Below are 112674 nucleotides of genomic sequence, written 5' to 3' on the forward strand. Positions count from 1 at the left end.
ATAGACCGGCACCTCGGGCACGCGCACGCGATGCCGGTTGGTCGAAATCGTCGAATGCAGGTAGGTCAGCGTAGCGGCGTCATCGAGCCAGTGGCAGTCCGGCATGAAGCCGTCGAGCAGCGCCAGTACGCGATCAGTACGGTCGATGAAGCCGCGCACCTGTTCCCAGGGGTTCACACCCGAGGTTTCGTGGCCCTCATAGAGCCAGGATTCTGAACGTGCTGCATCCTCGGCGGGCGGGAGCCAGAGGAGGGTCAGGAAATAGCCGGATACGAAGTGGCTCCCCTCCTCTTCGAAATCGGCCTTGCGCTCGGCATCGACCAGCGCCGATGCCGCATCCGGGAAGATGCTTGCCGGATAGGTGGCAGCCTCAGAGCGCTGTGCTTCAACAAAAATCGCCCACCCGGAACCGAGCCGGCGGAAGGCGTTGTTCAGCCGTCCCGCCACCGCGACCAGTTCGGCCGCGACGGCGCTGTCGAGATCGGGACCCCGAAACTTCGCTGTCCTCTGAAACGAGCCGTCCTTGTTGAGGACCACGCCCTCCCCGACCAGCGCCACCCAGGGCAGGTAGTCGGCAAGACGCGACGCGGTGCGGCGGTATTCTGCGAGTTTCATCATGGGAGTTCACACCGAGAGATGACCGGGAATGCGCAAATGGCGGCGGGCGACCTCGACGAAGAGCGGATCGCGCCTGGCCGCCCAGACAGCAGCGATGTGGCCGACGGCCCAGATCAGGATCCCTACAAGCCAGAGCTGAAGCCCGAGGCCGACCGCACCGGCGAGCGTGCCATTCAGAATGGCAACCGAGCGCGGTGCGCCGCCGAGCAGGATCGGCTCGGTCAGCGCACGGTGAACCGGCACGCTGAACCCCGGCACCGCGTCGAGGGCCTCAAAACTCACCGCCATCAGATCAGCGCTCCGCCACCGAAGCTGAAGAAGCTCAGGAAGAAGGACGAGGCCGCAAAGGCGATGGAAATCCCGAATACGATCTGGATCAGCCGCCGGAAGCCACCGCCGGTATCGCCGAAGGCCAGCGTCAGACCGGTGACGATGATGATGATCACCGCCACGATCTTGGCCACCGGCCCCTCGACGGAGTCGAGGATGGATTGCAGAGGCGCTTCCCAGGGCATGGAAGAACCGGAGGCATGAGCGGCCGGGGCGATGAACAGGCTGACATAGGTGGCGGTGGCCGCAGTGGCGATGTGGCGCCGAATGCGCAGGGTGTGACGGATCATTCGAGGTCTCCTGGTTCGTGAGTAGTGGGTTCTGAAATGACAGGTGAAATCCGGTAGTCGCCGTCCGGCCCGAGGCCCTTGACGCGGGCGAGTTCAGCCAGACGCCGTGCGGACCCTCGACCGGCCAATACAGCGACGAAGTCGATGGTCTCCGCGATCATGGCGCGGGGCACGGTGACGACGGCTTCCTGGATGAGCTGTTCGAGACGACGCAGCGCGCCGATCCCGGTACCGGCATGGACGGTGCCAATGCCGCCGGGATGTCCCGTGCCCCAGGCCTTGAGAAGGTCCAGCGCCTCGGCGCCACGCACCTCACCGATCGGAATACGATCGGGGCGCAGACGCAGCGAGGAGCGCACCAGGTCGGACAGGCTGGCAACACCGTCCTTGGTACGCATCGCCACGAGGTTCGGCGCGGCGCATTGCAGTTCTCGGGTGTCCTCGATGATCACGACGCGATCAGAGGTCTTGGCCACCTCGGCGAGCAGCGCATTGGTCAGCGTGGTCTTGCCGGTCGAGGTCCCACCAGCCACCAGGATATTGGCACGGGTCGCAACTGCTTGGCGCAGCGCCTCGGCCTGCGTCGGGGTCATGATCCCAGCAGAGACATAGTCGTCGAGCGTGAACACAGCGACAGCGGGCTTGCGGATGGCGAAGGCCGGGGCTGCGACGACGGGTGGCAGGAGCCCCTCGAAACGCTCGCCTGTTTCCGGAAGCTCCGCAGAGACTCGCGGGGACTGGCTATGAACTTCGACGCCAACATGATGGGCGACCAGCCGAACGATGCGCTCGCCATCGGCTGCGCTGAGCGTCTTGCCGCTGTCTGCCAGCCCCTCGGAAAGTCGGTCGATCCAGAGCCGCCCATCGGGGTTGAGCATCACCTCGACGATCATGGGGTCGTCCAGAAACCCGGCGATCGCCGGCCCGAGCGCGGTGCGCAGCATCCGCGCGCCTCTCCGGATCACCTCTGGTCTCTGATCGTTCTTTGCCATGCCGGCCCCGTTCCCTTACGGGCGCCTCCAACAGGCGGCCCTGGATCGGGGTCGATTAAGAAAGTCGTAAATGCCTACGGCTCAACAGGTTTCCGCGGGGCGTAGTAGCGTGGCGTGCAAAGACAGGAAAACGGCGGAATGATCCTCAGATCCACTCTAGGAGGAAGGCGTCGCGGCCACCGTCATGAGAACATGGCGGTTTCGGGCGAAGACCGGCCGTTCTCCGCACCTGCGAACCGAGATGGACGTTTTGTTGATAGCGGCCATTCCACCGGACGATAAAACCGGGGCGTTGCCGCATCTCCGCATGACCGCTCGGAGCCCATTTCGACCGATGCTGCGATCGGCACGAATGTCAGCTCATTTTTTGCGACCACAAGCGGAGACCAAACAGGCTATGCTAGCTACAGCGAGATGCGTTCGTCTTCGTACAGTTGCCGCTATGTGAAATAGATATTGGAAATGCTTCGGATTCCTCTTAGATATCTCTCGATCCTCGTCAGCGTCGCCCTGCTGGTTATCGGTAACGGCCTTCAACAGACGCTGGTCGGTCTGCGCGCGGGCATCGAAGGATATGCCGAAGAAACGGTCGGCGTGATGATGTCGGCCTATTTCGTCGGGTTTGTATTCGCCTCGATTCAGGCGCCGCGGGTGATCCAGCGGGTCGGGCATATCCGCGCCTTCGCTGCTTTCGCTTCGGCCGCGTCTGCCTTTGCGCTTTGCTTTGCGATCTTCGTCTCGCCGCCGGTCTGGATCGCGCTCAGGGTTGCACAGGGTGCTTGTTGGGCCGGGCTGATCATCATCGTGGAAAGCTGGCTCAATGCCTCAGCGGAACGCAGTTGGCGCGGACGTGTGCTCGCGATCTATTCCATCGTGATGTACGCGGCCTGGGCGGCGAGCCAGCCGATGGTCGGACTGGCGCCGACATCGGGCTTCGTTCTTTTCGCCGTCGTGTCGATCTGCCTGTCACTGGCACTGGTCCCGATCACGCTCAGCCGCGCGGGCGGTCCGGGCGTCGTGCTTGCAACGCGCCTGGAACTGAAGCGCCTCTTCGCGATCTCGCCGACGGCCCTTGCTGGGGCCTTTGTATTGGGCGCAACGGTCGCGGCCTTTTTCGGGATGGCGCCGGTGGCGAGCCAGCAGGCCGGCTTCACAGATACTCAGACCGGCACAATCCTCTCGGCGGCCCTGATCGGGGCTCTGGTCTTGCAATGGCCTTTGGGCTGGCTGTCGGACAAGGCCGATCGCCGTCTCATCATCCTCTGCAGCAGCCTCGCCGGTCTTCTCGCCGCACTTCTGCTCGGCCTGCTCCTGTCGAGTGCTGCGCAGATAGTTGCGGTTGTATTGTCCTTCGTTCTAGGCGGCACGCTTCTGCCGCTTTATTCGGTCTGTCTGGCCGAGGTGAACGACCGGATCGACGAGGGCGAGCTGATTGCCGCGGCGAGCGGCTTTGTGTTGGTTTACGGGGTCGGCTCCGCCGCCGGACCGTTCGCGGCAAGCGTGACGATGGGATGGGTGGGACCGTCCGGCCTGTTCTACTTCATCGTTGCGATCCTGGGCCTGTTCGCAGCCTACGGCACCTTGCGTATCCGGCTTCGGGAAAAGACCGTCATCGCGGACAAGCAGCCCTACGTCGCCACGCCCAGCACCAGCCACGCGGCATTGCCATTGCATCCGGACGCGCAGGATCGGGCCACAGGAGAACCCGCGCCGCGGTGATCTGTTTCACGCTGCCTCGGCCGGCTGTTTGACGCCGTCGGCGATCCGCTTCAGATCCGCGTCTTCCAGCGTCTCGCGCTCCAGCAGTTCGGCCGAAGAGCTTTCCAGCAACGCGCGGTTCTCGTCCAGAAGCGCGAGTGTGCGCTCGAAAATGCTGTCGATCACGTCCTTTACCGCCTGATCCATGCGTTCGGCAGTGGCGTCGCTGTAGCGACGATTCAGCCACGAGCCCTGGTCGCCCTGACCCAGGAAATTGCCACGTTCGGTGTCGTAGGCCACGTGGCCCAGTTCGTCGTCCATGCCGTAGCGCGCCACCATCGACCGCGCGATGTCGGTGGCGCGGGCGAGATCGTCGGAGGCGCCGGTCGAAAGGTGGCCATAGATGATCTTTTCCGCCGCGCGGCCGCCCAGCAGGACGGCGATCTTGTTCTCCAGCTCCTCGCGGGTCATCAGGTAACGGTCCTCGGTCGGCCGCTGGATCGTGTAGCCGAGTGCGCCGATGCCGCGCGGGATGATGGAGACCTTGTGCACTTCGTCCACGCCCGGCAGGGCCATGCCGACGATGGCGTGCCCCATCTCGTGATGGGCGACGATCTCGCGCTCCTTCTCATTCAGCCGACGGTTCTTCTTTTCCAGCCCGGCGACGATGCGCTCTACCGCTTGCGTGAAATCCTGCATCTCGACGTGGGTAGCCCGGCGCCGTGTCGCCATCAGTGCGGCCTCGTTCACCAGGTTTGCTAGGTCCGCGCCGGAAAACCCCGTGGTCAGCGCCGCGATCTGGTCCGGGTCGACGCCATCGGCCACCTTGATCTTCTTCATGTGCACTTCGAGAATCTGCACCCGCCCGGCGCGGTCGGGGCGGTCCACCAGCACCTGCCGGTCGAAACGGCCCGCGCGCAGCAACGCCGGGTCGAGGATTTCGGGCCGGTTCGTTGCGGCCAGCAGAACGACGCCCTCGGTCGGATCGAAACCGTCGAGTTCGGTCAGAAGCTGGTTCAACGTCTGCTCGCGTTCGTCATGGCCCCCGCCGGGATGCTGGCCCGCGGCGCGGGACCGGCCAAGCGCGTCCAATTCGTCCACGAAAATGATGGCCGGCGCTGCCTTCCTCGCCTGCTCGAAGAGGTCGCGTACCCGCGCGGCGCCGACGCCCACGAACATCTCCACGAATTCCGAGCCGGATATCGAGTAGAAAGGCACGCCCGCCTCGCCGGCAACGGCCTTGGCCAGCAACGTCTTGCCGGTGCCGGGCGGGCCGACGAGAAGCACGCCCTTGGGCATCCGCGCGCCCAGGCCGCTGTAATGCTCGGGGTCCTTCAGGAACTCGACGATCTCTTCAAGTTCCTGCTTGGCCTCGTCCACGCCCGCCACATCGTCGAAACCGACCTTGGTGTCGCTCTCGACATAGATCTTGGCCTTGCTCTTGCCGATCGACATGAAGCCGCCCATCCCCTGCCGCTCGGCGAACTTGCGGATGAAGAAAATCCAGATGCCGACGAAGACAAGCGCCGGCAGCACCCAGGATAGCAGCGTTGTGAGCCAGGTGTTCTCGACCGCCCCGGTATAGGTGATATCGGCCTCTTCAAGACGCTCGATCATGTCGGCGGGCACGGTGGTGGCGACAAAACCGGTCTTGCCGTCCTGCGGCTCGCTGAACGTGCCGCGGATCGTATCGCTGCCGATCACGACTTCCTCGATGACACCCTCACCGAGATAATCCTCGAACTGGCTGTAGGGGATTGCGGCAATGGTCTGGGACTGCACCCAGAGATCGCGAAGCAGAACGACCCCGAAGATCGCGAGCAGGACATACCAGAAATTGATCTGTGTTTTCTTGTCCATTGGCGGCAATCCTCCTTTCTTGATGCTGCCAAACATAATTCCTGACACACCCTCTTGACAAGATTTTGCACCCTTCCCAAATGCTTGAGTGCGGGATGCCGCTGAATGGGTCCCGGAGATGTTGGTGAGATACGAGGCGTGTGCATGATGCAACGCTTCGGTCCCGTCATCGGCCGCGAGGTGCATCTGTTGGCCTTGCGTATCGAAACACGTGGTCGCCATGCGTCTTCGTGCAGGCTCGCAACCGGGCCCCTCCCTTCGCGACAGTCCCGCAACGTGAAACGCGGTCCGCCCGCTGCGGACCCCCGATGTTGTGACCAGGAAGAGGAGGATACGATGCTGAACTACGGACTGTCCCAGGCGCAATGGGATCCCTTCGCGGAACTGCGCCAGCTTCAATCGCAGATGAACCGCATGTTCGAAGGCGGCGGGCGTAGCCAGCGTGCAAGCGATGGCAACTGGCCCCCGGTCAACATGTGGCTGGGCGACGAAAGCGTGGTCGTCACCGCCGAGATGCCCGGTGTGGGCAAGGACGACATCGACCTGACGGTGCGCGAGAACACCCTGATCATTTCGGGCAAGCGCAATCCGTCCACCGATGACGAAGATGCCGCATGGCATCGTCGCGAGCGCCCGCATGGCGAGTTCTCACGTTCCGTCCGCCTGCCGCTGCGCGTTGATCCCGACAAGGTCGAGGCACGCGCGAAGAACGGCGTGCTGGAGATCGAGATGGGCCGCCCCGATGCGGAACGGCCGCGCAAGATCAAGGTCAAGGCAAGCTGACAGCTGAAACGAGAGGAGGAAAGAACCATGGCAAACGAAATGCAGAAAACCGGCGGCGATGTGGCCCGGTCCGAAGCGGAAGAAACCCGCGATACCGGCCCGACTTTCCGTCCCGCCACGGACATCTTCGAGAAGGACGATGTGGTGACGCTGACCATCGACATGCCGGGCGTTGTCCCGGACAGCGTCGATGTCTCGGTCGAGAACCGCTCGCTCACGGTGCGGGGCACGATCGAGGCGCCCGTGCCCGAAGGCTATCGGCGCATCTATGCAGAATACGCGCCCGGCACCTTCGAGCGGGCCTTCAGCCTGCCCGACACCATCGACGCCGATAAGATCGACGCCACCCATCGTGACGGCGTCCTCACGCTCACCCTGAAGAAGAGCGAGGCCGCCAAGCCGAAACAGATCAAGGTCAAGGCCGCCTGAGGCGACCCGGACCGAAACAGGAAAGGAGGAAATGACAATGGCATTCAGCGATCTCATTCCCTGGGGCCGCGACCGCAACCAGCCGTCCGGCCGACGCAATGAAGACGACAACCCCTTGATGTCGCTCCAGCGCGACCTCAACCGCGTGTTCGAGGATTTCTGGAGCCGGTTCGACAGCCCATTCGGCAGCATGGCCACCAATGGGCCGCGCACCGACATCTCGGAAACCGACGAGGCGATGCTGGTCTCGGTCGATCTGCCCGGCCTCGACGACAAGGATGTCGAGGTGAACGTCACCGACGACATGCTTACGATCCGCGGCGAGCGCGAGGAGAAGGCCGAGAAGGATGGCTTCACCTCGCAGTCCCGGCGCAGCTTCCACCGGATGATCCCGGTGCCGCCGGGCGTGGACGCCGAAAAGGCCGAGGCGGAGTTCAAGCGCGGCGTGCTGACCGTGACCCTGCCCAAGACCGAGGAGGCCAAGGCGCGCGTCAAGCGGATCGACGTCAAGTCCGGCTGACTTGGCTAGGGGCGCGGGGATTTGTCCGCGCCCTGACTCGCCCCATTTCACTGCTCGGCGTGTCGCTAACCGCCACATTTTGATGCCGGTCAAGGCAAGGCTCCACAACTTTGAATAAAATTGCGCCATAGCAAATAGTCAGGAGGAAGACAGGATGGCAAACGGAATCTGTGACATCTGCAAGCGCCGCCCGGCCTCGTTCCGGGCGCAGGTATCGGTCAATGGCGAACGCCAGGTAATGGAGCTTTGTGACGATGATTACCGCAAGCTCGCACGCCAGCAGCGGCGGTCGTCCTCGCCGCTGGAATCGCTCTTCGGCGGCGGATCGCTCTTCGACGAATTCTTCGGTGACAGCCCGCTTGGCGGGATGGACCGGCGTATCGGCGACGAAAGCGAAGGTCAGCGCATTCCCGTAAATCGTGGCAGTCGGCGCGGCCAGGGCGGGGCGAGCATCGCCGATCGTCTTAGCGAACAGGGCAACAAGCTCTTGCAGGAGGCCGCGCAGAAAGCAGGGGAACTCGGCCGCTCCGAGGTCGATACCGAACATCTGCTCTTCGCGCTGAGTCACAGCGATGTGGTCAGGACGCTGCTGGAGCAATTCAAGATCGACGTGGACGACCTGCGCCGCCAGATCGACAAAGAGGCCCCTCGCGGCGAAGACAAACAGGATGGCGAGATCGGCGTCAGCCCGCGTCTGAAGGATGCGCTGAACCGCGCCTTCGTCGCCTCGAACGAGCTGGGCCATTCCTATGTCGGCCCGGAACACCTGCTGATCGGACTCGCCGAAGAAGGCGATGGCCTGGCCGCCGACATCCTTCGCAAGCTCGGCCTGACGCCGCAGTCGCTGCGCCAGCAGGTCACGAAGGTTGTGGGCCAGGGGGCCGAGGAGGGTCGGGTCGAGACGCCCTCGAACACGCCCGACCTCGATGAATTTTCTCGCGACCTCACGAAACTGGCTCGCGACGGCAAGCTCGACCCCGTTATCGGCCGCGCCCGCGAGATCGAGACCACGATCGAGGTTCTGGCGCGGCGCAAGAAGAACAACCCCGTGCTGATCGGCGAGCCCGGCGTCGGCAAGACCGCGATCATCGAGGGCCTGGCACAACGGATCGTGGCTGGCGAGGTGCCCGAAGCTCTGCGCGACAAGCGGTTGGTCGAGCTGAACATCAACTCGATGGTCGCCGGATCGAAATATCGCGGCGAATTCGAGGAACGCATCCAGAAAGTGCTGAAGGAGATCGAGGCCAACAAGGACGATCTCGTGCTCTTTATCGACGAATTGCACACGATCATGGGCGCGGGCCAGGGCGGCGGCGAAGGCGGGCTCGATGTGGCCAATACCTTCAAGCCGGCGCTGGCACGGGGCGAGTTGAACCTGATTGGTGCCACCACACTCAATGAATACCAGAAGCACATCGAGAAGGACGCGGCACTGGAGCGGCGTTTCCAGCCGGTCTATGTCGATGAACCCACGGTGGCGCAGACCATCATGATCCTGCGCGGCCTGCGCGACACGCTGGAGTCTCACCACAAGGTGACGATCACCGACGAGGCCATCGTCGCCGCGGCCGAATTGTCCGATCGCTATGTCACCGGCCGCTTCATGCCCGACAAGGCCATCGACCTGATCGACCAGGCCGCTGCGCGCGTGAAAATCAGCGCCACCGCACGGCCGGTGGACGTGCAGGAGCTGGAAGCGGAGACGAAGCAAATCCAGCGCGAACAGGATTACGCCGCCGCCCGCAAGCAATTCGACCGTGCAGGCGAACTGAAGAAGGAACTGGAGGAAAAGCAGACCGAACTGGATGCCCTGCTGGAAACCTGGAAACGCGACCGTGCCTCGGCCAGCGCCGAGGTGCGCACCGACCACATCGCGCAGATCGTCTCCAAGCTGACCGGCATCCCCGTCACCGACCTGACGACCGAGGAGCGCGAGAAGCTGCTGAAGCTGGAGGACCAGTTGCACGAGCGCGTCATCGGCCAGGATCAGGCGATCGGTGCGGTGGCCGACGCGGTGCGGCTGGCGCGCGCGGGGTTGCGCGAAGGGTCCGCCCCCACGGCGACATTCATGTTCCTCGGGCCCACCGGCGTCGGCAAGACCGAACTCGCCAAGGCGCTGGCCGAGACCGTCTATGGCGACGAGGATGCGATGATCCGCATCGACATGTCGGAATACGGCGAGCGCCACGCCGTCGCGCGGCTGGTGGGCGCCCCGCCGGGTTACGTGGGCTATGACGAGGGCGGCCAGCTGACCGAGCGCGTGCGCCGCCGCCCCTATTCGGTGGTTCTGCTGGACGAGATCGAAAAGGCCCACGCGGATGTCTACAACATCCTGTTGCAGGTCTTCGACGACGGGCGGCTGACCGACGGCAAGGGCCGGGTGGTGGATTTCACCAACACCATCATCATCGCCACCTCGAACCTCGGCTCGGACATCATCCAGCGCAACCTCAAGAAGCGCGGCACGAAGGAGTTCGACGAGGGCAAGCAACGGGGTGAGTTGATGGAGGTGCTACGGCAGCATTTCCGCCCCGAGTTCATCAACCGGATCGACGAGATCATCGTCTTCCATTCGCTCAACCGCCCGGAAATCCGCCGGATCGTGGAGTTGCAGCTCGACCGCGTGGCGCGCACCGCGCTTGGTCAGGGCGTCGAGATGGCGTTCGATGAAAGCGTGACCGATCATTTCGCCGCCGTGGGCTTCCAGCCCGAATTCGGTGCCCGCGAATTGCGCCGCCTGATCCGGTCGGAACTGGAAACCGAACTGGCCCGCGCAATGCTCTCCGGCTCGGTCGAGGATGGCGACAAGGTCCGCGCCGCCTGGTCGGCGGAGGAGCAGAAGATCACCTTCGAGAAACAGGAGGTCGCGGAGGAGGACAGCGCCGAACCGGAAGACAAACCGGCTGACACGTCCGGCACCGCCGATGGCGATGAAGACAGTGAAGCCACGGACGCAAAAGGGGAGTCCGATGCGTCCGAGGAGGCTTCCGCGAAGTAACTGGAGGGTTTTGAAGATGACACATGAAACCAACCCGATCCCCGGCTTCTGTTCCCTGTCGAAGAACTGGTGGGCCTTCGTGCTGCGCGGTGTGCTGGCGCTTGTCATCTCCGTGCTGGCCTGGTTCATGCCGGCCGAGGCGGTGCTGACGCTCACGCTGGTCTTCGGTGCCTTCGCCTTTGCCGATGGCGTCTTCGGCCTGATCGCGGCCGTGCGCCAGATGCGCGAGGGCGAACGCTGGGGCTGGCTCGCCTTCAGCGGCATCCTCGGCATCCTGACCGGCATCGTCGTGATCGTCTCGCCCTTCGTGGCGACTCTGGTTCTGGCCGTATTCCTCTGGGCCAGCATCGCCTTCTGGTCGGTCTTTTCGGGTCTGCTCGAGATCGTCACTGCGATCCGTCTGCGCAAGGAGATCGAGGGCGAGGTCTGGCTCGGGCTGAGCGGCATCGTGTCGGTCCTGCTGGGCGTCCTGATCGTCTGGTTCCTGGCAACAAGCCCCGTTGAAACCCTGCTGGCCCTCGGCTGGCTGCTGGCGATCTATGCCGCGATCTTCGGCGTGACGATCATTCTGCTGGGCTTGAAGCTGCGAAAATCCGGCGGCGGGGCCGACCATACCGCATCGGCGGAAACGGCCTGAGACATCTGAAAGCAACCTGTTCTGAAAGGAGGTCACGATGTTCAGCATGAGAGGTCATAACCGGCCGATGTCCCGGCCGACGATCCCCGGAACCGACCTGTCGTCGCCGGACGTGCCCACGGCGATCATCTATCGCCCGTCGCGCAGCGCGACCCAGTCGGGGCCGCGCCCGCGGCACTGGATACTGGAGTTCGAGCCCGCCGCATCCCCGGAGATCGAGCCGCTGATGGGCTGGACCGCCACGCGCGATCCCTACCGGCCGATCCGGCTCAGCTTTCCGGATCGTGAAAGCGCCATCGACTACGCCGAACGGCAGAACTGGGATTACATTGTGCGGGACGAAAGCCAGCGCCGCCGCGGCCCCCGGCGGGAACCGATCTTCCGGCCCCTTGAAAGGTTGGACGGGCCGCAACCGCGCGTCCGGACCGAAGACCGCAAACCGCCCGCCGAGGACGAGACCGATCCAGTGACCCTGGCCGCGCTGGAATCCTTCCCGGCCTCCGACCCGCCGGCCTGGACGGGAACGACCCTGGGGGGCCGCTGACGTATTGGACGTGCGAAAACCGGCCCGCCGCATGTTCACATCACGATGAAGGACCGGACAACAGGAAACCGCAAAAAGGAGATGCCCATGTTCATTCGCAAGACACTCGCCTCGTCCGTCAGTGCCCTGGCGCTGACATCCATGCTGGCCCTTTCGCCAGCCTTTGCCCAGGAGACATCGCAGCCCCCGACCGCCCAGACCAATGAGGCGGTAAGCGAAGCGGTGCAGGATGAAGCGTCCGCACAGGTCGACGAGAAACGGAAGAAACTTCTCAATGACGCAACTAGGGCACTTGCGGAAACGGAGACCGCTCTCAAGGCTCTCGATGAAGGAGACAGCGAGGCTGCGCTCGAAGCGCTGGCAGTCGCAACCGGCAAGCTTCAAAGCGTCGTCGCCCGCGATCCCGACCTCGCTCTTGCGCCTGTCGATGTCCAGCTGCTCCAACGTGATTTGTTGGGTGACGTGGAAACGATCGACGCGGCCCGCGAGGCAATCGAAAATCTGGTGGACGAAGGCAACCTCCAGGAGGCCCGCCCCCTGATGCGCGATTTTGCCAGCGAAATCGTGGTGGAGACCACCAATCTGCCGCTTGCCACCTACCCCGACGCGCTTCTGCGCGCGACCTCCCAGATTGATGCAGGCGATGTGGAGACCGCGAAACAGACGCTTGCGACCGCGCTTGGAACCGTGGTCGTGACCGAGGAAGTGATCGCGCTTCCGGTTCTGAGGGCGCAACTCCTGATCGACGCTGCGGAAAATGCGCTTGGCGACGGTGAAAGCATGACTGCGGATACCGAAGCCGGGGAATCCGCGGCGGCCGAGACCGAGGATGCCGACGCCGCCGTCGATGCGGAACCGCTTTCGCCCGGCGAATATGTCGAGGCTGCGCGTAACCAACTCAGGATTGCCGAAGCGCTCGGCTACGGCAACGAGGACGATTTCGAGGAACTGCACGAAAACCTCGATGAACTCGACGAGAAGATCGACGCCGCGCACGATACCGGCGGCATCTTCGACAAGATCGGCGACAGCTTCATCCGTCTCAAGCAGAGGCTGTTCGGAACGGATTCGGAATGATGCGCTGCCCTTCCACAATCAACTGCCTTGCAACACCGGTGGCCGGATACCTCCGGCCACCTTTTCCACCGGCTTGAAGGAGATCGAAGATGCCCGCACTTGTTTCTCGTCTTGGCCACATTCTGGTGGCTCTTTGCATCGTTTCGCTGACATTCGCGGCGCCGGTCGCGTCGCAGACGGCCGACCGTCCGCTATTTCGAAGCGACAGCGGACTGCCCACTCTGGCACCCCTTCTGGCCGAGGTCACTCCGGCCGTGGTCAATATATCCGTCGAAAGCCGCCAGACAGCGGAGATGAACCCGCTCTTCAACGACCCGTTCTTCCGGCGGTTCTTCGATATGCCGCCCGTGCCGCAGCAGCCCACGCCGCGCCAGCAGATGAGCGCCGGGTCGGGTGTGATCATCGATTCCGAAGAAGGCTATGTCCTTACCAATCACCACGTGATCGAAAACGGCGACCGGATCGTGGTCACGCTCAAGGATAGACGACAGTTCGATGCTGAACTCATCGGCAGTGACCCCGGAACCGACATCGCATTATTGCAGATCGAAGCCGAGGATATCTCCGCGCTGGAGCTTGGGGACAGCGACAGCCTGCTTGTCGGGGACTATGTGCTCGCTATCGGAAACCCTTTCGGCCTCGGACAGACGGTGACTTCCGGTATCGTCAGTGCATTGGGGCGCAGCGGCCTCAATGTCGACGGCTACGAGGATTTCATCCAGACCGACGCGTCGATCAACCCCGGAAACTCGGGCGGCGCGCTGATCACCCTCGACGGGCGATTGGTCGGCATCAACACCGCGATCATCGCGCCGTCCGGCGGCAATGTCGGAATAGGATTCGCTGTGCCCGCCAACATGGCCAGCGCGGTCATGGATCAGCTGATCGAGTATGGCGAAGTGCGCAGAGGCCAGCTTGGTGTGATGATTCAGGATTTCACGCCCGATCTTGCCGACGCATTGGGCATCGAAGCGGGCGTCGGCGCAGTGGTCACACAGGTCGAGCCCGACAGCGCGGCCGAGGAAGCCGGCTTGCAACCCGGCGACCTGATCGTCGCCGTCGATGGCCGCCCCGTAGCGGGCTCCGCCGATCTTCGCAGTCAGATCGGGCTGAAACGGATCGACAGCGATGTCGAGTTGCAGGTCATTCGCGACGGCGAGGAACTGACTTTAAGTGCGACCCTGCGTGAAGGCGGGCTGGTCGCCGCCGCAACCGGCGAGCGCGCGTTCGACCGGCTTTCGGGAGCGGAGCTTCGCGACCTTCAACCGGGCGACCCGTTCTATGGCAACCTTTCCGGCGTCGTGGTTGCGCGGCTCGATCCGGGAAGCCGGGCGGCGCGTTCGGGATTGGAAGCGGGTGACATCATCCTCGCTGTCAACCGCGTGTCGGTCGCTTCGGTTGCGGATTTGCGCCAGCAACTGGCGCAGGTCGATGGGGCGCTCGCCCTCACCATTCAGCGAGGCGCGGCCCGCATCTTTCTGGTCATGCGCTGAACCTTGGTGGATATCGAAGAGGAGGGTTCCATGTCCGAGACTGAAAAGAAACCCGAAGCCGTAGCGATCACCGATGACATTGGCCAAGACGCTAAGGGCCTTGGAACGATGCCGAAGGCGGAGGACAAAAGCCCGGAGGTCGACATCGCGCGTCTGACCGACAAGTGGAAGCGCGCGCTCGCTGATGCCGAAAACACCCGCAAGAGGGCAGACGCGTCGTACGCGGAGGGGCGTGAACACGGTATCGCCTTGGCCGTCGAGGCTCTCGCGCCTGCCCTTGACGCCCTGGCGCTCGGGATCGAGGCCGCGCGAGCAAATCCGGATGCCGAAGATCCCAGGATCGTTTCGCATCTTGAGGGTCTGTGCAATGCCCGGACGGCCTTCGAGACCGGACTGAAAGCACTCGGCGTGAGAACCATCGCGCCCGAGAACGCGCCTTTCGACGCAGCCCTGCACGAAGCGATGCAGATGCAGGAAACAGACAAAGTCAAACCCGGACAGGTCATGGTCTTGCATCGCCCCGGCTATGCCATCGGCCAGCGCCTGATCCGGCCTGCCCGCGTCACTGTGAGCGCCGCACCAGCCAAAGCGGCGGAGGCATAAGTAATGCTGCGACTTGCGCTCTATCTCGGTGCGAACTTCGCGATCCTCGCGGTGCTGTCGGTGGCGTTCCGCCTGTTCGGCATCGACAGCCTGTTGCAGGCAAACGGCGTCGATCTGAACCTGACGGCGCTGCTGATCTTCGCCGGGGTGCTGGGCTTTGCCGGATCGCTGATCTCGCTCATTCTGTCCAAGAGCATGGCAAAGGCCGCGATGCGCGTGCAGGTCATCACCACTCCACGCAGTGCGGTCGAGCGCTGGCTGATCGAAACCGTCCACGCCCAGGCGGATCGCGCCGGGATCGGGCGGCCCGAAGTCGGCATCTTCGATCACCCCTCGCCCAACGCCTTTGCCACCGGCTGGAATAGCAATGACGCACTGATCGCCGTCAGCACCGGCCTGTTGCATCATATGGACCGGGGCGAGGTCGAGGCGGTGCTAGCCCATGAGGTCAGTCATGCCGCCAATGGCGACATGGTGACGCTCGCGCTGATCCAGGGCGTGGTGAACACCTTCGTCATCTTCCTGTCACGCATTGCCGGACTGCTGTTCGATCGGCTGATCCTGCGGATCGAGCGTGGCTATGGGCCGGGCTTCTGGATCGTGTCGCTGATCATGGAAATGGTCTTGGGCGTGCTGGCCATGGCCATCGTCATGTGGTTTTCGCGCTGGCGCGAGTACCGGGCCGATGCAGGCGGCGCGGCACTGGCAGGACGGCGCAACATGATCGCGGCGCTCGAACGGTTGCGGCAGGCGCAGAACGCACCGCCACTGCCCGAGGAAATGCGCGCCTTTGCCATCAGCGCTGGCCGCGTTCAGGCGCTCTTTGCCAGCCATCCCCCGCTGGAGAAACGCATCGCCGCGCTGAGGCAGGGTGTATGATCGCGATCTTCTCGCTCCTGCTTGTCATCGCCTTGTCACTGCTGATCGTTCGTATCGGCACCATCGCGTTGACGATGACCGGCCTGACCGAAGAGGTTGCGAAGTTTCAGGCGCTCTCTGCCTTTTCCGGCGCGGGCTTCACCACCGACGAGGCCGAACACGTGGTCTCCGGGCCGGCACGCCGCCGCATCATCGGCCTGTTGATCCGGGCCGGCTCGGTGGGGATCGTGACCGCGATCTCGACGCTGATGCTGTCGATGATCGGGGCGGAGCGGCAGGCGACCGCGGATCGGTTGATCATACTCTTGCTCGGTGTGGCCCTCATCTTCGCTCTCGCCCGCTCTGAGCGGCTCGAACGGTGGGCCACCCCGTTGATCCGCCACGCCCTTCAGAAATCGACGGACCTCGATCTGCGGGACTATGCCCATGTGCTTCACCTGCGGGAGAATTTCGCGGTCGGGCGCGTCGAGGGGGCAGAAGGATCGGACTGGTCCGGGAAAACACTGAAAAGCCTGAACCTGCCCTCGCTCGGGATCAATGTTTTGGGGATCGAGCGTATGGATGGAAGCTATGTCGGCGTGCCCGACGGGGAAACGGCACTCAAGGCTGGGGACCGGGTGGTGCTATTCGGAGATCGGGACGAAATGGATCGTCTGGGGTAAGAGCGGGTCGTTCATAGAGAGCCGTTGATCGAACCAGGCTAGAACGCCCCTCTGTAACTACTCGCTTCCGATAGCTGCCATTGGCGCAACGGTAGCGAAGTGCACTTTGTCTAAGGTTTGTGGCTGCTGGATGCTTGCCATCCAGCGGCGATAAATCTGACAAGGAGGAAAGCGCGGGCAGATTTCGGTGCTATGGGGATTGTGGCTCAGGTCCGGGCCGTGGATGCCCTGAACTGCGGCCCCATTGACGTTGAGGAGCGCGGGCCTGTCGATTTTCACGCTTCGAGGTCGGGGATTGATGTCTGGCTTTGCGGTCATCGGCCTGTCGTGATGCAGATTTTCGGCGATTGGGCATGCTGACGAGGCCGACGTCTCTGGATTGCAGGGCCGGTTGTGACGGTTGGATCATGCGGCATCCTCCCACGGCGGCGCGCGGGACTTCGGGGGCTGGCCGCGGGCGAAGGTTTCGACGATGCGCATCACGCCACCGCATCTGGGGCATGCCCGGCACAGGTCGTGCTCATCCGGGTCGGTACGGCCGTCCTCCCCGGTCGTCTGATCTGGCTCTCGACCCGTATCGATCAGACGCCTGATCTTCTCGATCCTGTCGCGGCGTATGCCGTTGGCGAGGAAGCCTGAGTGGCGGATACGGTGGAAGCCGGATGGCAGGACATGGATGAGGAACCGGCGAATGAACTCTGCCACGGGCAGGCGCATGAGCTTCATTCTGTCACCGCGCTTGATGCGGTAGTCTTTCCAGCGGAAGGCCACGGTGCCGGCGTCCGCGCTGACAAGGCGATGATTTGAGATCGCGACGCGGTGGGTGTATCGGCTCAGATAAGCCAGTACCGCCGCCGGGCCGCCGAAGGGGGCTTTGCGTAGACGACCCAGTTGGCCTTGCGCAGCGGCACGAGATGAGCCGCAAATGTGTCGGGGTCGGCCAGTTCCGACAGATTGCCAAAGAACGCCAGCTTGCCAGCTTGGTGCAGCATCAATAGCCCTTCGAGGAACAGGCGTCGGAACAGCCTCGACAGGACCTTCACCGGTAGGAAGAACCCGGGACGACAGGCGGCCCACCGGGTGCCGTCTGGCGACAGCCCGCCACCCGCAACGATGACGTGGACATGGGGATGATGGGTCATCGCCGAGCCCCATGTGTGCAGCACGCTGGTCATACCGATCCGCGCGCCCAGATGCTTGGGATCGGCGGCGATGGTTAGCAGGGTCTGAGCCGACGCCTTGAACAGAAGGCCATAGACCGCTGACTTGTTCTGATAGGCGATGTCCGCGATCGGAGTTGGCAGGGTGAAGACCACGTGGAAATACTCGACGGGCAGTAGGTCTTCCATCCGGGCGGCCATCCAATCCCGCGCCGCGACGCCCTGGCATTTCGGGCAATGCCGATTGCGGCACGAGTTGTACGCAACGTGCTCGTGGCCGCATTTGGTACACGCCGCGACATGCCCGCCAAGGGCGGCGGTCCGGCAGTTCTCGATCGCCGACATCACCTTCAACTGCGGCAGGTTCAGGTGGCCAGCATTGTCACGACGGTAAGCAGCACCATGAGCGCGGAAGATATCCGCCACCTCCAGTCTGGGGCGGGCCATCGGGGTCGGCGTTTATCCGGCTCCGGCCTCCCGTCGCACCAGCAGATCGAGCGGACTGGTCACATCCCGGATCGTCTTGGTCGCCACCTTGGTGTAGATCGTCGTGGTCTCCAGCTTGGCGTGGCCGAGCAGCACCTGGATCACCCGAATGTCGGTCCCACTCTCCAGCAGATGCGTCGCGAAGCTGTGCCGCAGGGTATGGGGCGAGACCTTCTTCTTGATCTCCGCGAAATCGCAGGCCACCCCGAACGCCCGATTGAACTGCCGTGTCGAGATCGGATCGATCCGATTGCGGCCGGGGAATAGCCAGCCTGCGGGCCGCGCTTCGCGGTAATAAGCGCGCAAGAGCGCAAGCAGGCTGGGCGAAAGCATCACATGGCGATCCTTGCGGCCTTTGCCCTGGTCGACACGGATCAGCATCCGGCCGCTATCGATATCGCCGACCTTCAGATGGGTGACTTCGTTCGCCCGCAGGCCACCACCATAGGCCACACTGAAGGCGGCTCGATACCTGAGCCCGGGCCCCGGGGCGGCTTCGAGAATGCGCGTAACCTCCCCGGCGCTGAGCACCACGGGGATCTTCTTCGCCGCCCGCTGATAGCGCATGTGCCTCTTCATCTCCGCACGCGGACAGGTCGTCGCGAAGAAGAAGCTCAGCACCGTCAGCCGGTTGTTGAAGGTCGGCGCACCGATGCCGCGCTCTTTCATGTCCAGTTGGAAAGCCCGTAGCTCCTCCGGCGTCGCCGTATCGGGCGAATGCCCCAGGAACCGGGTGAACTCGCGCATCGCCCGCAGGTACATCGTCTGCGTCTTGGGCATCAGCCCCTTGATCCGCATATCCTCAAGAAAGCGCCGCCGCAGGGCGGGAACATGCTGGTCCGTCATTGGAACCTCCTGTCATCAGATTGAGAAGGTCCCAATTGTCCGACAGGCGCAGCCATCCACCAAATCACGGCGCCCCAATCAGCTCGCTACACTCGCCGCAGGCGCCCCTACCGCGAGAGCGGTTTCGTCCTTGTCCGCATAGCGCACGTTAGCCTCATCGGGACCTTCGCAGCCGCCGCGAATGGCCGTTGTCGCGAACGCAGCAGCAATTCGAGGTGATCACGGAGGTCCGCTCAGGGGCGAGCAACCCGGACATGCTGATCACGGCTACAGTTCCCACGTCTGCGGCGGCGGCAGGTGACATCTTTTCAGCTACCTGCCCCGCCATCAACATCCTCGGACACCTCTTGCCGCAGCTTCGGCCCCTGGGCCAGGCGTCTACCGAGAGCCGAGATGAATGCCTCGTAACGCTCCCCTGCCTTGGCCCGAGCCGCCTTGGCTGCGGGTTCCGGCAGAGCCGGTGTTGTTGCCAGCCAGAAACGTATGAATACCGCCAGGCTTTCGATGGAGATCCCGACATCGCGTTCCAGCCGGGTGATCCGCCTGTCGATCTGATCCAGGCGTCGGGCCAGAACCGCCTCGCGGCGCTCTCCGTCATCCGGAGAGAGGAAGGATGCGATCGCGGCCTCGGCCACCATCGACTGGGATCGATCACGCCGGGCGGCGAAGTCTGCCAGCATCTGCATTACCTCGGGATCGAGGTAGACCGAGATCTTCGTCTTCTTGCGGCTGGTGGTCATGATCAAAGCTCCATGCCGTCGTCGGGATTGAGGGAGACCTGCCGCGCGACACCGCGCATCTGCTGCATGATGCGGCGATTGCGAATGGCACCGTCCTCCTCATCCTCGGGTGGGTCGAATTCAAACTCGTTCTCAATGGGGGACTGCCTGTCGACCGGCCGAGGCTGCGCCAGCTCCGGCTGAAGACGGCGCTCTGACGCAGTCGGGTCCTCATCCTCCGATCCCGTCTCGGATACTGGCTCCAACTCGTCGTTCTGCGTTGGGACTGCCAGACTGCTCCAGTCATCCTTCCCCGAAGCGCCCACATTCCCCAAATCGGGTGGCGGCAAGACCCGCTCGGTGAACCGCGCATCTTTGTAATACCGTGCTTTTGTCGCCCGGATCGGCGGTGTGCCGGCCACCATGACGATCTCATCGGACGGCGGCAGTTGCATGATTTCTCCGGGGGTGAGCAACGCCCGCGCGGTCTCCGATCGGGACACCATGAGATGGCTGAGCCAGGGGGCCAGACGGTGCCCGGCATAGTTCTTCATCGCCTTCATCTCGGTGGCGGTGCCGAGAGCGTCGGACACCCGCTTGGCCGTACGCTCATCATTGGTCGCGAAGCTCACCCGGACATGGCAGTTGTCGAGGATCGAGTTGTTTGGACCATAGGCCTTCTCGATCTGGTTCAGCGACTGGGCGATGAGGAAGCTCTTCAGGCCGTAGCCCGCCATGAAGGCCAGCGCGCTCTCGAAGAAATCCAACCGGCCAAGCGCCGGGAACTCATCGAGCATCAGAAGCAGCCGATGACGGTCATCCTTGCCCTGCAAATCCTCGGTCAGGCGTCGGCCGACCTGGTTGAGGATCAGACGGATGAGCGGCTTGGTGCGATTGATGTCAGAGGGCGGCACCACGAGGTAGAGCGTGACTGGTCGCGTGCCCCCGACAATATCGCCGATCCGCCAGTCGCAGCGGCGCGTGACCTGTGCGACCACGGGGTCTCGATAGAGGCCAAGGAAAGACATCGCCGTCGAAAGCACACCGGAGCGTTCATTCTCGGACTTATTGAGCAATTCACGGGCGGCACTGGCGACCACGGGATGCGGCCCCGCCTCCCCCAGGTGCGACGTACGCATCATCGCGCGTAGCGTCGACTCCACGGGACGCCGCGGGTCGGATAGGAAGTTGGCGACACCGGCCAGCGTCTTGTCCTTCTCGGCATAGAGGACGTGCAGGATCGCACCGACGAGCAAGCTGTGGCTGGTCTTCTCCCAGTGGTTCCGCCGCTCCAGACTTCCCTCGGGGTCAACGAGGATGTCGGCGATGTTCTGGACATCGCGAACTTCCCACTCCCCGCGGCGCACTTCGAGCAGGGGGTTGTAGGCCGAAGAGTTCGGATTGGTTGGATCGAAGAGGAGGACCCGACCGTGCCGGGCCCGGAACCCGGCGGTCAACTGCCAGTTCTCCCCCTTGATGTCATGAACGATGGCCGAGCCGGGCCAGGTGAGAAGAGAGGGAATGACGAGCCCGACCCCCTTGCCGGATCGCGTCGGCGCGAAGCAGAGTACATGCTCCGGCCCATCGTGGCGCAGGTATTCCCGCTCATAGCGGCCGAGGACCACTCCATCCGGGTCCAGCAATCCAGCCGCCTTCACCTCGCCCTTCTCGGCCCATCGGGCTGATCCATAGGTCGCAACGTTGCGGGCCTCGCGGGCACGCCAGACCGACATGGCGATGGCCACACCGATGGCGATGAAGCCCCCAGAGGCGGCGATGATCCCGCCTGTCGCGAAAATCGGCGGCGCGTAGGCCTCGTAGAAATACCACCACCAGAAGATGGCGGGAGGATAGTAGACGGGCGTCCCGAACAGCTCGAACCAGGGCGGTCCCAGCTGTGCCTGATAGCCGAGGCTCGCGGCCACGTATTGCGTCGCGCCCCAGGTGGTGGCCAGAATGATGAGGAAGACGATAGAGATTTGCCCCCAGAGGATCTTGGTCGCGGACATGACTGTCGCTCCTTTCCGGTGTGTTGATCAAAGGCCAAGACCGCGCTTGCGGCCAAAGTCCCAGTCCACTCCGCTGTCCCCGCGCGCGACGCCGGTGACATCCCGGCCGAGGTGCTTTTCGAGAGACGGAGACCAGGGCACCAACTGGAAGCCGAGCGCGCCGTCAGCTCCAAAGCCCTCGATCATGGCAAAACGGCCCGAAGCCAGCACGAGACGCTGGCGATAGATGCCGCTGACGTAGTCACCCGGATCAGCCTTGTTGAACGGCAAACCGGTTTGCCCCGAGAGCTGCGCGCCAACCGCCTGCAGCTCGCGGTCGCGCAAGGTTCCGAGCAGGCGCCGGGCAAAGACCACCCTGCCGTCCCGCCGCTCTCCTAGCCCTTCCGTGACCAGGTGCTCGGCCCGGGCTTCCAGGGCCTCCCGGACCTCGGCACCGAAGCCCTGGTCCGACAAGGCGAGCGGGGCGCGCGCGATTGCCTGCCGGTCGAGCCAGGTGGCCCCGGACGCGGTGACCTGAGTAGCAAGTTCCAGGTCGGACCGAGGTGCCAGTGCGACACGACGCTGGCCGCGCGCATCGTCATAGGTGCGGAGTTCCACGATAGAGCCGGGGGCGCTGTCGCCGGCGGCGTCGAGATGGGGCAGACGGATATGGTGGCTCCGGCCATCGACACCATCGACGACGGCATAGGCTGTCCCCTTCAGCTCGTCATTGAGGCCCCGCTGGACCAGACAACCGATGACAGGAACATCGAGGCTCTCTGCGGCAAGGACGAAACTCGAGGACCCGCGCTCGATCCCGCGTTCCGTCAGCGCCCGATGCATCCGCTTGATGATGTCGCCACGCTCCCCCATCTCCCGCAGGACTGCCTCTGCATCATCCCTGATGTGCCATTGCGACTGTCCGATCTGGTCGGCGACGCCGAGCACTTCCAGCCGGCGCAACCGCCCGACCTTCAGCGCGTGAAACGCATCCGGCTGCCGATCCGCATCCGGCGCCATGTCGAGGATGCGGGAACGCCCGGCATCCCGGAGCAACTGACGATCGAGCTGCGTCCAGCGCTCGGCCCCGATCTGACGTTCAAGCGTGCGGCGGATGTCGAGATCGCTGCGTGGGCCCAGTTCCCGGGTGATGAGATCCCGTGCCCTATCGCGCATCCCCTCCTTGATGTAGTCCCGCGAGATCACGAGATCCTGGCCGTCGTCGCGCATGCCGCGAACGATCAGATGGACATGCGGATGGGCGGTGTTCCAGTGATCGACGCCGACCCAGTCAAGAGATGTGCCGAAATCCTGCTCCATCCGCCCGACGAGATCGCGGGTGAAGGATTGCAGGTCGGACATGTCCGGCGCGTCGTCGGGCGAGACGATGAAGCGGAAATGATGACGGTCATCGCGACACCGCTCGGCGAAAACCCGGCCATCGGCATCCTCCGTTTCCGGACCGAAGAGCCTGGCCGTCTCCCCGTCCCGGCTCACGCCGTCGCGGCGCAGGTAATCGAGGTGAGATCCGAGAGGCGCGGATTTCCCGCTGTGCCGCACCACACGCGCCTTGACCACCGCGCCGCGCGTGCGGGCGGTGATGAGGCGGTTGGCCTGAATACTGGCACGCTGACCGCGCCCGAAGCGGGACCGATTGCCCGAGGTGACGCGCCCGGCCCGCGAGACGCCACCGCCGGCCTTTTTCGCGGCAGCCAGAGCTTGTGCGATGAAGGGCCGGGCCTGCTGCGCCCGGGTAGAGCGGATACGCCCCGGGCGGATGCGGAACTCGCGATCATCGGGCATATGAAATCCCCGCACAGTGCGAAACAACGCAAAAGATCAGAGTGTTAGGCACATCTCGCACGGTGCAGGCACGCGCCACACGGTGCGGAGCGCGGCAAAAACATGAACAAAAACAACCGCCCAACCGCCGCGCACCGTGCGCCCTTTTATCCTGCCATCCTTCGGTCGTGGTGCCCGCCACCACCGCCTGCCCCCTCAAAAGCACGCCAGAGTACGTCGGAATGCGAAGTGTGATCTCCCGGGTCATGGCCGGGCCTCAGCAGTCTCTCGCCGGACGAAGAGCCCCTCGGGCTGCGGGGTGAGGCCCGCCTGAGGTACCGCCGGGACGGGGGGAGAAGCGCCGCCGACGGTCCGGTGAGGCGACACAGGATCGGTCGCAGAGGTCCCGTCTTCGCGGCTGATGAAGATTGCCGCCTCACGCCAATCGAGCGGCTGGGCTGCAGCAACAGTGCCGTCCGATGGCTGCTCGCCTAGCAACACAGGCGCAAGCGCAGCGACATAGGCGCGCGTCTCGGCCGGCAACGGACGATCCGCTAGGCGGTATTCGTCGTAGCGGGCGGGACCGGCGTTATAGGCCGCCAGCATCGCCGCGACATTGCCATAGCGGTCCCACATCTCGCGCAGATAGGCCGTGCCCGCGAGGATGTTGTCACGCGGATCGAAGGGATCATGGCCGAGACCATGACGGATGCGCAGCCCGGCCCAGGTGTCGGGCATGACCTGCATCAGCCCCATCGCACCGGCCGACGACAGCGCGCGCACATCACCCGCGCTTTCCGCCCGCATCACGGCCATGATCCATGTCGTCGGAATGCCGAAGCGCTGCGATGCCTCGGTGACCTGGGCGGCGTAGGGATGCACGGCAATTGCGTGATCGGGCGCATCGGTTTGCGCCAGAAGCGGCTGGGTGGCGGTGACCGGAAGGAAGAGGCCGGAAAGAAGAAGGAGGAGCATGCGGCGGCGGGCGCCGCATCTCCCCGAAGCGGGACGGGTGCAGGACATTGTCATTTTCAGTCCTGCTCATCGCGCTTCTTCGGGCGGGTCCAGTGCAGCCCCCATGCCCTGCCCTCCTCATCCGACTGGAACAGGCGGGCGCGGATCGGATGCTGGAAAACCGGGTCATCAAGCAGGATCGAAACGAACGCTCCTGCGGTTTCGCCGGTGTGTTTCCAGCCCGCGCCAATCTCCGGACCATCCTCGTCACCGAGGTGGATGCGATAAGCGGGAGCTTTCTCGGAATCGACATTGTCGGTGGGAACAAAGGTCAGTTCCAGGTCGAGCGAGAGCGTGCGAAGCTGTCCGGAATAGCCGGATGGGGTGCGTGTGAATTGACCGATCTGTGGCATTGGAGGCTCCTTCCTCATGCGGTGAATGGGAGGCGGGTCGCTTGCGCGCCCGCGATGGACGCGCCGTCACCGATCCGGCGCCCGCCAGACGAGGCGGCCATCGCCACCCTCATCGGTGAACAGTGGACTGGCCCGGCCGATCACTGCCGAGGCGGGGAACGAGCCGAAGTAGCGGCCATCGAAGCTGTCAGAGACCGCCGGGTTCATCAGGAAGACCTCGCCCTCTACGATGGTGCGGCAGCCCTGCCAGACGGGAAGATCGCGGCCCTGGCTGTCGCGCTCTCGCGCCTCCCCCAGGTGTCTGCCATCGACGGTGATCGCGGCGCCGTCACGGCAGACCCGTTGTCCCGGCAGCCCGATGACGTGTTTCAGGATCGGCACATCGCGACCGACATAGCCGCGCGCGACCATGAAACCTGCAAAGGGTTCAGGCGGCATGACCACGACCAGATCTGGCACCGCGAGCCGGTCCACCGGCGCGATGGTGTAAAAACCGATCGGCACGCTGGCCGAGGCGTTCCAGACCAGCCGTGGCGCAGTCGGAATGCTGCCGGCGATGACGGCGGCGAGCGCCGCGACCGTCACCATGGTGTAGCGGGCACGGGTCATTTTCCGATCTCCCGACGCCGGAGCCATGCGGCATGGCGTTCCGCCGTATAGGGTCGCGGCGCTTCGCCCGCCTTCATCCAGTGCCCGACATGACGCCAGTGGTCGGGATCGACCTCGGCAGGGTCGATGCCAAGACCCTCGGTCGCATCGACATGACGCAGAACCTCTTCGACCTTGGGCCAACCTTCGATCTTCAATAAAATCTCGCCACCGGGGCGTACGAAGGGCAGCGTCTGGTAGGAGTTGCCAGCCGCGATCGCGCGAACAATGTCGATGCGCGAGACAACGGTGCCGTAGTCATTCGCCGCCCAACGGACGAAGCCAAACACGGCGCCGGGACGGAAGAAGACGATGCGGCGGCTGCGGTCGAGGATCTGTTCCCCGGCTGCCTGACCGAACCGGATCCAGAACTCGATCCGCTTCTCCACCCAGGTCAGTTCAACGCGCGTGAGCTCGCCGCGGGAATGGGCGTCTAAAGGTCCGTCTCCGGTCACGCCAAGGATCACAAAGCCGGTCATTGAGGTTCTCCTTCGGGTTCCGGATATTCGCGCCCGAGCAACTCGCGCAGCATGTCAGCGACAGTGACGCCGCGGCTGAAAGCTGCGACCTTGATGCGACCGCGCAGGTCCGGGGTGACGTCGATGGTGAGCCGGGCCGTGTAGGTCGCCGCCGCGCGACCGCGTGCGGATGGCGCCTCGCCAGCCTTGATCCAGGTCTCGGCATCGACTGGCTGCGCGGCGAAACCAGGCTTGTCATTGCGCCCGCTCATACCGCCACCTTCCCAAGACCGAGGCGCCCGATCTCAGACGTCAGCGCCGCGATCTCTCGGGCAGCATGCGATTGACGGTCGATGTCACTGGCGAGGCGACCGGTTTGCGCCGCATCTGCAAAGACGACGCGCTGACCAATCGTGCTGGCAAGCACAGGAGGATTGTGATCCGCCAGCGCCTCGGCGGTGTCCCGGGCGATGACGGTGCGCGCGCCGCAGCGGTTGAGCAGGAAGCGGGCGACAAGTTCCGGCCGATAAATGCGGGCCTCCCCAAGGAGGGACAGCATCTCGGCAGAGGCCCAGCCATCGAATGGCGAGGGCTGTACCGGGATCAGCACCAGATCGGCGGAGAGCAGCGCTGAGCGCATGAGCCCCGCAACACGCGGTGGGCCATCAATAACGACATGATCGACTGTGCGGGCAAGTTCGGGGACTTCGCGGTGCAGGGTGTCACGGGCCAGGCCGAGGGTGCCGAAGAGCCGCGGCAGACCTTCGCGGGCGCGTTGCTGCGACCAGTCCAGGGCGGAGCCTTGCGGGTCGGCATCGATCAGGGTGACACGCTTGCCCTGTATCGCCAATTCACCAGCAATATGGAGCGCCAGCGTCGTCTTGCCGACGCCACCCTTCTGATTGAGCAGAGCGATGATCATTCGCCACCTCCCGGAAATTCGAGAGGAAGGCGGGGCGTATCTGGATGATCGGAGGCTGCTGCGACGCCCTGATCGGAAGCCGTTCGCGGCACCGATGGGGCGACGGCTGCCTTCGTCTTGCCAGCCTGGCTCAGGCTTTTTGCGGTGGCACGGATGAGGTTTTCCACATCAGGCGCGCGCTCTTCAAAGTTAGACTCTTTGTTAGACTCTAAGTTAAGGGCGCGATTTTCGCTTTTGCCGCCGTGCGTTACCCCCTGTTTGGGTTCCTGATAGCACGAGCCTTCGGTTCCTGATGGCACGATAGTCCGGGTTCCCGATAGCACGAGCCCATTCACAGGTTTTCCACAGCCCGGAGTAGGCTCGAAAGCCAGCAGCTTGCGGCCACCAACCTCAGTCTCGAGAAAGAGCGTGTAGCCCGGCAGCGGCTGCCGCCGGATGATGTCGCGAAGCTCGAAGGCGAAACGCTTGAAGGGGGACAGCGCCCCGGACTTCTGGTGAAGATGATGGAAGTCGAAACGCCAACCGTCCCGTTGCCTGCCACCATGCTTGCGCACCAGGCGATAGAGCCAACGGTCGAGCCCGCCGGTCAGGTCGAAATACGCCCGATCAATGGTGAGGACGAGCGCATTGTCGAGCACGGCCTGGTAGAACCAGTCGGGCACGATCAGCTCGATGCCGTCCGGGCGCCCCTCCCTGTCGCTGCGCTCCTGCCATTCGTTGATCCAGGAAAAGCGATGGCGACGCCCTTCCGCCGGCTGCCGGATCGAGGTGGAGATCGTCGTCGACTGCAGACGATCCAGCGCCGCCTTCAGGCGCTGATAGTCCCGCGCACTGGTTCCGCGACCGACATAGGTGAGGATCTCGTAAGGGGTGGCGGCCATCAGCCGGGAGGTGCGCAGCCCCGCGTCACGCGCCTCGACGATCTGGCTCGCCGCCCAGATCAGGATGTCGGCATCCCAGATTGTGGCCATACCGTGATCGGGAACCGCCTCGACCCGGATGCTGACGCTACCAGCGGCAAAGTCGATCGGTGCGACCCGTTTGGATTTGGCGAGGGAGAAAAAGGGATAGGCCATGAGGTCTTGCGCATCTCTTGGGGCGAAATCCCCGGGCAGCGCGCGGAACAGATCGAGCTGTCCACGCTCGGAACGGGGTCTGCGTCCATCGGTCATGAAAGTGTCGCCCCAGGTCAGCGCACGAAGCGACCGGGCTGCGGGAGGTTCGGGAGCGTGTGGCGTTTCGCCGGCAGCACCTGCCCGCGCGGGTCGGAAGTCGAGGTGACAGCGCCGCGTCCGACCCAGGCCTGCAGGTCCTCGATCGCATAGACCACGCGTCCGCCCAGCTTGTGGTAGGCGGGACCGGTGCCATAGGTCCGGTGCTTCTCCAGCGTCCGAGCCGACAGGCTCAGGAACTGGGCGGCTTCCTTGGTGCGCAGATAGCGCGGGGGAAGTTCGGTTGAGATAGCGGACATCGGGCGTCTCCCTACTGTGTGTGACCAGTGCCGCGAAACAGCGGCTGATGACGGTCACGATGGCGAAGCGCGTCCGGTCAGATGCAGTGGGAAGGTAGCAGGGGTAAATCCGCACACCGCGACGCGGGATCGCCGACCTAGAGGCGGCGCTGATGGCGAAGGAGCTTGCGATAGCCACCGGCGATCAGGTCACGCCCCTCGCGAAGGAGGCTGGAGACGGCAAAGCGAGCTGAGGAGACCTGCCATTCATCGCGGTCCAGTTGACCGGTACGGAACAGGACCTCGGCGATCTGCTTCTGGGTCGCGCCGTCGAAGGCGGCGTCGGAGGCCTGGAGGACCCGCCGCAGGCGTGCTTTCTGCTGCGCGGTCAGACGGGTGTCGCGGGGGATTGATCGACGGCGGTGCTGGTCCGCGAGGAGCCGCTGGATCGCCTCGATGCGATCGAGACCCTCAGGGCCGAGAGGAACTGTGGCCACAAGCCGACCACGGTCTTTAAGGGGAGCGACGAGATGCAGGTATGTCCCGTCCGGCAGCCTGTGGCGCAGGTGCTTACCAATGGGGGATGCCCTGCCCTTCGGGGCGACTATCTCACCGCCGGGGGCGTCTGTCTCTTCAGAAAATACCTCAGGAGCGACCGCGAGGATCACAGCGCTGGTATCGATTTCGGGGCGCCAGAATATCTCTGCGACAGTCGCGCTCAGACCGGGCCGTATCGGGAAAGCACAGACCCCATCGACGGCCGACCTGATCCCTCAGGTCAGCCCTCTCAGGTGGTCCCCCTGCAAGTTCTGCATAGTCATCTTGATATTCGGGATTGCGGCGCAGGCATTCCCAGCCGAGTTCCGGCGCGGCCAGATCATCGAGATAGTCATAGGCCGCTTGGTCACGCCAATTCGAGCGGTCGGGTTGCATGGCATCGCCTCTCCCCTGGGTTGAAATCCCCCAAAAGGATTCCAACAGATCAATCACTTGGGAAGCCCGCCCCAAGGCATCAGGTGATGCGCGGGACGCATCACCTTCTCAGTTGTTTTGCCCCGCCGCCAATTGCCGATACCCCACCGAACTCAGCCAGCGCGCGCGTCCAAGATGGGCGTCGTGGACCAGGCGCGCCCGCTCCGGCTCTTTCTGCGTATCGAGCCCCAGGATGATCTGCGCGGCCTCCTGCCAGCTCGCGCCTTCGCCTGCAGCATCGAGCAAACGCATATACTGCTTCATGTGACGACGGTCATACTCCGTCACCACGTCCCCCTGCGGCGGCACATCCTGCAAGCTGCTGATCGTCACGCGCATCCCCACTGCGGCTTCTGTACAATCCTAGCACAGAAGGTTGACGTTTTCGTGAGCACGGCAATAGCGCAATTCCGTTCACCACAAAACCTGCCGGAATAGTCAGATCTTAGCGACGGCCTTCGCCTGCACATGCATCACTCCAATCCCCTGGTCGGAGTTCAGGAGCAGAATGCCATTCGCTTCAAAAGCCCGTCGAACCTGATCGCGCGTGGTCTCGTAGACCTCGAGCCCGCTTTCGGACTCAAGGCGCTTGAGCGCGGTCAAAGATACCCGGGCCTCATCCGCAAGCTGCTCCTGTGTCCAACCAAGAAGCGCCCGCGCGGCCCGTGATTGTCGGGCGGTGATCATGCAGATCACCTCCCATCCGGCTCGGCGCAAACGCCAGAACTACGACTATTATAGTCGCTCTCAGAAGAATCTCTACCGGAATTCTTCTGCGTTTCTATCGCGTTTTCGTCTTGGCACTGCCGAACGGGAAAACTGATTCGGTTGCCCGGCTTGGCGGGCAGGCCCCGGCCTGTCGGCCGGGGCCTCACGGCGCCGCTACTCGCTGCGGCGACCGTTGGGGCGGGACCAGATCAGCGCGTAGCTCTCGCCGTCCTCCTCATCGAAGAGATTGGCGTAGATCGGGGCGGTGAAACTCGGATCGTCGAGCTTGAGGCCCAGATAGTCGCGGCCCTCGCCCGAGCGCTTGGACCAGGCGGCGCCGATCTCGGCGCGGCCGACGAGGACCCGGTGGCTGGGGGCGTTCTCGCCGGTGGCGCGGGTGTCGGGGACGATGCGCACGCCCTTGGCCTGAACGCTGAGGGTGACGATTTCGCCGGTGAATTCGTTGCCGGTCTTTTTGAAGGTGCCGATGGTCGCCATTTTAAGTCTCCGTTTTCCGTTTCCGGGTCCGCACCATTGCGGCCCGATGGCGATCGACGGGCCGGAGACGACCGGCGGCGCACCCCCGGCGTGCCGGGGGCCGGACAGCACAGGTAGAACTTTCTTGTTTCGCGCGGAATGGGCGCAGCCCAGGGGAAGAAAGTTATGGCGGCGCTGTTGCGCCAAGCCGGTCGAGGCACATCCGGTCTTCGGCCAGATCAGGCCATTGAAAGGGCCGTATGGAGCGGACATGGACGGGTCAGAACGGAGACGCTGGCGATCGCGGATGCCCGTCAAGCTGACCGGCTTTTCACCGGCGGATTGGCTCACCCGCGACAGGCCATGCGCGCCACTCTCCATGCGCCTCGGCCGGCGTGTCCCGCCCGATCACAGGTGCGGTTTGCCGCTCGAACGGTCCGCCCCCTCCACCGCACGGCCACGGGCCGCGACGCGAGCCTCATGCCGATCCGCACACCGCTCCATACCGGCATCCTGACGATCGGGATGGCATTCCAGCGCTGATCCGGTCCCGCCTCATCGGATCGTTGGCAGTGTCAGGCGCCGGCGGCCGATCCGTCCGAAGAGTCGGCGGCCATGCCGGCAATGCGGAGAAAGGCGGAAACGCCAACGGCGCCAGCGCCGATGACGGCGAAGATCATCTGCCATGTCTCCGAGGGCATCATGGTCCTGGTGATCCCGAGGGTCGCGTAGAACCCAGCCAAGACTGCGGGTACGACGAAGATCAGCGCGATGACAAAGCGCGCCCAGAGCGGCCGGACGAGCATGATTAGCGCCTGGCCGATGGCCAGCGTCAGGCCGGCGGCGAAGCCACCGACGAGGATTGCACCGAGCCAGCCTGCGCCGGTTCCATAGGCCCAGATGCCGGTATGAAGTCCGACGAGGAACGGCAGGGCGAAGACGGCAAGGTTGAACAGCAACCAGCACATGGCCGCAATGGCGGCAAAAGATGCAAGGATTCCGAGAACGAACATGGTGGTGTCTCCCGTTTGACGTGGAACGGTCGCGCCTGCCACCACCACCATGGCGCAACCTGAAAGTTAGCAGAATTCTTATCTTTGGCGAGACACAAGGTGACCCGCCCCCCCCTGAGGGAACCAGCCGATCGTTGACCCGTGGTGCAGATTTTCCCACTGTGTCGTGATGATTTACGTCTTGGCATATCCACAGTTTGAACCGAGTGTCGTCGAACGCATTCATCGGTTTCGGACCGAGAACGAGCCGGCCAGAGCCGAGCTCGTCCCCCCCACACGTAACTCTCGTGTTCGGGCTGATGAACATTCTCCCTCATGAGTTCCAGGAACGCTGCGAGGCGGTGGCCAGCAGGTCATCGCAGTTTGAGGTGTCTTTCGTTTCTGAAGATATTACACACGATCCCTTTGAAAAGACACATAAACTGCTACTCGTCAGCTCGACCGGAAGTTCCCAGTTGGCGGCACTGCATGACCAGCTCTACGAAGGTGTTCAGAGGGCGGAGCGAAAGGACGATATTCCCTACCGTCCACACATGACGGTCGCGACGAACCCTGATCGAACGATTATCGAGCGTTTAGAGACGTCTTCCCTCGGAGGCTTCCCGCTTTTAGGAACCCTACGGGCCCTGGAGGTCGCTAAGCTTGAAAACGGGGGACTGCACCACCTCCGCACCATCCCATTCGGAAAGTCGGGCTAGGGTTCGAAGGCGGCCTGCGGAAGCGCGGCAGGTGGTCGTGCTTGATCCGCGCCGCGCCCCTTCACTTCCGGCCCAGACCTGCCGTTTAGTCCTTGGCCGATCGCCGCGGTGCAGCTTCACCAGACCGGCCATTCATCCATCGTGCAGCATTTTCGGAGGGTAAAGGTCAGCAGTGCGGACAAAGTGGCCGTTCGGTCAGTCGCCGGTCGGGCCGGAACGATTCGCCTTGGGTTGAGGGTCTCGTTGAACACGGTACGAGCCGACGCCGGAATGTAGGGATCGAACGATTGCCTGATGCAAGCCAAACGACGCGCCTCGGGTCGCCAGCGGAGATCGTTATCGTATAGTCTGCGAAGGACCGAACTGGGAGGTCCTCATGTCTGAGGTGGAAAGCCGGAAATCGCTTGTCGACGAACCCTCCGGGCAAAGCGGTGCGAGGCGCGGTTCGCAACAGAAGACACCTGATACGGCCACGACAGTGCTCGGTCTGCTCCCCGCGCCGGAACTTCCCGAAAAGGTAGCCGCGCACCTGGCTCAGATATTGCCCGGCCTGCTCCGCAGTGAAGTCGGTGAAAGTAGCGATTGGGATATAGAAGTCGTCTGCGATCCATTGACGGGAGGAATGGGCGATCCCGCTGAAATCCTCGAAGAAGCCGAAAAACGCAAGCACCAGCACGGCTGGGATTTCGTGATCAGCATCACCGATCTGCCGATCCTCCGTCAGGACCATGTCGTGGTCGCCGACGCCGTTCTGAACAAGGGCGTCGGCACTATTTCGTTGCCGGCCACTGGCGGAATACTCATGCACCGTCGGACCGAACGCGCCGCCGTCTACGTGCTCAAGGAGCTCGTGTCCGGGACCCCGAGGTCAGACAATCGAGCTGGTGGCGCTCCGAAGCGGAGCCAACCCCGCAAGCACGTGACGTGGCGCACCGGTCGATGGCCGTTGTTGCGATACTTGGCGCCCATACGCCGCATCGTACCGCATGATCCGCAGGTGGCCGTCGATGTCCGATTCGTTGCTGCGCCGAGGTTGCACGCTTGGCTGCGCCTGCTGGAGGGAATGGTGAGGGCGAACCAGCCCTGGACCATCTTTCCAGCCTTCAAGAGCGTGGTGGCCGTGGCTTTCGCCACCGGCGCATACGGGCTGATCTTCCCGACGCTCTGGCAACTGAGTGACACGTATGGACCGATCCGTTTGGTCGCTCTGATGGCGACCTCGATGGCGGCCATGGTGTTCTGGCTGATCATCGCACACGACCTGTGGGAGAAGCAGCGGGCGGGTGGCTCGCCCATGTTGATGAGGCTGTATAACGCGGCTACGGTGCTCACGCTTGGTGTCGCCGTTGTTTTCTATTATAACGTGCTTCTGGCGCTGTTCGTGATCGCGGTGGTCTTGTTCGTACCCCCTGATCTGCTCGAATCCCGATTGGGCCATCCCATAGCGATGCTCGACTACGTGAAGCTGGCTTGGCTTGCGACGTCCGTAGCAACGATCGCGGGCGCGCTTGGCTCGGGGTTGGAAAGTGACGAAACGGTCCGCAACGCAACCTATGGCTACCGTCAGCTTCAGCGTAGAAAAGCTGCGCGGGAAGAAACCGCGTAGTTCTCTGATGCCGTTGAACGCACCCCGACAAGTAACGCTCTCATCATACTCTCATTCCAGCGCTCAGCTTCAAAGTTCATGTTAACCTCGCGTGCCCTATGATGGTCGAGCAATGTCGCGAGAGGGCTCGAAGCAGACTTGCGGCGGCGTAGCAAGCCCCACGCCCTGGCGCGCCAGGTCTGTGAGCGGCTTCGTCCCTGGGCTCTAAGCCGTCCTGCATCGGCGCGGCGCGGGCAATCCCTTGGTCGCTCTTGGCGCGACGTTAATTTCGGCTTTGAGAGGTCCTCCGAACCATGGCTTCGTCCAGGAAAGTCTCGCCATGGCGAGACTTTTTGCGCATCCCGACGCGCCCACCGCTATATCCAAGTCATCGCCCATAAAGGAGAGACTTGCCCATGATGCCCCCGACCGCTGCCCTGGAGGCCCTCACCACTGCCCCGCTCATCCGCCTTGAAAACGTGCCGCGCAATGTCCCTGGCCTTTACCTGCTGCATGATCATGAGCAGGTCCCGCGCTACGTCGGCAAGACGATGAACCTGCGGCACCGGGTCTGGAGTAACCACTGTGCCGGGGATGAGAACAGCCACAAGTTCGTGGCGGCCTACAATGCCGGCCGTCTTTGGCACAGCAGGAAGAATGCCCTGAGCGACGCGGGGGACGGCATGGTCGCCAAGGAGTTGCGGAAACTCCTGGCGCGGGAATTTTGCCGCGCCCGCGTCCTGCCTCTGCCGGCGATCAGCGAATACGACCTTGGTGTCCTGGAGGACAGGGTTCGGGCCATTGCGCCCGAACCGATGAATGACTGGAACGATATCAAGCAGATCCCGACCATGGAGCCCGTGGAGCTGGTCGACAGGCTCCTGGATCAAATCGGCTGGACCGCGGATCAGCGCGCCAAACTCGATCGCCAGGCCGCCCGGTGGGCAACCTGGAAGACCGGGGAACGCGCAGCCGCATGAGGCAGCTCGGACTGGGCGTGCGCCGATCTGCCCCGGGCTTACCCGGGGCGGATGCCTGTCAGGTGAGGACCAGATCGACCGCGTTCTCGCGTCCGTCCCGGCCGAACTGCGGGCTCGAACCGGTCATGCAGCGCTGCGGCTGGGCGCACACAGATCCCCAAGGTGCGCTGTCAATCCCGGCCCAGACCTGCCGTTCAGTCCTTGGCCGATCGCCGCGGTGCAGCTTCACCAGACCGGCCATTCATCCCTCGTGCAGCATTTTCGGAGGGTAAAGTTCAGCAGTGCGGACAAGGACGAAACCGCTCTCGCGGTAGGGGCGCCTGCGGCGAGTGTAGCGAGCTGATTGGGGCGCCGTGATTTGGTGGATGGCTGCGCCTGTCGGACAATTGGGACCTTCTCAATCTGATGACAGGAGGTTCCAATGACGGACCAGCATGTTCCCGCCCTGCGGCGGCGCTTTCTTGAGGATATGCGGATCAAGGGGCTGATGCCCAAGACGCAGACGATGTACCTGCGGGCGATGCGCGAGTTCACCCGGTTCCTGGGGCATTCGCCCGATACGGCGACGCCGGAGGAGCTACGGGCTTTCCAACTGGACATGAAAGAGCGCGGCATCGGTGCGCCGACCTTCAACAACCGGCTGACGGTGCTGAGCTTCTTCTTCGCGACGACCTGTCCGCGTGCGGAGATGAAGAGGCACATGCGCTATCAGCGGGCGGCGAAGAAGATCCCCGTGGTGCTCAGCGCCGGGGAGGTTACGCGCATTCTCGAAGCCGCCCCGGGGCCCGGGCTCAGGTATCGAGCCGCCTTCAGTGTGGCCTATGGTGGTGGCCTGCGGGCGAACGAAGTCACCCATCTGAAGGTCGGCGATATCGATAGCGGCCGGATGCTGATCCGTGTCGACCAGGGCAAAGGCCGCAAGGATCGCCATGTGATGCTTTCGCCCAGCCTGCTTGCGCTCTTGCGCGCTTATTACCGCGAAGCGCGGCCCGCAGGCTGGCTATTCCCCGGCCGCAATCGGATCGATCCGATCTCGACACGGCAGTTCAATCGGGCGTTCGGGGTGGCCTGCGATTTCGCGGAGATCAAGAAGAAGGTCTCGCCCCATACCCTGCGGCACAGCTTCGCGACGCATCTGCTGGAGAGTGGGACCGACATTCGGGTGATCCAGGTGCTGCTCGGCCACGCCAAGCTGGAGACCACGACGATCTACACCAAGGTGGCGACCAAGACGATCCGGGATGTGACCAGTCCGCTCGATCTGCTGGTGCGACGGGAGGCCGGAGCCGGATAAACGCCGACCCCGATGGCCCGCCCCAGACTGGAGGTGGCGGATATCTTCCGCGCTCATGGTGCTGCTTACCGTCGTGACAATGCTGGCCACCTGAACCTGCCGCAGTTGAAGGTGATGTCGGCGATCGAGAACTGCCGGACCGCCGCCCTTGGCGGGCATGTCGCGGCGTGTACCAAATGCGGCCACGAGCACGTTGCGTACAACTCGTGCCGCAATCGGCATTGCCCGAAATGCCAGGGCGTCGCGGCGCGGGATTGGATGGCCGCCCGGATGGAAGACCTACTGCCCGTCGAGTATTTCCACGTGGTCTTCACCCTGCCAACTCCGATCGCGGACATCGCCTATCAGAACAAGTCAGCGGTCTATGGCCTTCTGTTCAAGGCGTCGGCTCAGACCCTGCTAACCATCGCCGCCGATCCCAAGCATCTGGGCGCGCGGATCGGTATGACCAGCGTGCTGCACACATGGGGCTCGGCGATGACCCATCATCCCCATGTCCACGTCATCGTTGCGGGTGGCGGGCTGTCGCCAGACGGCACCCGGTGGGCCGCCTGTCGTCCCGGGTTCTTCCTACCGGTGAAGGTCCTGTCGAGGCTGTTCCGACGCCTGTTCCTCGAAGGGCTATTGATGCTGCACCAAGCTGGCAAGCTGGCGTTCTTTGGCAATCTGTCGGAACTGGCCGACCCCGACACATTTGCGGCTCATCTCGTGCCGCTGCGCAAGGCCAACTGGGTCGTCTACGCAAAGCCCCCCTTCGGCGGCCCGGCGGCGGTACTGGCTTATCTGAGCCGATACACCCACCGCGTCGCGATCTCAAATCATCGCCTTGTCAGCGCGGACGCCGGCACCGTGGCCTTCCGCTGGAAAGACTACCGCATCAAGCGCGGTGACAGAATGAAGCTCATGCGCCTGCCCGTGGCAGAGTTCATTCGCCGGTTCCTCATCCATGTCCTGCCATCCGGCTTCCACCGTATCCGCCACTCAGGCTTCCTCGCCAACGGCATACGCCGCGACAGGATCGAGAAGATCAGGCGTCTGATCGATACGGGTCGAGAGCCAGATCAGACGACCGGGGAGGACGGCCGTACCGACCCGGATGAGCACGACCTGTGCCGGGCATGCCCCAGATGCGGTGGCGTGATGCGCATCGTCGAAACCTTCGCCCGCGGCCAGCCCCCGAAGTCCCGCGCGCCGCCGTGGGAGGATGCCGCATGATCCAACCGTCACAACCGGCCCTGCAATCCAGAGACGTCGGCCTCGTCAGCATGCCCAATCGCCGAAAATCTGCATCACGACAGGCCGATGACCGCAAAGCCAGACATCAATCCCCGACCTCGAAGCGTGAAAATCGACAGGCCCGCGCTCCTCAACGTCAATGGGGCCGCAGTTCAGGGCATCCACGGCCCGGACCTGAGCCACAATCCCCATAGCACCGAAATCTGCCCGCGCTTTCCTCCTTGTCAGATTTATCGCCGCTGGATGGCAAGCATCCAGCAGCCACAAACCTTAGACAAAGGGTGCATTCGCTGCGGATGCGCAGATGGCTGCTTCAGGTTTGGCGCACCGATAGGACATTGCAGCAGGTCGCGCCGGTTAGTCCGTATAGCTTTGGCAGGCATCAACTCCGTTGGCTGTCGAGGCAAGTAGCTGATCTGCATCACGGATGAGATCGGCGACCCGCCTGTCCGCCAGACGATACCGAACGAAGCGGCCTTTGCTGCGGCGACTGACCAGCCCGCATTCCAGCAGACAGCGCAGATGGTTCGAGACGTTGGGCTGACCCAAACCCGTATGCCCGACGATTTCCTGCACGTTGCGTTCGTCCGACACCAGCGCATCGAGGATCGTCAGACGGCTGGGATCGCTTAGGCCCCGGAAGAGCTTTGCCCGCAGTTCCAGTGTATCGGGTGCCGAAAGATCGTCTTGAATGTTTTGCGCTGTCATATCATTATCCACTGATACGTTAGCAGCGTACCTTTTCGCCCGCCACCACAAAAAGGATCGCACATGAGCCAGCCCGATAACAGCAAGTTGGCGACAGCCTCCTCCCCGATCCGAATGCGGGTGCAAGGCATGGACTGCGCGAAAGATGCCGCCGAGATCGAGCGCGCGGCCCGGTCTGCGGGCGTGGCCGAAGGCGACGTGAAAGTGTCCGCCGCCACCCACATCATGACATTGCGGATCGCGGACGGCGATCTGCCGAAAGTGCGGCCCGCGCTCGACGCGACCGGCTACGGTTTCGAGAAGATCGAGGACGGTGATACATCGTCCGATCCGGCCTACAAGGACCCGAGCTATCGCCGCGCGCTCTGGATCGTGGTCGCGCTCAATCTCGGATACGGCGTGGTCGAAATGTTCGGCGGGTTCTTGTCCGGTTCGCAGGCGCTGAAGGCAGACGCGCTCGATTTTCTGGGCGATGGTGCGATCACGTTTCTGGGCCTGCTCGCCATCGGCTGGAGCCTGACATGGCGGGCGCGGTCGGCGATGATCCAAGGCGTGTTTCTGGGCCTTCTGGGCCTTGGCGTTGTCGGCAGCACGCTCTGGCGTGTCCTCAACCAGACCACGCCAGAAGCCGGGTTGATGGGAGCCTTCGCGGTAGGTGCGCTGATCGTAAACATCCTCGCGGTGCTGCCGCTGCTAAAGCACCGCAAGGGTGATGCCAATATGCGAGCCGTCTGGCTGTTCTCTCGCAACGACGCCATCGGCAACCTCGCCGTGGTCATCGCCGCCGGGCTGGTCGCGTGGCTTGGCAGTGCATGGCCCGACCTGATCGTCGCGTTCGCGATCGCGGGGCTTTTCCTGCATTCGTCGTGGATGATCATCCGCGATGCCCGGAGTGACTTGGTGGAAGCTGACTAACTCCATCATGGTGCGACGCGCCGGACGAAAGCCGACATTCGCGCGCCCCGCAGCATCGGTGAGTCTGGGCTCGAAGCAGACTTGCGGCGGCGTAGCAAGCCCCACGCCCTGGCGCGCCAGGTCTGTGAGCGGCTTCGTCCCTGGGCTCTAAGCCGTCCTGCATCGGCGCGGCGCGGGCAATCCCTTGGTCGCTCTTGGCGCGACGTTAATTTCGGCTTTGAGAGGTCCTCCGAACCATGGCTTCGTCCAGGAAAGTCTCGCCATGGCGAGACTTTTTGCGCATCCCGACGCGCCCACCGCTATATCCAAGTCATCGCCCATAAAGGAGAGACTTGCCCATGATGCCCCCGACCGCTGCCCTGGAGGCCCTCACCACTGCCCCGCTCATCCGCCTTGAAAACGTGCCGCGCAATGTCCCTGGCCTTTACCTGCTGCATGATCATGAGCAGGTCCCGCGCTACGTCGGCAAGACGATGAACCTGCGGCACCGGGTCTGGAGTAACCACTGTGCCGGGGATGAGAACAGCCACAAGTTCGTGGCGGCCTACAATGCCGGCCGTCTTTGGCACAGCAGGAAGAATGCCCTGAGCGACGCGGGGGACGGCATGGTCGCCAAGGAGTTGCGGAAACTCCTGGCGCGGGAATTTTGCCGCGCCCGCGTCCTGCCTCTGCCGGCGATCAGCGAATACGACCTTGGTGTCCTGGAGGACAGGGTTCGGGCCATTGCGCCCGAACCGATGAATGACTGGAACGATATCAAGCAGATCCCGACCATGGAGCCCGTGGAGCTGGTCGACAGGCTCCTGGATCAAATCGGCTGGACCGCGGATCAGCGCGCCAAACTCGATCGCCAGGCCGCCCGGTGGGCAACCTGGAAGACCGGGGAACGCGCAGCCGCATGAGGCAGCTCGGACTGGGCGTGCGCCGATCTGCCCCGGGCTTACCCGGGGCGGATGCCTGTCAGGTGAGGACCAGATCGACCGCGTTCTCGCGTCCGTCCCGGCCGAACTGCGGGCTCGAACCGGTCATGCAGCGCTGCGGCTGGGCGCACACAGATCCCCAAGGTGCGCTGTCAATCCCGGCCCTTAACCGCCGTTCGACGGCGAACGCTGCCCTGGGCGCTTCCGTCCCAATTCAGCCATCCGCGTTTTCGGTTTGGCGCGCCCACGTTTGGCCTGTCCGCGGCTCAGCGCCCCGCGCGGCGGACAGTCAGATTGCCCATCTGATCACTTTCCACGAACAGCGCAGGAGGGCAGCTCCCCGATAGGCATCTGCCGGGATCGAAAACCCATCTCCGCGCCGCGCACCCATGCGCGGTCGTGCCGGCAATACTGCTGATCGTCCCATCTGAATTGCGGACAATGTCATGCAGATGATCGGGCGGCAGCGGGAGTGTCAGCGGAAAGTCACGGGCCCAGCTGCTCTCGACATCATCAAACGGAAAAACGCGCTGATGCGGAGGGATATCGGCCGGGTAGGTCACCGGGAAGACCGTGCGGCAGCTGTCGCCCTCCGGTACCTGCCTGATGCTGAAGACGATGGCCTCGTCACTGAGACCGGTGGTCTCATTGTCCGGAGCAGTGGTTTGTTGCGCTTTGCATGCGGCAAGAAGTGCCAGCGTGACCACGATCGCAGAGCCTGCAAGTCTCATTCGGAGTCCCTCTTCTTGCCCGCCCCGGCCGACCCGAAGGCCAATTGCGCCCAAGACAGCGATGCCAAGCCTTGCACACGGGCGACGCTGAATACCCGGACCCGTCCGGACAAGCCGTCAATTCGGACGACACGCATAGGGGCGTGTTCGGCGCAGTCACGGCCCGTCACCGGAACTCAGATCCATCCGCGCCGAATGGCACGAGCGACTGCCGCCGTACGGTTTGAAGTATCGAGCTTGATCTGGGCGCGGGTCAGGTATTCGCGGACACTGCGCTCCGAAAGGCGCAGTGTATCGGCAACGGCGCCGGTCTGCGCCCCTTCGGCGAAGAGGGCCAGGACCTGCCGCTCCCGCAGCGATAGCGCCGGACCCTCGCCCGGATCGGTCAGGAGCGCCATGAAGGCCTGCCCCGCCATTTGAAGAACGGACGCATGGGATCGCATGAAATGGCCGGTCTCCGCCCTGTCTTCGTCGCCCCAGGCCGACAGGATCGACACTTTACCCGATCGAGGAGAGACAAGCGGCAAGGCAAGCGCGTGATATTGCCCCTGGCTTTCGACCAGGTGCCTGCAGATCGGCGTGAAGGCGGATTCGGCCGACCCGTCGAGGACATCCCGGTGCGAGATCATTAGCGGAGAGGTGAACCGCGAGAGGAACATCAGCGTCGGCCTGAGATGCCACAAGTCGGGATCGCTGGCGGTGCGCAGATCGCCGCGATAGCCTCGGACCTTTGCATCGTATTCCTCGTCCCAGATATGCCCGAAACTGTGGCGCGGCTGGTGGAACGGGTTTCTTTCGCTCAGGTCCAGCCCGTCATGCAGGGCGGTGCGGGAGAGGCCGGCCTTTGCAAGCTGGCGGGAGAACGCAGCCCAGGCAGCATCCGCGTCATCAGCCCAGGTGACCGCATCGGCCAAGCCTATGATATCCAGACGATGCATCTCGCGGAATACGTTAGCCAGTCGAGAACGCGTCGTCAAAACTGCCGACTTGGCGGCCTGGGGGGACAAGGACAGTGGCGACTTTGGCGCCTATGTGCAGGCCCACGTCGATCTTCTGCAACTGGCGGGTTCCCATTTCCTCGGGATGCTGGATGTGAAATCTCCCGTCGGGTCGGATGGGGGGGCGCATCAAACGGCCTTTCCGAACGCGAACGACAGGTGCTCGCACTCTACGCCCGGGGCTTCAGGCCGGCCGGCGCCGACGATCGTCTGCGCATCTCGGAACGGTCGGCCAACGAAGACGTGGCGCCGGCGCGCCGGAAGTGGCGGGCGCGGACGCGGGCCTAAGCCGTCGCACGGGCGACGATCCTCGAGCTTCTGTGCCCGGTCACTCGGTGAGGTCGGCCTCGCCCTCGATCGACACCTGCATCGTCGCGGGCCCGGCCCCGCCGTCCGACACGGGCTCGCCCATGTAGTCGACCTGCGTCAGCGTGGCGGTGATCGAGAACGCCACGTGGTCGTCGTCGCGCTGCACCTCTGCGCTTTCGATCACGCGCGACGTGTCCCCTGTCCCGAACTCCCACAAAGTCTGGGGCGGGTCGTCCGGCAGGGTGACGCTCAGGCTGGTGATCGTGGACCGCGCCTGCGGGCCGGAGATCGACAGCGCGACACCGGGGTCTTCCCAGCTCTCACCCGGCTCGCCCGAGAATGCCTCGATCGAAACGGTCGACGTGGGGCCGACGACGATCTTCTTCGCGTAGCTTTCGTCGTTCTCGGCGTCATAGGGCACCCAGAGATCGAAACTCTCGCCGTCGATGACGGCCGTCGCGGTGCCGGCCACCTCGTAGTCGGCGGCCGCGAGGGGCGTCGCCGCGACCGTCACCAGGGCAAGGCCCCAGCATGCAGCCGGTCGAAAATCTGCGAGTCTGGTCATGGCGAAGCTCCTCTGTTCTCTCTGCGCCGCATCCCCGGCCGCCGCGAGAGCGTCACCGATGGCGGCCTGCAACGCTCTGATCGCCCGTTCGCCGGGAACGGCGCCGGGCACCGTCGCAAGTCGTATGACCGTCGCGCAAGTCGTCCGTTTTGACGACACGACAGAGGGTGCCCGATTTGCAAGGGATTAGATCAAGAACATAGCCTTTGCGCATCGGGATCGTTCACGGCGGCCCCGCACCGTGGCGCCAAAGAGCGAGGGTCCATGAATGTAATCGAAAAAACGCCCACGCGCCTGGTGATCCGTGGCTGGAAGACAGGCGCATTCTTCATGGCAGCGGTGCTGATCGGGTTTCCGATCGGAATGTACTTTCTCATGGTCCGGGACGAGCCGGCCACAATCTGGATAAACCTGTTTGCCGCTGCAATCTGCGTTGCGCTTCTCATCCGCATGGTTTTCCGCGAAAGGATCACGTTCGACGCCGTGAAAGGCGAGGTCGTCTTCGATCAACGCCTGCTGCTCCGCCGAAAACATCGGACCGCGGCCCTGACGCCCGTCAGCCGTGTCGAGATCGACAGCACCACCACATCCGACAACAGACCAAAGCGGCGCCTGGTTCTCGTGACCGGCCACGAGCGGACGCCCTTCACCGAGCTCTATTCCAGCGGGAAGTTCGACAAGGAACAGACGCTTCTGAACGACTGGCTGCAGGAGGTCTTCGCCGACACCTGGCGTCAGGACGCCGCGCGCCTGCGCGCCGCCCCGCGGGCCGAGGCGGACGAGGATGTGGCCGGGGGGATCAGGCGGGTCCGGCACTCCGGAACGGGCCTCACGATCCACGTGCCGCGGGACTGGAGCGCCGCGGTCAGCGAGGACAAGAGCGGGCCGCTGATCCTCTTCGGCGTCACGCTGCTGCAGCGCCTCGACCGGCCCGGCCCCAGGCGGGGCGTCGATGAGGGCGGGCAATGGAATACCCTGCTCGTGGGCGGCGCCGAGGATGCGGGGCTGAAGCTGACGGTGCATGACGGCCCACTGACGCAGACCCTGACCGAAAACCTCGAAGGCCCATGGTCGAAGCAATGGGGCGCCGAGGTTCTCCAGACCAAACCGGAGGTCGAGATCGGGTCCATGCGGGGGTTCTCGGTCGCGCGTCACATCCCCGCCGGCGCCACCGTGCCGACCTTCGGCAAGGTCTCGGAGCCCTGCGCGACGCGCCAGCTCTGGCTGGGCGCCGCCACCCTCCACGTCGAAGTCGTCGGGCTGGCCCGGGTGGACCATCCCGACATCCAGTATGCGATCGACGCGATGTTCGCCTCGATCCGCGCCCCCGGTTCGGCATGAGACAGGACATGGGACCGCGCGCCACCACAAATTCCGGAGCAACATGATGCACCCCCGACCCTCTCTGCCGACCCTCTCGATCCTGGCCGCCCTTCTCGCGCCGCCGGCTCTCGCCCAGCAGGAGCCCACCTCCGAATATCTCTGCGGCGAGGATCGCTTCATGGACCAGTCCATGCTGGAATCGCTTCTGACCGGTCGCTGGGAGGCGCATCTCGGAGCCGGCTACGCGATCGCCGGACCCACCGTCATCGCCCACCCCGCCGATCCGGACGCGCATTTCGGCACCCTCGACAAGCAGGAGGACGGTCTTGTCCTGATCCCCGAGGAGGGCGGCGTGGTGCTCGACCTCGATTGGGTCACGGACCAGACCTGGCGCTTCGACCGCGAGCCATCGCTGCCCGAAGGGGTGCAGGTGGCGAACGGCACCGACCTGCCGATCCTGCCCTTCAGCAGCGACGAAGTCGGCGACCTGGTTGGCTGCGACATCAACGAACTGCCCCGGCTGGTGGGGACCGGAGCGGCCGTCATCGACGGCGTGACGATGGAGTTCACCTATCGCCTCATGCTCGTCAGCTACAAGGAGTTCGCCGGCTTCCAGGAAGTTCGTGCGACAGCGCACGGCATCCCCGTCTTCGAGCGCCGGCCCGTCATGATGATCCTGCAATTCGAGTCCGATTGATACGCGTTCAAAGAAGGAGACTGCTCATGACCCTCCCGCCTCTCACCCGAACCGCGCCGGCGGCCGGGCTGGCCCTGGCAACCTGCCTCGCGCTCGCCGCCTGCGTTCCCGAAACCTCGTCCGAGAGCGCGCGCCCCGCCCCGCCGGAGGCCGCGCCGAACGCTGATGCGGTCGTTCTGAGCGCGCGGCAGGTCGCGGGATCCGCCAAAGGCGCCACCTCCGGATGCCGCGTGCGGTTTCCGATCACCTATCCCGCCGACGTGCCACCTCATGCGCGCCAGATCAGGGTCTTTCGGGTGGATGCTCCGACGGACCTCGACAACACGGTCTATGACGACGCCTGGCGCTTTCCGATCTCGCCCGACCGCCCCTACCTGACCTCGAACGCCGACGGCACGATCACCTGGCGCGGCTTCGGCAAGAGCTTCGCGCCCTGCCAGCATACCTCCTGGGTGGTCGAGATCGGGCAATGCGTCTCCGGCGACTGCCCGCCCGCGACCTTCTATCCGAGCCGGGACATGGGCGATATCTCGGTCGAGCTCCGGCGGCGCTGACCTTCGTCGGGATGACTGTCGCCGGCAGCACTGTCCCTGGACGAACCGACATCGGGGGAAGTCTTGAATGAAGGGTCTTTCTGGTCTCGCGTGCGCAGCTCTCGCGATCTGGCTGTCCGGGACGGTCTCCGCCATGGCGCAGGGGGACCTGCTGGGTCCTGACCCGCTCCCTCCCGACATCGCGGGATTGCCGGCGCCATCCGAATTGCGCCGCTTTCCTGAATGCTCCTGCCAGCAGGCGGACTTTCCGCCGTTGGGACGCTGGCGCATCGAAATGCAGAGCGGCACCTCCCAGGACCTGGCGGATTCGCTGATCGGCGCGAACGCTTTGACCCCGGCGGCGCTGGATTTCTACAGTCGGGATACGGGCCTCACGCGACCGCTCTGCGGTGAACGGATCGCCTTTCCCGGCGGGGTCCAGCTGCCCCTGACCGACGGGATGCAATTCGAGCGCAAGGGGAGCGGTGGCGGCTACGTCCTCGCCAAAGAGTCAGCCGGCCCGGCCCTCGACGGTGACCTGAGCTTTGCCCGCGGCGCTGACGGGGAGATGTCGCGCGGAAGCGGAGAGGTCACCGCCTTGGTGCCGGGCAATTTTGCATGGGAGGGCCGGTTCGACCTGGTCCTGCAGTCCCCCGAAGAGCCGGGGATGGTCCCCAGCGCACCGATGGCGAGGGCCGAGGGCCTGACCGGGCGCGGCCTCGAGACATGGTCGGATCTGCCATGCTGGTGCCGCGAAATCGAGTGGCGCTACGGCACAGCCTATGCCGCGGTCAGCGCCTACGGGAGTTCGGCGCTTCTGGCTGCGGCTCGGGCAGCCGGCGCAGCCGGCGTATCGCCGGGAGAGGCCAGGCTGGCCGGCCCGGACGCCCTGGCGGGCATCCGGGCCGGCCGCTTCAATCGCCGCACGATCCCCGCCGCGTTGCGCCCCACCCGACAGGTCACGAGCCATGAGGACGCGGTAAGGTGCGCCATCGGTCATCTGGTCTCGGGCGCACTCACGCCGGCGGACATCGCGTCCTGCGCGCTTCACGGCCCCACGCAGGACACTGGCACCGGTGACGATCCCCTGGGCGGCGGGACAAAAGTCGGGGCCACGACCGATGTTACCGATTGCAAGGTCTCGGTGCCGCGGATGGAGCCACCCCCGATAGAGGCCATGCTCCGAATCCACGAGGAAACGCATGCCGCCCAGTGCCGGGACCAGCATGCGCTCTATGCCCGGCGAAGCGATGTGTTGTCGGGGGTGTTTCGCGGACCGGGCCATTTCGCGGCCGCGGCACATAACGACCCCGGTATCAATGCGGCGGACGAGGTAGCGGCCTACGCTGCCGAAATGCGGTTCGCGCTCGATTTCTACGGCGCTCATTGCCGACCTATCCTCGATCACTTTTAGGGTGCATCGGATAGCTAATCCGACACCTATGCTCCGGGGATGGTATCCAATGCTCTGGGCAAGTGCGTCGGTGAGTTCGGACTTCGGTGGGGCTCGCTATCGGCGACATCCGCGTGACGTCTTGCGCGCACACCGAAGGACACATCATGCCTTTCGGCCCTGCCTGCGCAGTGCAGGCAAGGTGCGGGCCGCCCATGCCGGACATTGGTGCTTGGTGCAGCGAAGGTCCGCTCACCGCCCACCGTAACGGATGCAGGAAGCTGCGCGGTCATTTCGTGGAAGTGCAGCGCTCACGCGCTGCCCTCCGCGAGGCGGTAGACCGGGATGCCCATCTTGCGGGCCTTGTCGGCGAGGTTTTCCTGGATGCCCGTTCCGGGGAAGACGACGACCCCGATCGGCATCGCATCGAGGATCCGGTCGTTGCGCTTGAAGGGCGCAGCCTTGGAGTGTTTCGTCCAGTCCGGTTTGAAGGCGACCTCCGGCACCTTGCGATTGTTCGCCCAGGTGGCTGCGATGCGCTCGGCGCCTTTCGGGCTGCCCCCATGAAGGAGCACCATATCGGGGTGCTTGGCATGGACCTGATCGAGCCTGTCCCAGATCATGCGGTGATCGGCGGTGTCACCGCCCGAGAAGGCGATCTTCGTCCCGGCGGGTAGCAGTACCTCATTGTCGGCCCTGCGCTTTGCGGCGATGAAGTCACGGCTGTCGATCATGGCCGAGGTCATCTGGCGATGGTTGACCCGTGATCCGGAGCGCGGCGACCAGGGCGTGCCGGTGGTGCGCAGGTAAATGTCGGCAGCGGTGTCGCGGAAGGTCTCCATGCTGTCGCGGCGCTCGATCAGGTTTTGTCCGATGCCGATCAGGGTCTCCAACTGGACGGATTTCACCTCGCTTCCGTCCTGTTCGCGCTGAAGGCGCTTCTGCGCCTGCTCGTTGTCATCGAGTTTGCGTTCGATCCGTTCCACGGCGCGGTGGAAGGTGTTGACGGTGGACCACATGATCTCGTCGAGGTCGAAATCGAGGCTGGTGTCGGCCATGGTGGAAATCAGGGCATCGAAGATGTCGGCAACCGCGCCCTGGATGGCATTGTCCTCGGGCGTGATCCGGGGATCGGCCTCGCCCTCTGCTGGACGGTAGCCATAGAGTTCGAGCGCTTCGATGACATGGCCGGTGGGAGACGTGCTGTGATCGGGTTCGAATTCGTCATGGGCATACATGGGATGTGTCCTTCGGCTGGACCGCGACCGTCGCGGCCTTCATGGCGACGACAAGCCCACGGGCGCTCCGGTCTGGCAGCCCGAGCTCTTTGCGAGGGCCTTGATGGCAAAGCCCGGCTGATTTGTTTCGCGCTGTAAAGGCGGGCTTGCCCGCCGACGGAAATCAGTCGGGCGCCGCCATTGCCGGGCCGGAGCGTTTGTGGGCCGCTCGCTCTCTCAAGAAGGCCAAGGCGCGGTCCTCTTGCCGAGGTGCTACTATCCCTTGCCCATGGCGGGATCGTTTTTCCCAGATCACGGCCCTCTCTGGCTATGGCAACGGGACCATGAAGCGGCTGACGTCCTCGGGGGCGATCTGCACCCGGATCTGCGCCCGAAGCGCCTCCAGTCCGAAGCTGACGAGATCGTCGTTGAAATCTCCCAGCATGGGCGAAAGCGTGATCGCCTCGATCCCGGCTCCGATGGTCCTGTCCACCAGGCTGTCCCGTGCGGCGTCGCCTGCCGGATCGTTGTCGCGGACGATGTAGAGCCTGCGCAGATGCGGCGGGAACAGGATGGCGGAGAGATGCCCGGCCGAGAGTGCGGAGGCCATCGGCATCCTGGGCAATGCCTGCCGCAGCGAGAGGATGGTTTCGATCCCCTCGCCTGCCGCCATGACATCCTGCACCTCGCCAAACCGGACGGCGTTTCCGAGCAGGTCTCCCATCGCCTTTCTCGGCGGATAGACCGGCGCTTTCCCGGAACCGTCGCGGTGAAGCCAGGTGCGATGCGCGCCGGTGATCTTGCCATCGAGGCCGGTGACGGCGGCGATCATGGCGGGCCAGGTTTCGGTGGGACCATCACCCTCGGGGCGCCAATAGCAGTTTGGATGAAACCGCAGATTTGCGGTTCCGCGTAAATCCGCAATGCCGCGTATCCGTAAATACGCCTCTGCGAGACTGCCGGTGAGCGGTTGCGTCATGCGCCAGAGCCGGCGGGCCGCCTCGGTCGATCCGGATGGTGCTGGCGGTGTTCGGGATCGGCGGGAGTTTGGCACCGATTCAGGATGCGGTAGACTGAGGAAGCGGCGCGCTTCTTCGGCAATGTCGGCGAAGTCGATGAGGCCAAGACTTTCGCCGATCACGTCGAGCAGATCGCCATGCTCGCCGCTCTGGGCATCGGTCCATTTGCCAGCCGCACCCTTGCCGGTCTCTGGCCCGTTCAGACGGACGAACATCGAACGGCCGGGCGTGTTTCGCACATCCCCAACCTGCCAGTAATTGCCCTGCTTGCGCCCATTCGAGAGATAGTGGCGGCACACCGCCTCGGCCTGACGGGCGAGACGGTGTGCCAGTTCGGAAGCGTTGAGACGCGCCATTACGCGGCCTCCCGCTCACCGATGCGCTCCACCGGGAAGCGGTCAAGCAATTTACCGATGATCTCCGGTCCCGTTGCATCGACGGGCACGAAGAAGCGCAGTTTCCACGAGATGATCTCGCTGAAGAGGCCATAGGCCCGCAACCGGTCGCGCATCGCGTCAGTAAAGCCGGTCAGTTCGATCCGGTTGGCGCCCATGACCCGGACGCGGCGCAGTTGCAGCCCCTCGGTGAGATCAAGGATCGTTCGGCCTTCGATCAACGCGGCATAGGCGGCATCCGGCGTCAGGCTGCTGGTGACGCCGCTGGTCGAAGCATTGGCGGCCCATGCCGGCGAGACACGACGACCGATGATGCGTTCGCCCTCGTCAGTCTGGAGCCGATAGACGCGGGAGGAGTCTTGCGGCAAGCGTTTCCAGATCGGCAGAAGCAGCCCTGTCACCATATGCAGGATGCTGTCGGTGAACTCGGGAACCTCGGCCAGTTCCGCCTTCCAGGCCACGGTAAAAGCGGCACGGTCGGCCTCGATCCAGTGGGTTTCGCCCATCGCACGCACCGGAATGTTCATCGCCTCCATCGGTCGGATCAACCGCACGCGTCGTTCGATCTCGCCGTCGTCCAGCATCACGCTGGTGGTGGGGATCTGCACGGCGGCACGACCGGACCGCTCGTTCACAAGCAGCTTCGCCCGCGGAACATCCAGCTCCGCCAGCGCTGCATCGAGCGTGACCGGCTGATTGCGCTTGCGCTCGGTGAGCGTCAGGAGCCGGGTTTCTGCCCCTGTGCCCGGATGCGTGTGAATCACCTGCCGGTCTGTGACGATGAAGCTTTCGGCTTTCAGCGTTTCCAGCCCCATGTCATAGGTGCCGGATGCGATAGCCCCGTCGATCCGCGCCTGCAGAAGCTGTTCGAAGGCCGAGAACAGGATGCCCTGCAACTCAATGGTCAGCGCCAGCAGGCGGTTGAGGAAGGTGGTGATCGGCGGCAGTTCGTCCTTGATGCCGTTCGCATCCATCAGCTTCAGCCCGGTGGCGGACTCAAACCGTTCAAGCGAGCAGCCCTCGACCTTGCCGCGCACGATCAACAAGTAGAGCTGGCGCAGCGCATCGCGGGCATAGGCGGATTCCAGATTGTCCTCGGGCCGAAACAGGCCTTGACCACCGGTCTGGCGCTGCCCGCGGGTGATCGCGCCCAGCGTGTCGAGGCGACGGGCAATCGTGCTAAGGAAACGCTTCTCAGCCTTCACATCCGTGGCGATGGGTCGGAACAGCGGCGGCTGCGCCTGATTGGTGCGGTTGGTGCGCCCGAGCCCCTGAATGGCGGCATCCGCCTTCCAGCCCGGCTCCAGCAGGTAGTGCACCCGCAGCCGCTGGTTCCGCGCCGAGAGGTCCGCGTGATAGCTGCGCCCGGTGCCCCCGGCATCAGAAAAGACAAGAATGCGCTTCTGGTCATCCATGAAGGCCGAGGTCTCTGCCAGGTTTGCGGACGGTGCACGGTTCTCGACCGCCAGACGCGCCGATGCGCCATCGCCCTTGCGCACGATGCGCCGGGACCGCCCCGTAACCTCGGCCACCAGGTCGGTGCCGAAGCGCTGGACGATCTGATCGAGTGCTCCCGGCACGGGCGGAAGCGACCCGAGCTGCTCCAGCATCTCATCGCGCCGGACGACGGCTTCTCGGCTCTCGACCGGCTGACCATCCCGGAACACCGGCCGCGAGGAGAGATTGCCTTCGCTGTCGGTGAAGGGCTCGTAGAGCTGGACCGGGAAGGAATGCTGCAAATACGAGCCGACATATTCCCGCGGCGTGACATCGACGGAAATGTCATTCCATTCCTCGGTGGGGATTTCTGCCAGCCGCCGTTCCATCAGCGCCTCGCCGGTGGAGACGATCTGGATGACGGCGGCATGGCCCGCCTCCAGATCGGCCTCGATCGAGCGGATCAGCGTCGGCGTCTTCATCGAGGTCAGCAGATGGCCGAAGAAACGCTGCTTGGTGCTCTCGAAGGCCGACCGCGCGGCCGATTTGGCCTGCCGGTTCAGCGTGCCTTCACTGCCGGTGATGTTGGCCGCCTCCATCGCCGCGTCCAGGTTTCCATGGATCACGGCGAATGCGGCCGCGTAAGCATCGTAGATGCGGCGCTGCTCGTCGGTGAGCTTGTGCTCGACCAGTTCATATTCGACGCCGTCATAGGAGAGCGAGCGGGCGGTGTAGAGGCCGAGAGAACGCAAATCCCGGGCCAGCACCTCCATCGCCGCCACACCGCCAGCCTCGATCGCCTCGACGAACTCGGCGCGGGTCTGAAACGGGAAATCCTCGCCACCCCAGAGACCGAGACGCTGCGCATAGGCGAGGTTGTGAACGGTCGTGGCTCCTGTCGCCGAGACATAGACCACGCGCGCATCCGGCAGTGCATGCTGGAGCCGCAGGCCTGCGCGTCCCTGCTGCGAGGCGGCGATATCACCGCGGTCTCCCTTGCCGCCACCGGCATTCTGCATCGCATGGCTCTCGTCGAAGATGATGACCCCATCGAAATCCGAGCCCAACCATTCGACGATCTGCTTCACGCGCGAAACCTTCTCTCCGCGGTCATCGGAGCGTAGCGTGGCATAGGTGGTGAACAGGATGCCTTCCGACAGCGTGATCTTTGCGCCTTGAGGGAAGCGCGACAGAGGCGTGACCAGCAAGCGTTCCATGCCGAGCGCCGACCAGTCGCGCTGCGCGTCTTCGATCAGCTTGTCGGATTTGGAGATCCAGACCGCCTTGCGCCGACTGCGAAGCCAGTTGTCGAGAATGATGGCGGCCGACTGGCGGCCCTTGCCAGCGCCGGTTCCATCACCGAGCATGAAGCCCCGGCGGAAGCGGACAGCACCGGCGGCATCCTCGGCGGCGGCGCGCACGCTGTCGAAATGTTCGTCCACGGTCCATGCGCCGGCGAGGTGATCGGCATGGGCTTCCCCTGCATAGATCACCGTTTCCAACTGCGCGTCCGACAGACGCGCGCAGATGTCAGCGGGCAGCATGGGCCGGTAGGACGGTTTTGGCGGCGCGACCGAGGCCATGGCAGCGGATTGCACCAGCCTGGTCGGGTGCGGCTTGGCGCCGGGGATGCGCAGCGATTGCAGCGCATATTCCTCATAGATCGCGTCCGACAAGCGCGCGCCCTCGGGCGGCGCCCAGTCCACGGTCTCATACTCGAGCTCCACCCCCTCGGGATCGGACGCTGGTGCAGCGGCGGGTCGGGACGCTGTGGCGCGAGCAAGATATCCGCGCACGGTCTTCGGGGCAGCCGCCGGCACGGGAGAAGCGACTTTCGGCAGCGACACCGGCAAGCGTGGTGGAAGCTGGCTTTCGATCCAGCCGAGCAGCGTGACAACGTCGGGTGCGGTTCCTGCCGAGGCCGGGAAGACTGACGGATCGTCGGCGGGCAACTTGTCGATGACGGTCAGCCGCGTGTCGATGCGGGTGCCATGCCTGGAAAAGACCGCGCCATCGATGGCCGCGGTGAAGACCACGCGGCCACGGTCCTGCAAGCGCATGAAGGCATCGCGCCAGGCCTGTGCTTTCGGTCCGAAGTTCGCGCCGGTGATCGTCACCAGCCGGCCGCCCGGAGCAAGCCGGGCCAGCGCCGAGGCAATATGGCGAAGGGAAGCATCCGCCATCCGTCCCTCGACATTGGCCATGACCGAGAAAGGCGGGTTCATCAGCACCACGGACGGCACAGCCTTCGGGGTCAGATGATCGTCGATCTGGGCGGCGTCGAACCGGGTGACGGGAAAGGCCGGAAAGAGGGAAGAGAGAAGATCGGCGCGGGTCTCGGCGAGTTCGTTGAGGATCAGCGAACCGCCGAAGCTCTGAGCGAGGATCGCCATCAGGCCGGTGCCAGCCGAGGGCTCCAGTACCACATCGTCCGGCGTGATCGCGGCCGCCGCCAACGCGGCAAGGCCGAGTGGCAGAGGCGTGCTGAACTGCTGGAAGCTCTGACTTGCTTCGGAGCGGCGGGTCTGCGTCGGTAGTAACCCCGCGATCTTCGCCAGAGGACCGAGCCGGGACGCCGGAGAGGCGGCTTTGCGGAAAAGCGCCTTTCCGTATTTGCGCAGGAACAGAACCGTGGCGACCTCGCAGGCCTCATTGGCGAGCTTCCAGTCCCAGGCGCCGGTGGCGTCGGAGGCGCCGAAAGCGCTTTCCATCGCATCGCGCAGGATCGCGGCATCCACACGCTGGCCACGTTCGAGATGGGGAAGCAGGAGATTGGCGGCGGCCAGGATCGCGGGCGCGGCCGTTAGCGGCGCGATCGGATCGGTCACGGGAGACGAAATGTTCATGTCGGGAAACCTCGGAGAGCGGGAACGGGAGGACCCGGACGGCGCTCTCTCTCGACCACCCGGACTCAACCCGTCCCGGCACCTCTCTGACTCTGGAAACGACGACATTAACAAAGCGCCCCGACCGGATGGTGGGGGCGCTTGTCAGGATCAGGCGGCTGGCCTCGGTCACGATCATGCGTGCTTCGGCATCGGATGCGACCGGCTGTTGCCAAAGGATAATGCTGGCGCGGATTTCGCCGGCGAGGACCAGGCGCTGATCGCGGTCCTGAATGAGCATGATGCGCGGTTGGAAATACGGAAAACTGTCCGGCCCCGTGCAAATATCACCGCGCGACAGGCGCAAGGCCGCAGCCTGTATAGCCTGTTCCGGTGACGGGCATTCTCCAAGCGGGATCACGCGATCGAAACTGTTCGCCACGTCACTGGCGTCATAACTGGCCACGCCAAGGCACGAGATGAGCAGCGGCAGCTTTTGCGACCGATAAAGCGCGGGCAGAACATCGGCAGCCAGAATCTGGCCGATGGAACGGAAGGTTTCGGAACGGGCAAAGGTCATCGGGATCACTCCATGACGGGCGCTGGCGAGCCTCTCTCTCCAGCCCTCAACCCGTCACGGCCGAAAGGCCCGCACTCTTCCTCTCTGACCGGGATTGTTCCCGGTTCCGCTGCCGACGATGGGGGACCATCGTGAGGCACTGAAGGCCCGAAGCGCGGGTATCCGTGCTCGGGCCGTTTGGGATGAGGCGCTGTCGCGCCTCAGGCCCATGGATCCAGTTCCAGCTTCACCATGTCCTCATCGCCGTCGAACTCGTCGGCGGGCATGGCGCCGTGGGTTCCGTCCCCGGCCTGGAACACGACGATCACGACCATCAGAGTGGTGGCGAGGCTGGCGGCGAAAGCGGTGGCATCTGCATAGGACATCGGGATTGGCTCCTGTCACTGGAGGCGGGGGACCATCCCCCGCGCGACAGGCGCCCGACGTGTCTGACCGGATCTGCACTCACCCTCGGGCGTTCGGACTTTTTCCGAATCCCCGAGGGCGGCACGCGTGCGTAAGCCGACCCCTCCGGGGTTGAATGCCAAAGAAACGGATCAGACCGAGGTTAGCGAATGGAAGCGGGGGTGGTGTCTTGCATCCGACAGGCGCCGGAGACCCCCACTGCAGATGTTTCGCCGTGCCAGCCTCGCAGCCACGCCGGCATCAGAAGCGTGTTCCAGGCCGGGGGCGGAATCCGATGCCCAACATGATGAGCGGCAGCATGATGAAGCTGGAACTGGAGCCATGTAGGCCGATGACATGACGACGGTCGCTGATATCGTCGGACGTGGACGGGCCTTCAGTCCCAGAGCCCATCGGCGATCTCGCGGGCGATCATGGCGCGCGCGGTCATCATCACGTCGTCACCGCTGGTGTCGATATGACCGTAGAAGCGGGCATGACCGCCGTTCGCGGTCCAATCGGCGTAGCGGCAATATTCGCGGGCTTCGAGACGGAAGGCGCGCATGTCGTCCGCCCAATGCGGCTTCGGCTCCACCACCACAGTGATGCCATCGCGCGTCTCCTCCCAGGGCAGCGTGCGTTCGGATGGCGGACTGGCGCAATCCTCGCGGAATATCCGGTCGATATCGATCATTGCAGGCATCAGGGTTCTCCAAAGAAAAAGCCCGGTCACGAGGACCGGGCAAGTTGCGGAAACGGAAATCGGGATCAGTAGCCGAAGCGCCAGGACGGCCATGCCTGTCCGTCATTGGCGTCGGTGACGGCCTGGGCAAGCAGGTCGCCGTCACCTTCGATCAGCGTGGGATCGCGGATCGGGGTTTCGTCGATGACGACGACGTCGGCGACGATGCCGTCCTCGACCTCGACATGCACGGGGACGAGATAGGAAAAGACGATGCGCCGATTGGACGCGTCGCGTTTGAAAGTCATGGGGATCTCCCAAAACTGAGGAAAGCAATGCGGGGCGACCCTGGACGTCCCGCGTGAGGATCATTCCGCGGCGGCCATGCTCTGCGGGTCTTCGTCCCCGGGAGCTTCGTCCTCTTCGCCGTCTCCGGCGAGGAACTCGGGCAGATCGTCCGCGTCCGCGTCGATCCCGGCATCCGCATCGACCTCGGCATCGGGATCCACCAGGCGCAGCGGTTCAGGCAGCCAGCGGGTTTCGGCCAGCAGGCGCTCGGCCTCCGTAGCCATGTCACCCTTCTTCAGATGGTCGATGAGTTGGGCCGCGCGGTCTCCGGCGCCCTCGCGCACTGCCTCGATGATCCGCGGCTTGGTCACGCGGCCAAGATAGTTGCCGACGGTCGGCCGCCACCCCACGGCCACCATGTCTAGGCCCGTCGCCCGCGCCAGCCGGTCGGCCTGGGACAAGCGCACATCGAGCCCATGCTGGCTGACGCCCATACTGCCATAGGGGTTGGGCTTCTCGTGCAAGGCGTTAACGCCGAAGCTGACGCAATGGGCGAGCAACTCCATCCGGGTGTCGTCGTCCTGATCGGTCAGCCAGCCCCAGAGCGCCGCATCGTCGGCCGGGATATGATCGCCCCAGCGTTCATGCCGATCCTGGATGGACTTCGCCGAGACGCTTTCACCCAGATCCTCGGCCAGTGCAGGGAAGTGAACCTCCCGGACATGGGCTTCGAGGCACCCCCTGGTGGAGTGCGGCAGGAAGCAATCGGTGACCAGCCGGTGCAGCAATGCGGTCATCGCCACATGCGGGTTGGTGGCGACGGCATCGCGGAGCGCCAGCGTGCGGTGCGCGGTCAGCTCGCTGACGAGGCGATCGGGCAGAGGCCGGATGGTTTCGACCTCATCGTCCTCCTCGGGTTCGGTCGCCGTACCGCCCACCGTGATGACAGCGCGCTGCATACCACCGGCCTCGCCGCCCTCGGGAGAACACCCATCAGCACCCTGCCCTTCCTGACCTTCCATCGCCTCGTCGTCGGCACGGGCATAGCCGCGCTCGACGGCGAGCTGGCCGTCATGGCGGATGCTGACAAAGACTCCGGCACGGGCCATCTGATCCGCATCATAGCGCATCGGCCGGGCCTCGAAGGCCTCCAGTGCCCCCTCGATCTCGCCGAGGCGGGCATCAACCTCGTCGGGGAACTCGTCAGCCTCGGCATACTCCGCCTCCAGCGCGTCGAGCTCGTCCCGCAGCTTCTCACGCTCGGCACGCTCGTCGTCAGTCAGGTCGATGGTGGTGCCGGCCAGACGGCGCATGCCGCTGGTATGGCCATAGGGGAAGTCCACGGCGACCTCGATCCACTTCCAGCCCTCGGCGGCGATCATCTCCGCCTCAGCCTTCAGCTTCTCACCCACCAGCCGGTCGAGCAGCACCGGGTCCTGGAGCCAACCGCCATCGTCCTGCTGGAAGAGATCGCGCAGCACATAGCCGCCCGCCGCCTCGTAGGTCTCGATGCCGACGAAGAGCGCCCGTTTGTCGGAGGCCCGCACCGTGGTCTCGGTCAGCATGCGACGGATGGTATAGGGCTCCTTCTGCCAGCTATCCTTGATCGCCTCCCAGACCTGTTCCTGCCGGGCATGGTCGTCGGAGATTGTGAAGGCCATGAGCTGTTCCAGCGTCATGCCGTCCTCCGCATAGGTCTCGAGCAGCGCCGGCGAGACCGAAACCAGGCGCAGACGCTGCTTCACCACCTTGGCGTCGACGAAGAAGGCGGCGGCGATTTCCTCCTCGCTCATTCCCTTCTCGCGAAGGACCTGGAAAGCGCGGAACTGGTCGAGCGGATGCAGCGGCGCGCGCTCGATATTCTCGGCAAGCGAGACCTCGTCAATCAGGATATCGTCTCCGGCCTCCGAGACGATGCACGGCACCGGCGCGGTCTTGTTGAGGCGCTTCTGTTTGACCAAGAGTTCCAGCGCCCGGTAACGGCGGCCACCAGCCGGCACCTCGAAGAGGCCGGTCTCCTTGCCCTCCGCGTCGAGCTCGGGCCGGACATGCAGGGACTGGATCAACCCCCGGCGGGCGATGGACTCGACCAGTTCCTCGACTGAGATACCGGCTTTCACGCGCCGGACGTTGGACTGGCTGAGCACCAGCTTGTTGAAGGGGATGTCGCGCGAGGACGACAGGGTGATCTTCTGCGTGGCAGTGGCCATGTCAGGGTCTCCATGACGGACGCCGGGGAGCCTCTCTCTCCGGCAACCAGCCCGTCACGACCCCCCCACCCTCCTTTCTCTCTCATGGCCGAGCCGCGGATGAACGCGCAGACCCATCAGAGCTCGCCGCGGGCACGCAGACTGGTCTCCCGGCCAGCACCGGTGATGATGTGGTCGTGCAGCACTACCCCAAGGGACGCACAGGCGTTTCGGATTTCCGTGGTCATCGCGAGGTCGGCGGCCGAGGGCTCGGGATCTCCGGCCGGATGATTGTGGACGATGATCAGCGCCGAGGCATTGAGTGTCAGGCAGCGCCGCAGCACCTCCCGGGGATAGACCGGGACGTGATCGATGGTGCCGATGGCGAGGCACTCGTCTGAGATCAGCCGGTTCCTGCGGTCGAGATAGAGAACATGGAAGCGCTCCACATCGCCCCTGATGGTGAGGGCGCAATAGTCGAGCACCGCCTGCCAGGACGTCAGGACAGGGTTCTGATTGAGGTGGCGCAGCAGGATCTGCCGGGCCTCGTAGACCACGGCCTGTTCTTGGGCGGAGAATCGGAGTCTCTGCGCTTCGATGTCGGGTGTTCTCGTGTTTCGTGTCATGGTGCTGTTCTCCAACGGGCAGTCGGCCGGGCGCCGAACTTTCACCGCGTCACGAGGAGAAGCGCCGCCCTCTTCCTTCGAAGAGCGCGGCGCAGAAGCTGCAGAACCCCTCAGGAACGCGGAGGCTCCGTGTCGGGTCGTGTCCCACCTGACAGGCGGCCCGAGCGAAATAGAAGGCGCTCGGCATCGCGAATGCTGCCGGTTTCGCGGGCGGACTTGGCCCAGACCGAGATCGGGAAATCGCCCGTGAACAGAAGATCCCGCTCGATACCCATGCCGAAGGGCAGCCGAATAGAGCGCAGTTCGTTGAGGCTCCAGGAGCCAAGTTCCGGGTAGCCAATGTCGGCCAGGCCAAACATGATGTCGCCGTCCTCGTCGAGCTCAGTCGCGAGCCAGACACCGGCGCCAAAGGGATTGAAGAACTTCACGACCGGAATGTGATCCTGATCACGATTGTGGCCATTCGCCAGCAAACGGCCACGCTGTGTGTCGGTCAGGAGGATCATGCCGCGGCCCTCCCTTCCGTCGGGGCCTGCCGCTCAACATCGGTGCTGTCGTCGGGCAGATGGGCCAGCAGCCAGTCGGCCGCCTTGCTGGCCTGCGAGGCGGCGCGGACGATCGCGCGGGAATCCTCGCGCATCACCTCCAGCCAGGAGCCGATATAATCGGCGTGGCGCACGGTCGGGACGATCCCGAGCAAGGCGCAACAGAACGCGCTTGAAATCTCGGCGATCAGTTCCTCGAAGGCGTATTTCTTCGTGCCGAAACTCCCCGAGAAGTCCCGCCCCAACCGTGAGGCATGTCCTGTCGCGTGCCCCATCTCGTGCAGGGCGGTTCGGTGCCAGTTGATCGGCTCGAAATAGGCCTGCGGAGGTGGCACCTGCACGTAATCGAGCGCGGGAACATAGAAGGCGCGGTTTCCACCGATCCGGAAGTCGATGCCGGTCGCCGCGATCAATGCCTCGACCCGCGGCTCGATCAGCCCGAGCGGCGGTGGCGGTGCCTCGACGGCTATGTCGTCGGGCAGACCCTCGCATTGCGCCGCGTTGAACACGGTAAAGCGCTTCAGGAACGGGATGCTGCTTGCGTCTTCCCCTGTCTCCCGGGCGCGGCGCTTCTTGTCTTCAGGCGTGAAACGGTCGGCATAGACGACGGTTGTGCCCCGCTCACCCTTGCGGACATTGCCGCCGAGCGACAGCGCCTGGCGGAAGGTCAGCCAGTGCTGGGTTGGATAGCCCTGCTGGATCACGGCGCCCCAGAGGATCAGGACATTGATCCCGGAATACTGCCGACCCGTGCTGGCGTTGCGCGGCATGGCGAGCGGCGCTTGTGCCGCCGCAGTCCCCCAGGGCTGGACCCAGGGCAACCGGCCTTCCTCCAGCTCGGCGATGATCTTGTCGGTGATGTCGTCATAAAGGTTTGTGCGCGGACCGCTTTTGCGGGCTGCGCGATGCTCTCTGGCCATTGGAATGATCTCCGCGACAGGCGCCGGAGGCCTTTCCTCCAGCCCTCAACCCGTCACGGAAAACCCGCCCGCACTCTCACTCTCAGGGGGCGTTGCGGGGTCTCCCCGCTGATGGGGGTGCGTCGGCAACGCCAGTGCCGACCAGGGGGAAGCCGTTCCCTCAGACAATCCTCGCATTCAGCCGAGCCAAGCGCAAAAAGGCAAAAGCCAACACTCGCGAGCCCCAATCCCCGACGTGTTGTAATCCCCAGGATATCTGCGCTTATCTGACACGCAATCGCGGTGCCTGCTTTCCAGCGCCAGACGCCTTTCTTCCCCAAGGCTCGGGCTCAAACCCACCGGGCAACAAATGAGGACCAAATGACGGATATCGATCTTAACGCCTTGTCGCTTCCCGAGCTGAAGCAGTTGCAAAAGAATGTTGCGAAGGCCATCGCCAGTTTCGAGGCCCGTCGCAAGGCCGAGGCCCGCGCCAAGGTTGACGACTTGGCCCGCGAACTCGGTTTCAGTTTCGACGAGCTTGCGGAAGCGGCTCCCACCCGGAAACGCGCGGCGTCCGCGCCCAAGTACCGCCATCCGGAGAACGCCGAAATCACCTGGTCCGGCCGTGGGCGCAAACCGGCATGGATCGCCGAGGCGCTGGCTTCGGGAAAATCGCTAGACGATTTTGCGATCTGACCGGGGGACCTGTCTTGTACCAGCCCGCGAATGCCGTCCGCCTGCATGTCTTTCTCGCGGAGATTGACCCGCCGATCTGGCGGCGACTTGTCGTGCCGTCGGGCTGGACGCTCGACAGGCTGCATCTGGTGCTGCAGGCCGCGTTCAGCTGGACCGACAGCCATCTGCATGAGTTCCGGATCGGCGGGCTGCGCTATGGCGACCCCGATCAGCTTGAGGATGGCTTCGGCGGGCCGCAGACCTTCGACTACACCGGGGTCAGGCTGGGGGATTTCACCGGCCAGGATCTGACCTTCACTTACCTTTACGACTTTGGCGATGACTGGACCCATGTGATCCGGATCGAGGAGTGGCTATCCCTCGATCCCCTGCCCCGCCACGCAGAATGCACCGAAGGGGCCCGAGCCCGGCCGCCCGAGGACGTCGGCGGCCCCTGGTCCTATGCCGATTTCCTCAAGACCATTCGCGACCCGAACCATGAGGACCACAGCTCCAACCTTCGCTGGGCCGGCGGACATTTCGATCCGGACTGGTTCGACATCGAGCTGATCAACAAGGATCTGCGCAACACCTTCCGCAAGAACACCAGCCGACGCCTGCATCAGCCCAAGCCAAAGCCTTCTGGTCGGTGAGCGCAGAGGGCTCGGCCCTCAAGGCGATGCCGCGGGCCGGGATGCGCCTCTTCCTGCCGGCAGCACCAATGTGGCAGCGCCCCAGCGTGATCCCGGGATGTCTGCACCGCAAAAGGTGCACTGGTCTTGCGGCCTCTCCAGAAGCGTTGCTTGGCGTCGAGGCTCCCGCCCGACTTACCCAAGCACGGGCCCTCTACCCCCTTTCACACGCTTCGGAGCGTCTCTCCGACCCAACGTACCCGTCCGATTTGCGCTCCATGCTATCCGCTTCCCCGCCAACCCGCTGCGCGCCCTTCTCCCAACTATGCCATCGTGCTTCACTCCGGGATCATGAACACGGCGTTTCTCTTGATAGCAATGTATTCCGGGCGACCGATCATTCCCGCTGAGGATGTCGCCAAGGATTTTTTCGGTCTGAGTACCGACAAGTTCATCCGCAAAGTCTCGGCCGGTTCCATCGCCCTCCCCCTCGTCCGCATGGAAGCGTCGCAGAAATGCGCCAAAGGCGTCCATATCGACGATCTGGCCGAGTACCTGGACAAGAGGCGGGCTGCAGCCGTCAAGGAATGCCTGCAACTGCAGGGTCTTCGGTAAGCGTGTTCCCCTCTGAAAATCGCCGAAGGCCAGGCTGCTACCCATGGCACCAAGCGACCACCCTCCTCGCCTCGCCCGACAGCACGGATTGAATTCTGTCAGAAAACTGCGTATATTTCTGACAGGAGAACGATCATGCAGCGCCTTGCCGAACAGATATTGACCCATGCAGAGGGACTTCCGGAAGGAGCGCCACTTGCCGCAAAGGGCCTGCTGCACCTCGGCAGCCGTGCCGGTGTGGATCAGGCTTTGTCGCGCCTTGCCGAGCGCGGCCAGTTGATCCGTGCCGGGCGCGGCGTTTACCTGCGACCGATCAAAAGCCGGTTTGGAACGCGCGCTCCGTCCGTGGAACAGGCCGTCGAGGCCCTCGCGGCGCAACGTGGCGAAGTCATCGTTCCAACCGGCGCCGCCGAAGCGAATGCACTCGGCCTGACCACGCAAGTGCCTGTTCGCTCCGTGTACCTGACCTCGGGTCGCAGCCGCACGCTCTCATTGGGCAAACAACTCGTCGAACTGCGCCACGCCCCCCGATGGCAACTCGCCCTGGGGAAGAGGCCGGCTGGCAGTGCTGTTCGCGCCCTGGCCTGGCTTGGGCCGGAACAGGCAGAGACAGCTCTTAGATCGCTGAAGCAGAGACTGCCCGCAGCGGCGTTTGACGAATTGGTAACCGCAGCACCGCAGTTCCCGACCTGGCTTGCACGCAGTGTCGGAAAGGCGGCGCATGTCTGAACCCTTCCTGTCTTTGCCGCCTGCAGACCGCAAGGAAGCCCTGGCCGTCGCTGCAGATCGCTCCGGGCGGCCCGCGCACTTGCTCGAAAAGGACGTCTGGCTTGTCTGGGCCCTTCAAACCCTCTTCGGTTCCGAGCTTGGTGAGCTTCACAAAACACATGGAAACATTCTATGATCTTCTCGATGAACGATCCGAAACAGGAGATTGGTTCGGAGGATAGTGTATGGGAAACGATCATGGCTGCCGCACTTGCCGACCCCCACCGCATAACCTGTCGCCTCAGAATTTTAGCAGCAAAGTCGTTGACGCACCCCAGTCACTTCATGAAGCCATAGGCCACTGTCGCATAATTTCGATGGAGGATGGCCCGGTGGCCCGCAGGAAGAAGCATGTCGCATAAACATCACTATCGAGCAACCTCTCGCGCCCGGAGCCAATGAAATTTCCCTTCCTTTTCAATACGCAAGCGCTAGACTCCAGACTTATTAATTCTTAAAGCCAGAAGATGACAGTTGCGGCGAGATACACGGCGGACAGAAAGACCTTCCAGCATCTGTCGTAGCGGGTCGCAACGCGGCGCCAATCCTTGAGCTTGCCGAACATGATCTCGATAAGGTTGCGCCGCTTGTAGCGGCGCTTGTCGTATTTGGCGGGCTTGTCTCGGGACTTCCGGCCCGGGATGCAGGGCTTGTTGCCCTTGTGTACTGGCGTGAACGTATCTTGCGGAGACACAAGTTTATGACTGCGCCCGTATGCACCACGCAAAATATCTTTATATATAATGCCGAAACGGCAACGGCTTCGAACTGACTTCCGGAATCGCCGTCAGTATCTCACCCACATCGTCCGCGAAGCGAAGCGTCACGGGATACCCATCCCCATAAATGCAGGTGTTAAAATTGAGCTTTGTCAGAGAAAGAATATCCTCAAGCACCTGCTCGATCAGCGTTTCGCCGAATACGATCTTCACCTTGAGCGGCGTCGGTATCTCGCGCCCCGGATAGGTCTTGAGCTTCGGAACATAACCGGAGCTCCATAGGAACGCGTTGCGGTGATCGACCTTGAGGGAAAGTCCGCGCATGACGCCCCGCTTACCCTCCTCCCGGAACAGTTTCAGGTCGTTGGGCCGCTTGATCTGGATACCGCTGACTTTCGTGCCTTCGGGCGCCCCGTCGCGGAAGCCCTCGATTTCCTCGCGGTTGAAGTTCGTCCGCCCGTGGATGAACAGCTCTTTGGGCGCTTCACCGTGCCAGTTCCGGTAGCTATCGACACAACGCCTGACGATCTCGGCGGCCTGGTCTTTCGGGAGGTGGAATTCGCCTGGCCTGTCCGAGGCCCATGAACCCACCGATCCTTTAAAGACGATGCCCTCCCCCGTATGGAGGAACATCTGCGCGCCGCAGCAGGCCTCGTACTCGTCCCGGGGGCTGTTCGTGCGCTTGAAGACGAGGCCTATATAGCAGACCGCTTCGCGGATATCGGCGAGGGTCCAGGGCTTCGCGCCAGCCTTGTAATAGATGGCCGTCGAGAGATTCCAGGCGATCGTCGCCTCGTCCTGCACGTTGCGGATCGGCTTGCCGATGCTGTTGAGGTGTTTCTCGGGCGCAATGGTTGTCTGGCGAACGATTTGCGTTACCGCTTCACAACCGAGAAGCCGTGCCTTGAGCTGGTTGTGGAAGTGGTTCTCGAAGCGGTGCTTTTCGGCGGCCTCGTTGATGTCATCGAAGAGGTCGGGATTTTCCCAGAGCCTCATCGCCTTACGGTGCGAGAGCGCGGTGTCGCCGGTCACCCCCGCCGCCTTGGAAATCGTCTGGTTCGGCCGACACAGCTTCCAGAGCTCTTCCGGAACCACCACGAACCAGAGCGCGACCTTGGCGTCCTCCTCCTCGACCCACCGCCGGATGCGGCCCGCGAATAGATCGACCGTGTCATAGACGCGCTGATGCGCATCCGTATTGCGGATCGTGTGGTCGAGCTCGGCGGCATCGAGCGGCAGCGCGACACGGGGCTCGGTCTTCCATTCGGTCCGAAAGACGGACTCGAACCCCGGAAACATCACCGAGCTCCCGACTTTCGGGTCGGCGTCGATCGCACCCGCGATTGTTCCGGCCCAGCTTTTGAACTGCTCGATGCCTTCAGGCGTGCCGATCACCCCGTATTCGATGGCGGGATGGTCTTTCGGCGGGCCGAACAGCAGCAGCCCATCCTTGGGATCGTCGAGCTTCTGGTCATGGGCAAAGAGCAGCCGCGGCTCACTGATCGGCAGCAGCTTGCGGTTCGTGTTGACCTTGCGTTTACGCCGCGCTGCCATCACCACCCTCCCCGTCTTCACCGGCATCATCCTCGACGAGTTCGATCTCGCCGGTCTCGTCAAGACCCGCCTGCCCGTCCTCGAAGTAGGTCACCGGACTGATGAAGCGCTCGGGCTTCATCGACACGACGAGCGGATCACCCCCTGTCCCGATCGTGAGCTTGTTCTCCTCGCCCCCGAGCTGCGCACAGAAAGCGAGTAGCCGGTCGCGCCAGGCGGCATTCCACCACTGCTTGCACACGCCGCGCCGGGCCTTGTGCATACGCTCGGCCTTATCCCAGGGCGTGCGCCCGTCATCACTGAAGATCACATGATACCGGAGCACGATCCGCGGAAACGGCGCCAGCTGCGGCGACGCCGACAGAGCAAAATGCCAGTACCCGTCAGGGACTTTCTCGCCGCCGGCAATCTTGCGCGTCTTGTTTCCGACGAGTTGCCTATAGGTCCGCCGCCCGCGATCCGGCGTAAAATGCGCCTTGTTCTTCTCGAGATGCCCGTTCGCAAAGAACCGGGCCACAAGCCCGCTCGCCAGCGGAAACGCACAGAGCTCGCGCCGCGTCATCTCCGCTTCCCAGGCCTGCCGAACCAGATCGCTGACCATGTTCGACGCATCGAAAGACGCGATATCGAGCGCCCGCGCCCCATCCGAGACAAAGGAGCGCGTATCGAGCACGGCGAGTTCGTCGCTCGCCCAGCCGTCACCGAGCGCCATCACCACTTCATGCGCGGGCGCGAAGGTCAGAAGCCGCTGGCCGACAACGCGGTATGGATGCGGGAACGAAGCAGCCACCTTGACCAACGTGTCCGCCGGCCCGCGATAGCGATGCGCATAGAGCCGCTTCGGCAGACGCAGCCTGAACCAGTTCGAGAGATAGCTGTCATTTGCGCGCACGGGTTTCCGGTCGCACTCGATCGAGCGCGTATACCAGTCCATGACGGTATTGGCGTTCGTGACGGGAGATTTCGGGGCCGCTTCGCGCTCGAGCAGCGCAAGCAGCCGCCGCAGCCCTTCGGCCCACCCGTAATCGAACCGCATCACATTCAGATCGCGCACGCTCTCATGCATGCTTCCGAACGGGAACGCATCGATCTTGAGCGGCACGATAAAATCGCCGAGCCTGTGCTTCACCCGGGCCTCTTCGGCCAGCTTGAGCTCCCGGAGCGTCCCGGGCTTCCGGTTCGCCTCCAGAGTCGACACGAACAGAAACCGGAACGTCGCCTGATCGATCGCTTCCTCGATATCGTCCCAGAACCGCTCTCCGCCGAGCAGCGCCGTAACATCACACCAGACCTCGTAGCCCGCGATAGCGAGCTGACTCGCGAGCCATTTCGCGAAGGTGCTGTCTTCGGGCGTTGCGTGACTGAGGAACAGAACGCGCCGCGTCACAGCGCGGGCGGACTCATCAGGGGCAGCGGTCGATCGGACGGCCGTATCGGAAGAGAGAATCTCGGTCATGTCGGGATTATAGAACAATCCGGCAACATTTTGTATAGGGCGATACTCACGGCGCAGATTCTTGTGCATGTGCACCGTATCTCGCTGCCCGCACCATACGAGGGCATGTCCGTGCGAGGGATCGAAGCCGGAGGGCCGAGACCCGCCGTCGCCAAAGGCTATGGCGCGGCTCGGGTCACGAGAGCCCGGCCCGCCACGTCGTAGCCGCGCCGAAGGCGGACGGACGCACCCACCCCCTCAAGGAATCTACGCTTGACCTACAATAGCACTACTTGCTATTTACTACCCATAAGGCAAAAGGAGATAGATCATGAACCGCACGATACCCGTTTCGACAGATGTGTTCGCCGCCATCTGGAGCCACCGCCAGGAGGGCGAAGAGACCGAAGATGCCATTCTGCGCCGCATCTTGGAGTGCCAACCCGCCCCCGACACCGCCACACAAGCGAACCCCCAAACCACCGACATCAGCGAGGGCTTTATCGACCGGCGCAACAACGTCACCTTCCCGCCCGGCTTCACGATCTTCCGGACCTACAAGCGCAAGCAGTTCAGCGCTGTGGCCGAGAACGGCCTGTGGCGCCGCACCGATACAGGCCAGACCTATGACACGCTGAACCAGCTCAACGCGTCCATCGCTGCAGGCAACGAGAATGTGTGGAACGGAAACTGGAAGTTCCAGGACAGCGACGGCACGAACAAATCCATCGCCGCCCTGCGCGCCTAGGCAAGAGTAACCATGCCCGAGAGTAGTAATCCTAAACAAAAGCCAACCGCGACCGATCCGATGGACCGATATGTCCTATGCAACTGCGGCAAGCCTGAATGCTGGACGAACGACCTTCGTCCTCTACGGCACCATATGAAGGCGCTTATGCAGGCGATATCGAGTTGCGGCCATGAAAACCTCATCGACGGAGGCCATGAAGCTTGGCCCGGTGCCCTGTACGCACTCCACATGGCCGTCAGCATAGAGGACGTTTTCGTTGACCCGTCATATGTCGATGAGAGCAAGTCAGGGCTTTACTGCGATATCGCCTGGGACTTCGATGAGGTGCAGCGAGAAGAAGCCTCCAAATACGTAGCAGCACTAACAATTTTCAACTTTACATGGACAGCTTATGAAGCCGCGATTGAACACGCTTTGGGCCCTGACTTCTCCAAGGATAAGCTGCCCGTGCAGGCACGCAAGTTCTTTGCCACTTCGGATAAGAAATTCGATGATGACCTCATTACCTTCGAAAGATCATACCGCGGCGCGAGACAAATTTGCAGACGGATACACGATATCCGCGAACCAATAGATATGATAGAGAAAAAGTATAACCTCAAAGGCGCGGCGGCCGCCGCAGAGCTCGCTAGAATTTTTCGAAACCACATATTTCACGGCAAAGATAGCACACCACTTTCCGGTGAGAGGGCGATGGTTTCGCACTTCTATGCAATGACGCGGCTACTTCTGATGTTGGTTCAACTTCTTCTTCTGCATCATGTAAGAAACGCTCAATTGAACATCCCCCTATCTTTTATATTCGAACACAAGGGCGAGCTGCCGGCACGACACGTCCTTCTCAACCTACACAGGCCTGAACCCAGGTGGGCTGCATAGCTAACAGACCGATTGGCAAAAAAAGCGCTCGCGCCGCGCTGAGAAGCCAGGAACAAGAGGATTTACCGGAGGCGCCGAGACGCCGCACTGCGCCTGAGATATTAATATTTTGCACTATACTTCATGCACTTAACCGGACTCTCAAAGGTTGCATTTTTTTCGGGTCTCTGTAATTGTACCATCTGGAAGTGGCAGGAAGGCAGACTGCATGACAAGTGAAGATGTAGGACAAGACGATAAGAATAACCCAATAATTCGGGAAATCATCGAGCTAGAAAGAAGTTATTTCTTCGAGAGGCGCAATGTGAAGACAGAGCGCCAGCGCAAGCTCCGCGGTCTTATCGAACGGCACACGAAGCCCGGGAGCAGCGAAGATGATTCTTGAGGAGATCAGGCTTACCGATTTTCGCTGCTTTTACGGCGAGACATTTATCCGGTTTTCGGAAGAGGTCGACCGCAACGTCACGATCATCTACGCGGAGAACGGCGTCGGCAAAACGACGCTGCTTAACGCCCTCCTTTGGTGCTTCTACGGAGAAACCACCTCCCGCTTTGAAAAACGCCAGGACATTCTCAACTACGATGCCAAGAAAGCGGGTCGCACCGTTGCATCCGTGGAGGTTTTGTTCGAGCACAATGACAAGCGCTATATTGCAAAGCGCTTTGTTAATATCAACGGCTCCTCCGGCCGGGACTTCTTGGTCGCGCGCATCGATGATGGAAGCCAAATCACACTAGATTCCCCCGACACCTTTATCAACACGGTCATACCCCGTGATATGGCTTCGCACTTTCTCTTCGATGGCGAGCATGCGGAAGTATTTCTTGGCGAAGACAATAAAGGCTCGATCAAGAGTGCGGTAAGGGACATTCTGGGCTGTTCGCTAATCGAAACGGCGATCGATGACCTCAAGGCTGTCTCCAATCAGTTCCGGAAGCAGATTCCGACCACCGCGGCGACGAAGCGGATAGAGGAGCTCAACGACAAGCTTGATGCACTTACGAGCCAGGTAGAGACGGCGAAGACGAGCATCAGCGAGCTTGAACGCAAGCGCGAGCAGACCGATCAGCAGATCAAGGATATCGACGCTAAGCTTCGGAACACGGCGGCAGCCAAGGAGCTTCAGGCGAGCCGTGATCGCTTGGATAAGCAGCTGGAGCGGGCCCGCAAACGCCAGAAGGAATACTCCGACGAAGTCTATAAGTGGCTCGGCGAGAATGGCCGCTTCATCGTCTCGAAGCGTATCACAGAAGAAACCTTCTCGTTCCTTGAGGAAAAGGAGCATCGCGGGCGTATTCCCTCGCCGTACAACGAGGAGTTTGTGAAGGACGTTCTCGAAGCCGAGGAATGTATCTGCGGCGCCAAGCTGGAGCCGGGAAGCCCCGAGAGCAAGAAGGTTGCGAGCCTTCTGGACAAGGCCGCTAACCAGGTCATGCGCGACCGCGTCTCCAAGGTACGGGCACGTCTTACCAGCCTAAAAGCTGAGCGCGCAAAGTCACCTGGAAGGCTAACGAACGCCAAACGGCGGCTCTCAGAGGCCAATGACGAGTTTGCGACGGCTGAAGCGCAGCTTGCCGAAATCAGTGACAAGCTCAAGGGCATCAATTTCGACGACATCGCCGAGCGCGAGCGGCGAAGGGGCGAACTGCGGGACGAGTTACGTGAGATAGACCGCAAGATCGGCTCGCTCGGCACAAATATTAGTGGAGCTGAGCGGGAGAGGACGCGGATCGACCACGAGATCACTGACCTCGCAAAGCAAGACAAGCAGACTGCCATCTACGGACGTAGACGCAACCTCTGCGAGTCGATCAAAGGCAAGCTTGAGGTCCAACTTGTCAGCGAGGAAGAACAGGCACGGAAGGTCCTCCGCTCAGGCATCCGGCGCATCCTTGAAGCTACGGCGCGCAAGGTACTGAACCTTCGCATGACTGACGACTACGTTATCAGCTTGGTCAATGCGGACGGGACAGCTCTTCCGAAATCGAGCGGAGAGAACCAGTTGCTTGGCCTTGCGTTCACAGCCGCCCTCGTGGAGTTCGCAAAGGTGCGCCAGAACGCGCAGGACTATCGTCTCCTGCCGGGAACCGTCGCCCCGCTCGTGCTCGACTCTCCTTTTGGTCAGCTCGATGAAGCATACCGGGCGACCACCGCCGAGTTCATTCCGAAGATGGCGCGCCAAGTCGTGCTCCTTGTGTCGAAGTCGCAAGGTTCGGAGGATGTCCTGAACGCGGTCAAGGACCATCTAGGCGCCGAGTATTTGCTTGTCCGGCACAACACCGAGCCACAAGGCGAGCGCAAACCCGAAAGCCGATATTTCAAAGGTGAGGAGTTCAGAACCGCTGTATTCGACGCCGAGTACGACGGAACCGAGATTGTGGAGATTACAGGCCCATGAGCAGTCGCGCCCCGAATATCAACAGAAGCAAGGTCCATGAAGACATGGTCCAGCGGCTCGCCATGCAGAAGCTTCCCGGTACAGACCGGACGCTCTTTCCGACGATCCGGGAACTCCTCTGTTTTGCTGCCCTGCTCGGCTACTCTGAAGGGCGACGCCTACCACTCGACAAAGACGAGGGCGTGGAGGATGTCTCTTACCAACAGTTCGAACGTGGCGATGCTGAAGACCTGATTTACTTGATCGCCCTTGCGGAGACGAAGGACCCGGAAGTGCTCAAAGACGGCGAAGAGAGCCGGTGCGCCGAAATCTTCGAGGAATATGCCAATGGTGGTCTGCAGATTTTACATGAAGCAATGCTGAGAGGCGGAGGCGAATATCCAGACCGGGATATCCTGGAGCTGCTTAAGGAGCGCGGCTTCCTAAACATTGAAGATGAAGAACCTGATGTCTCTGGGATCACCTTCTAAATGTTGAAGGAGATAACGTATAAAGGTGTCTACAAGTCCGATCAGGATCACATTCTGGAAGATTTTTACTTCCCTACCCTCTCGGTCGCCACAAGGTATGACCGGGCCGTCGGCTTCTTCTCGGCATCTACGATCAGCTACGCCGCTCAGGCGCTTTCCGTTTTCGTCAAGCGCGGCGGGCAGATCAGACTCATTCTCGGCGCATTCTCGGAGCAAGGCGACCTAGAAGCCGTAAAGCAGGGTTACCGGGAGAAAGAAATTTCCGACAAGATCGGCGGCGAGCTACTGTCGATGATTTCCAATGTCAGCGACGAGCTTTTCCAGAATCGCTTTGAGACCTTGTCGTGGCTCGTTGCCCATGGCCGGCTCGATGTGAAGATCGCGCTTCGTGAACGCGGCATGTATCACGACAAGGTCGGCATCATCACCGATGATGCTGGCGATCAGGTTGTGTTTGCAGGGTCGGCTAACGAGAGTACGCATGCCCTACTCCCGACGCATAACTACGAGTCCATCAACGTGTTCCGGACTTGGCTACCGGAACATGCCGAGTTCTACGAACCACATATCGATAGCTTTGAGCGGCTCTGGAGAGATGAAAGCCAGGGCACGGCCGTAATCGATATCCCCACAGCAGTTCGTGACAAGCTGATATCTGTTGCCCGCTCCCTTGACTACACGCCCGACCCCGAGATCGAGGCCGCTATAGCGGCGCGGGTTCTGTCGCGCACCGGAAACGCAGTCAGCACCACATCCGGCAAGCCTCGTGAACCCGCGACGATCAACGGTCAGCCGTTCAAGATGCGCGATCATCAGATCGACGCCTTGGATGCCTGGAAGGCCAAGGGCGACTTTCAAGGAACTTTCGACCTTGCGACCGGTGCCGGCAAGACCATCACAGCCATCCATGCGATCGTCAAACTCTCGGAGGCAATCGACGGGCTTGCTTGCGTTATTGCGGCACCCTACCAGAACCTCGCGGATCAATGGGTCGATATCCTCTCGACGTTCAACATCTACCCTGTGAAATGCTACAACACGCGTACGCAGTGGGAGGACAAGCTGCGGAACATGGTCCACGAGCTCACGATGGGTAGCCGCAGCTTCGGCGCCATCGTCGTGGTCAATCGCACGCTGAAGAGCCCCGAGTTTCAGGAATGCCTCTCGAAGATCAAGGGCGGCCGACTGCTCTGGATCGGTGACGAATGCCATCACCATACCTCAAAGGCGTATGAGGGCTTCCTTCCCGAACACGCAAAGTTCCGGATCGGACTGTCCGCAACACCGGAGCACTATCTGGATGAGGAACGGAACGAACGCCTGAACGAATTCTACGGCGACATCGTTTCCCGCTACACCCTCAAGCAGGCGATCAAGGACAAAGTTCTGACGCCATACGTCTACTATCCGCATCTTGTCGAGTTCACAGAGGAAGAAGCAGACGAGTTCGTCGGGCTTTCGGGGCAAATCGGACGTATTATGGCCCGACAGCAGGGCAAAGCCAGCGAGATGTCTCCACAGCTGACAGGCCTTTTGATGCGACGCGCCCGCTTGGTGGGCTCGGCAGCCAACAAGCTCCCGACTCTTCAGGCCGTGCTGACGGGTGAACGGCCGACACAGCACACCCTATTCTACTGCGGCGACGGCACGGTCGAGACCGACGAAGGCGAAGACGCCTCGGAGGAGAATATTGCGCAAAGCAAACGTCAGGTAGAAGCCGTCAGCGCCATGCTGCACGGCATGTCCTGGGACGTGTCGCGCTTCACGTCACGGGAATCCCGTAAGGATCGTGATAACATCCTTGAGAACTTCCGGCTTGGCTTCATCGACGCCATGGTGGCTATCCGGTGCCTCGACGAAGGCATCGATGTGCCGGCATGTAGCACGGCCTATATCCTCGCCAGCTCACGCGACCCGCGCCAGTTTGTTCAGCGCCGCGGCCGCATCCTACGCCGCTCCCCAGGAAAAGAGCGTGCCTTGATCCACGATTTTATCGTTGTTCTGCCGCAGGACTACGACACCGACTCCGAATATGCCAAACGGCTTATTAGGTCCGAGCTGGGACGTGTCACCGAGTTCTCATCGCTCTCGGACAACCGCTCCGAAGCATACGAAACATTGGCACCGGTGCTACGACAGTACGATCTAGAACACATGATCTAAATGTGCAAAAAGTTCATATACAAATCAAGGCTTCACTGCTGCTTGGGGTCTTCTTCCTGCAGAAAGCGTAGAAACCGATTGATATCCTCGTAATTGTCCTCCGAAGATATCGGTATAATTCTCATGTTATAGTCCTTTTTCCATCGACCACGCTCCGTATTGCCAATCTCATCAGTTGTCATCAGGGCATAGTGAGGTATTCCGCCTTCAGGGAAAGCTGCATTAATGTAATTTAAGAGAAGTTGAAGGTCAGGGTCCTTCAACGAAGAACCTAGGAAGATCACTGAATACATAGTAAAAATCGACTGAAGCGCACTCTGGTAACCCGGCTCTTTGTAAAGAATACGCCGATAATCTTTATCCGTTAAAATAATATGCTCAGGTGCGGTCTTGGCATCGCCATGCGCCTTCAGTATGAAGAATGCTCTTTTGTACAAATCGCGTTGGAGCGCATGGGCTTCGTAATACTTGTACCCTTGCCTATACTGCTCATTCTTCGCAAACGCTTGCTCAATCAGCATGTCGTAGTTCGTAGTAATTATGAAGCGGTTACCTTTCAGAGAGACCAGTAGCTCATGAGCCTGTGTCGGCTGAAGGTCTGCTCTTCCAAATACGTCTTCGATGACGCTCTTAAATTCGACTCCGAGAACCTCCTTCATCTCTTGTGCAAGCATCAGGAATTTGGCCGGATCTTCGGCTAACTTCCGACAATCGTCTGCCTTTTCCTTCGGAATAGAGTAATCGCTCTCGGCTTTGTCGATGAGGCTCACCAGCAAGCCGGCCCAATCGGGAAGACCCGCTCCTTGGGAAAGGCCCGCACCGACGAAAACACCGCACTTACCCTCCCTGTAAGCGTCGAATAACTCTGTCGGAATCTGATTTTTCTCTAGCGCCATTACTTTATCCCCAGAACAGGCTTAAAACGCCGCTCGATGACTTCGGCCCGCTGTCTAATGTTTGACCGCTCGCCTCCACCAATCTTAAACGCAATAATATAGTCATACATATCCTTTTCAGCCTTGGAGGGCTCGCCAGCAAGCAACTGTTCCGGCTCTGCATTAAATTCTCTTCGTTCGGCCTCAAACTCCAAATATGCCTTGGATAGCTTTGATGCCTTGATTTTCTTTATCTTATCGATGTTACTATAAATAAAATAGAATAGGTCAACAAATATCCATTTCTGAGTAACTTTTCGAGATGACAACTCGTTCACCTCCCCAATTAAATCCAAGATACTGTTAGCATCCGCGATAAGCGGGGCATATACAGAGCTCTCGGTGATGTTTGTGTAATCATCATGTAACTGGGGAGCCTTTGCGTCGCGCTTTCCGTTATGATGACAAACAGACAGCGCGTGCGCCAAGTAGTCTTGATGCTTGAAACGCGACGCCGGTATTTTCGATTCCGCAAAAAATGAGTGTGTCCTCGCTACTGTATCAACGGCTTGGCGATACCCGCTCTGAATTGCATTGCGTATTTCTGCTGGGTTGAGGCGAACACCCATCTGCATGCGAGAAAATACGATCGATATCTCGGGCTGCTGCGCATTCTCTATATACGCGATCACGGTTTCAAAGTTCTTTAACTTGTCTTTGAAATTCTTAGGTAGGTCCTCATAAGCCTTGCTAGCGATCGGACGGGAACCCACATTTGGCGCATCTTTGCTTAATGGAAAGTCGCCATCAAGAAAGTCCCAAATAGCTCTTAATCTCTGTTGACCATCCACGACTTCATACCGATATGGCTGTGAGCCAGCCCCGCGGTCCCAAAGATAGATCATTGGAATATCATAACCGCGAAGAATCGAGTCTATGAGAAGTGCTTTTTTTGGTTCAGACCAAACAGGGCCACGTTGCCAGGAAGGATCGAGCTGTACCTTGTCACGCATGGCGACAAGCTCCTCGAGCTTCCTGGTTTTATGCTTAATATCCATCTACCGTACCGATCCCTATTCGACGGTCACTTGTGACATGCAAGGCAGCCTTTGGCTTGCCCGTAAAGCTCGTCGATATCTAATTCATCCCCCTCGTCGCGTAAGGGGTTTTGTTGTCGCTTGGCTTTAGCTCTCGCTAGCCGCTTCTCGTAGTCTTCTTTGATCTGCTTGACCCGTTCAGGCTGCGTTAGTTCGTCGAGAGACTCCCCTTGTGACCAGGTGAACGGCGATCCATTTGCTACTGCATCCTTCTCGTAGGACTTTGCCTCTTCGAACGCTTCGGGATGCTCCTCCTTAAGGCGCACCCACTCAATCTTCTGCTGATAGAAGCAGAACGTACAGCCACTCCGGGAACGCCAGTCGTAGTAGCGGGGCAACCCCAGACCGGACGCCTCGAGGATGTCCAGTACACCAGGTTTATCGATGCCATCCTCTTTGAACGGAAGAACGATCTTTAAGCGGTCATGCTTCGAGCTATAGCCCTCACGGTACTCCTCATCTGACCGTATAGCGACGTAGCTGTAGATCGTATTCCCCTCTTCCAAAAGCGGACGAAGCCACTGTTCGAATGGGCGCAATTTAAGCTGTCGCGTGCACCACCTCGTCTGTGGAGAAGGAAGAAAATTGTTATATTGCTTTAACCAGAAATCGAAGTCCCGGTCAGGGTTGAGACGCAGGATCGACTTGCCGAGAAACCCTTCGAGCCTACCAAGGAATTCATAGACTTCGGGGAGCTCCTTCCCGGTATCCGTAAAGAAGTAGTCGATGTCGAGATCGGGGTGGTGCTGCCGCATGTAGACAGCCAAAGCGGCGCTATCGCGCCCTCCAGATAATCCGAGTACGTGCTTCACTTGATCTTTGCTCACGATACAGCCCTCTCAGTCTTGGGCTCTGTGCTTTCATCGGCTGATGTCATGTATCGACTGCTGAGCTCCGCAAGCGCGGCGAGCACAAGCCTGCGTTTATGCTCGTCACCTGCGTCTATAACGCCTTCGACACTAGCGATAATTTCCTCAATACCGGCTCGCTCAGCGTCCGTTACCTCGAATTCAGCATGGACAGGAGCCGGGCGACCGTTCACACCGACGACAACGGCCATGGCATGCCGCTTGTCGACACGTCCCTTCACACGGGCAAAGTTTTCGGCGCGGATGAACTTTTGTGCGAAGTCCGTCAACTCAACTGCAGCTTTGTCCAGGTCCGGATCGGTCCAATTCCGAGGCGGCTTACTCGTGGCAAGACTAGCGATGCTCTCGACATCTTCGGCGCCACCCTCGAACGTAGACAGACGGTTGATAAACGCGTCTAGGTGGAAGTCCCCGCCGAGCTTCCTGATGTTTTCAGCCCGAGACCGCAACTCAGCCAGGGCCTGCGGAGAGGTGTTCGGAACCTGAAGTTCGGCCAGCATTAGGTCGTTCAAGCGGCGGAGCATTGAAGGATAAGACTGGACGAGCTCTTCGAGCCCGTCACGAACGTCGTCAACAATGCTCTTCGATCCGGCTTCGCTGTCTAGGGCGCGCTCACCACCAAAAGCGGCCGGAATATCGTCAAAGAGGAACTTATTCGGATCATTCGCGTGCTTGAAGAGATCGCGCACCCTTATGGCATTGGAAGAAAGCTGCATCGTCCGCTTGGTCCACGGGTGAAGCCGGTCAAAGATCGCAATGAGTCCCCGCGCAACATCAATTGGCGCGAGATGGGTGAGCGTGTTGTCCGCATCTAGTTCCCGGACGACCTCGGCCATGCTCGAAAGAAGACGGCGGGACAAAGCGGAGAGGTTCATCCACCTGAGTTGAATATCGCCAGCGTCCCGAGCCAAAACCTCAACATCGAGGTCTTTGAACTTTGCCTGGAACACGCCTTCCCTATACAGTGCGACTTTCTCGCGCCGAGAAAGGATGAAAGCCACGGCGAGCACCGGCATTAACCCCTCTTTCAGCCCGAAAGGCGGTTCGGACCAAAGGCGATAAATCTCGGATACGCTTACCGTTCGCTCTTCGGCTTGCTTAAGAAGCTCCGCAGTTGCTTCCCAAAGCTCGTAAAGGCCGAACTCATCCTTCTCTTTTTGAGGCGCACAGAATTTGTACTCTTTTCCGCTCTTAGCGTAGAGGCCAGTTGCTTCAAGTATGGATGCAAAGAGCCCTCCTTCGGCCGGGAAACCATCAATACCGAGCCGGGGCTTGCCTTCATGCGTCACCATCGCGCGCAACAGAGCATTCTGACCAGCGATCGCATTGCTAGAAGGCTTAATGCGGTTGAGCAGTTCATTGTTTATACGCGGTGCCCGCGGATAGCGCTTCTCGGCAAGATCAGATGCGACATTGTTGAGTTCTGCATGATACCACTGCCTAGGCTTATGGTTCTTCAGGTACCAAGTTGCATTATCGAAGGCACGGCGGATTTCTTCCTCAAGATGGCCTTGAAGGACCGTATACCGGGCTTGAACTTCGCGCTGAGCTACGGGATCGCCAGCAAGGTCGGGATGCTCTTCCTGCACTTCACTGAGCGCTAGAAGTTCACGAGCCAGATCAGTGATTGCCCAGGCACGCTTCGATAGCCCGGCGACAACATCCCAGTCCTTCGATTCCCGTGCAGCTTCGCGACAAATCTTCTCCGCCTGCTCAGTTGTTTCTCCTTCTGTCGGCACTGCTAGCAAGAACTCTCCAATGGTACCCGCATGAGGCTCGTAAGCACGTGCCCGCTGAATGAGCCCGCTCAACGGCGCAACCTCCACATCAAACCACCGAAGCGCACCCGTTTCGTGGTAGTGGCGTTTCGCTAGGATTGGCTGAAGGCCGGCGAGTCTCTGCAGGGCGGCAAAGTCGACTTCACGAACATGCTGCATCGCGTCCTGTACAGCGCGTTCGACATCAAAGTCACTTCCTGCAAAGATCGCGAATGACTCTGCGAATTTCCTGAACACAACTAACGACCAGCCTTTGAGCTGCTCGAGCGCCTTCTTTGTAGCGCGGCTGGAAGCGCCGCCAGCGCATGCCTCCAGAAGTTCATAAGTCGGAAGGAGACCGGACCGCTCCTTAAATAGGTCAATAAGGGCAATCGATTTAAGAAGACGTAGATGGAGTGTATCGCCGCCGAGAGCCTCGCACCGTTCGATTGCTTCGGCCGCTAGCGCCCAACGGTGACCATCGGGCGATGCCAGAATGGAAGGCTCCAGATTGACACGAAGGTAGTCCCATAGCCTCTCTGGCTCAAAGAGAGATTCTTCAGTGTGATGCCGAATGAAGTCCTGGAAGCCATATGGCTCGGCCGAATTGAGAAAACCGAATATACTTCGCTGGTTCTGGCCAAAACGCCTGCGCGATATCGGGCCTAGAAGACAGGCAACGACCGGGTGAAGCGGCCAACATCCTTCGAGGGTCTCGGGTAGATAACTCGAAGCGGCGGGCCGCTGCCGCTTGACTTCTGAAGCAACGATTGAGGGAAGCTTGCCAGGTTTGGCGGGCACCCTTCCGCTCTCGATAGCGCGAGAAATTAGCTCGATCTGCTCTTCGCCGGCGGCATTCACCGCGAGGTCGATATAGCGCCCCTGAATCTTTGACCACTCGTCGCGCATTTCGCGCGATAGGCGGTTGGCGTACTCTTCAAACGCCTGATGTAGTATCCCGACAACAATCAGTCGCCCCTTGCTGCGCGACGCGGCTTCAGCGAGAAGCTGGAAAAGATAGACATCCGCGCCCTCTTGGGCAGCGGCCTCGAGAAATTTCCCCATCTCATCAATGAACAGGACGACGCCACCTTCGCTTTGCGGATTGCGCTCAGCAACCTCCAGAAGCGCGGAGACAACATCATCATCTGACCAGCTTTTACGGCGCTCATTTTGGAGAAGACCTCCCTCCTCGATCGCCTCTCCGATCACTTGCGCCGCTTCCGCTCTACGGCCGACTACGGGGACAGCGATCCACCCCTGTTCCTTTGGAGGCAGAGCATCAAGTACCGTCTTAGCTGCACCTTTGCCGATAGCAGCCTTGGCCTTGGCAGCAAGCTTCTTGTCGCCGCTCAGCAGAGCGCTCAGCGCGACAACCAGGCTCGATTTACCGCTCCCGTAAGGGCCGGTCCAAGTGAAAGCGCCATGACCAGTCTCAGACACATGCTGCCCGATGGTGGCCAACACATCCGCAGAGGACTTCGGGCAGACAAAGCCCTCGAGAGCCTGCAAGTCGTCGTGGTCGGCATCAATACGGATCGACCTTTGAAATCGCCTTGCAATATTCACGGTATCAGAAAGCACCATTAGGCCGCCTCACTATTCTGCAGGGGAAGATAATCGCGAGAGGCGTATTCGACAGCCGCACCGACATCTAGTGGTGCATTACGGACAACCTGCTTCAGCCCCGCCGTTTCCGACCAACGGAATCCACCACCTGAAAAATCTTCGATACCGCTAAGTCTATCGGCGACATCATTTTCATCGAGCAGGAAAACCCTTCCCGGCGACCCCGGCTCGTGCGCAATAGCCTCGAATGAAAGCGTCTGCGCGCTCGTATATCCACGCCAGAAGTCCATCAGCGCGTAAAGAAAGACGCCGTCCTTCAATGTGGATTTCGGCCCTCTTGCAAACCGAAATCCGTCTCGCTTACCTGTGGCTTTAATGAGCCCAAGCTCTGCGAGCGGTGACTCCATAGTATCTTCCGGCGAAGCTTTAGCCGATGGGCGCCGCGCGACGTAAGTACGCAGAAAGCACTCAACGTCGCGCCGGATTGTGGTAGCTGAAACGCGCGGCCACGCGCGATCTTTCGCCACCTTTTCAATTGCCTTGACTAGCCGGTCCCGCTCGAAAGTTGCGCCTGGAAAATTATTGAAGCTCCAATAGTATGTCGTTTTGTCCGGCCGACCCGCAAGATTCCAATGAATAAGCCATAGGCTCGATGGGTGCTCCATATAAGGATCATGGCCGTTCGCGCTGAAGAGCTGATCGCCAAGCTGCGTTGCCGTCAATGTCCCCGGCGATTCACCATCTTCGATGATGCCGGATGCCGCCGCCCAATGACGCATCGAGGCGACCATATTCTTACCGACGCCGAAATGAGCTATCGCCTCGTCACGGGTAAACACAGCTTTGCTGTCCGGTTGACCGGCGCGAGCCTCGACCGCGTCGTATGCCTTCTTCAACCATCCGTAGCGCAGCGGGAACGTTTCGTGACCCGAGAACTGCGGCTTGTAATTGTCTTGGTAGATAGGTCCCCGTGGCATTTCTTCCCGTCCTGGATGATTGATCCAGCTCGACTTTAACCCACAAAATATGGTAGGGTCAAACTCATTCCTGGAGATATCCTCCAGAACCTCAGCAGAGCAGGCTGACAGCGGGCTTCAGGGCATCGAGAACGGTAAGCGATTGGTAAATATATGAAATTAGGCGATACGATCTATCTGGACCATCAAGCCACAACGCCGCTCGATTCGCGGATTTTGGAAGCTATGAGTCCATATATGGCAGGGTGCTTCGGGAACCCACACGCCTCGGAACACATCATCGGCTGGCGCGCGATGCAGGTTGTCGAAGAAGCAGCCACGGCAGTTGGTGACCTTATCGGTGCCGACCCTGACGAGATTATCTTCACGTCGGGCGCGACAGAAGCAAACAACCTCGCTCTTCTTGGCGTAGCAAGGCGTGCAGCCGCGGGCAAGAGGAAGCGCATCCTGCTCGGCGCCACCGAACACAAATGTGTCCTGGAGATCGGACGAGTGCTCCGCGACGAGATAGGGTTCGCCGTCTCGCACATACCGGTGGACTCGGCGGGTCGCCTAGACATGGACGCGCTGGAGGCTGAGCTCGACGAAGAGGTTCTTCTCGTCTCGGTGATGCCGGTGAATAACGAAATCGGAACTATTCAAGATGTTGCCGCGATCTCGCGCATTGTCTCAGGCTACGGCAGCCTCCTCCACTGCGACGCAGCACAAGCTCCTTGTGCATTAGACCTTTCATCTTTGACACAACATGCGGACTTGATCAGCCTATCCGGGCACAAAATGTATGGACCGATGGGTGTTGGTGCGCTTTTTGCGCGACGTGAGCTGCACGATCAGATGGCCCCCATCATCCATGGCGGCGGTCAGCAACGGGGGCTACGATCCGGCACGCTGCCGATGCCTCTTTGCATTGGCCTAGGCGCAGCAGCGAAGCTAATGACGGGCCACGAAGCAACAAATGAACGCAAAGCAATAGCTGCCCGCAGCGACCTGTTTAAGGAACTTTTGGAAGGCTTACCCTGCAGGGTGTGGGTCAACGGCCCAACTAACGCGGCGGAACGGCATCCGGGCAACATTAATTTAGGATTTGAAGGCGTCCAGGCCGCTGACCTGCTGAGCCGTTTGCAGCCGAGGCTGGCAGCGTCCACCGGCTCCGCCTGCACAAGCGGCATTCCCGAACCCTCACACGTTCTTCGGGCCATTGGCCTTAGTGAAGATGAAGCCGCCTGCTCGATCAGGTTTAGCCTCGGCCGGCACACAACTGATGATGCCGTGAAAGAGGCGGCTCGCATTATTCAAGATGCACTTAGGGTCTGGACCCATTAATCGGCTTGCGACCACCTTCTCGGCGTGTTTCACGCTCCCGAACTGATGGGGGCATGATGGCTTTGTTGCGCAAAGGCGGATGTAGGATTCATCTGGTGAATCCAGCGTGGTAGCTGCCCTGCATGAGCAGACCTCTCCCCCCGAGCTACAAGACCAAGAACTGGCCGGCCTACAACGAAGCGCTGAAGCAGCGTGGCTCCCTGACGATCTGGTTCGACCCGGACATGGTCTGGGTGCCGCCCGCCACGGGCAAGCAAGGGCGTCAGCCGCAGTATGGCGACGCCGCGATTCAGACCTGCCTGACGATGAAGGTTCTGTTTGGCATGGCGCTCAGGCAGACGACTGGCTTCGTCGAGAGCCCCTTGCGTCTGGTCGGTCTCGACTGGAGCGCGCCGGATTTCAGCACGCTCAGCAGGCGCCAGAAGAACATGGCGGTGAACATTCCCTACCGTGGCTCGAAGGGGCCACTGAACCTGCTCATCGACAGCACCGGCATAAAGGCGGAGGGCGAAGGCGAGTGGCACGCCCGAAAGCATGGCGCGCGAAACGCCGCCTGTGGCGCAAGATCCATAACGGTGTCGATGAGCAGACGCTGGAAATTCGGGCCATCGAGGTCACCGGTAGCAATGTCGGCGATGCGCCAATGCTTCCCGAGCTGCTGGATCAGATCCCGGCGGACGTCGAGATCTGATCGGTCACCGCGGACGGCGCATACGATACCCGCAAGTGCCACAACGCGGTCGCAGATCGAGGCGCCCACGCCGTCATCCCGCCCCGCAAAAATGCCAAGCCGTGATGCGCGTTGCACTGATGAACCGCTTCTCGGCCCTCGGCACCGCCGGGATCGCCTGACAAAGACCGGTAAAGGGGCCGTCACTCCTCAAGCCATCGTTCCGCGACAACGCCGCGGTGGCCTTGAAGGTGCAGCAGGCCAAACTTGGACTAGCCCTAACATGTCGTCGCCGCGATCTTCACAAAAGGCATCCGCGAAAAATTTGGTACTTGGTACACAAGATAACCGCTTAGTGTATTGATTATATAAAAATATTCTGGATCAAACCGTCCAATCCATCATGGGTGCCACGGCAAGCCGTGACGCGTATTTTGCATTTACTTTCATACACTTACTCTCCGCATACGCAGACAGCCACCTAACGGGATTTCTCGTGATTCCCGGGGGTTTTCCCCGGTTTCCGGGGGTTTTTCAAGACAGCTTGCTACTGAGTAGCAACATCCATCCCGCCAATCATGTCCGAGCCAGAGCTCCGCCAGGGTCAGGCGAAGCACCTGATTCTGGCTGCGCCTCGACTTACCCCATTCGGACGGTTTCCGGCCAGATCGAAGTGACACCACGTTCTCAACGATCAACAAGAAAGGGACGGTCATGTCTCACACGACCCAAGTTAGCTCCAAGAATCTACTCCAGCAAATCTCGCGTGACCGCGCAGCGGGTTCTCCATTTGCCTTCCGCGCAGAACTGCCCGCCCAGCCGCGACCTGCCGAAAGTTCCGGGACCAGCAAGAAAGTCTCTTCGCGAAAGCCGAAACAGACCAAGCGGGCGCAGGTTTCGACCAAAGCGGACAACTCTCCCACAGTAGAAGACTGTTCGGACGAACCCTTCATTTCGGCACGCGCTCCGAAAGACGGCCTTCCGAGATACTGCGCGCAAATCCGTCGCAGGACCGACGGTGGCCCAATCGCTATAAGCAAGACGTTCTCAAGCCTCCATGAAAATCATCCTTTCCATGCCCAGGACGTCGGAGTTCATTTTCCCATACAACCCGCGTTCAGTGGGCACCGCTTTTCGACGCCACCGGGAGCGCGTCAAGATTGACGATCTGCGTTTTCACGATCTTCGGCACGAAGGTATCAGCCGTCTGTTCGAGAAGGGAAAGCGTGACCATTTCGTGATGAAGACCTCAGGGCATCAGTCTCGAAGCTGCTTGGATCGGTATGTGAATGTCGAAAAGAAGGGCGATAAATTCAAGAATTGGCACTGGCTGGACTGGGTTCTGGAATACTGGGCCAGCATCTGATCACCTGCCGACTCCGTGACTTCGGCGCGTTTTCTGGCGACAGGGCCACACCTGAGTCGTGACTCAGGTCTGTTGGGAAATTCCTTGGCGGCTTGCTCTGAGCAGCTGGAGGTTCGGCGCCTATAAGGCAAGGAGGAAAAGTGTAGTTGGCTAAGGCAGGGCTTTCCGATCGTCAACCTTCCCCGATTGGAACTGGCACGACGCGAACAGCCCAGGGCAGCGTCGGCACGGTCCTGGCAATCTCCGTCATGGCGTGATCTGCCTGGTGCTCGCCGTCTCCAGTTGGGTGGGGTGTTGCATCACCCCGAAATGACGCCACTCGCGATCCCCGACCACCGTCGCGACACGACCACGCTCGTCATGCCCAGCAGACTTCCGCAAAGGAACTTTTCCGCGTCCTGCAGTTCGATCTCAATTCCTACGCAGCAACCATGCGGAGGTAATGATGACAACACTTGATATGCTCCTGGCCCACTTCGGCGGCACACCCGTAATTCCTCTTGAGGTGGCGGCTCAATACTGGGGCTATGAGGCAGACACATTGGCCAGGAAAGCCGACAGTGGGGAGGTTCGAGTACCCTACTTTCGGCTCGACGAACGTCAGAAGGCAGCTCGTCTCATGATGCTTACAGACATTGCCACTATCATCGAGGAGCGCCATCGTGCAGCGCGCGCCAACTTTGAGAAGAAATGGCAAGACGATGGTGAAGAAGACGGCTGACATGCTATGCGAATAGAGGAAGCTGAAGGGAACAAATGACAGGTCGCAAGCTCTCAACTCGATCCTCAACCGAGAGGTTCACACCCAAGGGGCCTTCGAGTGTCAATTCCGGCGCGGTAGCAGGGCAGATCGTCTATCTCTCCCAAGCCGAGGAAGATGACGCCGACTGCGCGGTGATCGACACGCCCCCTCATGCCGGCGACATGATCGACGCGGCGCCCCCTGCGGCGGATCTGGTGGTCATTCCCATTCGGCCGGGTCTTTTTGACATCAACGCGGCCGCGGGCACGGTAGAGATCATGAAGCAGACCGGCCGGCCAGCGATCTTCGTTTTGAGCCAGGTGGCGGCGGTCGGGCCCGAGGGCGACGACACCGCGGCGGTGCTGCAGGAACTTTACCCGGACGTGCCAGTGGCCAAGGCCCGACTCGGCCAGCGCAAGGCGTTCACGCAGGCGCTGATCTCCGGACAAGCGATCACCGAGTTCGACCGACCGAGCTCGAAAGCGGTTGGCGAGATCAAGCCGCTGTTTCGGGAGGTGCGGAGCAAGCTGTGACACGGCCATGCACCCTCTGACAGGCAGAACCTGAAATTACCTGAGACTGTGCGAGCGACCAATATTCCTTGTAAAAAAGGGCTTAGCGCGTAGGAGATATCTTTGCCGGACAAAACAAGCATGATTGGCCGAGGCTCCGAATGGCATCGCTGGGACCCGCACATCCATGTTCCAGGGACAGTGCTGAATGATCAATTCGGCGATGACGAAGAGGCCTGGGATAGATACCTCACGGGGCTGGAGACCTCGTCCCCCAAGATAGAAGTGATCGGCGCCACCGACTACTACCTCACGGGCACCTACGAGGAACTCAGACGCTATCATGACGCGGGCCGCCTGCCTGATGTGCGGATGATCTTTCCGAACGTGGAGGTCCGCCTCGAGGCTGCAGCAAAGAGAGGTTTTATCAACCTCCACCTCCTCGTCAGTCCCGACGATCCAGACCATCTCGATCAGCTTCACCGCATTCTCCAGCGCCTCCAGTTTCAGGCCTATGAAGACACCTTCAACTGCCCCCGACCGGATCTCATCGCGCTCGGGAAAGCAGCCGACCCAACGATCAAGGATGACAAGGCAGCGCTTAAATATGGCGCAACGCAGTTCAAGGTGAACTTCCCGCAACTCAGGGAGGTCCTGGGTCGGAGTAGTTGGGCCAAGGAGAACATTCTTGTTGCCGTCGCCGCCGGGACCAACGACGGCACTTCTGGTCTTCAGGATGCTGCGGATACAACTACCCGCAAGGAAATCGAGAGATTCGCCAACATCATCTTCTCGAGCGCTCCCAGTCAAAGGGAGTTTTGGATAGGCCAGAAGGGCCTCTCCAAGGACGATCTTCTACAAGCATACGGAGGCTGCAAGCCCTGCCTTCACGGCAGTGATGCCCACGAACAGAAGAAAGTCGGGCAACCAGATCAGGATCGCTTTTCCTGGATCAAGGGAGGCCTGGTATTCGACGCGCTTCGGCAAGCATGCATCGACCCCGAAGGCCGAGCCTATGTCGGGACTGAACCACCGCAAACGCCGACGCCATCGCAGGTGATTTCTCACGTCTCTATCGAGAATGCGCCATGGGCCCGAACTCCAGAAATCCCTCTAAACCCGGGCCTTGTTGCGATCATCGGAGCACGGGGATCCGGAAAAACTGCGCTCGCGGATATCATCGCTTCTGGATGTGACTCGATTGATGAGGCGGCCTGGAAGGCCGAAGAGAACAACAGCCCGTCCTTCCTGACGCGTGCACGAGACCTTCTCGATGACGGGACCACGACGCTCACATGGGGAGGGGGTGCGACGGCAACTCGCCGCCTGGACGGCAGCGATGCCAACGGCCCGGCCGCGTATCATCGAGCAAGATACCTGTCCCAACAATTCGTCGAGGATCTGTGTTCTGCGGCAGGGGCGTCCGACGGACTAATCGCAGAGATCGAGCGCGTGATCTTCGATGCTCACCAAGATGACGATCGAGAGGGAGCCATCGATTTCGCCGAACTTCGCGGATTCAGGACCGACCGATTTCGTCAAGCAAGGAAACGTGAGGCAGAAGCGATCTCCGACATTTCGGATCGCGTTGCCGCCGAAATCGAGAAGAAGGAATCCCTTCCCTCCCTGAGAAGACAGATCGGGGAGAAAGAGGCCCTCATCAAGGGATACAATTCCGACCTCGCGAAGCATGTCGTGAAGGGAAGCGAGCAGCAGGCCGAAAGGCATGCCGAGATCGGGCGAGCCACACAGACACTACGCAGCAAGATCCAGGCCCTCGGGACCCAGAAGAGGAGCTTCATCGCCCTCCAGGACGAAGTTGCGAGCACCCGGTCGACCAAGGCCCCAGAACTCTTGCGGCAGGCCAAGGAGCGGCATCAGCAGAGCGGAATGAAGCCAGATGAGTGGGAGGAATTCCTTCTCATATACAAGGGTGATGTCGACAAGAGCCTGACAAGCTACATCGAGGCCGCCGACAAGAAGATCGAGGAATTGACCGGGCCTCCTGTCGCCGAACCAAAACCTGGCGACGCTCTAATTGCAGAAGGGACCGACCTAACCACGCTACCCCTGAACACCCTTCAGGCGGAAGCCACGCGCCTGGAGGCGATGCTGAGCGCGGACAAGGTTATTCGCGAGCGGTATGCCGCCCTCTCCAAGAAGATCGCGCAAGAAACCTCGACGCTGAACGCCCTGAAGGACCGCCTGAAGGATGCGGAGGGGGCGGCCGAACGCCAGAAAGAACTACAGACAGAGCGCCTGGATGCCTACGAGCGCCTGTTCGAGGCGATCATCAAGGAGCAAAAAGCCCTCGCAGACCTTTACGCTCCTCTCATGCTTCGGTTGGCCGAGGCATCAGGCACTCTCAGAAAACTTGGCTTCTCGGTCCGTCGTGTAGTCGATGTGGATGCTTGGGGCGAGGTAGCTGAAGAAGAGTTGCTCGACAGGCGCAAATCCGGGCCGTTCCAAGGTCGCCGGACCCTGATCGCAGCAGCCGATGCGGATCTGCGCACTGCATGGGAGAACGGAACCTCCAAGGAAATCCGTGATGCGCTGGATGATTTTATCAAGAAGTATCAAGCTGCCCTTCTAAGCCACGCGCAGTATTCCGAGAGCAACACCGAAAAATATCGCGCGTGGATGAAGCAGCTCGCGCACTGGCTCTTCGATACTTCCCATATTTCCGTTAGCTATGAAATTCTCTACGACGGACTCGATATTCGCAAGCTCTCCCCCGGGACCCGTGGCATCGTTCTGCTGTTGCTTTACCTGGCGCTGGACGATGCGGATGACCGGCCGCTCATCATCGACCAGCCCGAGGAGAACCTGGATCCGAAATCCGTCTTCGACGAGCTTGTCTCCCTCTTCATCTCCGCCAAGACCAAGCGCCAAGTGATCATGGTCACCCACAATGCGAACCTCGTCATCAATACTGATGCTGATCAGGTCATCATCGCCGATGCCGGTTCTCATTCGTCAGGCGGTCTCCCCGAGATCACTTACAGAGGCGGAGGCCTTGAGGATTCCGAAATCAGGAGGGCCGTCTGTGACATCCTGGAAGGCGGAGAGCAGGCGTTCCGAGAACGTGCGCGCCGAGTGCGCGTGAAGTTCGGACGCTGAGGTGTTGGCAGCTGCCAACATCCTTCTCGGCGCGCCATGAGATACCTGAGCATCAGACGCGAAATCGAGGGGAGCCTGCCCACCGTGGCAGATCTCCTTCGCCAGAAAGGCGAGCACGATGCCCTGCGCGCCATGAGCCAGGCCGACATTGAGATCGACGAGGTCGGCTACGACAACTGGAACGGCGGCACCGAGCTCTGGACTGTCTTCCTTCGCGTCCCGGTCAGCGTTTTCGTGTCGATCGAGGACAGCCGGAATGAGATCGCCGGGATCATCTCGAAGAACCTCGAACTCGTCACAGGCAAGGACAATGGATACTGGGTGAGCGCGGAAATCTCGCCGATGCGTGCGCTGCCGCCGGGGCGGCGTCTGCCCGATGGGAAGATCGGAGAACGGACACGCGCCGCCATCCTCGATGAGATGCGTGCCAGGGAGATCGTCTGGCACGGCGCACTGGATGAAATAGCCTTTCTCAGCCGGATCTTCGATTTGAGCTCCCTGCCCTCTCATGACAGCCGGTTCCAGAACGCCGAACAGGACATCTGGCAACACTGCATCAACAACTTCGACTGGTCACAAGACTGGGTATACAGCGATCCGCGTTTCCGTCTCTATGCCGCCGATCAGGACACCTTCCTGAAGTTCATCTGCGAGGTTCTCCACCCCATCGTCCGGAAAGACGACGCGGAGCAGGATGCGCTCGCCCGGGCGTTCAATGGCCACCTGCGGGCCGACGGATGGGAGCTCGTCGAGGACGCCATCATTGATGGCCGACCGGCTTATGTGCCGCAACGCAAGGTCCATGCCTTGGGTGGGTCGGTCCAGCGTATCAAGGCCGTGGCGGCCACCCTGAACTCGGACACGCTCTACGAAGACCTGAGGCGACTCGAACGCATCGGCGACAGCGAACCCGGCGAGGCGATCGCCTTGGCCAAGGAGATCGTGGAGAGCTGCTGCAAGCTGATCCTCGATGACCGGAAGGTCGCCTATTCCGAAAAGGCCGAGATCCCCGAGCTGCTGAAGCTCCTTCGCAAGGAGATCAAGATCATGCCGGACGGGATCGATGAGAATGCCAAGGGCGCGAACGAAATCAGGGGCATCCTGACCAGCCTGGGGAACATCGCGCACGCCCTTGCCCCGTTGCGCAACGCTTACGGCAAGGGCCATGGACGCGGGCGCGACTTCAAGGGTCTCCAGCCCCGGCATGCGCGTCTCGCGATCGGGGCCGCCAGCACCTTCGTCGACTTCGTTCTCGATCGTCACCTGTCTCAGGTTGCCGCCGAGACCGCCGAGAGCTGATTGAAATGGACAAGTGTAACACTAAGTGTTAGGGAGACGCGTGAGAGTATTCGTTGGAAAGGCGTTCAGAAAGTGGGCCGGGTCCGAGGCGATATCGGACGAGGACCTCTGTGCGGCAGCGAAGGAGGCGTTTGACGGCAACGTCGAGGCCGACCTTGGCGGCTACCTCTTCAAGAAGAGGATCGCGCGCACAGGCGGGGGCAAGTCGGGTGGTTTCCGGACCATCATCGGCTTCCGGAAGAAGAAATCCGACAGGATCTTCTTCCTCTACGGCTTTCCGAAGAGCAGCCGATCGAACATCACGCGCCGGGAAAAGGACGCCCTCTCGGTCAACGCCAAGGCGCTTATCGAGGCTGATGACAGCCAGATCGATGCGCTGAAGGCGAAGGGCACCATCGCAGAGCTGGAGTGCAAGGCATGAGTGACATTCTGGATATGGCCCACGACATGGCGAAGGACCTGCACGAGGTCGGCGCCATGGACGACATCACCATGCGCGTCATGGATCGGATCTGCGTTCCGGAGAAACCCTCCTTCACGCCGGCCAGGATCAAGAAGATCAGGGCCAAGAGCCGTATGAGCCAGCCCGTTTTTGCCCAGTTTCTCAATGTCGGCGCGACAACGGTCGCTCAGTGGGAACAGGGTAAGAAATCCCCGGGCGGTTCCTCGGCGAGACTGCTCGATGTCATCGATCGGAAAGGCATCGAGGCCATCATCTGAGCTGGGGTCGGAAAACCGCCCGCCATCATGAGGTCCGCTGGCAAAGGCCTCGGAACCGTAGGAGATCAGGAGGATGACATCGGCAATCGACCCAACGGCCCAGACCTTCCTGGGCTTTCTCGAGCAGGAAGCCGCTTCCGACCCGCAGCGCCTGCGGCCTTTCGGCGGGCACATCGTCCAGCGCGCCGCCGACCTGGTCGAGGACATTGAAATCAACCTTCACGCAGCACTCGAAGAAGACTGAACAGGGGCGAAGTAACCGGAGATCCGATCATGCCGGGCAACAGCGAAGCAGCCACGATATCGCCGATCCAGAGGTCGCCCGAGGACCTGCTGGCGATGCAGCGGACCCGCGAGGCCGCACAGAGGCTTGATGATGATGCCCGCGCTGTCGTGTGCTGGCTCGACGCGGAATTCCCCGGCTTGGTCAACAGCATGGAAGTGCAGCGACACCATGGCTGTGAGGACAACGAGATAGCCCATGTTGAGCCACGGGTGACGGATCGCCCCCGGCGGCATGAAGCCCGCGATGCCGCGGAAAAGGCGCTCACGGCACTCGGATGGTCCTTCAAGCCCGAAGGGCGCGATGTCCGCTCAACCTTCCATCGCCCGTCTCAAGCGCAATCCGCCCATGCCCGCCTGGCAGATATCGCCCGCGTTCGTCGAGCGGTGAAGCAAGCGCACACCAAGAGATCCAGTTATTGTCCTTCAACGGCGCGCCAAGAGTGAGACCATGGATGCTGCCGTAGAGAAATTCGCGATCCTGGACTTCGAGGCATCAAGCCTGTCGGGGGCCAGCTGGCCCATAGAAATCGGACTCTCGTGGCTCGAGCACGGAGAAGTGCGCACCTGGTCCTCCCTTATCCATCCGGCTCACGATTGGGAAATCGACGATTGGTCGCCGCAGAGCGCAGCGGTTCACGGCATTCCCCTGTCCGAGCTCACGGAGGCGCCCTCGGCAACAGAAGTGGCCGAAACCTTCTTCAAGGTCCTCGGAGGCCGCAGACTCGTCTCTGACGCCCCTGAGTTCGAGACACGATGGCTGGACCGCCTGCTCCGAGCTGCCGGGCGTGCAGAGAACCCTTCGGTCGAAGATTTCGACGGCGCATCTTTCGCGATGTTCGAGGGATACGCTCTGGACCTGCTCTACGAGACGGTGGAGCGACGCCCTGCCCCGCATCGGGCGGGGCCGGACAGCGCGCGTCTCGCTCGAGGCTGGCTGAAGGCGGCCGAGCATCAGGTGACATTTGTAATGGAAGGCAGGACCGCATGACCGAGATATTCACGACGGAGATCATCGTCGGGTGCGGCCTGCTCGGCGTCAGCGGCCTGGTGATGATCGCGAGTGTCATCATGTTGCGTCCACAGAGGGACGAGCGACCGAAGATCGACCTCGATGCATGTATCCGCGATGCGCCCTACCACCGGCTGGAGGGCACCGGGATCAAGCTTGCTCGACCGAGCCGGAACGTTGAACTTCGGCTCGATCGTCCCTGCTCTCAGATATTTCTTGATGGTGTTCCGCGACAGGCCGGTTCGGCGTGCGATCTCTCGGATCGGTAGCTTTTCCCGCAAGGCCATGCGGCGGATGACGTTCAAAAGTCCCATGTGGATCACTCCGGAATCCCTCGCTGCAAGCTGCGCCGCGGGGAGGGTCACATGGGTCAATTCTCAATGGAAATTACGCGCTCTCCCGGGTCAGTTCTGCGTGGAAATCAACAGCCAAGACCCAGCGCACCCGCCCGGGAGACAGCTCCGCCCTCAGCCTCCACTCTGCCGGATGAATGGCGGGGCCCCCGCAAGGGTTGGGGGCTGGGAGCCAGTTCGTCGACGGTTGAAACCACGCCGAATGGCGTGAGCCGGCCAGTCGGGGACGCCCTTACTCCGCCTTCTTCAGGGCCGTGTCAAAATGCCCCTCGACCGGAAGACGTCCACGAACCATAGGGCTATTCAAAAGGGGTCACTGCCCCGGAAACTGTCGATCAGCAGAGCCTACTGCTGCGCGCCGCAGCAGGCTTCACATCTCGACCCTCCCGAGACAGCAACCTTCTCAACTCCCGCGCAACAAAGGCGAGAGCCTTTGCTCGCACGTCTGCGAGCCAGCGCCGGACCGATCTCGCCAAGTCCTGCTCCAGCCATAGACCCTACTGCGCGCCGCAGAGCCTCGTCTGTTTCAGTTCCTGTCGAGGTGCACCCGACACGAAGAATACATTGGAACGTTCGCCTGAGAGAAAAAGCATCCGATCGGTTTTTCTTCAAGCGGGCGTCTGGTGCCTCCAAAGCTCCCCAAAATCCGCCGCTCTGCGGCTCTTTCAGGGGGATTCAGGATTCTCTTGATTCAGAGGCTGTTTCGTTTTGAAAAATCAGTAACTTAGAGCCTTCTCTGTCGCAATTTCCCCGCAAAATGACGCAGAAACCCCGCGAGATGACGATATTTCCCCGCGCCTTGACGCAAAAAACCCGCAAACTGACGACATTTTCCCGCGCGAAATAGCTGGAGTCGACGTCCGTCCTCGGCACGCAATCCTGGACGGGATCGTCAGCCGGTGACCAGGCGTTGTGGGGCCTTTCAGCTCTACTGTCATGGCCGGGTGATGACGGCTGCTTTTTTCTTCCCATGCTCAAAAGTTGCAGAAAAGTCCTTCGTCTGACCGGGCTCTGGCCAATCTCATGGTCACCGGCGGACAAGAGAACCACCACGAGACGGTCAGTAGCACAGGCCGAGCCCTTGCAGCGGCTGATCGCCGCAATCTCTCTAACTCGAGGAAAGGGAAAACCATGCGTCACCAGACTTCTCGCGTGTCCGTCATCGCCACCAATCTCACGGAGGACATCAGGATGGGCCAAGCCAGCGCGGCGGCGAGTTCCACAATCAAGGAGGACATGTCAGATCGCCTCCTGCGGGCACAGGAATTTTCACGCCGCGCAGCACAATGGCTCGTCCTGATCCGTTTTCGCGCGCATTCAGCCGCTCCGTCGTTTTCCTCGTGTACGTCCCACTACCACGTGCTTCTCGGCGCGGCTTCGTCGGACGCCGAGCGTCTGGCGAGCTGCCGGACGATGCTCATCTGCGTCCATCGTCAGATGGCCGTCGAGGAGCTGGCAGCGCAAGCGAAATTCGCAGTGGAGCGGCCGACCGATCCCTACGGTGCGGAGTGGAGGATCACAGGGCGTGGCGCCGTCCTGCACGTGATTGCCGACCTGCTCTCCGAGGCGATCCGAGCATTCGAGAGCGCTCTGGCCGAATGACCTGTTTTTCCTTGGCGGCCAGGGTGGTCGCCAAGGGCAATTTTTCGATCTCCAGAATGATCCCATCTGCTCCACATGACCCAATCGCACCCTTCCCTGAGCCTGGCCGATCTGCGGATGCGGATCGAAAGCGGCGCCGTGCAATCACCGGGTAGAACCTCTATTCTGGCGTTCCTCGACCTCGCCTGCAGCGCGATGGGACCAGAGACGTTTCACGACCCCGGGGTGCTGGCTTCAGAGGCGTCGTTCGCGGCCTCATTTCCGCGGATTCCGGACGACGATCTTGCAACGGCCTACGGCGACGCCGCCCTGTACGGCCGCTGCCGGGAGAGCCTGCTGCGGCACGCACGGCTGGCCGGGGCATGGCCCGATGAAGACCCCTACACGCTGCTGAATCAGCTTGCGCGGGAACGCCGTCTGCCTGGCGTGAACCGGAAACTGATGGAAGAGATGTTCCCTGGAACGATCTTGCGGGATGTGACGCGTGAACTGGCCATCGCGGCCGACTGCGATCTTCGTGATAGGAAGAGGAATGCCTTCCGGAATTCCTTTTCGACAATCGACAAGCTCAGAGGCGATCCGCGCGTTGTCGCGGCCGGGATCCTTTGCCCCGAGAAAATCGGCTGCTTCCCGGCTTATCGCGATGGCGACAGACACCGCATCGAGTTGCCGGCCGCGCTCGCGGCAGTTCGCGGACGACTTCCCGCCGGTCACGCCCTTCACGCCCGGCGCGCATTCGAACTTGCCGTGGATTTTGGGTTACTTTCAGAAGACGGGCCGAAGCCCGGCTGGTCGCTGAGCCTCGAGGATGCGACGAGATACCATGTCGCGGTAAGGCAGCAGATCTCCGCGAACACCGCGGCTCTCTATCTCCGGACGCTACTCTCGTTACTTCGATGCACCGACCCCGCGGCTGTGTCCGAAGATGTTACTGCGGACCGGGTCCGTCGACCCGAGCGCCATGACAAGCTCGCCGAACCTCGGAAACGAAAGACAAACAGAAAACTGGTCATTTTACCGACCGCGATGGAGGCAGAAGTTGCAGCCTTTGCGAAACACCGCTCGACCAGCCGACGGCGCGTGAAGGACTTACGCCGGCTGCTGCGAGACCTTCTGGACGCAGGCTTCGACATCGACAGTCCCACCTTTCTGCAGGACGCCGTGGCGTTCTTCGAGACCAGGGTCGAGGAACGTGCGGACCTCACTCGGCGCGACTACCGGACCGCCCTCCGCACGTTTCTGGCGCACACGCAACGGCTTTCTTCTTGGCAGGGCATGATCTCCCGCGCCAAGGGCACGATTGCGAGCGGCCCCGACATGCAGGGCCTGCTGTTGGTCAGGAAATATGCCGTATCTTCGGAGCCGCCGATACCGCCCGACAAGATCGACGTGGAGGTCGCACGGGGTTTTCTTTTGAAGGCTCAAGCATTCCGGGATGTCGCGAAATGTCTCGCTGGGCTCGCGGCTCTTGATGTCTTGCGCACCCAGTATCCGGAACTCTTGTCAGGACCAGCAATCGGCGACCAGCGCGACTGGCTTCGCCATCGCAGAGGCGAGATGCACACAGCCCTGGAGAACTCCTTGCGGTCGATCGCCGAAGCGGCGGGATACGGCGCATTTGGTGTGAAGGAGTTGATCACCGCGGCGCGGCGCCTGGTTGAGCTGACATCCGACAAAACGGTCTTCGAAGCCCAGATCGACGTCATTCCATGGCGTAACCTGATCGCGGCGGCTGCCGCGAGCCATCCAAGGGAAATGCTCCATTACCGCGCACCATTGCTGCGTCTGGCCGACCGGGTCAGCCGCGTATGGACGCCCGGATGGCAAAACCTCCAAGCCAGGCTCGTGGAGGCCGGCATCCCGCGCGCCGAGAACCCCGTCGACACGATGATGGATGTGGCAGGGAAATCGGCGCTCGAGCCTTGGCAGCTCGACCGAGAATGGGCATGGGTTCATGAGCGGTCGCTGCGTCCCGACCTGCGCCGGAAGTGGGTCCGAGCTATAGACAACTTCGATGCACTGCAATCAGTGCCGGAAATTGCCGGAGACGGTCTTCTGCCGCCCGAGAAACTCGGGCCGATGCCCCGGACCGGAGCCAGATTGAAGAACGCACATTTTCCGCTGCCGCGCAGGTTCGATGCCGCGCTTGAAGGCGAGACCAAGCAGGTTCTGGAAGCTGCGCATTTCGTCTGGCGCTGCTTGCGAGAGTTCGGGGATCATGCTCGAGGCGACGATCCTTCGACAGGTATGCTCGTGTCAGAGGAAGTCCTTGAGCGGATCATACGCGAGCAGTCCTTCATGACGCCCGCTTCGGCCCAACTTCACGTCGCGCGGATCCGCGACTGGCGCGAAAGCCGCTTTGGCCTGGTTTAGATTGGCGCCAACGGCGTCGGCGAAGAAATTCTTTCCGTCACTCTGTGCCTGGAACCATCTCCTGCAAAACAGGAGATGCCCATGCCGCCCTTCGCAAGACTTCACGCCGCGACACTCATCGATTTGAGTGTCTGGTCGAAGCTGTCGCGCAACGAAGTTCGCCGTTTTCTTGCCCGGTTCGAAATTGAACCGCTTGGTCGCAAGTACCCGATGCCGAGAGTTTATGAGCACCTGCTCGGCCTATCGCCATCGGGCCCCCTCGAAAACGACATGCTCGGCAGCGGCCTGGTACGTGTCGCGGACGTCGCGGAGTGGTTCGGTGTCTCCGGGGAGAATCTCCTTAACCAGCTGCGCGCGCCCGACAACCCCTACCCGCCACTCTACGCGTTTGGACCGAAGCGGAACCGCATGCTGAAGGCTCAGGTCGAGCAGCTGCTGGCGAGCCCCAGAAACACCTTTCATGACTTGGCGCCGATCCCCGGGCATGCCCTGCCCGCGACGCGCCTGGCGCGGCATCTCAAGGTCCCGCAAGCCCGGATCGACGCGATCCTCGCGGACGAGGGCGACCTGCCGGCCCGGATCATCAGCCATGGGCGCATCCGCTACATCGTTTCGGACGTGGTGCACAGGCTCGCATCCTCAGAAGAGAAACCCGCTTCGGAGGACGCTCTCCGGGCCGAAGAGACAAATATCGCCACCCCGAAGGCCGCGCCCTCCTCCACGGGCGGCACGTCTCGCGGCCTGTTCGCAGACACCACGGCACGTGCGGCCGCCCAGTCTGAAACGCAGCTCTCCTGCACAGGATCCGGCGCAAATGCACGCCGAGGCGATGGCCTGCACGGGGCGCCGGAAGAGGCGAAACTGTCGGGAACATAAGGCGTAGCTTAGTTCCCGGATATTTCGACTCGAGTGCACATTTTCGCTTCGTCTGCACGCCAAGCGACCAATCTCCTCAATGAACCAGATGAAAGGAAATCCAATGGTTCCCAAAACCAAATACCAAAGCCGCATCGTTACGAACCCGCTCGCCCAGGCGCCCTTCACGCTTCGGGAGGTGCTCGAGCACGAACCGGATCGGCGCCGACAGTCCGCCCTGCGCCGGCTCGAGAGCCTCCTCGACAGGCCCCTCGAGAAGATTCCCGCGGACATCGACTGGTTCGATGCGCACTTTCCGAGCGGCGGCTTCGACGGTGCCAAGGTACCCTGGACCAGTGCCCAAGCCTACCAAGCTTGGCGCAACGCCGTCCGCCGCGCCATCCGGCGGTACGTCTTCGCGCTCGGCACGTCCGTCATGCGGATCCGTCACGTCCAGGCGAGCCTTCTCTCCCGGACGAATGCGCCCCCCCACTCCCCGATCCCGGCAGCCCAGCTTCTCGGGCACACCGGCGTCAAGCGCACCAGGGCCCATTACGCGAATTTCCGCAAAACCGCAGCCGCACCTAAGTCCGACTGAGCCCCGAAATCGCGCGGCCATCCGGAACGGCGGCCGCGTTCCTACAACCCGACAAGGAATGCCGAATGGGTTTTTTCTCCACTGCCTCTCAGGCGGCCATGTCCGAGGTCGTGCCTACCTCAAAAACCATGCAGACGGTGTTCGACGAGACCGTCAATGAAACCGAACGCACCCGCATCGCGCGCGTGGGCGAGTTCTTCGACAAGCCACTTTCGATCCTGGATGGCGACGAGGTCGACCTCCTGGCCTGGTTCGACGCGAATTTTCCGTCGCTCAAGCAGATCGGTGCCGGACCGTTGCCGGGTGCAGGTCGGAACTTCTGGAAGTCGAAGGGCAGCTATGGCAAGTGGCGCGAGGTCGTCCGCCGCCGGATCAGGACCACCCTTGGTCTCGTCGCTGCGAAGATGGCATTGCGGGAGCGCATCGACGGCTGGACCCCTTTCCTGGCACTCCTGGAAGATCTCTCGAAAGACCACGGTCCGGTGCATCCCGGAACCTTTGGCTCGATCCGCACCTTTTCCGACCGCGCAAGAGCGGCCGGTATCGACCCGATTGACCTAACCCCTGACATCGTTCCGCCCTTCCTGGATCAAATGCCAGCCCACGAGCGAGACGCGTCGGCAACAGCTCTCAGAGCGCTTGCCCGCCACCGCGTCTTCCCGCAGATCGCAGCACATCTGCCACCGGACTTCGACACGGACTACCTCGTTCCGACGGCCCACACACCCGTGCCCGCCTCCGTGCGCAAGATGATCGCCGAGATGGTGGAAGCGGCACGCTACGACCAGCGCACCTATGATGATGTCTCCGAGAGTTGCACCGAGAATTTCAATCAGGAGACGGCCAAGACTTATTGCGCGGCCCTGGTCTCACTGGCCCGGGCCGCGCAGGACACCGGCGTTGTGGACCTGGCGTCGTTGAACTGTCTCGACTCGCTGTTCGAGACCCCGGTTCGCATCGCCGCCATCCGACATTGGATCGACCAGTCCGAAACGGATGCCGGGTTCAGTCTTCGGAGCGCCGCAGATTACGTCCGCATCGTCGCCCAAATCGGCAAGGCAAACGGCCTCAAGACCAAGAAGTGGCTGAAGAACTTGAAGAAGAATCCGCACCTGCAGGAGGGACATGCGTCGGGCGAGAAGATGTCCCCCAAAAACAGGACCTTCTGCGAGGACCTCATCCATAATCCAACCGATGTCCGGACCTTTCTCCGGCAGCACGTGCTCTACCAGGAACGAGCGAAGGACGTTCTCGCGACAGACAAGGCCCTCACCAAATCGCAGTTGCGTGCCGCGCGGCGTCTTTCGACCTGCGCCGCCTTCTCCGCGCTGGCAATCCGTGGCGCCGGCCTGCGGAAAGGCAGTGCGCTGGCTGCAGAGTGTAGCGGCACCGGGCAGAATTTTTTCCGCAAGGCGATGGGCGAGAACAAATTCTTCGAACTGAGGATCCCCATCAAGGACATGAAAGGCGAGTATGTTGAGCTGCCCCCCATCCACATCCGGGATGACAAGTATTGCGGCTATGAGGTGCTCGATTGGTATCTGAAAACGGCGCGGCCGCTCTTCGACTTCGCGAACAAGGACTATTGTAAAAAGAAAAAATGCGCGAGGGCTTCTCATCTGTTCGTTTCGGAGCGATCCGCGCGCCCCCTGTCCGGGTCCATGCTCTACAAATGGCTAACCCGAAGCAGCGCAGAGATCGGCCTGCCGATGTTCCCGCACAATTTCCGGCATGGCTTCGCAACGCTGCTGCTCGCGCGGAATTGGAGCAACCGAGGGCGGGCAGCCGCGTATCTCGGCTGCTCGGTCGGCGTGCTCGACACCTATTACGGGTGGATCGACAAGCGGCAGAAGCTCGAGGAAGTGCAGGATCTCCTGGCGGAGGCTCTGGCCGGAAAATGACCCGTCATGTCATCCTCGCAAAGCCGCACTGGCAACCCAACGCGGCTTCTCCCATCCTGCTGGGCATGCCGCTCGCGGAGTTGCAGGCACTCGACAGCCTGGTCGAGTTCATGATCGAACATGGCTGCGCGGAACTCACGCCGTCCGACTGCCGGGTCTGGGCTCGCCTCAATGACGGCGCCGCCGCCATCGGCAATGCCGTCGCGGCAATGATCAAGACCGACGGTCCCGAAGCCCTGCCGCTTGCGTCCCTGCGTGCGGCAGAACAGTCCCTGACCGCTTGCACGCGCTTCGCCGGAATCTCGCGTGAGCCGCGTCGCGACTATGAACGGACCATCTCACTCTATCCAGAAGACCTTCCGGCGGAATGGCAACAGCACCTGGCCCGGATCCGGGACCGCAGAGAAGATGGCGAAATCAAGCTGGTGCCGGATCTCTACGACCGCATGACCCGGAAGCTCTGCCAATACGGCTGGTATCTGCGGGAAAGCGGGCTGGCGCAGGACTTCGAAATAGCCTCGCTCCGAAAATTCTATACCTATGAGACGACGAGAATTTCCGCCCGGGGCGCGCCACTGAGCACCTCGACGATCATCGCGACATTCGCCGATCTCAGGGATTTCCTGCGGTTCTCGAAGGCCTACCCGAAGCCCTTAGTCAAGCAAATCGACAAGCTTCTCCAGAAGCTGCGGGACCGGGCCAGCGTGGAGACAGCGCAGAAGTTCGCGGCCCTCGCCGCGATTGATATCACGACCGTTCACCCTCGCGCCGCAGCAGTCCTCGCAGACGTGGCAAAGCAAACCAACCCGGCAAGGCGTGTCATCAAACGCAACAGAGCCATGGCGATCGCGGTGCCCCCGCTAACTCCGCTTCGCCGTGAATGGCATGATCTCAGGTTCGGTCGCGACCTGGTCTGGACCGAGGGCCGTTACCGCCTCCGGGACTACAAGTTGCGCAAGACGCGGCATCGTCCCGGTCGGGAGGAATACCCCGGTTCGGTTCATCCGAATGTGCAGCATTTCGTCGATGCCCGCCTGCTTCAGGATGATGACCCGAAATACCTTGACGCCCTGCGCGACGCGGCCGAGGAAGAAGAATGGCCGCTATTCATCCATCCAGATGGCACGCTCGTTGCTGAGAATTACGTGTCGCAGGTCTGGTCCTCGGAGTTCGGAACCGGCGCTCACATCTGCCGATCCATCGTCTATGACGTCGTGTTCGCGATCAGCGAGGACGCGACGCTGGCCGGTATGCTCATGAATGATCACACGTCGCAGCAGGCGCGCAAGAAATACACCGGTGACAGGGCAAAGCAGGCATCACTCGCAGCAGCCGGGAAAGAGATCGACGACATCTTCGACGAGTACAATGGATCACGTGGAGCCTCCGCGTGATACCGCAGCGCAGATTTTAGACGAGGCAGTCTGGGTGCCGTCGCGCTCGACGTCAGCCGCACGACCAGAAACCCCGGTAGCCTGCAGTCAGCCCCGCATCGAGGGCGAAGGTCAGTTCCGCATCACCCCGCCAGTCCGCCTCATCTCCGAGCGGTCGAACGCTGACCTCCATGCCATCCGAGGTGAAGCTGGGCTCGCCACCGGACGATTGCAGACCGACAAGAACACCGTTGAACTTGGTCACGGCTTCACCGTCCGGTCCGGTCCAAAGGATCGGGTCGGCCTCGGGACTGCGGTTGAAGCGGCATGCGCCCGGCGCATCGACGACCCGGTTCGCCTCCTCCTCGGGGAGCGGCGAAAGGTCGAGCTTGGAAATCAGGGTGTTGTTCAGGGCGTCCTCGACGCTGCCCGGTTCGGCGGCGGGGTCTTCGTAGATGTCGTTGACCACGTTGCCGCCGGAGACATCCGCGATCAGATGGCGCATCTGCGCGATCTCCTTGCGCTGCGCGGCGATGATCTCGTCGGCGAGCTTGCGCACGCGCGCGTCCTCGATCCCGGCCCGCTCCGACGTCATGACCGCGATGGAATGGTGCGGGATCATCGCGCGCATGTAGCTGGGCCCGCTGACGGTGACCTGGCTGCGAACCAGCCAGAGAGATCCGGCGAAGACGACCGCCGCGCCAAGAAAAATGGCGATGTTCAGCGCTTTGCTCGAATACATGGCCACCATGAAGGACAGCATCACGATGGCCATCGTTGCCCCCATCAGGATGGCCATGTAGGCGCGCGTCTCGGAGAAGAAGAGATGCTCCCACGCGTAGGTGTTCAGATACATCAGGATGAACATGATGATCGTCGAAGTCGCGATCATCAGACCGAACCGAATATAGGACATGTCGCCTCCTAAATTGCCGTAAATTGAGTGTGAAACAACACTCCCGCGCTGGAGGGTTCCCCTTGGCCAACCTCGGGCCGGGTCTGGGGCCGACGGCTCAAACCCGTCGGAGCACAGCGAACTCGAAGCTCTGGGTTCCCCCTCCCGGCGTCTCGTGCCTGTGCCTTCGCGTGTCCAGGAGCGAGAACTCAGGTGCGAAGAAGTCCAACAGATCGTCCGCAGACCAGCGCCTCACCGGCAGGCCGCTGCACCGCTCGGGGCCGTCTGGCGCGAAGGTGCCGATGATCGCCACGGACCCGGGCACGGTGGCCGCCAGCATCGCCCGGCGATAGGCCGCCTGGCCGGACTCCGACACGAGGAAGTGCATCACCGCCCGATCATGCCAGACATCCCAGTGACGGGCCGGCTTCCAAGTGGTGACATCGGCCACGATGAAACCGACCCGATCCGCCAAGGAGGCGAGGCGCTTTCTCGTCCGCGCGAGCGCCGCTTCGGAGATATCCAGGATCGACAGGTCGCGATAACCCGAGGCCAGGAGCGCTTCCGCAAGGCGCGAAGCCCCGCCGCCGATGTCGATAACCGATGCCGCCTTGCCGCCGCCGTGGCGCTCTATCAGCTCAAGGCTTGGCTGCGGCTCCGACTGGAACCAGGAGACGGCCCCTTCGTCGCGCGACTCGTAGACCTCATCCCAGTGCGCTCTGTCCCCGGTTCCCGTCATCGGACTCCCTCTGATGCGCCGACCGCCTCTTCCGGAACATCCTGCGCCAGGTCCTCCAGGATCGGGCAGTCGGGGCGGTCGTCCCCGGCGCAGCAGCTCACCAGTTCGGCCAGCGTCGCGCGCATCGACTGAAGCTGCGCGATCTTGTCGTCGATCTGGTGCAGGTGCTCTTCGGCGACGCGCTTGACCTGCCCGCTCTCGCGGCTCTCGTCCTCGTAGAGGGCGATCAGGGTGCGGCAGTCCTCGATGGTGAAGCCCAGCGCGCGGGCGCGGCCGAGGAAGGCCAGCTTGTGCAGGTCCTGTTCGCGGAACCGGCGATAGCCGTTCTCGCCGCGCTGCGGGCGGATCAGGCCGATCTCCTCGTAGTAGCGGATCGTCTTGGCGGGCAGGCCCGAGCGTTGGGCGACGTCTCCGATGTTCATGGCAGTCCTCCTTTCACTCTGCGGGCGCCTGTGCCGCGTGGGCGGCCGGGCGCGTGGCGGCGGTGCGCTCGTCCATGGCGGGCGCGATGCGGCGCAGGCGCAGCGCGTTGGTCAGCACGAAGACCGACGAAAGCGCCATGGCCCCGGCGGCCAGCATCGGCGAGAGCAGCAGGCCGAAGGCCGGGTAGAGCACGCCGGCCGCGACCGGGATCAGCGCGGTGTTGTAGCCGAAGGCCCAGAACAGGTTCTCGCGGATGTTGCGCATGGTGCGGGTCGAGACCTCGAAGGCGTTGACCACACCGCGCAGGTCGCCGGACATGAGCACCACGTCGGCGGACTCGATGGCGACGTCCGTGCCGGTGCCGATGGCGATGCCGACGTCGGCATGGGCCAGCGCGGGCGCGTCATTGATGCCGTCGCCGACGAAGGCGACCTGGCGGTGCCCCTCGCGCAGCTCGTCCAGCGCGGCGACCTTGCCGTCGGGCAGGACGCCCGCGATGACATGGTCGATGCCGGTCTCGCGCGCGATGGCCTCTGCCGTCTCGCGCTTGTCGCCGGTGATCATCGCGACGGTCAGGCCCTTGTCGTGCAGCGCGGCGATGGCCTCGCGGCTGGCAGGCTTCACGGGGTCGGCCACGCCGATGACCGCGGCGATGCGGCCGTCTATGGCGGCAAAGAGCGCGGTGCGGCCGCGGCTGGCAAGCTCGGTATCGCGCGCCGCGAGCGCGCCGGTCTCGATGCCCTCGCGGGCCATCAGGCGGTCGGCGCCGACCAGCACCTCGGCGCCGTCCACCGTGGCGCGGACGCCGTGGCCGGTGACGGAGGTGAAATCCGTGGCCTCGGCGCGCGGGGCGCCCTCTGCCCGGGCGGCGCGGACGACGGCCTCGGCGATGGGGTGCTCGGAGCGCGACTCGACCGCCGCGATCTTCGACAGCACGTCGGCCCGGTCGACCCCCTCGGCCAGCACGAGGTCGGTCATCTCGGGCCGTCCCTCGGTCACGGTGCCGGTCTTGTCGAGCGCCACGACGCCCACGGAGGCGAGCTGCTGCAGCGCGTCACCCTTGCGGAAGAGGACGCCCATCTCGGCGGCGCGGCCGGTGCCGACCATGATCGAGGTCGGCGTCGCGAGGCCCATGGCGCAGGGGCATGCGATGATGAGAACCGAGACCCCGGCCACCAGCGCCAGCGTCACCGCGGGCGACGGGCCGAAGACCAGCCAGACCAGCACGGTCAGCAGCGCCGCCGACATGACGGCGGGCACGAACCACAGGGTGATGCGGTCGACCAGCCCCTGGATCGGCAGCTTGGCGCCCTGCGCCTCCTCGACCATGCGGATGATCTGCGACAGCGTGGTGTCGGCGCCGACGCGGGTGGCGCGGAAGGTCAGGCTGCCCGCGCCGTTCACGGTGCCGCCGGTGATGGCGTCGCCAGGGCCCTTCTCGGCCGGGACCGGCTCGCCGGTGAGCATGCTTTCGTCGACGTGGCTGGAGCCCTCGGTGACCTCGCCGTCCACGGCAATACGCTCGCCCGGCCGCACGAGGACCATGTCGCCGGCGGAAAGATCGTCGACCGAGACCTCGACGCTTTCGCCGTCGCGCATGACGCGGGCGGTGCGGACCTGCAGGCCCAGCAGCTTGCGGATCGCCGCGCCGGTGCGGCCCTTGGCGCGCGCCTCGAGAAAGCGGCCGAGCAGGATCAGCACGACGATGACGGCGGCGGCCTCGAAGTAGACGGCGCGCACCGCCTCGGGGAGCAGCGCCGGAAGGAAGGTCGCCACGACCGAGTAGAGGTAGGCCGCCCCGGTGCCCACGGCGACGAGGCTGTTCATGTCGGGCGCGCCCTTGAGCAGCGCCGGGATGCCCTTGCGGTAGAACATGCGCCCGGGGCCCGCGAGGACCAGCGTGGTCAGCACGAACTGCAGCACCCAGCTGGTCTGCTGGCCGATGGTCGCGTCGATCCAGTGGTGCACGGCGGGAAGGACGTGCCCGCCCATCTCGACCAGGAAGACCGGCAGGGCGAGCGCGGCGGCGAGCGCCGTCTGGCGCAGGAGGCCGCGCGCCTCCTCTTCCTTGCGGGCGCCGCGGTCCTCGCCGCCGGAGGCCTCGGCCACCGTGGCGGGGTAGCCCATCTCGGCGCTGGCGGCGGTCAGGTCAGAGGGCGTGACCGCGCCCTCGGCGTAGGTGACCTTCGCGGTTTCCGAGGCGAGGTTCACGTTCACCTCGAGCACGCCCGGCACGGCCTCGAGCGCCTTGTCGACGCGACCCACGCAGGATGCGCAGGACATCGACTCGATGTTCAGCGTCACCGTCGCCCGGCGCGCCGGGTAGCCCAGGTCGTCGAGCGCCTCGACCGCTGCGCCTACACGCGCGGGATCGTCGACGGTCATGCGGGCGGTTTCCGAGGCGAGGTTGACCGAGACGTCATGGACCCCCTCCAGCGCCGCCAGGCCACGATCCACGCGCCCCACGCAGGAGGCGCAGGACATACCCCCGACGGAGAGAGTGACGGGCGTTGGTTCGGGCATGACGGCCTCCTTCATTCCTCTTGGCTGCCCCTCATGTGGGGCCTCCAGTCACTGGAAGGTCAAGCGTGCGGATGAATTTTCTTCGCGGTGACCGGCCCTCTTGACCTTCCACCCGCTGGAATCCTCATATCTGCGGCGAAGCAAACGCAAGGAGACGTCGCAATGCAATTCAATGTGCCCGACATGAGCTGCGGCCACTGCACGGCTGCCATCGAGAAATCGGTCAAGGCCGCCGACCCCGGCGCCGATGTCGCCTGCGACCTGGACACGCACCGGGTCAGCATCAACAGCGTCCTCGCGCCGGAGCAGGTGAGCGCGGCGATCAAGGACGCGGGCTACGACGCACAGCAGGTCAGCGCCTGACCATGGCCCGCGCCGGTCATCGCTGGCGCAGAGCTTACCGTCACTGCGAAGAATCGCGTGCCTCGCTCACCAGATCGGAGAGACGCTCTTTCTCGACGAAGCCGGGCACGAGCGCGTCGCCGATGACGAAGGACGGCGTCCCATTGAACCCGAGCGCCTGCGTCAGGCGCATCGAGGTTTCAATGTGCTCGGCAACTTCCTGGGCCTCCATGTCCTGTCTCAGTTGATCCAGGTCCAGCCCGACGTCTTCGGCGACACGCATGACTGAGGCTTCGTTCGCGCGGCCATCAATCGCCATCATCGCCCAGTGAAAGTCTTCGTATTTGCCTTGCGCACGGGCCGCGAGCGCCGCCTTGGCGGCAAAGACGGATCCTTCGCCGAGGATGGGCCATTCGCGGTAGACGAGCCGGACGTTCGGGTCTTCCTCGATCAGGGCCCGGATCTCCGGTTTTGCGCGGCGGCAATAGGGGCAGTTGTAGTCGAAGAACTCCACCACGGTCACATCGCCGTCCGGGTTGCCGAGCACGGGCGCGTTCGGATCATGCTCGATCAGGTCACGCTGGTTGCGCAGCACGTCCGACTGGTTCTGGGCCTGGGCATCCGCCTGCCGCTGTTCGAGCAGCGCGACCGCCTCCATGATGATCTCGGGGTTCTCGCGTATCGCCTCGAGGACCAGTTCCTTGACCCGCGCCTCGTCAAGCTCCTGGGAGAGCGCAGGCATCGGCAGCAGGGCTGCCATCGCCAGCGCAAGGATCGGTTTCTTCAGCGTCATTTCAGTTCGCTCCATTGTCCGCTTTCGTTCGTTCTGCCTGGGCTTGTTTCACGTCTTCGGGCCAGGTCGAGCGGATGTAACCCAGAATGTTTCGGATCTGTTGATCCGTCAGGCTGTCACCGAAACCCGGCATGCCACTGCCGAATTCCATGCCACGTTGCGCCATCAGGGCCTCTCCGCCCAGCTTGGTATAGTCGAACAGGACGCTGTCCGGGTGATGCCAGGTATGACCCGTCTCGTCATGCGGCGGCGCCGGCAGACGCCCATCGGGGCCGGGTGAGCGCCAGTCGGGCTGGCCCTCAAGCTCGGCTCCGTGGCAGGAGGCGCAGTTCTCGGCGTAGAGCGCCTTGCCTTCGGCGATGTCCACCGGCGCCGCAGAGGCATTCTCGGTCGTCCCCTGCCCGAGGACGAACCAGAAGCCCGCAGCCGCAAGAACCGCGAAGACTGTCCCGATGACAACGCCCCTCATGTGACCCGCACCCATGTCGTCATGCCCGAGGCCGCGTGACCGAGCATGTGGCAGTGGAACAGCCAGTCGCCGGGATTGTCGACGGTGAAGGCGATCTCGCGCGTCTCCCTGCCGCCAACAAGGATCGTGTCCCGAAGCGGTCCCAACGCGCCGTCCTCGGACACCTCTCGGAAATGCATGCCGTGCAGGTGCATGGCGTGGGGAAAAACGGTGTCGTTGACGATCTCCAGCAGCACGGTCTCGCCCAGCCCCAAGTCGGCCAGCGGCGTATCTGTCATCTCTGCCACGCCGTTGAATGCCCAGAACCGACCCGCGGCCGCCAATTCGCGGAAAGCCATGCGTTCGCCGTTCAGGATGGCGGAGTCCATGCGCCCCATCGCGCCGCCCGACATGACGAGCCGCAGCGGAGTCGCCCCGGCCAAGTCCGGCAGATCCATCTTCGGGTTCGGCGGCAGGGCCACGGGCGCCGCGCGCCGCGTCTGGCTGGCCGTGCCCGACACAGTGAAAACGACCTGCGAAAAATTCTCGGCATCGCCGACATGGACCAGGTCTGCCGTTTCCCCTTCTTCTGCCAAAACGTCGACGATCAGGTCCGTCCGCTGTGCCGGGCCAAGGACAAGGACATGCTCCACCGGGGCTGGCGTGGCGAGCGGCATCCCGTCCAGGGCCACGATCCAGCCCTCCAGCCCCGACAGCTTCAGCGGGAAAATCCGGGCGTTCGATGCGTTGATCAGTCGCAGGCGCAGCCGCTCGTGCCGTCGCACGGGCAGCGACAGGTTGTAACGCCCGTTGGTGGTGACGTAATTCCCGGTGCGTCCGCCGTGGCTCATCATCATGGGATGGTCGAAACTGTCGTCGATCTGGCCTGTCTCGGGGTTCAGCAACCAGTCGTCGAGAACGAGCACCTCTTCACGATCGACATCCGGCGCCCCGGCCTCCTCGACGATCAGCGGGCCATGCAGCCCGCGTGCCACCTGTTCCCAGGACCTGTTGTGCGCGTGATACCAGTAGGTCCCGGCATCCGGCGTCACGAAATCGTAGTCGAAGGTGCCGCCTGGCGCGACGGCGTCCTGCGTCAGGCCTGATACCCCGTCCATCGCATTGTCGATGCGGATCCCGTGCCAGTGGATCGAACTGGCCTGCGGCAGGTCGTTGACAAAGCGCCGGCGCAGGCGCTGGCCCTGCCCCACCCGGATCTCGCGTCCCGGGATGGTGCCGCCATAGCCCCAGACCTCGGTCTGCGGGTAACTGTCGGGCAGCAATTGAAGCCGAGCGACCTGAGCCGCGAGTTCGGGGATCTCCTCGGCGGCGAAGAGCCCCCGCGGGAGGCCCGCGCCAAGCCCAGCAAGTCCGGCCAGTTTCAGGGCATCACGCCTTGTGGGTGTCATCGGTTCATTCCTTTCAGAGCGGGGCCGATGGCCCCGCCGTTTTCTCAGTCGATCCGGGTCTTCCGCTCTGCGGACTCCCCTTCTTCCGTCACGATGTCGTCGGCCCCGCCTACCTCCGCGTCGAACAGGTAGATCGCCATCGCCTCGCGATCCTGTGGAGACAGGAACCGCGTGCCTTCGCGGACGACCTCGGCCATGCTGCCGCCAAAGGCGTCGCCCGAGGGCGTGAGGCCCGATTGCAGCGCATAGGCCAGCGACGAGACCGTCCATCCGTTCTGTTCGAGGTCTTCGGCCCGAATGGACGGCGCCTTGCTGCCGCCCGGAAGCTCGGCATTGCCGGCGAAGACGGCGCCAAGGTCACGGCCACCCGCCAGGTTCCGCGGCGTATGGCAGGCCCCGCAATGCGCGGCACCACGCACGAGTTCGCGGCCCCGGTTCCACGCGTCGCTGCGATCCGGCACAGGCTCTGACTTAGGCTCGTAGAAAAACGCGGCGCGCCAGAGTTTCAACCCCCACCGCTGGTCGAAGGGAAAGCTCACGTCATGATAGGGCGCGGGCTCGGCCACCGGCGCCACGGTCTGGAACGCGGCCCAGAGATCGGCGATGTCCTGGTCCGAGAACTCCGCGTAGAACGGATAGGGGAAGGCCGGGAAATAAGGCTCGCCGTCCGGGCCTATGCCCTGGCGAACCGCCTTGGCAAAGCTCTCTGCCGTCCAGTCTCCGATCCCGTGCTCCGGGTCCGGGGTCAGGTTCGACGGGTAGAAGGTGCCGAAATCCGTCTCGAGCGGCGCGCCGCCCGCCAAGGGGGCACCGCCCGCCTCGAAATTCGAATGACAGGCGATGCAGCCGCTGGCGCGCGCCAGGTAGGCACCCCTGTCGACGTTACCCTCCAGCTCGATCGGCGCAGGTGCGCTGCCGACCGGCCATGCGATCACTGCGGCCAGGGCGACGCCGCTTAGCGCCGCCGCCCCGACCGACCAATAGATTATCCGACGCATGGTCAGTCGTCTTCCGCCCGGAACCGCGAATGGCAGGCCGAGCAGACCTGCGTCGTCATGTTGAACGCCGCATCCGCCGGCATCTGGGCGATATCCTCTGCGCTCATCATACCGGTCGCGGCATCGCCCATCATGCCGGAACCGGAGCCCATCATGGAGCTGCCTCCCATCATGGGGCCTGACCCCATGCCGGAACTTCCCCCCATCATCGATCCGGTGTCCATGTTGCCGCCGCCCGCGATACCATTGCCGGCAGCGCCTTCGAGGCCCTCGCCGTAGACGTCGAGCAACCTCGCAAGCTCCTCGAACCGCTCCCAGTCCGACCAGATCACGTCCTTGGCTTCGGAGGGTGCCCCGTCGGAGCCTTCCGGGAACAGCTCGGTCAGGGCCTCGCCCGAATGCTCCTGGAAGGTGCGCGCGGCGTCGCGCATGACATCGGCGTCATACTCGGCCTCGCCCTGCATCATCGGTGTGACCGTCTTCACGGCGTCGCCCATGGCCTTCATTGCTTCCATGCGTTCCTTGACGATGCCCGTCGCGCCGCTGTGTGCGAGGGCGGCCGCCGCCGTTCCAGTCACGGCGATTGCTGCCAGAATGGTCGTTCTCTTCATCGTATCGTTACTCCGTCGTCCTGAATTCCGGTTCATGGGTTGTTCAGGAATGCCGGCGCGGCGGCGGGAGGTCCATGTCGGGGCGAACGTCGTCAACCATGTGGAACGGCGTGAGGTATGCCGTCGTGGTGACGAATTCAGGCGGCGTGATGTCCACCGCCAGGATGAAAACGGCGGCCGTGAAGCAGTCGAGCCCGGGATGGCAATGCCCCGAGCCCTCCTCGTCCGACTGGTGGACCGGTGAGTCATGTGCCTCATGCAGGGCCGCCGAGCGGGACGGCGCGTGATCGTCCGCGTGAGCCGACGCGGTATCGGGCACGCCCGCCACGAACATCACGGCAAGCAGAACCAGGGCGTTCAGCAATCCGTTCGCACGCCGCAGGATCATCACTCGATCCCGTTTGCCCGCTGCAGTTCGCGGACATAGGCCACGACCATCTTGACGTCGCCCGGCGTCACGCCTTCGACCGGGGGCATGTTGCCGAAATCCCAATGATGCGACCGCACCCCGTTCTGAGCCGCCGCGACAAACGCCATGTCGGAATGATGGCTCGGCTCGTAGATCTTATGAACCAGTGGCGGCGCGACTCCATTCTGTCCGGCTGCGCTCTGACCGTGGCAACTGGAACACTTGGCCTCGAAGATCTTCTTCCCCAGTTGGGCGTTGCCGGAAAGCTCTTCCGGCAGGCTGACCTCCGCAATCGGAGCGCCTTCGGCAACCTCACTGATGTCAGGCGGTGTCATCGAATGCCCCGTCGGCGCGGCCGCGGGCTGCAGGAACTGCCAGCCCGCAATTCCGAGCCCCCCGGCCAGAACGACGGCCACCATCACGGTCAGCTTGTCCATGTACCTGTCTTTCTTTCTCTTTCCGAAACTCAGATGAGCTTGACCTGGGTTCCTACGGGCGCCCTTTCATAGACCTCCTCGATCTGCCGGTTGTAGAGGCCGATACAACCGCTCGAGGAGCGGCGCCCGATCTTGCGCGTGTCCTGCGTGCCGTGGATCCGGTAGTACTGCCACGAGAGATAAAGCGCGCGCGTGCCGAGCGGATTGCGCGGGTCGCCGCCTTCGACGTAAGCGGGCAAGGTCGGATCGCGCTCCCGCATCGACGCCGTGGGGCCCCAGCCCGGGTTCTCGCGTTTTTCGACAACCTCGGTGTAGCCGCGGCGGGTGAGGTCCTCGGTCAGCGGGACGGAGGTCGGGTAGATGCGCATCTCGCCGTCTCCCGTCCAGTGCTGGAGCATCCTCGACGTGGTGTCGGCGATGATGATGCCGTTTCCGATCCGGTCGAAGTGATCGCGCCAGTCGTGCGTGCGGAACGACGAAATGTTGCGCCGCGCCTTATCGGCGGCGGCGTGAACGATACCCGGCGTGGCTATCAGGGCGAGAGCACCGCCGATCAGTCCGCGCCGGTTCAAGTTGATCGAACGATCTGCCTTCATCTGCCTGTGTCCTTCTTCCTTGCCTGTTCCAAGAAGATGAATACCCGAGAAGGTGCGTGCGACAACCTGACAAGCCTGCGAGAAATGTATCGGTTTGTATCCTTGACCTTCCACTCCGGGAGGGCGGCAAATGAAGCGACAATTTCTGAAGGATGAGGCGACCATGATACACGCAAATCGACCTGGCAACCCCCAAGGCAACAAGCTCATGCGATACGGCATGATGGCCTGCTGCGCGGTCATGCTGATCCCCGTCGGCGCATTCTTCGTTACGGGAGGTAGCGTTTCAGGTCTCTGGGCCAATGCCGGGATTTTCGCCCCGTTGATCCTGTGCGCCGGGGGCCATGTTGTCATGCACAGGATGATGGGCAAGTCCTGCCATGGGGACGGTGAAACAGCTCCCAAGCTCATCGCTGAGCCCATACCGGTTGCCGACGATCGGCCAGGGAACGAAAGTCGGACGGGGAGCCCGGGTGTCCACGCCACAAGTCTTGAAGGTTAGCGCATTGCTGCTTGCGCTCGGCGGATGCTCGGCCTCTCTTGCCGAGTGCTTTCGCGATACCGGCGCGCTGTCGACCCGGGAAGAGGGTGTCGCTCTTCCCCGGGGGTGTCGCGTGACGGACAGAACGGGCACGGACTTGCGAAGGCTCGAATGCGATGACGGCCGCCAGGGCTTCGTGTTTGGGTCATGATCCCCCCTGTCGAAGACGACAGCGATCACGCGACCACGGGTCCTGTTCTGCCGGTGGCGTTGCAACGAGCTTCACGGCATGTCCGCTTGTCTGGGAGATCGCCGATCGTTGCCCGCCACTTACGGAATCCCGAAAGATGCTCCATAACATGCTGACGACATATCGTTTCGTCATGGTCATTGCGGCCGCGGCGCTCGGCACTACCCCAGCCGTCCATGCCGCGTCCTCGCAGCCATATGAGTCCCCCGCCGTCACGGCGCGGTTGATCTCTGCCCAGGACGGAGTGCCCGACAGCGGCCGAACCCTATCAGGGGGGCTGGACCTGGACCTTGGCGACGGTTGGAAGACCTACTGGCGGTCACCAGGTGAAGTCGGCATCTCACCATCGGTGGATTGGGCGGGATCGGAGAACATCGCGGAGGTGGAATTCCTCTGGCCCGCCCCTGAGCGCTTCACGGCCTTCGGTATCGAGAACTTCGGCTACCACGGCGAAGTCGTCTTCCCGCTCCGGATCGAACTCGCACGACCGGGAGAGCCGGCAAAGCTTGAGGCGCAAGTCTCGCTGCTCGTCTGTTCAGACGTCTGCGTGCCGCGGGATTTCAACCTGAGCCTCGATCTGCCGGCCAGTAACGGAATCGATCAGCCGGTCGCCGACCGTATCGCCGGCTTTCTGGCGCGCGTTCCAGCTGAGGGGGACGGCATCGGCGTCGATCAGGCGCTTTTCCATCTCGACAACCAGACGACCGCGCTCACCATCTCGCTTCGCAGCGCCACACCGTTCAAGGACCCGGACGTCTTCCCGGAACTCGGCGCAGACAACGCTCTCGGCAAACCCGATGTCCGGCTTGGCGACGGCGGGCGCAGACTGTGGGCCACGCTGCCGGTCCTTTCGACCGACGACGCGACGCTTCACGATCCGGTCCTCACGGTGACAGACGGGCCGGACCGGGCCTTCACCGTCACGCCGGACCGTGCTGCCGAAGCCCCTGCCCCACCTTTCAGCATCGCGACCGCCGCCCCCGGCATCGAAACCCTGATCTGGATCGCACTGGTCGCTTTCCTCGGGGGACTGATCCTGAACGTCATGCCCTGCGTGCTGCCGGTCCTCTCGATAAAGCTCTCGACGGTCATGAAACACGGCGAGCAGGATAGGCGCACGGTGCGCGCGAGCTTCCTCGCCGCCGCCGGGGGCGCCCTGACATTCATGTGGGGGCTGGCGCTGATCCTCTTCCTGTTGCAGCGGACCGGTGTCGTGGTCGGCTGGGGGCTGCAATTCCAGAACCCGCTGTTCCTTGCGGCGATGGTGCTGCTGCTGTCGGTTTTCTCTGCCAACATGCTGGGCGGTTTCGAGTTCAGCCTGCCCTCCGGCCTGCAGACGCGGCTGGCGAATTCCGGACGCGGACACGGGCATGCCGCGGATTTCCTGACCGGCATGTTCGGCGCTGTCATGGCGACGCCATGTTCGGCCCCGTTCCTCGGGACGGCCATCGCCTTCGCACTGGCCGGGCGAGGTATCGATATCTTCATCGTCTTCACCAGCCTCGGGATCGGGCTGGCCGTGCCGTACCTCCTGGTCGCAGCCGTGCCGGGCGCCATTTCGCTCCTGCCGAAGCCCGGGCGCTGGATGGTGGCGTTGAGGTTTCTCCTCGGGGGCCTGCTCATGGCCACGGT

The 112674-nt window shown here is 62.4% G+C and carries 109 protein-coding genes and 6 pseudogenes (1 of these 115 only partly in view); 54 read left to right on the forward strand and 61 right to left on the reverse strand.

Features of this window, described 5'->3' with window-relative positions; all coding sequences use genetic code 11:
* From Ga0080574_RS26980 to trbB, 4 genes and pseudogenes are all read right to left on the reverse strand, one after another.
* Positions 1–618, reverse strand: a pseudogene (locus Ga0080574_RS26980) (conjugal transfer protein TrbE); the annotation flags it as partial.
* Positions 619–624: 6 nt separating this feature from the next.
* Positions 625–906, reverse strand: a complete 282-nt coding sequence (locus tag Ga0080574_RS03540) for a VirB3 family type IV secretion system protein (protein WP_009573786.1) — start codon at positions 904–906, stop codon at positions 625–627.
* A complete protein-coding gene (locus tag Ga0080574_RS03545) occupies positions 906–1238 on the reverse strand; it encodes a TrbC/VirB2 family type IV secretion system protein (RefSeq protein WP_043870011.1) in 333 nt (110 codons plus the stop codon). Before Ga0080574_RS03545 ends, Ga0080574_RS03540 begins: the two co-directional genes overlap by 1 nt.
* A complete protein-coding gene (trbB, locus tag Ga0080574_RS03550; protein ID WP_425466428.1) occupies positions 1235–2182 on the reverse strand; it encodes a P-type conjugative transfer ATPase TrbB in 948 nt (315 codons plus the stop codon). The genes Ga0080574_RS03545 and trbB overlap by 4 nt, the downstream gene beginning before the upstream one ends.
* 510 nt (positions 2183–2692) lie before the next feature.
* Between trbB and Ga0080574_RS03555 the strand changes: the two genes are divergently transcribed.
* Positions 2693–3949: an MFS transporter gene (locus tag Ga0080574_RS03555; protein WP_052453272.1), complete on the forward strand. Its 1257-nt coding sequence runs from the start codon at positions 2693–2695 to the stop codon at positions 3947–3949.
* A gap of 6 nt (positions 3950–3955) precedes the next feature.
* Here the strand turns inward: Ga0080574_RS03555 and ftsH are convergent, their stop codons facing one another.
* A complete protein-coding gene (ftsH, locus tag Ga0080574_RS03560; RefSeq protein ID WP_076695250.1) occupies positions 3956–5788 on the reverse strand; it encodes an ATP-dependent zinc metalloprotease FtsH in 1833 nt (610 codons plus the stop codon).
* A 336-nt stretch (positions 5789–6124) separates the two neighbouring features.
* Between ftsH and Ga0080574_RS03565 the strand changes: the two genes are divergently transcribed.
* The 11 genes from Ga0080574_RS03565 to Ga0080574_RS03615 all read left to right on the forward strand — a co-directional run bounded on the left by Ga0080574_RS03565 (position 6125) and on the right by Ga0080574_RS03615 (position 16413).
* Positions 6125–6571 carry an Hsp20/alpha crystallin family protein gene (locus Ga0080574_RS03565; RefSeq protein WP_043870014.1) on the forward strand — a complete coding sequence of 149 codons (447 nt, stop codon included), beginning with the start codon at positions 6125–6127 and terminating at the stop codon, positions 6569–6571.
* Between the two features lie 27 nt (positions 6572–6598).
* Positions 6599–7000: an Hsp20/alpha crystallin family protein gene (locus Ga0080574_RS03570; protein WP_043870015.1), complete on the forward strand. Its 402-nt coding sequence runs from the start codon at positions 6599–6601 to the stop codon at positions 6998–7000.
* A gap of 37 nt (positions 7001–7037) precedes the next feature.
* Positions 7038–7520, forward strand: a complete 483-nt coding sequence (locus Ga0080574_RS03575) for an Hsp20/alpha crystallin family protein (RefSeq protein ID WP_043870016.1) — start codon at positions 7038–7040, stop codon at positions 7518–7520.
* A gap of 154 nt (positions 7521–7674) precedes the next feature.
* Positions 7675–10518, forward strand: coding sequence for an ATP-dependent Clp protease ATP-binding subunit (locus Ga0080574_RS03580; protein WP_043870017.1), 2844 nt, complete (start codon positions 7675–7677; stop codon positions 10516–10518).
* A gap of 16 nt (positions 10519–10534) precedes the next feature.
* Positions 10535–11155, forward strand: a complete 621-nt coding sequence (locus Ga0080574_RS03585) for an HdeD family acid-resistance protein (RefSeq protein WP_043871727.1) — start codon at positions 10535–10537, stop codon at positions 11153–11155.
* A 37-nt stretch (positions 11156–11192) separates the two neighbouring features.
* The gene (locus Ga0080574_RS03590) at positions 11193–11699 is read left to right on the forward strand and encodes an NADH dehydrogenase ubiquinone Fe-S protein 4 (protein ID WP_082033239.1); all 507 of its coding nucleotides are present in this window, start codon (positions 11193–11195) and stop codon (positions 11697–11699) included.
* An 87-nt stretch (positions 11700–11786) separates the two neighbouring features.
* Complete coding sequence (locus Ga0080574_RS03595) at positions 11787–12776, forward strand: YfdX family protein (RefSeq protein WP_052453273.1); 990 nt, start codon at positions 11787–11789, stop codon at positions 12774–12776.
* An 89-nt stretch (positions 12777–12865) separates the two neighbouring features.
* Positions 12866–14269: a DegQ family serine endoprotease gene (locus Ga0080574_RS03600; RefSeq protein WP_043870018.1), complete on the forward strand. Its 1404-nt coding sequence runs from the start codon at positions 12866–12868 to the stop codon at positions 14267–14269.
* Positions 14270–14299: 30 nt separating this feature from the next.
* Positions 14300–14872: a nucleotide exchange factor GrpE gene (locus Ga0080574_RS03605; protein WP_052453274.1), complete on the forward strand. Its 573-nt coding sequence runs from the start codon at positions 14300–14302 to the stop codon at positions 14870–14872.
* A 3-nt stretch (positions 14873–14875) separates the two neighbouring features.
* Positions 14876–15751: a protease HtpX gene (htpX, locus tag Ga0080574_RS03610; RefSeq protein WP_043870019.1), complete on the forward strand. Its 876-nt coding sequence runs from the start codon at positions 14876–14878 to the stop codon at positions 15749–15751.
* Entirely contained in the window at positions 15748–16413 is a 666-nt protein-coding gene (locus Ga0080574_RS03615; RefSeq protein WP_074743005.1) for a cation:proton antiporter regulatory subunit, read from the forward strand. The genes htpX and Ga0080574_RS03615 overlap by 4 nt, the downstream gene beginning before the upstream one ends.
* Positions 16414–16818: 405 nt before the next feature.
* Here the strand turns inward: Ga0080574_RS03615 and Ga0080574_RS03620 are convergent.
* The 19 genes and pseudogenes from Ga0080574_RS03620 to Ga0080574_RS03710 form a co-directional block, all read right to left on the reverse strand.
* Positions 16819–18020 (reverse strand): annotated as a pseudogene (locus Ga0080574_RS03620) (IS91 family transposase).
* A 12-nt stretch (positions 18021–18032) separates the two neighbouring features.
* Positions 18033–18905: a tyrosine-type recombinase/integrase gene (locus Ga0080574_RS03625; RefSeq protein WP_076695252.1), complete on the reverse strand. Its 873-nt coding sequence runs from the start codon at positions 18903–18905 to the stop codon at positions 18033–18035.
* A 308-nt stretch (positions 18906–19213) separates the two neighbouring features.
* The gene (locus Ga0080574_RS03630; RefSeq protein WP_043870020.1) at positions 19214–19645 is read right to left on the reverse strand and encodes a hypothetical protein; all 432 of its coding nucleotides are present in this window, start codon (positions 19643–19645) and stop codon (positions 19214–19216) included.
* A 2-nt stretch (positions 19646–19647) separates the two neighbouring features.
* Positions 19648–21633 carry a conjugal transfer protein TraG gene (locus tag Ga0080574_RS03635; RefSeq protein WP_076695254.1) on the reverse strand — a complete coding sequence of 662 codons (1986 nt, stop codon included), beginning with the start codon at positions 21631–21633 and terminating at the stop codon, positions 19648–19650.
* 27 nt (positions 21634–21660) lie between these two features.
* Positions 21661–23415 (reverse strand): relaxase/mobilization nuclease domain-containing protein, encoded by a 1755-nt coding sequence (locus Ga0080574_RS03640; protein WP_076695256.1) that lies wholly within the window; start codon positions 23413–23415, stop codon positions 21661–21663.
* Positions 23416–23658: 243 nt separating this feature from the next.
* The gene (locus tag Ga0080574_RS03645; protein ID WP_076695258.1) at positions 23659–24423 is read right to left on the reverse strand and encodes a lytic transglycosylase domain-containing protein; all 765 of its coding nucleotides are present in this window, start codon (positions 24421–24423) and stop codon (positions 23659–23661) included.
* 2 nt (positions 24424–24425) lie between these two features.
* Entirely contained in the window at positions 24426–24761 is a 336-nt protein-coding gene (locus Ga0080574_RS03650) for a DUF736 domain-containing protein (protein ID WP_076695260.1), read from the reverse strand.
* Positions 24762–24827: 66 nt separating this feature from the next.
* Positions 24828–25370, reverse strand: coding sequence for a S26 family signal peptidase (locus tag Ga0080574_RS03655; protein WP_076695262.1), 543 nt, complete (start codon positions 25368–25370; stop codon positions 24828–24830).
* Positions 25367–25888, reverse strand: coding sequence for a DUF2840 domain-containing protein (locus Ga0080574_RS03660; RefSeq protein WP_076695264.1), 522 nt, complete (start codon positions 25886–25888; stop codon positions 25367–25369). Before Ga0080574_RS03660 ends, Ga0080574_RS03655 begins: the two co-directional genes overlap by 4 nt.
* Positions 25885–26139 carry a ribbon-helix-helix protein gene (locus Ga0080574_RS03665; RefSeq protein WP_076695266.1) on the reverse strand — a complete coding sequence of 85 codons (255 nt, stop codon included), beginning with the start codon at positions 26137–26139 and terminating at the stop codon, positions 25885–25887. Before Ga0080574_RS03665 ends, Ga0080574_RS03660 begins: the two co-directional genes overlap by 4 nt.
* Positions 26136–26789: a ParA family partition ATPase gene (parA, locus tag Ga0080574_RS03670; protein WP_076695268.1), complete on the reverse strand. Its 654-nt coding sequence runs from the start codon at positions 26787–26789 to the stop codon at positions 26136–26138. Before parA ends, Ga0080574_RS03665 begins: the two co-directional genes overlap by 4 nt.
* The gene (locus Ga0080574_RS03675; RefSeq protein WP_076695270.1) at positions 26786–27961 is read right to left on the reverse strand and encodes a replication initiator protein A; all 1176 of its coding nucleotides are present in this window, start codon (positions 27959–27961) and stop codon (positions 26786–26788) included. The genes parA and Ga0080574_RS03675 overlap by 4 nt, the downstream gene beginning before the upstream one ends.
* Positions 27962–27978: 17 nt before the next feature.
* Complete coding sequence (locus Ga0080574_RS03680; protein ID WP_009573772.1) at positions 27979–28260, reverse strand: helix-turn-helix transcriptional regulator; 282 nt, start codon at positions 28258–28260, stop codon at positions 27979–27981.
* A gap of 137 nt (positions 28261–28397) precedes the next feature.
* Complete coding sequence (locus tag Ga0080574_RS03685; protein WP_076695272.1) at positions 28398–28907, reverse strand: DUF2285 domain-containing protein; 510 nt, start codon at positions 28905–28907, stop codon at positions 28398–28400.
* Positions 28885–29172, reverse strand: coding sequence for a transcriptional regulator domain-containing protein (locus Ga0080574_RS26900; RefSeq protein ID WP_076695274.1), 288 nt, complete (start codon positions 29170–29172; stop codon positions 28885–28887). The genes Ga0080574_RS03685 and Ga0080574_RS26900 overlap by 23 nt, the downstream gene beginning before the upstream one ends.
* 108 nt (positions 29173–29280) lie before the next feature.
* Complete coding sequence (locus Ga0080574_RS03695; RefSeq protein WP_076695276.1) at positions 29281–29550, reverse strand: DNA -binding domain-containing protein; 270 nt, start codon at positions 29548–29550, stop codon at positions 29281–29283.
* A 99-nt stretch (positions 29551–29649) separates the two neighbouring features.
* Positions 29650–29898, reverse strand: coding sequence for a helix-turn-helix domain-containing protein (locus Ga0080574_RS03700; RefSeq protein WP_076695278.1), 249 nt, complete (start codon positions 29896–29898; stop codon positions 29650–29652).
* Between the two features lie 195 nt (positions 29899–30093).
* The gene (locus tag Ga0080574_RS03705) at positions 30094–30417 is read right to left on the reverse strand and encodes a DUF736 domain-containing protein (protein ID WP_011747836.1); all 324 of its coding nucleotides are present in this window, start codon (positions 30415–30417) and stop codon (positions 30094–30096) included.
* 554 nt (positions 30418–30971) lie between these two features.
* On the reverse strand, positions 30972–31460 hold the full coding sequence (locus Ga0080574_RS03710) for a hypothetical protein (protein ID WP_237219315.1): 489 nt from the start codon (positions 31458–31460) through the stop codon (positions 30972–30974).
* A 155-nt stretch (positions 31461–31615) separates the two neighbouring features.
* Here Ga0080574_RS03710 and Ga0080574_RS03715 point away from each other — a divergent pair, with 155 nt between their 5' ends.
* The 3 genes from Ga0080574_RS03715 (at position 31616) to Ga0080574_RS03725 (ending at position 34672) form a co-directional block, all read left to right on the forward strand.
* The gene (locus Ga0080574_RS03715) at positions 31616–32107 is read left to right on the forward strand and encodes a 2'-5' RNA ligase family protein (protein WP_380659298.1); all 492 of its coding nucleotides are present in this window, start codon (positions 31616–31618) and stop codon (positions 32105–32107) included.
* Positions 32108–32483: 376 nt separating this feature from the next.
* Positions 32484–33713: a hypothetical protein gene (locus tag Ga0080574_RS03720; RefSeq protein ID WP_076695282.1), complete on the forward strand. Its 1230-nt coding sequence runs from the start codon at positions 32484–32486 to the stop codon at positions 33711–33713.
* A 395-nt stretch (positions 33714–34108) separates the two neighbouring features.
* Positions 34109–34672: a GIY-YIG nuclease family protein gene (locus tag Ga0080574_RS03725; protein ID WP_076695284.1), complete on the forward strand. Its 564-nt coding sequence runs from the start codon at positions 34109–34111 to the stop codon at positions 34670–34672.
* A 58-nt stretch (positions 34673–34730) separates the two neighbouring features.
* On the opposite strand, the gene Ga0080574_RS25765 is transcribed toward Ga0080574_RS03725, so the two are convergent.
* On the reverse strand, positions 34731–34913 hold the full coding sequence (locus Ga0080574_RS25765) for a hypothetical protein (RefSeq protein WP_156876258.1): 183 nt from the start codon (positions 34911–34913) through the stop codon (positions 34731–34733).
* Positions 34914–35093: 180 nt separating this feature from the next.
* On the opposite strand from Ga0080574_RS25765, the gene Ga0080574_RS03730 reads away from it, so the two are divergent.
* Both Ga0080574_RS03730 and Ga0080574_RS03735 read left to right on the forward strand, forming a co-directional pair.
* Positions 35094–35966 (forward strand): tyrosine-type recombinase/integrase, encoded by an 873-nt coding sequence (locus tag Ga0080574_RS03730; protein WP_076695252.1) that lies wholly within the window; start codon positions 35094–35096, stop codon positions 35964–35966.
* A gap of 12 nt (positions 35967–35978) precedes the next feature.
* A complete protein-coding gene (locus Ga0080574_RS03735) occupies positions 35979–37181 on the forward strand; it encodes an IS91 family transposase (protein ID WP_076695286.1) in 1203 nt (400 codons plus the stop codon).
* Positions 37182–37559: 378 nt separating this feature from the next.
* Here the strand turns inward: Ga0080574_RS03735 and Ga0080574_RS03740 are convergent, their stop codons facing one another.
* The gene (locus Ga0080574_RS03740; protein ID WP_007803330.1) at positions 37560–37910 is read right to left on the reverse strand and encodes an ArsR/SmtB family transcription factor; all 351 of its coding nucleotides are present in this window, start codon (positions 37908–37910) and stop codon (positions 37560–37562) included.
* 63 nt (positions 37911–37973) lie between these two features.
* Between Ga0080574_RS03740 and Ga0080574_RS03745 the strand changes: the two genes are divergently transcribed.
* Positions 37974–38825 (forward strand): cation diffusion facilitator family transporter, encoded by an 852-nt coding sequence (locus tag Ga0080574_RS03745; RefSeq protein ID WP_007803328.1) that lies wholly within the window; start codon positions 37974–37976, stop codon positions 38823–38825.
* A gap of 338 nt (positions 38826–39163) precedes the next feature.
* The gene (locus Ga0080574_RS03750) at positions 39164–39727 is read left to right on the forward strand and encodes a GIY-YIG nuclease family protein (protein WP_076695284.1); all 564 of its coding nucleotides are present in this window, start codon (positions 39164–39166) and stop codon (positions 39725–39727) included.
* 284 nt (positions 39728–40011) lie between these two features.
* Here the strand turns inward: Ga0080574_RS03750 and Ga0080574_RS03755 are convergent, their stop codons facing one another.
* The 3 genes from Ga0080574_RS03755 to Ga0080574_RS03765 form a co-directional block, all read right to left on the reverse strand.
* Complete coding sequence (locus Ga0080574_RS03755; protein ID WP_076695288.1) at positions 40012–40476, reverse strand: hypothetical protein; 465 nt, start codon at positions 40474–40476, stop codon at positions 40012–40014.
* Between the two features lie 176 nt (positions 40477–40652).
* Positions 40653–41390 carry a helix-turn-helix transcriptional regulator gene (locus tag Ga0080574_RS03760; RefSeq protein WP_198039765.1) on the reverse strand — a complete coding sequence of 246 codons (738 nt, stop codon included), beginning with the start codon at positions 41388–41390 and terminating at the stop codon, positions 40653–40655.
* A 412-nt stretch (positions 41391–41802) separates the two neighbouring features.
* On the reverse strand, positions 41803–42348 hold the full coding sequence (locus Ga0080574_RS03765) for a hypothetical protein (protein ID WP_076695292.1): 546 nt from the start codon (positions 42346–42348) through the stop codon (positions 41803–41805).
* A gap of 264 nt (positions 42349–42612) precedes the next feature.
* On the opposite strand from Ga0080574_RS03765, the gene Ga0080574_RS03770 reads away from it, so the two are divergent.
* The 4 genes from Ga0080574_RS03770 to Ga0080574_RS03785 all read left to right on the forward strand — a co-directional run bounded on the left by Ga0080574_RS03770 (position 42613) and on the right by Ga0080574_RS03785 (position 46315).
* Positions 42613–43689: a hypothetical protein gene (locus tag Ga0080574_RS03770; protein ID WP_076695293.1), complete on the forward strand. Its 1077-nt coding sequence runs from the start codon at positions 42613–42615 to the stop codon at positions 43687–43689.
* Between the two features lie 46 nt (positions 43690–43735).
* Entirely contained in the window at positions 43736–44368 is a 633-nt protein-coding gene (locus tag Ga0080574_RS03775) for a hypothetical protein (protein ID WP_198039766.1), read from the forward strand.
* Positions 44369–44394: 26 nt separating this feature from the next.
* Complete coding sequence (locus Ga0080574_RS03780) at positions 44395–44922, forward strand: hypothetical protein (protein WP_076695297.1); 528 nt, start codon at positions 44395–44397, stop codon at positions 44920–44922.
* A 67-nt stretch (positions 44923–44989) separates the two neighbouring features.
* Entirely contained in the window at positions 44990–46315 is a 1326-nt protein-coding gene (locus Ga0080574_RS03785; protein WP_076695299.1) for a hypothetical protein, read from the forward strand.
* A gap of 290 nt (positions 46316–46605) precedes the next feature.
* Here Ga0080574_RS03785 and Ga0080574_RS03790 read toward each other — a convergent pair whose 3' ends face one another.
* The 11 genes and pseudogenes from Ga0080574_RS03790 to Ga0080574_RS03835 all read right to left on the reverse strand — a co-directional run bounded on the left by Ga0080574_RS03790 (position 46606) and on the right by Ga0080574_RS03835 (position 59401).
* Positions 46606–47532 carry a DUF2493 domain-containing protein gene (locus Ga0080574_RS03790; protein ID WP_076695301.1) on the reverse strand — a complete coding sequence of 309 codons (927 nt, stop codon included), beginning with the start codon at positions 47530–47532 and terminating at the stop codon, positions 46606–46608.
* A 307-nt stretch (positions 47533–47839) separates the two neighbouring features.
* Positions 47840–48886 (reverse strand): DUF7146 domain-containing protein, encoded by a 1047-nt coding sequence (locus Ga0080574_RS03795; protein WP_076695303.1) that lies wholly within the window; start codon positions 48884–48886, stop codon positions 47840–47842.
* The gene (locus tag Ga0080574_RS03800) at positions 48886–53208 is read right to left on the reverse strand and encodes a strawberry notch family protein (protein WP_076695305.1); all 4323 of its coding nucleotides are present in this window, start codon (positions 53206–53208) and stop codon (positions 48886–48888) included. The genes Ga0080574_RS03795 and Ga0080574_RS03800 overlap by 1 nt, the downstream gene beginning before the upstream one ends.
* 151 nt (positions 53209–53359) lie before the next feature.
* A pseudogene (locus tag Ga0080574_RS26820) lies at positions 53360–53767 on the reverse strand (hypothetical protein); the annotation flags it as partial.
* 200 nt (positions 53768–53967) lie between these two features.
* Positions 53968–54132 carry a hypothetical protein gene (locus tag Ga0080574_RS25770; RefSeq protein ID WP_156876264.1) on the reverse strand — a complete coding sequence of 55 codons (165 nt, stop codon included), beginning with the start codon at positions 54130–54132 and terminating at the stop codon, positions 53968–53970.
* A gap of 416 nt (positions 54133–54548) precedes the next feature.
* Positions 54549–54854: a hypothetical protein gene (locus tag Ga0080574_RS03810; RefSeq protein ID WP_076695307.1), complete on the reverse strand. Its 306-nt coding sequence runs from the start codon at positions 54852–54854 to the stop codon at positions 54549–54551.
* A 65-nt stretch (positions 54855–54919) separates the two neighbouring features.
* Positions 54920–55141 carry a hypothetical protein gene (locus Ga0080574_RS03815; RefSeq protein WP_076695309.1) on the reverse strand — a complete coding sequence of 74 codons (222 nt, stop codon included), beginning with the start codon at positions 55139–55141 and terminating at the stop codon, positions 54920–54922.
* Between the two features lie 60 nt (positions 55142–55201).
* Positions 55202–57331, reverse strand: a complete 2130-nt coding sequence (locus tag Ga0080574_RS03820; RefSeq protein ID WP_076695311.1) for a ParB/RepB/Spo0J family partition protein — start codon at positions 57329–57331, stop codon at positions 55202–55204.
* Positions 57332–57447: 116 nt separating this feature from the next.
* On the reverse strand, positions 57448–57936 hold the full coding sequence (gene radC / locus Ga0080574_RS03825; protein ID WP_076695313.1) for a RadC family protein: 489 nt from the start codon (positions 57934–57936) through the stop codon (positions 57448–57450).
* Between the two features lie 110 nt (positions 57937–58046).
* A complete protein-coding gene (locus tag Ga0080574_RS03830; protein ID WP_076695315.1) occupies positions 58047–58442 on the reverse strand; it encodes a DUF2958 domain-containing protein in 396 nt (131 codons plus the stop codon).
* Positions 58439–59401, reverse strand: a complete 963-nt coding sequence (locus Ga0080574_RS03835) for an ArdC family protein (protein ID WP_076695317.1) — start codon at positions 59399–59401, stop codon at positions 58439–58441. The genes Ga0080574_RS03830 and Ga0080574_RS03835 overlap by 4 nt, the downstream gene beginning before the upstream one ends.
* Positions 59402–59761: 360 nt before the next feature.
* On the opposite strand from Ga0080574_RS03835, the gene Ga0080574_RS03840 reads away from it, so the two are divergent.
* From Ga0080574_RS03840 to Ga0080574_RS03860, 5 genes are all read left to right on the forward strand, one after another.
* Positions 59762–60079 (forward strand): H-NS histone family protein, encoded by a 318-nt coding sequence (locus Ga0080574_RS03840; protein WP_076695319.1) that lies wholly within the window; start codon positions 59762–59764, stop codon positions 60077–60079.
* A gap of 14 nt (positions 60080–60093) precedes the next feature.
* A complete protein-coding gene (locus tag Ga0080574_RS03845) occupies positions 60094–60711 on the forward strand; it encodes a plasmid pRiA4b ORF-3 family protein (RefSeq protein ID WP_076695321.1) in 618 nt (205 codons plus the stop codon).
* Between the two features lie 330 nt (positions 60712–61041).
* Positions 61042–61305 (forward strand): pyocin activator PrtN family protein, encoded by a 264-nt coding sequence (locus tag Ga0080574_RS03850; RefSeq protein ID WP_076695323.1) that lies wholly within the window; start codon positions 61042–61044, stop codon positions 61303–61305.
* Positions 61306–61440: 135 nt separating this feature from the next.
* Positions 61441–62034, forward strand: coding sequence for a DUF6088 family protein (locus tag Ga0080574_RS03855; protein ID WP_076695325.1), 594 nt, complete (start codon positions 61441–61443; stop codon positions 62032–62034).
* A complete protein-coding gene (locus Ga0080574_RS03860; RefSeq protein WP_076695327.1) occupies positions 62027–62209 on the forward strand; it encodes a hypothetical protein in 183 nt (60 codons plus the stop codon). The genes Ga0080574_RS03855 and Ga0080574_RS03860 overlap by 8 nt, the downstream gene beginning before the upstream one ends.
* A gap of 318 nt (positions 62210–62527) precedes the next feature.
* Here Ga0080574_RS03860 and Ga0080574_RS03865 read toward each other — a convergent pair.
* From Ga0080574_RS03865 to Ga0080574_RS03875, 3 genes and pseudogenes are all read right to left on the reverse strand, one after another.
* Positions 62528–62734: pseudogene (locus tag Ga0080574_RS03865) on the reverse strand (transposase); the annotation flags it as partial.
* Between the two features lie 73 nt (positions 62735–62807).
* Positions 62808–64346 carry an argonaute/piwi family protein gene (locus tag Ga0080574_RS03870; protein ID WP_076705638.1) on the reverse strand — a complete coding sequence of 513 codons (1539 nt, stop codon included), beginning with the start codon at positions 64344–64346 and terminating at the stop codon, positions 62808–62810.
* Complete coding sequence (locus Ga0080574_RS03875; protein WP_083716755.1) at positions 64330–65871, reverse strand: toll/interleukin-1 receptor domain-containing protein; 1542 nt, start codon at positions 65869–65871, stop codon at positions 64330–64332. The genes Ga0080574_RS03870 and Ga0080574_RS03875 overlap by 17 nt, the downstream gene beginning before the upstream one ends.
* Positions 65872–66112: 241 nt before the next feature.
* Here Ga0080574_RS03875 and Ga0080574_RS03880 point away from each other — a divergent pair, with 241 nt between their 5' ends.
* The 5 genes from Ga0080574_RS03880 to Ga0080574_RS03900 all read left to right on the forward strand — a co-directional run bounded on the left by Ga0080574_RS03880 (position 66113) and on the right by Ga0080574_RS03900 (position 72443).
* Positions 66113–66529: a hypothetical protein gene (locus Ga0080574_RS03880; RefSeq protein WP_076695334.1), complete on the forward strand. Its 417-nt coding sequence runs from the start codon at positions 66113–66115 to the stop codon at positions 66527–66529.
* 135 nt (positions 66530–66664) lie between these two features.
* Positions 66665–67411 (forward strand): hypothetical protein, encoded by a 747-nt coding sequence (locus Ga0080574_RS26415; RefSeq protein ID WP_076695336.1) that lies wholly within the window; start codon positions 66665–66667, stop codon positions 67409–67411.
* A gap of 374 nt (positions 67412–67785) precedes the next feature.
* Positions 67786–69810 carry an AAA family ATPase gene (locus tag Ga0080574_RS03890; RefSeq protein ID WP_076695338.1) on the forward strand — a complete coding sequence of 675 codons (2025 nt, stop codon included), beginning with the start codon at positions 67786–67788 and terminating at the stop codon, positions 69808–69810.
* Positions 69807–70280, forward strand: coding sequence for a DNA phosphorothioation-associated protein 4 (locus Ga0080574_RS03895; protein ID WP_076695339.1), 474 nt, complete (start codon positions 69807–69809; stop codon positions 70278–70280). The genes Ga0080574_RS03890 and Ga0080574_RS03895 overlap by 4 nt, the downstream gene beginning before the upstream one ends.
* Positions 70281–72443, forward strand: coding sequence for a DEAD/DEAH box helicase family protein (locus Ga0080574_RS03900; RefSeq protein ID WP_076695341.1), 2163 nt, complete (start codon positions 70281–70283; stop codon positions 72441–72443).
* 32 nt (positions 72444–72475) lie between these two features.
* Here the strand turns inward: Ga0080574_RS03900 and Ga0080574_RS03905 are convergent, their stop codons facing one another.
* The 5 genes from Ga0080574_RS03905 to Ga0080574_RS03925 are packed head-to-tail and all read right to left on the reverse strand — an operon-like array spanning position 72476 to position 79587.
* Positions 72476–73339 (reverse strand): SIR2 family protein, encoded by an 864-nt coding sequence (locus tag Ga0080574_RS03905; RefSeq protein ID WP_076695343.1) that lies wholly within the window; start codon positions 73337–73339, stop codon positions 72476–72478.
* The gene (locus tag Ga0080574_RS03910) at positions 73339–74376 is read right to left on the reverse strand and encodes a DUF262 domain-containing protein (protein WP_076695345.1); all 1038 of its coding nucleotides are present in this window, start codon (positions 74374–74376) and stop codon (positions 73339–73341) included. The genes Ga0080574_RS03905 and Ga0080574_RS03910 overlap by 1 nt, the downstream gene beginning before the upstream one ends.
* Before the next feature lie 26 nt (positions 74377–74402).
* A complete protein-coding gene (locus Ga0080574_RS03915; protein WP_217621190.1) occupies positions 74403–75242 on the reverse strand; it encodes a phosphoadenosine phosphosulfate reductase domain-containing protein in 840 nt (279 codons plus the stop codon).
* Positions 75239–78628, reverse strand: a complete 3390-nt coding sequence (locus Ga0080574_RS03920) for a P-loop NTPase family protein (protein ID WP_076695346.1) — start codon at positions 78626–78628, stop codon at positions 75239–75241. Before Ga0080574_RS03920 ends, Ga0080574_RS03915 begins: the two co-directional genes overlap by 4 nt.
* Positions 78628–79587 carry a DUF4007 family protein gene (locus tag Ga0080574_RS03925; protein ID WP_076695348.1) on the reverse strand — a complete coding sequence of 320 codons (960 nt, stop codon included), beginning with the start codon at positions 79585–79587 and terminating at the stop codon, positions 78628–78630. The genes Ga0080574_RS03920 and Ga0080574_RS03925 overlap by 1 nt, the downstream gene beginning before the upstream one ends.
* A 153-nt stretch (positions 79588–79740) precedes the next feature.
* Here Ga0080574_RS03925 and Ga0080574_RS03930 point away from each other — a divergent pair, with 153 nt between their 5' ends.
* From Ga0080574_RS03930 to Ga0080574_RS03985, 12 genes and pseudogenes are all read left to right on the forward strand, one after another.
* The gene (locus Ga0080574_RS03930) at positions 79741–80910 is read left to right on the forward strand and encodes a cysteine desulfurase family protein (protein ID WP_076695350.1); all 1170 of its coding nucleotides are present in this window, start codon (positions 79741–79743) and stop codon (positions 80908–80910) included.
* A gap of 122 nt (positions 80911–81032) precedes the next feature.
* A pseudogene (locus Ga0080574_RS03935) lies at positions 81033–81703 on the forward strand (IS5 family transposase); the annotation flags it as partial.
* Positions 81704–82637: 934 nt separating this feature from the next.
* Entirely contained in the window at positions 82638–82946 is a 309-nt protein-coding gene (locus tag Ga0080574_RS03940; RefSeq protein WP_076695352.1) for a tyrosine-type recombinase/integrase, read from the forward strand.
* Positions 82947–83391: 445 nt separating this feature from the next.
* The gene (locus tag Ga0080574_RS03945; protein ID WP_160382730.1) at positions 83392–83667 is read left to right on the forward strand and encodes a pyocin activator PrtN family protein; all 276 of its coding nucleotides are present in this window, start codon (positions 83392–83394) and stop codon (positions 83665–83667) included.
* 35 nt (positions 83668–83702) lie between these two features.
* Positions 83703–84221 (forward strand): ParA family partition ATPase, encoded by a 519-nt coding sequence (locus Ga0080574_RS03950; RefSeq protein ID WP_156876266.1) that lies wholly within the window; start codon positions 83703–83705, stop codon positions 84219–84221.
* Positions 84222–84323: 102 nt separating this feature from the next.
* Positions 84324–87320, forward strand: a complete 2997-nt coding sequence (locus Ga0080574_RS03955) for a TrlF family AAA-like ATPase (RefSeq protein ID WP_217621191.1) — start codon at positions 84324–84326, stop codon at positions 87318–87320.
* Positions 87321–87404: 84 nt separating this feature from the next.
* Complete coding sequence (locus Ga0080574_RS03960) at positions 87405–88619, forward strand: abortive infection family protein (protein ID WP_198039768.1); 1215 nt, start codon at positions 87405–87407, stop codon at positions 88617–88619.
* Between the two features lie 40 nt (positions 88620–88659).
* The gene (locus Ga0080574_RS03965; protein WP_076695359.1) at positions 88660–89040 is read left to right on the forward strand and encodes a type II toxin-antitoxin system RelE/ParE family toxin; all 381 of its coding nucleotides are present in this window, start codon (positions 88660–88662) and stop codon (positions 89038–89040) included.
* On the forward strand, positions 89037–89339 hold the full coding sequence (locus Ga0080574_RS03970; RefSeq protein ID WP_076695361.1) for a helix-turn-helix domain-containing protein: 303 nt from the start codon (positions 89037–89039) through the stop codon (positions 89337–89339). The genes Ga0080574_RS03965 and Ga0080574_RS03970 overlap by 4 nt, the downstream gene beginning before the upstream one ends.
* A 73-nt stretch (positions 89340–89412) precedes the next feature.
* Positions 89413–89583: a type II toxin-antitoxin system PrlF family antitoxin gene (locus Ga0080574_RS03975; RefSeq protein ID WP_083716759.1), complete on the forward strand. Its 171-nt coding sequence runs from the start codon at positions 89413–89415 to the stop codon at positions 89581–89583.
* A gap of 29 nt (positions 89584–89612) precedes the next feature.
* Positions 89613–90068, forward strand: coding sequence for a hypothetical protein (locus Ga0080574_RS03980; RefSeq protein ID WP_076695363.1), 456 nt, complete (start codon positions 89613–89615; stop codon positions 90066–90068).
* Between the two features lie 4 nt (positions 90069–90072).
* Positions 90073–90612 (forward strand): 3'-5' exonuclease, encoded by a 540-nt coding sequence (locus Ga0080574_RS03985; protein WP_076695365.1) that lies wholly within the window; start codon positions 90073–90075, stop codon positions 90610–90612.
* Between the two features lie 161 nt (positions 90613–90773).
* Here Ga0080574_RS03985 and Ga0080574_RS25780 read toward each other — a convergent pair.
* Positions 90774–90947, reverse strand: a pseudogene (locus Ga0080574_RS25780) (helix-turn-helix domain-containing protein); the annotation flags it as partial.
* 1170 nt (positions 90948–92117) lie between these two features.
* Between Ga0080574_RS25780 and Ga0080574_RS03995 the strand changes: the two are divergent.
* The 6 genes from Ga0080574_RS03995 (at position 92118) to Ga0080574_RS04020 (ending at position 99709) form a co-directional block, all read left to right on the forward strand.
* A complete protein-coding gene (locus Ga0080574_RS03995; protein ID WP_076695367.1) occupies positions 92118–92588 on the forward strand; it encodes a hypothetical protein in 471 nt (156 codons plus the stop codon).
* Positions 92589–92663: 75 nt separating this feature from the next.
* A complete protein-coding gene (locus Ga0080574_RS04000; protein ID WP_076695369.1) occupies positions 92664–94961 on the forward strand; it encodes a hypothetical protein in 2298 nt (765 codons plus the stop codon).
* An 81-nt stretch (positions 94962–95042) separates the two neighbouring features.
* On the forward strand, positions 95043–95837 hold the full coding sequence (locus tag Ga0080574_RS04005; RefSeq protein WP_076695371.1) for a hypothetical protein: 795 nt from the start codon (positions 95043–95045) through the stop codon (positions 95835–95837).
* Positions 95838–95940: 103 nt separating this feature from the next.
* A complete protein-coding gene (locus tag Ga0080574_RS04010) occupies positions 95941–96414 on the forward strand; it encodes a hypothetical protein (RefSeq protein ID WP_076695373.1) in 474 nt (157 codons plus the stop codon).
* A gap of 65 nt (positions 96415–96479) precedes the next feature.
* On the forward strand, positions 96480–98315 hold the full coding sequence (locus Ga0080574_RS04015; RefSeq protein WP_076695375.1) for a site-specific integrase: 1836 nt from the start codon (positions 96480–96482) through the stop codon (positions 98313–98315).
* Positions 98312–99709, forward strand: coding sequence for a hypothetical protein (locus Ga0080574_RS04020; RefSeq protein WP_076695377.1), 1398 nt, complete (start codon positions 98312–98314; stop codon positions 99707–99709). Before Ga0080574_RS04015 ends, Ga0080574_RS04020 begins: the two co-directional genes overlap by 4 nt.
* 52 nt (positions 99710–99761) lie before the next feature.
* On the opposite strand, the gene Ga0080574_RS04025 is transcribed toward Ga0080574_RS04020, so the two are convergent.
* The 4 genes from Ga0080574_RS04025 to Ga0080574_RS04040 form a co-directional block, all read right to left on the reverse strand.
* Entirely contained in the window at positions 99762–100604 is an 843-nt protein-coding gene (locus tag Ga0080574_RS04025; RefSeq protein ID WP_076695379.1) for a DUF305 domain-containing protein, read from the reverse strand.
* Positions 100605–100701: 97 nt separating this feature from the next.
* Positions 100702–101322, reverse strand: coding sequence for a class I SAM-dependent methyltransferase (locus Ga0080574_RS04030; RefSeq protein WP_076695381.1), 621 nt, complete (start codon positions 101320–101322; stop codon positions 100702–100704).
* Positions 101319–101744, reverse strand: a complete 426-nt coding sequence (gene cueR, locus Ga0080574_RS04035) for a Cu(I)-responsive transcriptional regulator (RefSeq protein WP_076695383.1) — start codon at positions 101742–101744, stop codon at positions 101319–101321. Before cueR ends, Ga0080574_RS04030 begins: the two co-directional genes overlap by 4 nt.
* A 13-nt stretch (positions 101745–101757) precedes the next feature.
* Positions 101758–104268 carry a heavy metal translocating P-type ATPase gene (locus Ga0080574_RS04040; RefSeq protein ID WP_076705645.1) on the reverse strand — a complete coding sequence of 837 codons (2511 nt, stop codon included), beginning with the start codon at positions 104266–104268 and terminating at the stop codon, positions 101758–101760.
* A 162-nt stretch (positions 104269–104430) separates the two neighbouring features.
* Between Ga0080574_RS04040 and Ga0080574_RS04045 the strand changes: the two genes are divergently transcribed.
* Entirely contained in the window at positions 104431–104631 is a 201-nt protein-coding gene (locus Ga0080574_RS04045) for a heavy-metal-associated domain-containing protein (RefSeq protein ID WP_076695385.1), read from the forward strand.
* 40 nt (positions 104632–104671) lie between these two features.
* Here Ga0080574_RS04045 and Ga0080574_RS04050 read toward each other — a convergent pair whose 3' ends face one another.
* From Ga0080574_RS04050 to Ga0080574_RS04085, 8 genes are read right to left on the reverse strand one after another with little or no spacing between them, the layout of a single operon-like run.
* On the reverse strand, positions 104672–105403 hold the full coding sequence (locus tag Ga0080574_RS04050) for a DsbA family protein (protein ID WP_076695387.1): 732 nt from the start codon (positions 105401–105403) through the stop codon (positions 104672–104674).
* Position 105404: 1 nt separating this feature from the next.
* The gene (locus tag Ga0080574_RS04055; protein WP_076695389.1) at positions 105405–105872 is read right to left on the reverse strand and encodes a c-type cytochrome; all 468 of its coding nucleotides are present in this window, start codon (positions 105870–105872) and stop codon (positions 105405–105407) included.
* Complete coding sequence (locus Ga0080574_RS04060) at positions 105869–107260, reverse strand: multicopper oxidase family protein (RefSeq protein ID WP_076695390.1); 1392 nt, start codon at positions 107258–107260, stop codon at positions 105869–105871. The genes Ga0080574_RS04055 and Ga0080574_RS04060 overlap by 4 nt, the downstream gene beginning before the upstream one ends.
* Positions 107261–107304: 44 nt before the next feature.
* A complete protein-coding gene (locus Ga0080574_RS04065) occupies positions 107305–108258 on the reverse strand; it encodes a c-type cytochrome (protein ID WP_076695392.1) in 954 nt (317 codons plus the stop codon).
* 2 nt (positions 108259–108260) lie between these two features.
* The gene (locus Ga0080574_RS04070) at positions 108261–108869 is read right to left on the reverse strand and encodes a c-type cytochrome (protein ID WP_076695394.1); all 609 of its coding nucleotides are present in this window, start codon (positions 108867–108869) and stop codon (positions 108261–108263) included.
* Positions 108870–108912: 43 nt separating this feature from the next.
* Positions 108913–109257, reverse strand: a complete 345-nt coding sequence (locus Ga0080574_RS04075; protein WP_076695396.1) for a hypothetical protein — start codon at positions 109255–109257, stop codon at positions 108913–108915.
* Positions 109257–109715 carry a c-type cytochrome gene (locus Ga0080574_RS04080; RefSeq protein WP_076695398.1) on the reverse strand — a complete coding sequence of 153 codons (459 nt, stop codon included), beginning with the start codon at positions 109713–109715 and terminating at the stop codon, positions 109257–109259. The genes Ga0080574_RS04075 and Ga0080574_RS04080 overlap by 1 nt, the downstream gene beginning before the upstream one ends.
* Positions 109716–109744: 29 nt before the next feature.
* Complete coding sequence (locus Ga0080574_RS04085) at positions 109745–110311, reverse strand: L,D-transpeptidase (protein ID WP_076695400.1); 567 nt, start codon at positions 110309–110311, stop codon at positions 109745–109747.
* A 241-nt stretch (positions 110312–110552) separates the two neighbouring features.
* On the opposite strand from Ga0080574_RS04085, the gene Ga0080574_RS04090 reads away from it, so the two are divergent.
* Positions 110553–110813 carry a DUF2933 domain-containing protein gene (locus tag Ga0080574_RS04090; RefSeq protein WP_224896735.1) on the forward strand — a complete coding sequence of 87 codons (261 nt, stop codon included), beginning with the start codon at positions 110553–110555 and terminating at the stop codon, positions 110811–110813.
* 338 nt (positions 110814–111151) lie between these two features.
* Positions 111152–112674 carry the 5' portion of a protein-disulfide reductase DsbD family protein gene (locus Ga0080574_RS04095; protein WP_156876268.1) on the forward strand. 598 nt of this gene lie beyond the right edge of the window, so the window shows 1523 of its 2121 coding nt (coding positions 1–1523); the start codon lies at positions 111152–111154; its stop codon lies off the right edge, out of view.

Origin of the sequence: Salipiger abyssi (assembly GCF_001975705.1) — a bacterium.
Lineage (GTDB): Bacteria > Pseudomonadota > Alphaproteobacteria > Rhodobacterales > Rhodobacteraceae > Salipiger > Salipiger abyssi.

Bases quoted from the DNA above. Each gene is read 5' to 3' on its own strand.
- Ga0080574_RS04080 (WP_076695398.1), bottom strand. From the start codon at position 109,715: ATGGACAAGCTGACCGTGATGGTGGCCGTCGTTCTGGCCGGGGGGCTC.
- Ga0080574_RS03920 (WP_076695346.1), bottom strand. From the start codon at position 78,628: ATGGTGCTTTCTGATACCGTGAATATTGCAAGGCGATTTCAAAGGTCG.
- Ga0080574_RS03735 (WP_076695286.1), top strand. From the start codon at position 35,979: ATGGCCCGCCCCAGACTGGAGGTGGCGGATATCTTCCGCGCTCATGGT.
- Ga0080574_RS03575 (WP_043870016.1), top strand. From the start codon at position 7,038: ATGGCATTCAGCGATCTCATTCCCTGGGGCCGCGACCGCAACCAGCCG.
- Ga0080574_RS03570 (WP_043870015.1), top strand. From the start codon at position 6,599: ATGGCAAACGAAATGCAGAAAACCGGCGGCGATGTGGCCCGGTCCGAA.
- Ga0080574_RS04025 (WP_076695379.1), bottom strand. From the start codon at position 100,604: ATGTCCTATATTCGGTTCGGTCTGATGATCGCGACTTCGACGATCATC.
- trbB (WP_425466428.1), bottom strand. From the start codon at position 2,182: ATGCTGCGCACCGCGCTCGGGCCGGCGATCGCCGGGTTTCTGGACGAC.
- Ga0080574_RS03780 (WP_076695297.1), top strand. From the start codon at position 44,395: ATGACCCTCCCGCCTCTCACCCGAACCGCGCCGGCGGCCGGGCTGGCC.
- Ga0080574_RS03650 (WP_076695260.1), bottom strand. From the start codon at position 24,761: ATGCCACAGATCGGTCAATTCACACGCACCCCATCCGGCTATTCCGGA.
- Ga0080574_RS04090 (WP_224896735.1), top strand. From the start codon at position 110,553: ATGCTGATCCCCGTCGGCGCATTCTTCGTTACGGGAGGTAGCGTTTCA.
- Ga0080574_RS03660 (WP_076695264.1), bottom strand. From the start codon at position 25,888: ATGACCGGCTTTGTGATCCTTGGCGTGACCGGAGACGGACCTTTAGAC.
- Ga0080574_RS03600 (WP_043870018.1), top strand. From the start codon at position 12,866: ATGCCCGCACTTGTTTCTCGTCTTGGCCACATTCTGGTGGCTCTTTGC.
- Ga0080574_RS03775 (WP_198039766.1), top strand. From the start codon at position 43,736: ATGCACCCCCGACCCTCTCTGCCGACCCTCTCGATCCTGGCCGCCCTT.
- Ga0080574_RS03625 (WP_076695252.1), bottom strand. From the start codon at position 18,905: ATGACGGACCAGCATGTTCCCGCCCTGCGGCGGCGCTTTCTTGAGGAT.
- Ga0080574_RS03720 (WP_076695282.1), top strand. From the start codon at position 32,484: ATGTCTGAGGTGGAAAGCCGGAAATCGCTTGTCGACGAACCCTCCGGG.
- Ga0080574_RS26415 (WP_076695336.1), top strand. From the start codon at position 66,665: ATGAAGGCGCTTATGCAGGCGATATCGAGTTGCGGCCATGAAAACCTC.
- Ga0080574_RS04055 (WP_076695389.1), bottom strand. From the start codon at position 105,872: ATGAGGGGCGTTGTCATCGGGACAGTCTTCGCGGTTCTTGCGGCTGCG.
- Ga0080574_RS03900 (WP_076695341.1), top strand. From the start codon at position 70,281: ATGTTGAAGGAGATAACGTATAAAGGTGTCTACAAGTCCGATCAGGAT.
- Ga0080574_RS04045 (WP_076695385.1), top strand. From the start codon at position 104,431: ATGCAATTCAATGTGCCCGACATGAGCTGCGGCCACTGCACGGCTGCC.
- Ga0080574_RS03595 (WP_052453273.1), top strand. From the start codon at position 11,787: ATGTTCATTCGCAAGACACTCGCCTCGTCCGTCAGTGCCCTGGCGCTG.
- Ga0080574_RS03645 (WP_076695258.1), bottom strand. From the start codon at position 24,423: ATGACAATGTCCTGCACCCGTCCCGCTTCGGGGAGATGCGGCGCCCGC.
- Ga0080574_RS04050 (WP_076695387.1), bottom strand. From the start codon at position 105,403: ATGACGCTGAAGAAACCGATCCTTGCGCTGGCGATGGCAGCCCTGCTG.
- Ga0080574_RS03740 (WP_007803330.1), bottom strand. From the start codon at position 37,910: ATGACAGCGCAAAACATTCAAGACGATCTTTCGGCACCCGATACACTG.
- Ga0080574_RS03810 (WP_076695307.1), bottom strand. From the start codon at position 54,854: ATGCCTGCAATGATCGATATCGACCGGATATTCCGCGAGGATTGCGCC.
- Ga0080574_RS03950 (WP_156876266.1), top strand. From the start codon at position 83,703: ATGACAGGTCGCAAGCTCTCAACTCGATCCTCAACCGAGAGGTTCACA.
- Ga0080574_RS03630 (WP_043870020.1), bottom strand. From the start codon at position 19,645: ATGACCACCAGCCGCAAGAAGACGAAGATCTCGGTCTACCTCGATCCC.
- Ga0080574_RS03790 (WP_076695301.1), bottom strand. From the start codon at position 47,532: ATGTATGCCCATGACGAATTCGAACCCGATCACAGCACGTCTCCCACC.
- Ga0080574_RS04015 (WP_076695375.1), top strand. From the start codon at position 96,480: ATGGGTTTTTTCTCCACTGCCTCTCAGGCGGCCATGTCCGAGGTCGTG.
- Ga0080574_RS03605 (WP_052453274.1), top strand. From the start codon at position 14,300: ATGTCCGAGACTGAAAAGAAACCCGAAGCCGTAGCGATCACCGATGAC.
- Ga0080574_RS04070 (WP_076695394.1), bottom strand. From the start codon at position 108,869: ATGAAGAGAACGACCATTCTGGCAGCAATCGCCGTGACTGGAACGGCG.
- Ga0080574_RS03940 (WP_076695352.1), top strand. From the start codon at position 82,638: ATGAAAATCATCCTTTCCATGCCCAGGACGTCGGAGTTCATTTTCCCA.
- Ga0080574_RS03945 (WP_160382730.1), top strand. From the start codon at position 83,392: ATGACAACACTTGATATGCTCCTGGCCCACTTCGGCGGCACACCCGTA.
- Ga0080574_RS25770 (WP_156876264.1), bottom strand. From the start codon at position 54,132: ATGTCCTATGCAGATGCCACCGCTTTCGCCGCCAGCCTCGCCACCACT.
- Ga0080574_RS03675 (WP_076695270.1), bottom strand. From the start codon at position 27,961: ATGACCGATGGACGCAGACCCCGTTCCGAGCGTGGACAGCTCGATCTG.
- Ga0080574_RS03615 (WP_074743005.1), top strand. From the start codon at position 15,748: ATGATCGCGATCTTCTCGCTCCTGCTTGTCATCGCCTTGTCACTGCTG.
- Ga0080574_RS03580 (WP_043870017.1), top strand. From the start codon at position 7,675: ATGGCAAACGGAATCTGTGACATCTGCAAGCGCCGCCCGGCCTCGTTC.
- radC (WP_076695313.1), bottom strand. From the start codon at position 57,936: ATGACACGAAACACGAGAACACCCGACATCGAAGCGCAGAGACTCCGA.
- parA (WP_076695268.1), bottom strand. From the start codon at position 26,789: ATGATCATCGCTCTGCTCAATCAGAAGGGTGGCGTCGGCAAGACGACG.
- Ga0080574_RS04020 (WP_076695377.1), top strand. From the start codon at position 98,312: ATGACCCGTCATGTCATCCTCGCAAAGCCGCACTGGCAACCCAACGCG.
- Ga0080574_RS03770 (WP_076695293.1), top strand. From the start codon at position 42,613: ATGAATGTAATCGAAAAAACGCCCACGCGCCTGGTGATCCGTGGCTGG.
- Ga0080574_RS03910 (WP_076695345.1), bottom strand. From the start codon at position 74,376: ATGGATATTAAGCATAAAACCAGGAAGCTCGAGGAGCTTGTCGCCATG.
- Ga0080574_RS04085 (WP_076695400.1), bottom strand. From the start codon at position 110,311: ATGAAGGCAGATCGTTCGATCAACTTGAACCGGCGCGGACTGATCGGC.
- Ga0080574_RS25765 (WP_156876258.1), bottom strand. From the start codon at position 34,913: ATGGCCGGTCTGGTGAAGCTGCACCGCGGCGATCGGCCAAGGACTGAA.
- ftsH (WP_076695250.1), bottom strand. From the start codon at position 5,788: ATGGACAAGAAAACACAGATCAATTTCTGGTATGTCCTGCTCGCGATC.
- Ga0080574_RS03540 (WP_009573786.1), bottom strand. From the start codon at position 906: ATGGCGGTGAGTTTTGAGGCCCTCGACGCGGTGCCGGGGTTCAGCGTG.
- Ga0080574_RS03785 (WP_076695299.1), top strand. From the start codon at position 44,990: ATGAAGGGTCTTTCTGGTCTCGCGTGCGCAGCTCTCGCGATCTGGCTG.
- Ga0080574_RS03890 (WP_076695338.1), top strand. From the start codon at position 67,786: ATGATTCTTGAGGAGATCAGGCTTACCGATTTTCGCTGCTTTTACGGC.
- Ga0080574_RS04060 (WP_076695390.1), bottom strand. From the start codon at position 107,260: ATGACACCCACAAGGCGTGATGCCCTGAAACTGGCCGGACTTGCTGGG.
- Ga0080574_RS03725 (WP_076695284.1), top strand. From the start codon at position 34,109: ATGATGCCCCCGACCGCTGCCCTGGAGGCCCTCACCACTGCCCCGCTC.
- Ga0080574_RS03880 (WP_076695334.1), top strand. From the start codon at position 66,113: ATGAACCGCACGATACCCGTTTCGACAGATGTGTTCGCCGCCATCTGG.
- Ga0080574_RS03640 (WP_076695256.1), bottom strand. From the start codon at position 23,415: ATGCCCGATGATCGCGAGTTCCGCATCCGCCCGGGGCGTATCCGCTCT.
- Ga0080574_RS03795 (WP_076695303.1), bottom strand. From the start codon at position 48,886: ATGGCGCGTCTCAACGCTTCCGAACTGGCACACCGTCTCGCCCGTCAG.
- Ga0080574_RS04040 (WP_076705645.1), bottom strand. From the start codon at position 104,268: ATGCCCGAACCAACGCCCGTCACTCTCTCCGTCGGGGGTATGTCCTGC.
- Ga0080574_RS04005 (WP_076695371.1), top strand. From the start codon at position 95,043: ATGCCGCCCTTCGCAAGACTTCACGCCGCGACACTCATCGATTTGAGT.
- Ga0080574_RS03860 (WP_076695327.1), top strand. From the start codon at position 62,027: ATGTCTGAACCCTTCCTGTCTTTGCCGCCTGCAGACCGCAAGGAAGCC.
- Ga0080574_RS03895 (WP_076695339.1), top strand. From the start codon at position 69,807: ATGAGCAGTCGCGCCCCGAATATCAACAGAAGCAAGGTCCATGAAGAC.
- Ga0080574_RS03835 (WP_076695317.1), bottom strand. From the start codon at position 59,401: ATGGCCAGAGAGCATCGCGCAGCCCGCAAAAGCGGTCCGCGCACAAAC.
- Ga0080574_RS03800 (WP_076695305.1), bottom strand. From the start codon at position 53,208: ATGAACATTTCGTCTCCCGTGACCGATCCGATCGCGCCGCTAACGGCC.
- Ga0080574_RS03980 (WP_076695363.1), top strand. From the start codon at position 89,613: ATGCCGGGCAACAGCGAAGCAGCCACGATATCGCCGATCCAGAGGTCG.
- Ga0080574_RS04075 (WP_076695396.1), bottom strand. From the start codon at position 109,257: ATGATCCTGCGGCGTGCGAACGGATTGCTGAACGCCCTGGTTCTGCTT.
- Ga0080574_RS03590 (WP_082033239.1), top strand. From the start codon at position 11,193: ATGTTCAGCATGAGAGGTCATAACCGGCCGATGTCCCGGCCGACGATC.
- Ga0080574_RS26900 (WP_076695274.1), bottom strand. From the start codon at position 29,172: ATGCAACCCGACCGCTCGAATTGGCGTGACCAAGCGGCCTATGACTAT.
- Ga0080574_RS03585 (WP_043871727.1), top strand. From the start codon at position 10,535: ATGACACATGAAACCAACCCGATCCCCGGCTTCTGTTCCCTGTCGAAG.
- Ga0080574_RS04030 (WP_076695381.1), bottom strand. From the start codon at position 101,322: ATGACGGGAACCGGGGACAGAGCGCACTGGGATGAGGTCTACGAGTCG.
- Ga0080574_RS03565 (WP_043870014.1), top strand. From the start codon at position 6,125: ATGCTGAACTACGGACTGTCCCAGGCGCAATGGGATCCCTTCGCGGAA.
- Ga0080574_RS03680 (WP_009573772.1), bottom strand. From the start codon at position 28,260: ATGTCCGCTATCTCAACCGAACTTCCCCCGCGCTATCTGCGCACCAAG.
- Ga0080574_RS03665 (WP_076695266.1), bottom strand. From the start codon at position 26,139: ATGAGCGGGCGCAATGACAAGCCTGGTTTCGCCGCGCAGCCAGTCGAT.
- Ga0080574_RS03930 (WP_076695350.1), top strand. From the start codon at position 79,741: ATGAAATTAGGCGATACGATCTATCTGGACCATCAAGCCACAACGCCG.
- Ga0080574_RS03710 (WP_237219315.1), bottom strand. From the start codon at position 31,460: ATGGTGGTGGTGGCAGGCGCGACCGTTCCACGTCAAACGGGAGACACC.
- Ga0080574_RS03655 (WP_076695262.1), bottom strand. From the start codon at position 25,370: ATGACCCGTGCCCGCTACACCATGGTGACGGTCGCGGCGCTCGCCGCC.
- Ga0080574_RS03755 (WP_076695288.1), bottom strand. From the start codon at position 40,476: ATGAGACTTGCAGGCTCTGCGATCGTGGTCACGCTGGCACTTCTTGCC.
- htpX (WP_043870019.1), top strand. From the start codon at position 14,876: ATGCTGCGACTTGCGCTCTATCTCGGTGCGAACTTCGCGATCCTCGCG.
- Ga0080574_RS03745 (WP_007803328.1), top strand. From the start codon at position 37,974: ATGAGCCAGCCCGATAACAGCAAGTTGGCGACAGCCTCCTCCCCGATC.
- Ga0080574_RS03750 (WP_076695284.1), top strand. From the start codon at position 39,164: ATGATGCCCCCGACCGCTGCCCTGGAGGCCCTCACCACTGCCCCGCTC.
- Ga0080574_RS03875 (WP_083716755.1), bottom strand. From the start codon at position 65,871: ATGCACAAGAATCTGCGCCGTGAGTATCGCCCTATACAAAATGTTGCC.
- Ga0080574_RS03635 (WP_076695254.1), bottom strand. From the start codon at position 21,633: ATGTCCGCGACCAAGATCCTCTGGGGGCAAATCTCTATCGTCTTCCTC.
- Ga0080574_RS03840 (WP_076695319.1), top strand. From the start codon at position 59,762: ATGACGGATATCGATCTTAACGCCTTGTCGCTTCCCGAGCTGAAGCAG.
- Ga0080574_RS03730 (WP_076695252.1), top strand. From the start codon at position 35,094: ATGACGGACCAGCATGTTCCCGCCCTGCGGCGGCGCTTTCTTGAGGAT.
- Ga0080574_RS04000 (WP_076695369.1), top strand. From the start codon at position 92,664: ATGACCCAATCGCACCCTTCCCTGAGCCTGGCCGATCTGCGGATGCGG.
- Ga0080574_RS03700 (WP_076695278.1), bottom strand. From the start codon at position 29,898: ATGATCACCGCCCGACAATCACGGGCCGCGCGGGCGCTTCTTGGTTGG.
- Ga0080574_RS03820 (WP_076695311.1), bottom strand. From the start codon at position 57,331: ATGGCCACTGCCACGCAGAAGATCACCCTGTCGTCCTCGCGCGACATC.
- Ga0080574_RS03545 (WP_043870011.1), bottom strand. From the start codon at position 1,238: ATGATCCGTCACACCCTGCGCATTCGGCGCCACATCGCCACTGCGGCC.
- Ga0080574_RS03555 (WP_052453272.1), top strand. From the start codon at position 2,693: ATGCTTCGGATTCCTCTTAGATATCTCTCGATCCTCGTCAGCGTCGCC.
- Ga0080574_RS03975 (WP_083716759.1), top strand. From the start codon at position 89,413: ATGACATCGGCAATCGACCCAACGGCCCAGACCTTCCTGGGCTTTCTC.
- Ga0080574_RS03830 (WP_076695315.1), bottom strand. From the start codon at position 58,442: ATGATCCTCCTGACCGACACACAGCGTGGCCGTTTGCTGGCGAATGGC.
- Ga0080574_RS03925 (WP_076695348.1), bottom strand. From the start codon at position 79,587: ATGCCACGGGGACCTATCTACCAAGACAATTACAAGCCGCAGTTCTCG.
- Ga0080574_RS03695 (WP_076695276.1), bottom strand. From the start codon at position 29,550: ATGCGCGTGACGATCAGCAGCTTGCAGGATGTGCCGCCGCAGGGGGAC.
- Ga0080574_RS03970 (WP_076695361.1), top strand. From the start codon at position 89,037: ATGAGTGACATTCTGGATATGGCCCACGACATGGCGAAGGACCTGCAC.
- Ga0080574_RS04065 (WP_076695392.1), bottom strand. From the start codon at position 108,258: ATGCGTCGGATAATCTATTGGTCGGTCGGGGCGGCGGCGCTAAGCGGC.
- Ga0080574_RS04010 (WP_076695373.1), top strand. From the start codon at position 95,941: ATGGTTCCCAAAACCAAATACCAAAGCCGCATCGTTACGAACCCGCTC.
- Ga0080574_RS03765 (WP_076695292.1), bottom strand. From the start codon at position 42,348: ATGACCAGACTCGCAGATTTTCGACCGGCTGCATGCTGGGGCCTTGCC.
- Ga0080574_RS03995 (WP_076695367.1), top strand. From the start codon at position 92,118: ATGCGTCACCAGACTTCTCGCGTGTCCGTCATCGCCACCAATCTCACG.
- Ga0080574_RS03985 (WP_076695365.1), top strand. From the start codon at position 90,073: ATGGATGCTGCCGTAGAGAAATTCGCGATCCTGGACTTCGAGGCATCA.
- Ga0080574_RS03870 (WP_076705638.1), bottom strand. From the start codon at position 64,346: ATGGCAGCGCGGCGTAAACGCAAGGTCAACACGAACCGCAAGCTGCTG.
- Ga0080574_RS03815 (WP_076695309.1), bottom strand. From the start codon at position 55,141: ATGACTTTCAAACGCGACGCGTCCAATCGGCGCATCGTCTTTTCCTAT.
- Ga0080574_RS03705 (WP_011747836.1), bottom strand. From the start codon at position 30,417: ATGGCGACCATCGGCACCTTCAAAAAGACCGGCAACGAATTCACCGGC.
- cueR (WP_076695383.1), bottom strand. From the start codon at position 101,744: ATGAACATCGGAGACGTCGCCCAACGCTCGGGCCTGCCCGCCAAGACG.
- Ga0080574_RS03905 (WP_076695343.1), bottom strand. From the start codon at position 73,339: ATGGCGCTAGAGAAAAATCAGATTCCGACAGAGTTATTCGACGCTTAC.
- Ga0080574_RS03855 (WP_076695325.1), top strand. From the start codon at position 61,441: ATGCAGCGCCTTGCCGAACAGATATTGACCCATGCAGAGGGACTTCCG.
- Ga0080574_RS03850 (WP_076695323.1), top strand. From the start codon at position 61,042: ATGAACACGGCGTTTCTCTTGATAGCAATGTATTCCGGGCGACCGATC.